We start from the raw sequence: 84096 nt of genomic DNA on the forward strand, positions 1-84096 counted from the left end.
CTGAAAAGGAGAGAATCATGAAAGGTTTCAGAGGCATACGCCAACCGGGCAAGAACCGGGAACACGAACAATCCGGGGAACACCGGACGGCCGAAGACAAAAACAACATGAGCATGTCCAACTTCAGTGGTAACAAAAAGCGCGTTCTGGCCTCGCGCAAATGGATCATTACAGCAGCATGCGGTTTATTCATCGCTGCATCGATCGGATTCGCAGGCAAACAATACGTTGCTGCAAACACCGTCCCATATTATAAAGTGATGGTCAAAGGAACTGAGATTGGTACCATCATGGATGAGGCGCAATTACAGAAATTATTTGCAGACAAAACCGAGGAATTCCAAAATAAATATCCAGACGCGGAAATGGTGCTGAACACAGACGGCATCACGACCGAAACGATTAAAGCATACAAACCCGTAGTGAACAGCGATGAGACGCTGGACAAGCTGGGCGACATGCTTACCGCCTATGCCAAGGGTGTAGAGCTCAAGGTAGACGGTGAAGTGATCGGCATTGTGAAGGATCAGGCAACAGCAGATGCGATTCTGGAACAAGTGCAGAACAAGTACATATCGGCATCGGCTGTGCGCAGTTCGCTCAAGACGAAGTCGGTATCGGCAAACTCATCGAAGAAAGCCGAGGGACCAAGTACTACGCTGAAGTCGGTGGGCATCAAGGAAGATGTAGCGACAGATGTGGTGAAGGCTGATCCAAATAAAATATGGGATGTGTCCGAGGCGGTTGAAGCTTTAACCGTTGGTAAAGACGCGCCTGTAACTTATGTGGTGCGTGAAGGAGATACGATCTCTTCCATTGCTGCCAAATACGAAATTACGCAAAGCGAGATTCGCAAACATAATCCGGGCATCAAAGAAACGTCGCTGCAAATTGGGGACGAGCTTACACTGACGGTGCCAAAACCAGCCGTTACGGTTAAATCGGTAGAGCAGGTGGTTGAACAGATTGAGATTAAACCACAGGTGGAAGTACGCAAAAGTGCTGAGCTCAAAGCAGGCACAACCAAAGTGGTGCGTCCAGGGCAAACCGGTCTGAAAAGCATGCAATATCGGATAACGAAGGAAAATGGTGAAGTCGTTCAGGAAGAATGGCTTGGCCAGGAAGTCATCAAGTCAGCGGTTACTGAAGTAGTTCTGAGTGGAACTAAAGTGGTCGGTGAAGGTACAGGTGAATTTGCTTGGCCGGTATCGAACGCTACGATGAGCAGCAGCTTTGGACAACGCTGGGGTCGCCAGCACAAAGGTGTCGATCTTGTAGGTAACCGGGACGTGAAAGCGTCTGATGAGGGCGTGATTACTTTTGCAGGACAGAAGAGTGGTTATGGCAATGTGATTATTATTAACCATCGTAATGGATACGAAACACTGTATGGGCACTTGAACAGCATCGGTGTTAAGGTTGGACAAGTCGTTGAAAAAGGTGAGAGCATCGGCGTCATGGGCAACACGGGCCGTTCGACCGGAACACATCTGCATTTCGAGATTATCAAGAACGGAACGGTGGAAAATCCGTTGACATACTTGAACTAGTTATATCGCAATCCAGGGCAAGGTTGGCAGTTAATGCTGGCCTTGTTTTTTGCTGCTGTAAAATTTTTTCAGTTTGAGGTGCACATTGGCCCTGATCGGGATGTGACGGTGCTTCAGGTATGTTAAACTATAGACTATAGGCAACAAGCCATATGAGCTAGAATATAGTCCATGAAAACGTAGGAAACACAATTTTATATAAGATGAATAAGAGAGATAGACCGCTAAGGCGGATCAAGCAGGATATAGGGGTGAAGACAGCCGATGCAGGGGAAGATTTTGGTGGTGGACGATGAACAGCCCATTGCGGACATTCTGAAGTTTAATTTGGAAAAAGAGGGGTACGAGGTCATCTGCGCATTTGATGGCATTCGTGCGGTTGAATTGGCGTTATCCGAGAAGCCGGATCTGATGCTGCTGGACCTGATGCTGCCAGGTAAGGATGGTATGGATGTGTGCCGCGAGGTGCGTGCCCATCTGGAGATGCCGATCATTATGCTGACCGCAAAGGATGGCGAGATCGACAAGGTGCTCGGTCTGGAGCTGGGCGCGGATGATTACGTGACGAAGCCTTTCAGTACGCGCGAGCTGCTCGCTCGGGTGAAAGCACAGATGCGCAGACGGCAGAAGCCTGCCATTACGGCTGAAGCGCCGGAAGACGAAGAGAAGCAGGTCATGCGTTTATTTGATCTGGCGTTTGATATGGACATGTATACAGCTTACAAAGGCGGCGAACCGCTGGATCTGACCCACCGTGAGTACGAACTTCTCTATTATATGGCGAAGCATTCCGGCAAGGTCATGACACGTGAACATCTACTGCAGGCGGTATGGGGATATGAATATTTCGGGGATGTTCGTACCGTGGATGTTACGATTCGTCGTCTGCGTGAGAAGATTGAGGAGAACCCGAGCAAACCGGAAACGATTCTGACTCGCCGCGGGCTGGGTTATCTCGTGCGCAGTCCCAAAAGCGTGGGGATATAATGGGGCGTTTCTCGCGATTTTCGTTCTTTCGAACGATTCAGGCGAAACTGATTATTATCTATGTACTGCTGATTCTGATTGCGATGCAACTGATCGGCGTTTATTTTGTGAGTGCGATGAAGAACTCGCTGACCAGCAACTTCACTGAGGATTTGCAGGCACGTGCAGAGATGCTGTCGGTGCTTGTGGGAGAGACGATGGCTGGTGGGGAAGCTGAGGCTGGCGAGGACAAAACGGAAAACCTGCGTGTGTTGGTAAACAGCCTGTTCAACATTAACGGCGCCGAGATTCAGGTGCTGGATGCCAGCGGCAAAGTGCTGACCACCTCGCTCAGTTCCCACTCAGACTATGTTGGGCGCAAAAACACCCAAACCGTTGTCAGCCGTGCGCTGCAAGGCATTCGGGACAATGAGGAATATATCGTGGACGAGGATAATGTTCGCAAAAAGGTCGTTGCCAAGCCGGTGCTGTCCGGCGGCAAGATTGTCGGCGCGGTCTACATCGCCGCTTCGATGAATGAGTTATATGCCACAATGGAGGGCATTAACAAGATTTTTATCTCCGGCATTTTGATTGCCTTGGTATTAACCGCAGTGCTTGGTGTCATTCTGTCACATACGATTACGCAGCCGATCAAGGAAGTTACCCGAAGGGCGACGGCGGTCGCGGAAGGCAACTTCGATCAGCAGACGCCTGTATTCGGAACGGATGAGATTGGACAGCTCAGTCGGGCGTTCAACTATATGACTAGCAGATTGCGAGATGCACTCTCCCAGAACGAAGAGGAGAAGGAGAAGCTCACGTCCATTCTGACCAATATGAGTGATGGCGTGGTCGCCACGGACGAATATGGCAAAGTCATTCTGGTGAACCGGCGTGCCAGCAGCATTCTGGGCATGCGTCCGGCGGACATTGAAGGAAGGCACTTTGCCGTATTGCTCGGCATTGATCCGGAAGATGCGGAAGCGTTAGCCAGTGGTTTTACAGGCTCGACGCTGCTCCAGATTGCACCTGCGGGACAGGAAGATCCTGTTGTTATCCGCATGACGTTTACACCGGTTCATCGTCGTGAACTGGGCATTACCGGCACGATCGCTGTGCTTCAGGACGTTACGGAGCAGGAAGAACTGGAAGCTTCACGGCGTGAATTTGTGGCGAATGTCTCTCATGAGCTGCGTACACCGTTGACTACTATTAAGAGCTACGCGGAAGCGCTGGATGATGGGGCTCTTGAAGATCCGCAGCTCGCTGGACGATTCGTTGGGGTAATCCAGAATGAGACGGAGCGAATGATACGACTGGTTACGGATCTGCTGCATTTATCGCGGCTTGATTCCAAAGAGGCTTTGCTACGGAAACAGCCAACTGACATCCTGGAAATGTTGGAGGAAGTGACGGATCGATTCTCGTTTCAGATGCATCAGAAGGATATTCAGCCTGTGTTGTCTGTAGAGAATGATATTCCGGCTGTTCCGCTGGATCGCGATCAGATTGACCAGGTGCTGGATAATGTCGTGTCCAATGCGCTGAAATATACATTAGAAGGCGGCACTATTACGATTGCGGCTAGACGCAGTGATGAACACACACTTGCCATCTCGGTATCGGATACCGGAATGGGTATCCCACAGCGCGATCTGGATCGCATTTTTGAGCGGTTTTATCGGGTGGACAAGGCTCGTTCCCGCAGTATGGGAGGCACAGGGCTAGGACTGTCCATTGCCCGGGAAATTGTGAAGGCACATGATGGCAATATCTCACTGGAGTCCGAGGTGGACGTGGGGACGACGGTAACGTTCACACTGCCCATGCGTGAGGAAGGAGGTGAGCACCTTGAAAGAGCGGATTAAATCTCTGGTGCTTGCTTCCCTCGTCGTTGCCAGTTTGGTACAAAGTTACTTCTTGATCTATCGTTTGCCCGGTGGGGGCGATTCGATTGTGACGTCAGAGACGAACTATGTGAAAACCGAGAATATGGGCCAGGAGCGCAATATTGAAGATTTAATTTTCCCTGATCAGATGGTTATTCATCTGGGAGAGGACAAACATACGGTGTTTTATCCGGGCAATACGTTCTATCAGTTGATCTATTCACGGTTGCAGGGACGTACGTTTGATGATTTCCAGCGTCGGAGTGTGCAGTCGGTCAACTGGAATCAGATTCGTAAGGAGAATCCTGGCTTTGAGCTGTCGTTCAAGGAAGGCATCCCTGTAGCGTTGTTACAGCGCGTGATGCGACTCGGGACAGACTCTCTCTTCCAGGGTGAGACGATTAACCGGATCTCGATCTATACGGCCAAAAATGAAACAAAGGCTCACGCACTGTTCTTCAGCGCCAAAGGCGATGTGGTCTACGAGGCGACGCAGGCGGATCTGACAGTACAGGACGTGCAGCAGCACGTCGACTTCGGCAGCAGCTGGACACCTTATACGCTGATGGACGGCGGATATTATATCCCGGCAGAAGCACTGGAGACGATTGAGGCTGACGTGCCTACAGGCCAGTTCACTGTCGAACAAATGCAGCGCAGCCTATTCTTTGATCCAAGCATGACCCGAAATATTCGGGAAAAGGATGGATCGGAGATCTATACAGACAGCAAGCGCAGTCTGCAAGTAAAGCAAGAACAGCGCTGGATTAGCTACACCGATCCAGCGGCACCCCCTGCGGGACAGATTGACGCAGCGAAGGATGCGCTGTCCGCGGTTGATTTTGTGAATCAGCATGGCGGCTGGAAAGGTCGTTCGCGCATGATGCTGGACACTACCGATACAAAGACGAAGCTTCAGTTCCAGCAATATTACAGCAGCTTCCCAATTATGGACTCGATGCAGTTCCGGTTCGGCACGATCAGCATGGAGATGCAGCAGCAGACGGTATCCAGCTATGAACGTTCGCTTGAATATCTGAACGAAGGCGCGGAGACGAAGAAATCGGTCACTCTTCCCGGAGGGGACAAGCTGAAGGCGCTCATCCAGAAGGTGGCGGGAACCAATCGGAAGGTTGTAGACGTGTATCCGGCGTACCGTCCATCCGGCATTGAGGATGGACTGAAGCTCATCCCGGTGTGGGTAATCCGTTTCGGAAACGGGGAGGAAACCACCGTTTCTTGATGGGTTATAGGATATGAAGTCATTTGATATCCGGGCGAGGTTTAGAATCACACGTTAACGGAGGGGGCAGAAATAACCTGAAGAAGCGAAGCTACAAGCTTTCTGAAAGAAAGCTACTTCGGAAGCATAGGCTTCGCCTTTATCCCCGGATTTCTCCCTTGGGAAAAGGGAATCAAGAAATCTGGGGATAACAGCGATCGGAAGGTTGTTCTGACCACGGAGTGGTAAGTGTGATGGTAGTCGTATTTATCAAATGATGGAGGTGAATGTTTTGGATTGGGGACGGGCGAAAAATGTGTTGATCTATGCCTTCCTGCTGCTCAATCTGGTGCTGGGATACCAGATCTGGATGGATGCGCGGGAGACGGCCGGAGCCAATCTGGACTTCACCTCGCTGGCGGATAATACACAACAGGCGATGGAGGAGAAGGGCATTCAGGTGCTGGCTCCTATTCCGAATGAGACGCCGAAGCTACCGAAGCTGTCGTATGAGTTCATTGAAGATAACAAGACAGGCATTGATGTTGAACTGGAAAATACCGTGGACAGCAAGCTGATCTTCTCGCAAAGCGAGCTGGAGGATGCACTACAGGACGAGATTCCCCAGATTGGTACGTATCGATGGGATCAGCTGATGGCGGAGGATGGGGCATTTGTGCTTCATCCGTTGGTGGATGGCAAATGGCCGCTCTTCAATGTGAGTCTGGAGCTATTCTACAGCGATCAGAAAATTACGGGTTATCGTCAGACTCCGGTGCGGATTACGACAGCGGAGGAAAGCGATCAGCAGGTGCTTCCGGCGTCAAAGGCGCTGGGTACGCTGATCGAGAACTTTTTGCCAAATGATGCGATTGTCAAAGATATTCAGTTGGGCTATTACGGCCAGTTGTTCAATTCAGATATGCAGGTGGCGATGCCGGCATGGCGGTTCGTGCTGGAAAGTGGCGAAGTGTTGTACGTGCAGGGCATCAGTGGGGATGTATTCAGTCCCAAGACAGACAAACCAGGGGAGTAATGCGTTATGGGGATTTATTTTACCGTGTTATCCAGCGGTTCGACAGGGAATGCCACGGTTATACAGCATGGGGGCACGTCCCTCATGATTGATGCAGGTCTCAGTGCAAAGCGGCTGGAGGCATTGTTTCTGGAACGGGAGATTTCGGGAACAGAGCTGGACGGGATTCTGGTTACACATGAACATTCCGATCACATTAAAGGACTAGGCGCGATGTCTCGGAAATATAATTTACCAATCTATGCAAATACGAATACGTGGGCGGCGCTGGAGAAGTCCGTTGGGGCGATTCCAGAGGAAAACCGGAGGGTGTTTGAGACGGGTGAAAAGCATGATTTTGGCTCCCTGCGCGTGGAATCCTTCGGCATCTCCCATGATGCAGCGGAACCGGTAGGGTACACATTCGATGATGGCAGTGAGAAGCTGTCCGTTGCGACGGATCTCGGATATATGAGCGACAAGGTTCGCGATGCGATCTCGGATTCGGATGTACTGGTGCTGGAGGCGAATCATGATGTCGAATTGCTGCGCATGGGACGTTACCCATGGAACACCAAGCGCCGCATTCTGAGCGACATTGGGCATTTGTCGAACGAAGCGGCGGGAGCAGCGCTTAGTGAACTGATGAACGGACGCATCAAGCGTACGTATCTGGCACATTTGAGCCGGGATCATAATATGATGGACTTGGCGAAAATGACCGTGCGTGATGCGATGGAGAGCCGTGGTTGCTTTTATCGCGATCATGAGTTCAAACTCTGTGATACGTATTATGATCGGCCTACGCCATGGGATAGGGTGGGTGAGCCATAAAGCTGTCGAGTTCGGTAGCTTTGCGCTCTACTTCCTCGCGGGTCAGAATGCCTTTGTCGACGAGCAGTTCAATAATCGTGCTTAGGGCAAGGGTGTTGCGGTAATGCTCTTCCTTGAGATCGGCCAGCTTGGCCGCCATATGAACTTCATCCATGGCTGTGAGTGTACGCGTGCGATCCATCATGTGAATCCTCCTTCTATGAAGCTTCGAATTGTCTTTTACTATTATTGTAGTCAGGCTTGATGGAAAACATTCCTCTTTTTGCCGCTATAATTACACGTAAGGGACGTGTATGCTGAACCAGGGGCCGCATTTTGCTTAAGAAGATGAAAAAGTTCACGGGAATAGGCAAAATAGCGCTTAGCGAACCGGATTTTGTGGTGATAGATACTATGGACCTTTATTGTTAAGCGCGTTATAGCGGAAATTTCCGTTAATCTTCGTAATTATGCAACTTTTTAAGATTTGGCGTGTTTAGTATATAAGGAGCTTTTATAGTAGAGGCTGATTTGCGCGCAAAAAGGCATGTCGTAGAATGCGAGAGCATTTCTGATAGAGTCACAAGCAGAATGAGATGTCCGTTCTGTTGTACATAGACGCTTCATTCCGAGTTAACGGGAATGGCAGCGATATGCAAAACGATTTTTTATGCAGGAACGCATGGAAGAATGAGTTGGTATTTACGGTACACGCGTAACGGAGGACACAGAACGAAGCTGGAGAAGCGAAGCGTTCGCCTTTATGATCAAATTTTTACCTTATTAGAGGGTAATCAATAAAATTTGTGAGTAACAGCGATCGGAAGCTCGGCTGTGGCCGGAGTGGGGTAACGTAAGGACACAGTCGTTGGCCATGCGACAACGATCGGGCGGCAGTCAGGGTCTTGATGCGTGACAACGAAGGGGAGAGGATCACGATGGGATTGTTTGGAGACGATTTTTATTCAACCAAAGTATCAAGACGCGCCGAACCTGAACAGAAAGGTAAACTTCAGATCATTCGCCCTGGAGGCAGGGGCAGGGGACGTGATCGCTGGCAGAATCCACGCAAGTCACGCTCGGGCTTTAGCTCCACGGTCAAGGTAGCCGTGATCAGTTCGGTAATCAGCTCCATCGTGACCGTTACGCTGTTTAGCTTTATCATGCAGCCAACAGCTCTACCTCTGGCGAACGCTGCAGGGAACGGCGGAGGCGGTACACAGACAGCGCAGGCGGCTGATCCGTACGACCGGATTATCCAGGCAGCGGCGAAGGTTCGCCCTTCCGTGGTGAGCATCGTGAACCATAAGACGGGCAGCAGCCTGTCGATGGAAGATTCCGCGTTGGGATCAGGGGTCATTTTCAAGAAGGAAGACGGTAAAGCCTACATCATGACCAATCATCACGTCGTGGAAGGTGCCAGTGATCTGGAGATTGTAACGGTGGACGGGGAAACGCATAAGGCGAAGCTGGTGGGCAAAGACCGGGTGAGTGACATCGCGGTATTGTCCGTGGAGGATGATAAGGGCATCGGTCCAGCCGCAGAGCTTGGAGATTCCAGCAAACTTCAGCGCGGTCAAACGGTGCTGGCGATCGGGAATCCGCTCGGTCTTGGTGGTACGCTAACATCCGGTATTGTCAGTTACACAGATCGGATATTGCCGGTATCCATTAATCAGGATGGTGTGTACGACTGGGAACAAAACGTGATTCAGACGGATGCGGCGATTAACGAGGGTAACAGTGGCGGAGCGCTGGCTGATCTGAACGGCAAACTGGTCGGCATCAACACGATGAAGATCTCGGATACAGGCGTTGAAGGCCTCGGCTTTGCGATTCCGATGAACGAAGTGATGAAAACGGTCGATTCCCTGCTGCTGAATGGCAAAGTATCTCGTCCATATCTGGGTGTGTATACCGTCGATCTGAGCAATCCGTACGCCCCACTGGATGATGAGCAGCGTAAGGATCTGAAGCTGCCATCCCACGTGGACAGCGGTGTGGTTGTACTGGAGGCGTCTGGTCCGGCATCCGATGCGGGCATGAAGCTGAATGACGTCATTACGGAATTTGATGGGCAGAAAATTACCTCTACGCTTGATCTGAGGAAATATCTGTACGATAAGAAGAAGATCGGCGATACGATTGAAATCACCTTTTACCGGGACGGCAACGCCGAGAAGGTGTCAGCGAAGCTCACGGATAAACCGGAGTAAAGGGAATTTCTTCTATGTACATGGCACACAGAAATAGGGTAATAAAGGAGAGTCGATCAACTTGTTGATCCGCTCTTTTTTATTGCACTAATCTTGATTTACAAATAAACCAAATTCATGAGGTTACAGGAGGGGGGATTTTGTCGTTGCCCTATGATAGTTAGGACCAGAGCCAAAGTCTCTGTTATAGAGGGTTTCATTTATGGTAAACTGTTGGGAATGTGTTGGTGATGGGCGGCTGTGCGAGTAACATCTGTTTGTCGATCGGTATTCTCAATCTGGAGTGGAAGGGGTTAATTCAATGAAACGTTTGACGAAAACCATGTTGGGGGGAACAGGCCTGGTATCCGCGCTGTTTGTTTTGTCCGCATGTACTTCTGAGGTGTCCCCGTCAGGGACTGCTGATGTTAGTGGTTTACAGGAGAAGATTACAGGTCTGGAGAAGAAGCTTGCGGACCAGAGCGAGAAAAATAGTGAGCAGAACAAAAAGATCGCGGATCTGGAGAAAAAGCTGGAGGAGCTGAGCACCACCGTGATTGCGGTGAATGAGCCTGGCGGTAAAGCACCTGTTGGCTCAGGAAACAACGGATCGGCTGGAAAGGGCGATGGGGTGCTGATTACGTTTGCCCAGTATGAAAAGCTTGAGGTTGGCATGGCGGTAGATGAAGTTATCGATATTCTTGGCGGTGAAGGCGAGGCATTGAGCGAGGCGGAAAATATGGTGGTCTACAATTATAAGGGTACCGGCGGTTCTGGTGCCAATGCAGTAATCGCGTTCCAGGGCGGCAAGCTGCTGACGAAGGCGCAGTCGGGGCTGGAGTAAGATCGATATTCATTGAGTATGGATTCGAATACAATAGATATGATGATTGCTTTCATGTGTCCGTTAATTTGAATAGTAACGACCGTATGGAATAGATGCGGAATTTGGAGAAGTGTTACTTTGGGACGCCAACGGGGTGTCGAGAAGTGACGCTTTTTTGGTTTTGTTTGTGCTGAAATGAGCGGACTGATGGAAGTTGGACATGATAAACGGGGACTAGGGGTTTCTTTTCCGCGGCAGGTGTGATAGAACAGAGAAGTGGCTATCCTGTATGGATAAGCGGTTGTGAATCGGGAGCATAGCTGGATACAGAAAGGATGCTTGAACGGATGTACGTTGTATGCAAAGAACACGTGGACATCGCCATCGACATGTTTGTTGATGAGTATGAGGACGCTCCAGATATCGTTGATCTGAAGGAGACGGAATTTGCCGATTGGGACCCGCCTGCGAAGTGCGCCGAGTGCGAACAAAAGGCCGAGTATCTAGTCGTCTAGCGTACTGTGTAGGCATCCGCAGTGGTGCGTCTGTCATGGATGCACTCGCTCGCCTGCCATCCGGTATGAACATCACAGGTAAGGAGCAAAGAGAGCGTGTCGGAGCGCTCTTTTTGTGTTTTTGGTGTGTTTTGACTAAGCGTAGTAGAGTGGCTATAACGAACCTGAGACTTCTTATTGAGAGAGAATGCTGCCTAGTTGAGATCTAACGAATCCTAGGCACGTTATTTTAATGAAATGGCCTCGAAGAGGCGAGGAAAGCTCGTTTTGCCTGTAATAGCGTGTCTCAGATTCTTTAGATTTTAAAGGAGCCGAAATGGGGCTAGATAAAGTGTGTGGAGTTCGTTAGCTTTAAATATGGGAATAAACGATGTGTTGACGCATCTTACTTATAGATTATCTCGCAGGACGATTAGGAGGAATGAATCTTCATGTTGATTCAGATTATTGGCGTAGGCAAACTGAAGGAAAAATATTTGACGCTGGGCATTCAGGAATATGCCAAGCGCCTCGCCCCGTACATCAAGTTTCAGATGATCGAGGTCGCAGACGAAAAGGCGCCCGACACCCTGAGCGAAGCTGAGGTACGGGCGGTGAAGGAGCGCGAGGGTGAACGCATCCTCGCGCATGTGAAGAGCGAGGCGCATGTCGTCGCGCTCGCCTTGGACGGCCAGCTCTGGAGTTCCGAGGAGCTGGCAACAGAGATCGACAAGCTCGGCACCTATGGGACGAGCCATGTCGTGTTTGTCATCGGAGGAAGCCATGGGCTCTCCGATGAAGTGCTGCGCCGCGCGAAGCAGCGCTTGAGCTTCGGGCGCATGACCCTGCCGCATCAGCTCATGCGGCTGGTGCTAGTGGAGCAGATTTATCGCGCAGTGAAGATTAACCGGAATGAACCATACCACAAGTAGGGCGAAATTTTAGTGAATATGAGGGGGATTTAAAAATGCTTATTGTAAATAAGGGCACTAGTATAGGTTGGAGTGTAGAAGACCTTAAAGCTAACAATAATGTCCTGGGGCTTACAATTGTGAGCGTCTTGGATTGCATACTTAGTCCTATACAAGGTGGTGTGCATAGATTGCGTCCAACTTATCAAGGGCTCGTAGAAGAAGCAAGAACAGCAATGATACATGATATTCATGGATTAGCAATTCTTAACGATATGATTCAGTACATTTCTGAAAAACATAAGGATTTAACCCACAAAGATTTCCTTTATGTTGTGGAGCTTATTGAAAAATACTTCACCAATCTCCGTTCAATTTACGACTTCATGTCTAAGGTCTTACGGCTTGCAGTTGAAGAAGGACGAATAGGGCAAATTTCATTTGATTCGTTAAATGATTTAATCACATTCGCTGAAACGAATTCAAGGGCAGCTATCACTCTTCCAGAAGATTTAATTAATCTATTAAAGGGAATTAAATCGGAATTTCATTTAGTGAGGGAGATTCGAGATTTCATTATCCACAACGGTAAACAAATATCACTGCTTTTTGACGACAAAGGATATAAGCTGGGTCCATTTAATAGTAATGGAACTCTTGTTGAATATGCGCTAGGAGAAGAGATACTCTATGAAGAACTGATGCCATATCTTGCTGAAAGGACGAATTATTTGCTTGAATTTAGTGAAGAAGTAGGTTTTATTATAAACCGTGAATTTGGAAGGCTCCATGGAGCCTTCCCATTGATGCTGTGTGCTTTGGAAGGGGTTTGTATTCCTTCTTTTGTAAAATTTTTAGGGTTAAGCCAGTCAACCTCAGATTGATTATTGCTATAAAGTAAGTTATTTTTATTTAAGAGTGTAAGTTGTGTAGATATAATTTTAGAATTAGAGACTTACGAACATTGGAGGAGAATTAATGTTCAATTATGATAAAAAATTTGTTTCCCTTGGCGTGGAATACAACGAAAACAATTTTAGATCAGTGGTCAACAGAAAAACATATGAAGATATGATTTTTCCCCCAACAAAGCCAATTGAAGGTGGTTTATGGGGTTCGGAAATTAATCAAGATGAAAAGTTTATTTCTTCATGGCAAGAATACATTTATGAAAAGTTAAATAAATCCTTGTTCAAGCATAAGTTGAAAAATAAATCTACGTTTTTCTCCATAAAACACGACTCTAGAGTTCTATCCCTAGATTCCTTAAAAGACATAGTAATCAATCTTGAAGATGAAAATCTATCTTCGAATATATCCTTAAGATTATTAGAGATTTCTGGGGATGTGCCTAAGCAGTATGAGAATCATTTGTATATTGATTTTGAGAGGTTAGTCGATTATTACGATGCAATACATGTAAGTATGACATTTGTAAAAAACGTGGACTGGATTCTTAAAGAATATACTCATAGAGTAGAAAATAATCTTTATGAATGGGATGAGGATATAACACCAGAATCGCTATTTAAAGCAGAACTTTTTGAGGATTGGAATGTTGATTCCATTCTAATCCTAAATAACGAATGTATTAACATTTTGAAAATAGATAAGCTTTAAATAATTTATTTATATAAGGAACGAGAGTTTATAAAGCAATACAGGGGCTTTTCCGAGAAAAGGAAAAGCCCCTTTCGTTGTTGGTTCAGCGAAAGGGGCTACGTTTAAAAAATGCTTCTCAGTATCCTCATTGAAGGTAAGCTCAATGCTGCTGACTCGCTTCTTGTCGTCCAGCGTAATCTTCTTCACAATTAGGTGCATCAGTGTCTTGCGCTGTTGAAATGGGGATTGACGTAGCAGTGCATCGAAGTTTGTCACCAGGGAACGCACAAGTTCGTAGGATACGGGATCAGCCTGATCATCCCGAAGCTCTAGTTCCAGCTTTGACTTGCGGGTTAGCTCAGTATCCAGTTCCTTGTTTATTACACTCAGGCGCTCAGAAAACATATCACGATCAATATCGTCTATCTCATACAATTCGAGGTACTTACGTTTCTTTTCCTCCAGACTGGTGATACGTGCCTGTACTGCTGTTAACTCATCACGGAGCGGTTTGATTCGTCCGGAACGTCTTTCATTGACGTTGCGAACAACTCTTTGCAGAATCTCTGGATTTACCACGGCTTGCCTGAGGCGATCAGTCACCGCTTGTTCTGCTTCCACCTTGCGGACGCTGTTGGCGTGGCATACGGCGCTTCCCTGGCTTCGGAATCGACCACAGGAATAGTACATCCGAGTGATCTTCTCACCATTCTTGGACCGATTAACCGTGCGGCTGGCGGTCATGGCCGCACCGCACTCAGGGCAGCGAATAAGCCCAGTCAGTAGATACTCCCCTTCAAACCCTTTCTTGGGCAACGTGGCCTTCTTTTCTCGGAGTAGCTGAACCTTATCCCATAATTCTTGGCTAATAATCGGGGGATGATGTCCTTCTACGAGAATAGGCTCTTTATTTTTACCCTTACGTCTTCGTTCTGCCCAATTTTCATAACAATTGTAGCGAATTTTACCTAAAAACATCGGATTATCTAACAGGTCTCGGATCGCTGTAGTGGAGAAAGGCTTGCCAGTTTGGGTTCTATGCCCTCTGTGGTTCAATTCATTGGCAATGGTCTTTAATCCATGTCCAGAGGCATATTGCTCAAAAATATGACGTACAATGACTGCTTCTTCTTCAGCTATAATGACCACGGATTTACTATCCCGTGAACTGCCGATGCCTGCAATTACTTTATATCCTAATGGAACTTTACCGTTATGGTGCCCCATCTTGGCTCTTTGCCTATGCCCCATCTTCACGTTGTCCACTATGGTATTTCGCTCCAGTTCACCTACTGCACCCATCATTTGGAGAGCGAAGCGTCCCATGGGGGTACTGGTTTCAAAGTTTTCGGTGAAAGATCGGAATGAAATATTGTTTTTCTCCAGTAAATCTACAATATGGAGTAGATCGATGCTTTTCCGAGCCATCCGATTGAATTTCCATACGATGACTTCATTGAACTTACTTTCTTCTGCATCTTTTAAAAGCCGTTGTATCTCGTAGCGTCCTTTGATGCTTTTTCCACTGACCCCGCGATCTACGTACTCATCGATGATCTCTCCTCCATACAGCTCACAATATTTTCTCAGGGTATCAAGCTGTGCATCAATGGAATAGCCATGCTCGGCTTGTTCTTCGGTGCTGACACGCGCGTAAATAGCAACTTTCTTCGGTTGTCCTTGGTTCATTTCTAACGCTCTCCTTCATGTTGTAGTGTTGGGATTTCCAGATTAAGTAGCGCCGCAGAACCTTGAATCACTGCTTGTTTGATATTACGATTAGCAGGGAGGATGATTTTTGAAATCATACTTCTTAAAAGTGCCTTCTGTTGCTCTGACGTTGCCCTTCGGAATACTGGATGAAAGTCATTAAGCACATGGCGGATACTTCCAAGTGGAATAGATTGGTCTGGATCATCAGCGATTCTTTTCTCAAGTTCCTTCTTTTCCTGCTCAAACATAGCTGTTTGGCTTTGAAGTTTACCTAGTTTTAGCTTCAGCTCCCGACTGTCGATATGTCCATCTTCAAAAAGCTCGTAACATCGGAGAGTTCGTTTCTTCAATAATGCTTGCTGTGTCTCAATCTCTTTAAGTCTTTTTCGGAAAGGCTCCAATTTTTTTTCTCGTCTTTGATTAAGCCTTATTGCCAACTGTTCTGCTATGCTAGGCTGCGAAAGGAACTGTTGTACATGTTGGTTTACCCAGTCCTCAGCTTGTTCTGCAGGAATGTGATGAGGCTGACAAGCTGCGTATCCCCCAGAATTATATCTACCACATACATAATAATGATCTACGTATGAGGCTTTTCTTTTCCGTCTGCGGGATACATGGGCCGTAACCATGCTGTTTCCACAGGTTGGACATTTAAGCAATCCAGTTAGCATAAAAACATGAGAAGTACGCCTGTTAGGCTGATGGGAGCGGTGAGCCAATTGTTGCTGTACCTGCTCCCACAGCTCTATTGAAATAATCGGTTCATGCTCTCCATCTACTATTTTTTTGTGTTCCGAAGCAGACTTGTCGGTATAGGTTATCTTGCCGATATAGTTAACATTCGTTAAGATGCCTCGCACCGACGCAATATGAAATAGTTTTCGTTTTTTAGTTCGATATCCGTTTTTGTTTAGGCGATTCACGATTGCTTTTAAACCAAGACCACTGGCATACCATGTGAAGATAGTTTGAACCAGCTCTGCTTCATCAGGAATAATCTCTACATAGGAGAGATGCCGGTTCACAGGATGGGAAACCCAGCGATATCCCAATACTAAATTCCCACTATTCCATTTACCGAGTTTGTTACGACGGTTCATCCCAAGACGGACGTTCTGCGTAATCTGGCCACGCTCATGCTCAGCTATGGAGCCGAGCATCTGGAGCGCAAACTTCCCCATGGGAGTATCGGTTTGAAGATTCTCCGTAAGGCTATGAAGTGTAATGCCATGTTTGTCAAAGAGTTCAGTAATGGATAATAAGTCCTTCAAACTTCTTGATAGCCGACTTAAACGGAGGCAGAGAACCTGCTGAAAGTGCTCTGAACGAGCATCTTCCAGCATTTCATTCAGTGACGGTCTACCAGAAATAGACTTTCCTGAACGCCCTGCATCAATATAGAGTTTGTAAATATCTAGCTGGCTTTCTCGGCAGTAATCATAGAGCGCGGATTTTTGTGCTTCTAAACTAAAACCGTGGACTTGTTCTTCCGTTGATACCCGAATATAAAGCGCGACAACCTGTTTTTCCATCATGTGTATCACCTCTATGCAGCATTTGGTTGTGACTCAGGGATAAGCTTATTTATTTCAGTGGAATCTTTTTCAGCTTGAAGGTAGCAGCAAATTATATCTGCAAGAATATCAATAAATAAAGTGAGATCGTTGTTTTTCGTGGAATGCTTCATTGTATAGGTGCCTCCTGTAGTGAATGATTGTAGGTAAGGTTGTAGCTCCGTTACATCAATGCCTTCTCCTTCATGCTAGTGAAGCTTTCATTCCCCAAAATAATGTGATCCAACAGTTCAATACCAAGCAAGCAGCCGCAATCTCGCAACCGCTCCGTCAGCTCAATGTCCTGTGGACTCGGGTTGGGATTTCCAGAAGGGTGATTGTGACAGGCAATGATGGCGGCAGAGTTAGCGAGGATAGCTAACTTGAACGTCTCCCTGGGGTGAACCAGGGAAGCGTTCAGTGTTCCGGTAGAGACAGTATGGATCGCGGTCGGCTCATTTTTGATGTTCATACAGATAATTGCGAAGACTTCCCTATCGCATTCACCAATGAATTGACGAAATAATTCTGCCGCATCTCGAGGCTTGCGAATTTTTCTACCAGGATAAAGAATGGAAGAAGCTTCCCTTACCATTCGTAAACCGACTACCTGAATACGCTTGGCTGAAGTACATTCCTTTATTATGGGTTTGGGTGTGCTCGGTGCTTCGTTATTATCAACAGGCATGTTATTGTCGCTTCTCATGTATAGAACCTCCAAGAATAAATGTAATTAATTCCTATATCAAGGTTATATTAAATGGATGAAAAAGCGACAGAAACGGGTTGTAACTCTGAAGCCATCAGATTTTTTAATAAATGAGTGGTGTTGCAGAAATCCCGTGTGAATATCACGTTAGGATTCCCGGAGACGAAAATTGAAGAAGCTTGAGTCACTAAGGAGCTTAGGGAAAGTTCACGTTTTCCCGTGTGAATCGCGTTACATCCTGTTTTGCATTACACTTCGTTTTCATCTGCCTTATCTGGATTGAGTTGAATGCAATATACAGGTACCGTGGTTGACTCATCGTGAATCTTTCGCTTACGTGTGTAACGGTCTCCTTCGGTGTCTAAGAGACCCTTCATTTTCCAATTCTTTAATACCACCTTGGGTTCATCATAGCCTCCGGTCTCCATCCACTGATGAAACACAGATGGAAGAATATAGACATAACTCTTACCTGACTTTTTATATAGGCCCCCGAATACTTTACGGTTTTCCAGTATAACCTCGTCCAGATGCATACCTTTATTTTTAGTTCTCTTTAGCTCACCGAAATTAGAACGGTGTATAGTAAACTGCTCATAGAAGTAATCCAGCGCGTTAGCCCCGAGATCACGATCATTCTGTATAACTTTTTCATTTTCAATGAGTAGTTGCTGAATACCGACCAGATCAAAATCAAGCTGAAGAGCCTCCTTTGCGATTTCTCCGGTAAGCATTAAGATGGACAGTTTTTTAGCAATCCGTTGAGAAAAATGATCCTGTTCAGGCATGGCATCTATAATACGCTGAGTCCACTCCTTCCACTTCTGAACCACTTGAGCCGTACCAGTATACAATAGGGTTCTTGCGAACCTTGGGCCTGCATGTCCATAATTATGCTGGATTACTTTTTTAATTTCTTCAGAGCTCGTTGCATTCTTAGTCCAAGTGATATTGCCCAGTTCAAGAATTCTCATGACAATCCCTATGTTATGGTTTGCTTTTGACGTCAGTGCTCTCTCGCCATTGGATACAATGGTTGTACTCCATCCTCCTGATTCCTTAAGGCGTGATTCTTTATCGAGTCTTCCCTTTTCTTTTCCACCTGCCAGATAATAAGCAGTCGTAGAAAAGTCCTGCATATCTGACATGGAGATTTCATCAAGACCAAAAACCAGTCCGAAATTCCCAACTAAATTTCCAATAATAGCGTTTTGCGTAGACATCCAGGTTTGCATAAGTCCGTTCTGGTTCGTTTCAGGATAGCCAAATGTAGAGACAGCAAGTGAGGTTGCTGTTGTTTTACCCTGCGTGCTAGGGCCGTAGATATGGAAAATGAGGTTGTCAATCTTGGTTGAGGAACTGATTAATCCAACCGCTGCTGACGATAGCCCGATTAAAATCGCTAATTCAAGATTACAATTGCCCATCACATATTCTTCTACAATCTGTCTCCACTTCGTATAGCTGCCCTTTGGTTGAATAGCTAGGGGGCCGTTGTATGTGGAGTTTATTCCAATAGCTTTGTAATGCTTAAAAATCATTTGGTCACCATACTTATCCCAGCCTAGCTTTTGATGAACTTTTTTCTGAGGGGCTTTCATCTCTTCATTTATTAAATGCTTGATGATCTGAGTAGCATTATGTTCATATACATCTGCTCCGAGCTTTGCCAGATCAATGATCTGATTTCTTTGAAATTTTGAACGACTGAGAGTTGTTTCTTTTAACCGACCGTTATAATCAAAATTTATAGTGAAGAATACCTCGTCTGTGTCTATATTTTCATGTACTGCAATGATCTGAATGGCCTTGCCAACTTTGAACAAGCCCTTTTTCTCACCCCGATCTTCCCAGATAAATCCGTTCTCCGGAAAAATATCGGGGTAGAAGGTATTCTCATCCTCTGGTAGGTAATCCTGATTTGTGTCTGTCATTTTACTTACTCCCTCCGTTCGCTATGATTATGTTGTAAATTCTTGATCTCAAGAAAATTGAACGTGAAAACGTGAAAATGGTTTAAATCCCTTGTTATGACAAAGTTCTTCCTGCTTAAATCTTTTGATATAAGACGGGATTCTCCCGTTTTAGAGACGGGAAGACCCTTGTTAAGAGAAGTTATGGGTTACCCTGTCGTTAGCTGCGACGTCTACGGCTCCTCCCAGAGTATCCCCAGTTGCTTTGTGGTTCTTCGGCATCTTCATTTTCAGTTTCATCTGTATTGTCATCCTCAGGATCTCCCAAAGGTTCCAAATCTTCATCATCCTCTATCGCTTCATCCGGTTCATCGTCATCATCCAATAAATCAAGATCATCCGTGTCTTCATTATTTAGATAACGTTCAAGTTCTTTAAGATCTTCTTGATCTAATTGGTTAACCTTCTTGACATTTGTATAAATGCCTTCATTAGCAACAGTGATCTTAACGGTTTTTCCAATAATCTCTTCAAGGTCTACATTGATTGATCTATGCCCTAGCGTTACACTAATCAAAATGTCGAGAGGATCACGTTTTTTAGGATTAAATACATACCGATTTCGGATAACCTCACCTGTCGAAAGCATAAACGATACGTAATAGACTTTGCTGTTAGACGAGTCAACTTCAATATCTATGATTTTAGCAATGTATTCACCATCAGGAACGACTTGAAGTTCTCCCTGTTTTTCTTCGCGATAGATTATTAAACTCATTAGTATCGACTCCCTTATATAGTAGGTAGGATGGAAAGAACCTTTGGGGTTCTTTCCACTATAAGTGTTGCGCTTGTTAATCTAAACCAAGTGTCCGTCAGGATGTGGAGAAGGCTGGTTCATTTCAGAGAATTTTACTATGTTTATTGTATTTTTGTATGGGAATCATCCATGTTAAATTGATTACATAGATATTATGAAATGATTGGAAAATCTATCGATTAGTTTTAATTTGAATGACCTTACATAGTTTAAAAACCTCAATTATCGTCTGAACGTTCAGATAGAGTTGTTATAAAAGCCAAGCAAATGGTGGGCCTGGATAGAGGCAGGCCTCCATATAGATTTGAATTTTTATAATATTTAGCTGTGGTGGTAAACGTTTAAACTCACACTTTAATGAACTTAACGCGTCCTCAAAATCGGCAATAGTTTCCGCGAAGTATGATGTTCCCAAATAATCACATGTAATACACAAAACATCCCCCACCGTCCTAGAATGGAGTACTCCAAAACTCTGAGCTAATATAGATACAATTGCTGACTCAGTATCTGAGCTATTCTTCCTCACTAGAACATCAAATTTAGAGAACTCAAACTCAGAATTAAATTCTGAATTCCGTATATCAGACTGTATGTTAGAAGAGACTGCGAGTTTGTACTGTTCGCCTAACAATTTATTTACAGCTCTATCTAGTGCCTCAGAGTTGTTGTTTAATAAGAAAGTAACAATGTTATTTGAAGCTATATTAGCCACGGGCAGGAATGACTGTTCAACACCTAATATGTCTAATACGAAATTTGTGGGAAAGATATACTCTCTATATATATCTAGATTATATGAATCAGCACTACTATCAGTAATATATAGACGTTCAATCATAAGATTAGTATTGTCTTGAATCTTTTTAGTAGCTCGTTCGGCAAATTGAACAAGGTTTCTCAGTTTATAAATAGGAATTGGCAATGGAAAGTGTACCATTACTAAAAGTTCTTGATCATGATTGCTTACTTCAATCTTAATTTCTCCAAATCTACACATATAGTTAATCAAACGTGCTTTAGCCTCCACCATGATAGCCTCTATTTCCAAATCACTAAACATATAGAGTTTTTGCTCATCCATTCCGATAATTTTGAAAGACAAAGCTGTGGCATAGTTGTCATACAGTATATTGAGAAGTTCACTGGAGTCTTCAACGTTAAGTAGCTCTTGCATATTAACGTTTTGAGGCCGTCTAATAATTTCGAATTGGTTCAGATTCGTCTCGTTGAGTGTCATAGGTAATTCCTCATTTCTTTTTTGAGTAGTAGTTTTACGACTAAACGCATTGTATTACTCGGAATTTATTGCAGTTTTTCTATTGCATAGATCGTTTCTGGTAAACTTATCTGATGCTAAGGGGAGGTGAAAATTTGTGTCAGGATAATACAAAAATGAAGTTTTCAATGAGCATTAATTAGTTGATCTTGGTGTGTTATGAATGTTAACCCATATTAATTGAAAAGTAAACACTCAAACCCTTGATATACAAGGGTTTGAGTGTTTTTTAGTATCCAAAAAAAATTCAATTCTATTTAATTAATTCAGTTAAAATGAATATTTTAATTATGAAAAGTTATTTTTTTATATTATGATAAGGTCAACCCTTAGAGTTTCTAAGGTGAATGTACATTCATGGTCTCGGGCAGTCACAGGCGGTTAGGTGGGAAGTTTACGCCTTAAAAAAAATCCGAAAAAAATTTGAATTCAGAAAAATTGAGGGGAGAATTTTACTGTGGATAAAAAGGATATAAAGAAATATATATCTGAATTGGTTTCAAAAGGAAAGTATTTTAGCGAAAGAGAAATAATGAGTAAACTCAAAAATGAAGGAATATCTGTGTCACAACCAACAATGAACAGATATAAGAGAGATATAAATTTAAAGAAGAATTCAGAAGGATACTATGTATTAGAAAGTAACTCAGATGAAGAAAGATTAAAAAGTAAACTTGAATATCTTCTTCAAAATGAAGTGAGGAAAATTACCACACAGATAGAATTACTATATATTGGAACAAGTAGTGGGAGTGCTACAATGATCGGTCATTTAATAAAGAAGACATACAAGGATGAAGTTGTGGGTACAATGGCTTTAGGTGATGGCTTGATTGTGTTCACTAAAATTGGGAAATCAAATACTTTAAGAAATGAATTGCGAGAAAAAAAGAGAGTTAAACGAAATGACGAAAGCAATGACTAAAAACCGGGGACTCTATTTTGTGAGTGAATCCCCGGTTGTTTAAATTATCTATTTTTTTAACCACTCTAACCACTTATTATTAACTTGCTCTAAGCCTCCGAAGGTTTCTAAGAAGGCTTCCTCTAAAGTTGGTTTGGAACTGGTCAGGAAGATATCGTACTTCTTGGCTCCGTATTGTTCATATAGGAATGTCGTAAACATATAGCCTGCGATATAAGGTGTACGAACGACTAAATTATCTTTGTACAGGGTAATGTGTTCTTGAGGACTTTTGAGAATGATTGGTTTCCAATAGGCTTTATTTTTCTCTAGATCTTTAGTGCCTTTGGCTGCAAGATATTCTGCCTGTCCCTCTTTGATCCACTGTGTCTCTTGTCCCCCTGGATACCACCCTTTTTCACCACGAAGTCTCTCTGCAATCATTGATTGTGGGGTATGGATGAATTCATGTTTGAACAGGTGAGTAAAGTATTCCGGGTTATCGTATGTTCCACCATCCAGGGTGTATCCTTTCTTCTGATATGCAGATGGAGTGAGAACATGGATTTCTGATTTCAGAACTTCGGCAGTGCCATACGTATAGTTGTAGGCAGACCCTTCACTAACTTGGTCGGTTGCAGTAGGATGTAGATAGATGTAGATCGGGTAGAGATCACTATTTAACATGGTCTTCACTTCTGGAAGCAAATTAGTGAACTCTCTAACCGCAACTTCGTATCCTTTCTCAAAGTCAGCTTCGACTTGTTTAATGTCTTTTTCATATGTCTTCGTATATAGTAGTGTAAAATGCTTCGAACGGTATTCCAGCCAGCCCTCTGATTTGTTTTTAGCTGATTGAAGTTCGGCTACCTGATTCTTGAGAGTTGATACCTGACTTTGAAGCGTTTTAATTTTAGTTGAATCCTCACTTTTTTTGTAGCTATTGAACATGAGTGTATTTGATTTTGAATCATACATATAGTTTGCTCGGATGACTTCTCCAATAGCTGGAGCGGCAAGATATGTTGTTCCATTTTGACTCAACGTTGCAGGAACCATTTTATTTCCTACCTGGACTTTACCTTTAGTTCTGGTCATATCAAGAGTGAAACCGTCTAATCCAATTTTGAAGATGCTTGTTGCTCCTGACACTACTGCGGCAGAACTGAACAGTGAGATACAGAGTATGCCTATAATGATTTTCATTTTGGTAAGTTTCAATATTGGTGCCTCCTTAGATGCTTTATTGAGAGAAACTGTTAAGTTTATGTATCCTAACGGTTACCCTTTCTCGCCCCGACGGTGATTATTCCAATAATCACAATAATGATGGCAGTCCAGATATAGTGATTTTTAGCCAAAGACAAGCCCCATTCAGCTATTCCGATTCCTAACATAACGCAGATACCGAAAACGACGATCAATCCGTAAAACCCTGCAAATGTTATGGAGAGCACTCGATTGAGTATGATAAACAGTGCTATTCCTATGATGAGGCCTACAATGATACTAAATGTGCTCAAAATTCATCTCTCCTACAGTAATTTAAATATCGGTTTCGTTGTTGTTTCAGTTGGAAAAGTACCAACCTCTTTCATCGTGTCATATGACGATACGCAACGCCTCCTTTTTACTCTTGATATGGATTTCATAGTTTACTAGCACTATGCGTACTATATATCCATTATAAGAACTTATAAGTTATAAAAACAATAGTATCTTATAGTTTGATGCTCTGTTTTCGCGATTCGTGATTACCTACCCTTGAGATAAGGGTGGTGGTAGACGTGTCTGATTTTTTAACTTTCGTTGGAGCCAGAATTAAGCAGTTGAGAATGGAAAAAGGTTTCTCACAAGCCCAGCTTGCAGAATTAGCTGAACTTCAGGATTCCTATATTGGTGGAGTTGAGCGGGGAAAGCGTAATATATCGCTAAACTCTTTGGAGAAGATCATGTTAGCTCTTGAAGCCGATCCAGCAGAGGCGTTTAAATTTGGTGTGCTTGATGAAATTCCTGACCGGAATGGTAAGTTGGAAAAGAAGGATGTGTTAGACCTGCACATATCTTTACTTCGAGATCGGAGTCTTCCAGAAGTGAAGTTAGTCCAGCGGATGGTACGCGACATGTTTGATACTTATGATGGGAAGCCAGGAGATAAAGTATAGTAGGTGGCGAGCGAGTAATGTATGTTACTTGACTCGTCTTTTTATTTGTCTTCATTCGGGGTGTGTTTGAGCATAATCTGGACTTTAGCATGTGGTTGGATTTGGTCAGGTTTAGCCAGGTTTAGATGGGCATCAATTGAGATCGGCATCCTCTTTCTAGTATGGAGATCTAGACTTTCATAGTTTTTATCTGAAGGTTTCTTTATTGTAGATAGAAGACTGATTGCTGTTTCAATATAAGGAAGAATGCGAGCTGTTTTGATTAGCAGATCAATGATAAAATATAAAAATTTCATGGGAGTTATCTCCTTACTATTTGTGATTGTTTTGTTGAGTTGGTACCAGCATTTAATAGGCAGAGAGGCTAACTCTTTCCCCGAATATATTTGGGATTAATAGATAAAGAATCTTCGGCATGCTCACTGTAAAGTTTCATGTTGCGAGTAGAGTTGTTAGCTTGCTCAGTAAAATTTTTGGTGAGATTTTTATCTTCGAAAATGAAGAAGTCTCTCCCGGCTTGATTGCCAAAAAGGGCTATCATAGCGTAATTATAGCTAGAAGGGTTGCAGATACCTCCAGTACCTAGGGGGATAAGGTTGATAATGTCCTGAATGGTAAGTTTATTGGGGAGTTCAGACTGTATATCCAGAGCAAGTAGCAGGCAAGCGAATAGGCAATCTGCATTTGCTCTGTTAGCAATCATATTCAGATTAAACTGTTTCGTATCGATCGTATCCCAGTCAAACCCTGATATGATCGGCTCCAGATTGTTAATTTTGAGCTCCCTATCCTTCTCTAGAACATCTCGGTATCCGTAGGCAAACAAAAAGCGACCTAGCTTTACGAAAGCCTGATCGCCAAGTATAGATTGTGTCTTGGGTAGGAGCTGATGGTAAAAGTCACTGTATTGCTCTATAGTTGCGGACACATCTTCAAGTACTACGCACTCATCCGACATTTCAGCTTCCGTGAGTAGGTAGTTCATGCCTTTGACTCGACGGGAATCTGTGAGTTCGACCAGAGCGGGACATAGAAGATGAGTAAGAAAGGCGATTGTATTGAACGCATATTCGTCTTTTCCGAGTAAGTCTTTCCAGTATGAGATAACAGATGACGGTTCTGGTTTATACTGCTCCACGAAGTTCTTCCAATTGCTAATGACAGTTAGGTGGAGCTTTTTGTACGGGTATGGAATGCTTTGTTGCTGCCATTTGCCGCAAGACCATGACAGGGCAGAGCGTAGAGTATGGGCTTCGATGGTGGGAGGAACAGAGAACTGTTGCTTCCAGACCTCCAACGGTTCAACGGGATATTTGGCAAAGGGAAAGCGGGTAAGGTGTTGTTCGTGATGTGTTTTCACAATCGCAGCCAGCGATTTTTTCTTGGCATCAGTCAGTTGCAAGGACATTAGATGATGCTCCTTTCGTTTCTAGATTAGGCTTAGTTGGCGTTGGCAAGGAGCCATTGCTCGGTCTCAGTAGAATGAATACCGTGTAACGTAAAAAGCGTCATGCTGTACTCATTGTCTAGCATGACGTGGATTTTATACAAAGCGTATTCCTCATTAAAAGTGCATTGTTCAATGTATTCAGGGTAATACGTACCCGCAGAACAGGAGAAGGCAGTTTCATCGTGTTGAATGGGAGTGAGCTGATCGGAAGTTTCTAGGATGAAGTACCATTGACCGGGTGGAGGGAAGGCTTCTCCTTCATGTGCATCGCGAAGTTGTTGCATGTAATCGTGGATGAATGTATGGCAGTCTTTAGGAAATGAGTTGGTTTGGATTAAGGTAGCTAACTGCATATCAGATGTCAGGTCGATCATTTTTCTGATCCCTCCTGATGGCTGTTACCTTGTAGGTTATAGCGTGGATGGTTGTTAGCTTCGGCTGCTGCAAGTGCTTGGGGTGAAACATAGAACGGTTCAGCCAGTTCCGAAACCCAGCCCAGTGCGAACTCAATGGGACTTCCTTCGATGGCTGGAGGTCCATCTACCCAATCTTTTTCCAGCGTAAATTGGATGTGAGCCTCATCCATGGTTACGAACAAATCTGTACCGTCGTAATAGGGATTGGGTGTGTCTCCTTCCTGAAATGTAAGAGCGACCCGCACTTGATGCACGGGTCGCTCTTTTTCGTGGGTTTGGAGTTGTTTTTCTGCGAGAGCTAAGAAATGAATTTCACCTTCAGGGTTGATTGTTTCTTCGAGTAGCTTAATGAGTTTTTTATGGATTTTTTTCATTCTGTTTACCTCCATGATTGTATTCATAGGTATGATATACAGATGAAACTTGGTTTATTACATACTGGAAGAAGCAAAAAAATAATAATTATAACTCGAGTTCATTGACATCTACTACTGCGGGACTGTTAGATACAAAGAGAATGTTACAGCAAATTCGGAATACCGCCCAGCGTGAACTCAATGGGACTTCCTTACAATAGTTGGATACCAATCTGAATCCTACTTCCACATGAATTTTCACCCTCACCCTCACCATAGCTACGAACAAGCTTGTGCTGTCATAGATAGATTTACGGTGTCAGCTTCTGAAACGTAAGAGCAACACGTACTTGGCGAGTATTTTTGGGGGAGCATTAAGCAGAGCGAGTAGTTGTTGGCTACTGAATTTTATCCGTTGTTGATCTCCATGGTTATAATTTTAGTATATAGATCCGATTTGGTACCTGAAAGAAACTCTTCCTACACCTCAAGAATTCATGTTAATATCCTACGTGCAAAAAAATGAGAAATTGTTAATTAATACTAAATAAGAATCTAAATCAGTAGTATTGATAATTCTGTGGTAAGATATTCATGGATTATATTATTACAATTATTAGGGGATGAGCTATATGGGAAAAGTAGACTTGAAGTTACAAACAATTTTACAGAGTGCTACAAAATTGACAGATACACAAATTAAATGGCTTGAGGATATTAGTCATCAATTCATAAAACCTTATACTTTCAAAAAACTAGAATCTTCTGATTTATTAAGTGAAACTATATTATATGATATCGGTGACATGATTAGACTGCATCACTGTCTTTCCATGGCATCATTCTCTAAAGACAAGTTTGAGTTTGTTATGCAGAGGGCATTCAGCCGCGCAGGCATTGAGGCTCACCTTGCACCCCGAGGTAATCCAGGACACGATATAACGATAAATAAAGAAAGATTTTCTTTGAAATCTGAGGCCTCAGCGAAGATTAGGGAGGACAAACTTCATATTTCGAAATTTATGGAGCTGGGTAAAGGGAAGTGGGAGAATGAAAAGGATTTAGAGGGGTTAAGAGAGAGATTCTTTGCCCACATGGAGAAATATGATAGAATATTGTCCCTTCGATCCTTGCAACCAAAGAATAATCAAATGAGATATGAGCTTGTTGAAATACCAAAATCTTTACTTTTAGAATCTCGTTATGGAATATTAAATATGAAATATGACAGCTCCCAAAATCCGAAGCCAGGAAGCTGTCAAGTCCTTGATAATGATGGGAATCTTAAATATCAACTTTATTTTGACGGAGGAACAGAGCGAAAGCTTCAAATACAGCATATTAGAAAAGATTGTTGCATAGTTCACGGTGAGTGGTCATTTGAAGTCTCAGTTTTGTGAGAGTACTGTTTGAACAGCTTTTACTCTTTCCTTTGCAATTTGAGCATACTCTTCCTTAAGTTCAATGCCAACACAGCGGCGATCCGTTTCTAGACAGACCTCACCAACCGTTCCGGAACCAAAGAATGGGTCTAGAATTAGTGAATCGGCTTGACTACCAGCCAAAACACAGGGGCGGACTAGTGAACGCGGAAATACAGCAAAGTGCGCCCCTTTAAACGGTTCAGTGTTTACCTGCCATACCGTTCTCTTATTTCTCAATTTCCCCTCTGCTGTTGGTTCTTTAATTGCTTCATGATTATAATAATATCGTTCCGATTTGCTAAGAAGGAACAAATATTCATGCGATTGGGTTGGGCGATCTTTTACAGACTCTGGTTGACAATTAGGTTTATACCAAATTATATCTGAGCGCAAATACCAGCCATCTGCCTGTAATGCAAACGCCAGCCTCCAAGGTATTCCGATGAGATCCTTAGGCTTTAATCCCTCGGGAGTTGGGGCGCGGTAACTCATTCCTCTTGCTTTATTTTTCTTATCTTCCTGTCTCCATGTACGTCCACCACTTGTATAGCTATCACCTATATTTAACCATAGGGTACCGTCATCTTTAAGTGTTCGTCTGACTTCGCGAAAAACATCTACAAGATGTTTAATGTATTCGTCTACTATCATTTCTGCTCCTATTTGACCTTCTACACCATAATCTCGAAGACCCCAGTATGGCGGAGAAGTTACGCAAGCCTGAAATGTTTGATCTGGTATTTCACGAAGAACCTGTCTTGAATCACCCAGCAATATTTGGCAGTAACTTTGATTATTTATATTCATGAAATTGTCTCCTAATAACTTATTTGGTGATTCTCATTTTATCAAACTTTATAGTTAGATGCGACGATAACCGACTGGAAAATAATCTATTAATAAATTTGGAGTATTATATAGTTAAGGGATCTTTACTACTATAAAAGTAATGGATAAGAAAAACGGAACTCTTGTCTTATTGGCAGGAACTGTAACAGTGCTTCTTGCAAACCCAGGCCCCGCTTTCAGAATGGCAGCGATGGTTTTCTCGTTCGCAAGAACTTGGTCATTGTGCTGCCAACTTCAGAAATACCAGCCCGAGAAGTGAATTTACTCAACCAGAATGAACTTCTACATAAGGGGATTCTCTATTTATTATTGCTGTCCGTAGTCCATAGCCACCTCCTTTCATGGATTGTAGACGTAATGAAAATGCTGTGAATATCAAAAATACATCCTTCTTTCTTTTTGGTATTGAGGTTACTTTCTCCCCTCGTGTGTTAGAAGAAGAAAGGGGTCTAGTGATAGTCATTGTAGAAAAATGTAAAGCATTGTATATTGTATAGAAGAAGCTGTTTCGGAGGTGTACATTGATGCTGGCGACTATTCAAATTAAGAATAGGATTAAGATGTTGTTGGATGAAGTGGAGAGTAATCTAAGAGGTATAATTATCGGAGAAATTGAAGCTAATGAAGGTGTTGGCTGGTGGGCGGACGCCCCTAATAATTTAGTGAGAAAATGTAAAAATTGGCGAAGGAAGCATGCTGCCGATCCTTTTAGGATTAGTAACTTAAAGCCTGAACCATACTACATGTCTATGGGCGATTTAATTACGTTACTGAAAAATTACCAGAGGTATTTCTCTAACATTTTTGTAGAAGATTCTCCGGTTTATCTGAATCAATTAGTAGTTTTACGTGATACCATATCACATCCAAATGAGGTTGCTTTGGACGACATTAGTTCTTGTAGAAGGGCACTGAAAGGAATCGTAGAGCAAATTGAGAACTGGAATAGTTCTTTAATAAATTCCAGGAATATTATGGATAGGTTTGATGCTGGACTCAAACAAGATTCGAGTAAAAATATACATAATTTGCCTACTCCTCCATATGGGGAGTTTGTAGGTCGAATTGATAAACTTGAGGATATTGAAACAAAGCTGCTGTATCACCCTACTATTTGGTACATTCAAATTGATGGAATTGGTGGAATCGGTAAAACTAGCTTAGCCTATCGAATTGCGCAGCGAATAGTTGAAGAGATCGTGGATGAAATTAGTGAGTTCCAGCACGTGATTTGGCTATCTGCTAAAACTCGACGACTAACTTATGATTTTGATACCGAAGAAGAACTCCCAGATTTTCAAACTTTGGAGAACTTGTTAGATAAGCTTTTGGATTTTTTTGGTATTGAAGCAAGTGAAACGGATACAGTATCCGAAAAAACCACTTTAGTTACTTCGGCGTTGGAGATGACTCAATGCTTGCTAGTATTTGATAATCTGGAGACAATAACAGACAATACTATCTACCGATTCATAGAAAGAATCCCAAGTCATAATAAAGTTTTATTGACAAGTAGGCATAAACAGTTAGGGAATGCACTCCCTCTGGAGGGCTTGTCTGAGGAAGATTCAATAGAAATGATTCTTACTCGCGCAAAGCAAAACAATATTGAAAAGTTACTTCAAGCACCACCAGAAAAAATTCTTCGCATCGCAGAGAAAACTTATGGACATCCGATTATTCTCGAAGCAATTGTACATCAAATTTATTTGCATAAAACTATAGACCAAGCTTTAAGTGAGCTTGAAAATGTAAATATAACAAAAATATTTGATTTTTGCTTTAGTACAACGTTCTATATGCTAGAAAAAGAACAGCAGAAGATCATGATGACCTTAGCACTTTTTGAATCATCTGTAGGAGCTAAAGAGCTTGCACTCGTTTTAGAATCTACAGAGGTAAGTGTTAATCAAAACATTGAAAATTTATTAAGATTTTCCTTAGTGAAAGAATCCGATTCTTCGGGGAGTTCTGTGTTTAATCTTTTACCTGTTATTAGAGATTATGTAAGGTCTCAAATGCAAGATAATGCAAATTCCCAGGAAGTTATGGAGAACTTCTCAAAATATTCGGAAAGTCTTTCCCAGATCGAAATGTGGAACCCAACTATTGACCCTATACTGCAGAACTTTCAATTTATAACTACTGCGGATAGATTTTCAGCTATGATGGCTACTTCAGCACTTAACTTTTATAACCAGACGGGTGCATATTCAGATGCTGTCGCCAAACTAGATGCAGCACTGAGAATTAGCCCGCAATCGGCCTATGTTTGTCAGGTTAGGGCTGTTATCGAAAAATTTGAACAATCGTATGGAGAGGCTGCAAAATGGTATGCGATGGCAACTCATTTTGAACCTCAAAACCAATTGTTGTGGAAGTTCTGGGGGGATATGGAAAGGGGGCTTGGCAATTATGCCAGAGCCAAAGTATATTATGAGAAGGCTACAAAACTTGCTTTAGAAGATAGACGATCATGGCATGGATTAGGTTATTGTCAATCCCAACTTGCTAAAGAATGCTGGAGAGCAGTTCCACGAAATATGAAAAAGCATGATGAATATAGACGTCAGGCAGTGGTGAGTTTCAAAAATGCACTGTACGAAGACATAAAAACACCAACAGAATTAAGGAATAATGTGCAAGTATTCCATCAAATGGGATTCAACATGTTTCATTTGCGCGACTATGATGGGGCTCTCGAATGTGCTAAGGCGGGCTTGTCTTTAGATAATACTAATGAACATCTTCAATCGTTATTTAATGATGCAAAAGGAAGAGTCGATCAGGGGAAAAGGGAGAGTCGTTAAATCTGGGCCTCCCCCTAAACATTTCAGCATCATGCGGCGACGAATTATGAATTTGCCAAGCCGCCATGGCACTCTGTTAAGAAATCCTGTCCAAATTATAAGGGCACCCTCAGGGGTGCCCTTAAATTCGCCCTACAAATGATACGGTGAACCCTACCATAAGTGACGGCGAAAAATGGCCGCGAAAATCCTCTTTTTGGAGGTTCAGCTTTAGCTCTCTGCTCATCATCTAAAAACAGTACAGTGGCATACTCATGTTGGCATCGCGCTAAATAATTTAGCTAGTTTTCACATCTGTCAAAAATGGATTAAAGCTCTTCTGTGCATATTCCATAGCATCGATATACTTTTGCTGTTTTGACCGCTCCATCATTTCTTCAGGACTAACGTCCTCTATTTTAGACGTTATCCACCATATGTTTCCAAATGGATCAACCACTCTTCCCCCTCGTTCCCCCCATGCCTGGGTTATCACTTTCGTCATGGATGTAGCGCCGGACTTTATGGCCTGATCATAAAATTCATCGCTGTCATCTACGTACAGACGAATAAAGCAAGGAAACGACGGCCATTCGGCAGGAGAATCGAACATTAGAATCTTTGAATCGCCGATGCGTACCTCTGCATGCCCTATACTTCCGTCAGCATTATATACCCGGCCAAGTTCCTGTGCATTAAATGCGGAAACTAAAAAGGCAATCAATTTTTCTGTGCTTTTTGTAGTGATCCAAGGGGTAATGGTATGGTTCTCAGTTTGCGACATTTGGTTCTCGCTCATTCGGCTCAACCTCCAATGATTGAATTCGAATGGATTGTATCATGGGTAACTTGACAACATTATGTCATATTTTTAAAGAACGAGGAGTGATAGGAGGAAGATCAACCGATCAATATCCATTATTATGCTTCTCATGCAACGAAGAAAAATGGATACTAAGAGTTGGTCACATTGATACGAAACCCCCGTTCGTCAACTGGACGATTTGATGCAATGGGTAGTGGACTAGGGAGGGAATGTACAGATCGTGGAGCCTGAGTCATTCCGAAATCGGATTTACGAGGATGCTAAAAAAATGCTAGAACGTTAAAAGGCTACTGACATCACGTTGTCAGTAGCCTTTTTGTATATTAAGAGCATGCGAATAGCGCAGTATTTTGGAGATAGGGCGACCTGTCTCATCATATGATTAATGAGGTGGAATTTAGTTATGAGCAATGTCAATTGGGAAGTCGATCCGGACCACAGCTCTGTTGAGTTTTCGGTGACGCATTTAATGATTAATAAAATTAAAGGTGTATTCGAGCAGTTCGAAGCGGTTTTAAGTTTTGACCTCAACAATGTAACAACTATGGGTATTCAGGCTTCCATCGACGCGAATAGTATCACAACTCGCCAGCGGCAACGCGATGAACACCTGAAGAGTGAAGAATTTTTTCATACTGCCAAGTATCCAGCGATTACGTTTCAAAGCACCAGCTGCGTTCTTACTGGCGAAAGGCAATATGAGCTTGCAGGCAATTTAACGCTGCATGGATTAACAAAACCTATTACTTTTCATACCGTTTTTGAAGGGTTTAATAAAGACCCTCGTGGCCGGGAACGTGTGGGATTTCATTCAATCGCCAGTATCAATCGTAATGAATTTGGTTTGAGCTTCAACTCGCCTCTGGAAACGGGTGGAATTGTCGTTGGAAATGAAGTGAGCATCGAGCTTTATATCGAGGCAATTCGAATAGGTGCAGCAGATTTACAAGGCGGCGAAGATTAATCGTTCCTTCTCTATCAATCTTCTAAATTTTTTACATCGATTTTATATTTTTTGCGACTTTTATGAATTGAACTATGGTAAAATATTTCAGGATCTATAATTGGAGAGGGGTTTTGTTAATTCATGTATTGGAAAAAAGTTCTGGGCCAAAGCACAATTCGTGTGGCAACTGCTGCACTACTACTCACCCAACTATTGGGCGCAGCAGGTTCTGTCTCTGCCGCAGGCAAAGATGTAGAAGTACACTTGATTGGTATCAATGATTTCCACGGTCAGTTGGATACCACATCGATCGTTAGTGATAAAAAGGCAGGAACGGCTCCAATTCTAGCAACCTACTTAAAAGAAGCTCAAGCAAAATATGAGCATTCCCTACTCTTCCATAATGGAGACTCTGTGGGTGCATCTGCTCCAGTCTCATCTCTCGATCGTGACGAGCCTACCATGGAATGGATGAATATGATGGGCTTTGATGTAGCTTCTCTGGGCAATCATGAATTCGACCAAGGTGTCGCGGCTTTGAAGGCACAAATCTTTGGTGGCCTTGATCCAAAAGAAGGAAAAGTAACTCATGCTGGTGCTAAATTTGATTACGTCAATGCAAACGTCATTGAAACTGCCACGGGCAAAACATTGATTAAGCCGTATGTTATTAAAGAAGTAGGCGGAGTCAAAATCGGATTCATCGGATTAGTGACGAAATCCACACCTGCCAAAGTATCCCCATCTGGGACAGCTGGTGTGCGTTTCTTAAGCGCAGAAGAAGAAGTTGAAGCCGTTAATAAATATGCAAAAGAATTGCAAGATCAAGGTGTAGAAACGATCATCGTTTTGGCGCATGATCCAGCAACAACCAAAGAAGGCGTAACCACTGGAGAAGCGGCTGATTTGGCAAAAGCTTTGCCAGCAGACTCCCCTGTTGACGTTATCGTTGCAGGTGACAATCATGCCTTGGCTAATGGTGAAGTGAATGGAAAATTGATCGTTCAAGCGTATTCGTATGGTACGGCATTTGAAGATATTAAATTGATGATTGACCCTGCAACTGGGGATGTAACTGAGAAATCAGCTACCGTTACATCGACTTTCCAAGAGGGTGTAAAAGAAGACCCTGAATCTTTAGCTATTATTAAAAAATCATTAGACAAGCATCCTGAGCTGACTAAGCCAGTAGGTACAACGGATGGTTCTGTTACCCGTACAGATGCTTATAATAACGAAGCCGCTCTGGGCAACCTCATTGCAGATTCAATGCGTGAAGCAGACTTTGGAGATAAGGCAAGTGCTGCTGACTTTGCATTTATGAATCCAGGTGGTATTCGTGCGGATCTGCCAAAAGGTGATGTAACCTTTGCTGATCTTGCGAAAATCCAACCGTTTGGCAATACTCTAGTGAAACTGGAGTTGACTGGCGAACAAATTAAAACGTTGTTGCAGCAACAATGGGGTACTAACGCTGACGGTACACCAAACACCAAAACACTACAGATTTCTGGTCTGAAATATACTGCAGATTTCAATAAACCAGTGGCGGAACGTGTTACTAGTCTTAGTCTTGAAGATGGCACACCTATTGATCCCGCAAAAACATATACGGCTGTAGTTAACAACTTTATGGCTGCAGGTGGAGATAACTATAAAGTGCTAGTAGATGCTAAATCGTCCTTGGCAGGTCCTATCGATCTGGATGTATTCTACCAGTACATTGTTGATACGTATAAAGGCGGCGCTATTCAAGCTAAAACAGAAGGCCGTATCACTAATCTAGCTGCATCTAAAGAAGAAACAGAAACACCTGTAACTACAGAATTCATTTCCCGTGCTGAATTTGTAACTGCTCTAGTAGACCTGTTGAAACTGAACGAAGTAGCTACAGCATCTGCATTCAAGGATGTTGCTGCTAATGCTGCATATGCAGATGCAATTGCTGAAGCGACTCATGCAGGATTCATTCAAGGCTACGGTGGTAACTTCAATCCTGATCGGGATATCACTCGTGAAGAAGCAGCTACCATTCTTGCTAAATTGGTAAAAGACCAAGCTTCTGATAAAAATGCGGCTACAATCATTGCAGGTTTTGAAGATGGCAAAACCGTTTCTACCTATGCGGTGAAAGCGATGGCAAAACTGATTGACAAAGGTATTCTTAGTGCAGCAGAGAAAAATCTGCTTCAACCAAAACAAGGTCTTTCTACTAACGATGCCAAAGCTTTAATTCAAAAAGCTGTTGCAGCCAAAGCTTCATAATTTAGAACTTATTTAAACCTTATATTAAGATAGGAGAACACACATCCTTTTTGGTGAATAAGCTATCCTCTATTGATAAACCTCAATTAGTCTCTCAATTGATGAGAAGGTTTATCCAGGAGAATGTCATATCCCAATTTAGGATGTGTTTTTTTCATGCTTACATGTAGAGAAAGCCCCTTTAGCAATTTCACTGATAACGATGTTAAGCTGAACCGTACCATAAGTAGTGGTAAAGCGGAGATTTGAAATAATGGAAAGTTTAGGATAGTCCAATATAGATTTTGATACGGGGCAAATAACTGTATATGATTTCGATAATTCATGTTTCGGTTGGTATATGTTCGACTTGGCCAGTATCTGGGGAAACGGCGTGGGCTGGATACAATATGAACCAGACGTCAGTAAACGCAGAAAGTTCATGGATGATTATTTTGAGGAAGTCCTCGCAGGTTATAGATCCGAGACCAATCTCGAAGATTCGATGCTGGATCAGTTGCCCTTATTTATCCAACTAAATCTTATGGAAAATATATTAGGCCGATTCGAAGATATGGACAACAATTGGGAAGAGCCTGGGTGTTACGAGGATCTGCTGTATCTCATAAAATGTCTGGAAGAAGATATCTCGTATATGGGTTTTTTTCATGAAATTTACTCTAGTGAAGAGCCGTTTGAGTAAAGGGGAACGAAATATTTAATAATGTCAATCCATTGGATCTCTAGGAGCTGTCACGCCATGACAAGCTCCTTCTTATTTTTTCCCGATCTTCCGATGCGGAGCCGGGTATTCAGATTCAGAAGCGTGAGCGTGAGAAGATGTAATAATCATCTCAAGGAATAGAAAATATTTACTTTTATATTGAAAAATAAGAATAAATGGTATATTATGGTGTTGTACTCGCGGTACACCAGTATTTACTTAATTACTAAATTATGAGGGGGAAACTGAAAACTATGAAAAAACGCTTGTTTGTTATCTTGGCAACGGTTGCAGCTTTATCTCTGGCAATGCCCATGAGTGGATTTGCAAAGTCCAATCCTACAGATGTAACTAGCTCCTTCACGCAGTCGAAGGCTCTTAAAGTTGATAAAGCCAAAACTATCCAGGGCTTCGGCGATGTATCCGCACAAGAGTTGATTCATTCAGAAGATGCCTTAGTAAATAATGGCGGGGAAAACGATTACTACGAAAGCTACAGTACGTCAATGGGGAATACCATTCGCTATTACCTGCTTGACGAAGGAAAAAAAGGTTTGACGATTAAAATTTATTATGCTGATGAGGATTACAATACCACCAGCTTGTACGCAAGTGGATCTACTTCTTCCTCTAATAATTGGACAGTGCTTAGCGAAATCACTGCGCCTTCCAAGGATACAAATTTCGTTGTTCGTATTGTTTCCAAAGATGGTTCTGGTGGATCTGGATACGGTTTCATATCGGCGATCCGTGCATTCTAATTTTATTGAAATAACGGAAGAAAGGTTGCTTTTCTAAGCAACCTCTTTTCCGTTTTCATCATTTTCATCCAATTATACACTTTTTTTGCTAAAGGGAGATGGGTTTATGTTAAGAAAAACGAAAAGCTTTATATTTGGTTTTTTTGCCTGCTTGCTCATCACAGGAACAAGCGCTTATGCGATGGAACCTACGATGACCGAGATCTATCTTAGAAAAATAACGTATATGTTCGACGGAATCGAGAAAAAGCCTCCACAAGGATCGGAAGGGTTTATTTATCAAGGTTCGATCTACGTTCCTTTGAGATTTGTCAGTGAATCGATGAATAAAGATATCGGATGGGACGATACCAAAAGCACGGTTTGGATCGGGAAAAGTAATGATGATGATTATTTCTCGCACCAAAGACCTACTAGAGTTGAGGGGGATTTAAAGTTTGAAATTGGTGTTGCTAGCATTGGGGGCACCAAATATAGCCATAGAGGCTTTAAAGTTTCTTTTCCCGAAAAAGGAAATCAAGGAATGCTTCAATTTAACCTGGCAGGCCAATACTCCAAATTTGATGGCTTTTTGGGTATTGATGATTACACCAAAAACAGTTCAGCATTAGGGGCGTTGAAAATCATAGGGGACAATAGAGAATTACTTAACTTCATGAACTTGAAGGGTGGGGACCAACCTAAACGGTTCGAAGTCGATTTAGCTGGGATTTCCACGTTGCAAATCTTGTATACAAAGGACACGAACTCCAATCTTACGATTGATATTGCTGATGCTATTTTACATCACAAATAACCAGCCTGGAGGAACATAGAATGAAAATAATCGGTTTACTTAGTTCTTTTTGTCTGATTACTGTTATGCTAATAAGTTCAGGGGCATTAGCAGCATCTGAATCTAATGATCCAAGCATTTCGGAAACTTACGATGGAACGTATCTAGTGAAATTAAATAGTGTGACGACGACTGCCTCGAATGGTGTTATTGAGAAGTTGGGCGGGAGGCTTAAGAAAATAAGTGAGTCAGGGGACATAGTTGTGGCCGAACTATCCGGATCATCTCTCTACGAACTGAAAAATAGTCCAGATATCCAATATATCGAACCGGATTATGAAGTCAAGACTGAAATCGAAGCTGAAAAAACAGAAAGTGTAACGGAAACGATCCCTTACGGCATTCAAAATATCCATGCTATTGAAGCACAGCAAGATGGATACACAGGCAAGGGTGTAAAAATCGCCGTGCTAGATTCCGGGTATAGCCAGCATTCAGATCTAAAGGTGAAGAGCGGATACTCTTTTATCACGAATTCTAATAACTATGCTGATGATTTTGGCCACGGTACCCATGTTGCAGGTATCATCGCCGCGTCGATCAATGGAGAAGGTGTGGTTGGAGTTGCACCAATGGCCGAGATCTATGCAATCAAAGTATTAGATCAGGGTGGCCGGGGCTCCTACTTCACTCTTATTGAAGGAATTGATTGGTCCATTAAGCATAAAATGGATATTATTAATATCAGCTTTGGTGGTGAGAATCCATCACAAATTTTGGAGGAAAAAATCCAAGAGGCGTATGATGCGGGTATCCTTATTATTGCAGCTGCAGGTAACGATGGGTATATGGGTGATGATACAATCTTGTATCCGGCAAGGTATTCTACGGCAATTGCAGTAGGGGCGATTGACTCAAATAACGAAAGGGCATTTTTTTCTGCTAAAGGTCCTGCTTTAGACCTCGTGGCTCCCGGCGTAAAAGTATTAAGCACGTTGCCAAATAATCAGTATGGGATGAAATCGGGAACATCTATGGCTGCTCCACATGTAACAGGTGTTGCCGCATTGATTTTGGATAAAAACAAAAAGCTTAGCCCGAACGAAGTCGTTGACATTTTGGAGTCAACAGCAAAACCATTGGGAGTGATCTCGGAGTATGGTCATGGGATAGTGCAAGCTAAAGAGGCCGTAGATCAGACCGCTTGTCAATAATTATATCCAATCTATTCCCTGACCCATATTTAAAAAAATACTGCACTAATAAAGGTGTAATAAAGAGTAACATCCACATTTCATTAAAGAGTCACCTTACTTCTCTATGCTTTTCAGCGAGGCATTGAATGGTATGTTAGGCTTCATTTTGTAGCTGTTTTGGTTCAGTTCGTTAGCAATGCTGCGCAGTCCTCGTTCCCCGCCTACACTTGAAATATTTTCTCCATTAATTCAGCCGTAGGCACTTCCATCGATCGACTATGAGTCCAATTAGAAGGGATACGATAAACACTTATGTTCCTATATATGGTAATGTGTGAATTGGGCTTTATCCATCGTTGATGAAAGGGGAATGGGGATTTGAGCGAGTGGAAAGAATTGACGAATGAATCTCAAACAAGATGGGATGGGATTGCGGAGTTTTGGGATAATTACATGGGTGAACAAAGTAACCGATTCCATCGAGAGATTGTTAGACCCAAAACAGAGGAACTATTAACGGTAAATGAAGGTCAAATTATTCTTGATATTGCTTGTGGAAATGGGAATTTCTCACGAAGATTAGCTGATTTAGGTGCAGAAGTTGTTGCTTTTGATTATAGTGCAAAAATGATTGAAAGAGCCGAGTTAAGGTCAAAAGATTATTTGAATCGAATTAAATATCAAGTGGTCGATGCTACAAATTATGATTCATTAATTGAACTTGGGACTGAAAGATACGATGGAGCGGTAGCCAATATGGCTTTGATGGATATTGCTGATATAACTAGTTTAACGAGAGCGTTACAGCAATTGTTAAAGAAAAATGGTGTTTTTGTATTTTCTATACCGCACCCTTGTTTTCAAGCGCCGAACACAAGGAAGATACACGAAACGGAAGAGATTAATGGAGAGATTGTAACTAGAAATAGTGTGCAAATCTCTAAATATTTATCCCCAGAGCCTATCGAAACCATAGGAATAAGAGGGCAACCTGTTTCACATATCCTATTCCACAGACCGTTATCGTATTATGTGAAGTTGTTTTTAAGTGCTAACTTTGTGCTGGATGGATGGGAAGAACCTAATTTCCAAAAAGATGAAGATAGCAATAAACGATTTGATTGGTATGAACTCCCCCCTGCGGTAATATTTCGTTTTAAAAAGCTGTAAGTTACCCTTCATGGTTGCGCTTTGCAATTGAAGAACAAACGCTGGAACTGCTCCAAGCAGGCGTATATCATAGTAATGGTAAAGGCATAGATAATTACGAAGAATTCCAAAAGAAAGAAAAAGCAAAAGATGCAAAGATCAAAAAGCTGACGTTGGATACATTAATGAAGAATGCAATGAAAGACGCAGAAATGATGCTAAATCTGGATTTAAAAGGATTTAAGGGAGCAAGAGGAACAAATGCATGGGATATGGACCAAATGACGTTCACCAAAAAAGGGGCTCCCACAGTTATTGCCACAGTGGATACAGACGGATCGTTTAACAGCTTTATAGTAGAAAAGTATGGTCAGCATCTCAGTTTCGGCGGAAACACGATCGTAGGGCCTGCAAATGAGGAACTAAAAGTATTAATCAACTAATTCTATATGTGGAAGGCCATTCGTTTCTCTATAATCGAGAAAAATTACTCCACACTGAAACTGAATCGAATTGAAGCCAAGGTGGATCCGGATAATGTAAATTCGATAAAGCTTCTAGAGAAGCTGGGCTTCACTTGTGAAGGAACACTTCGACAGTACGAGAGAGTGCAGATTGATATAAAAATCAAAAAAACAGCCTTTGGAGTGACTCCAGAGGCTGTTTGGTATGTGTATGATTATTTTTTTCAAGACCTTATTCAACATCATAACAGAAGATAAAGAAACAGTCTATATTTTTTTCTGGATTTATAATACAGTTTGGTAGCCGGCAATAAAAGAAGAAATGGAGTGTGATTCCTTGAAATTTTGTTGTCACCTTGATTCTGCTAGCTTACAGGAGTATATGGAGACGGTCTTTGGTATGAGTTATGTAGTCTCAAATGTCACGAAGATGCATGGCGGTGCACAGAAGGTGGTCTACAAGGTAGACTGCACGAATGGATTTTCCAGCGTTTTGTATGTGTGGGACTTAGCCATGAATTATTTTAAAGAAGAAATAGAAAATAATAATATAAATGCAAAGTCCTTCGGCAGTGAATTATTTGAATTAAACAACAGATATTTCATCGAACATTCCATTCGAACGCCTGCTCTTTATGATTTGAATAAGGAAAGAGATCGTTACACTTTTGATTATGCGCTCGTTGAGTATGTAGCAGGACAAAAGGCTGAAGCCTATTTCAATCATACCGATTCTGGGGTTAAAGAGCGAGTATTTCAACAGTTGGGTGAAATGATTACTGACATGCATGCCAACGAAAGAAAGATCTACGGGAAACCAAATCACAATGAGAATAACACAGGGCCATGTCATCTCTTACAATTGGAAAATGCAAAGCTACAGTTATCCTATGCCGCGGGACATATTGGCGGTATCCGAGAAAATCAAAACAAGCTGCTCGATACGTTGTATGAACTTGAATCAAGAATACAACCTAGAAATGAGTACGGATTTATACATGGGGAACTAGGTCCTGACCATATTTTGGTTAACGATCGTTTAGAACCCTATTTAATTGATATAGAAGGAGCTGAGTTCTTTGATATTGAGCACGAACACAGTTTCTTGGAGTTTCGTTTTGGAGACTTCTATTCATATCTGAAGAACGATCATCTCGATCGAAACAGGATGTTATTTTATCGATTTCATCACCATATTTCTTTAATCTCTGGAGGCTTAAAGCTACTTCACAGGGGATATCCCAATCGACAGTTTGCAAAGGATCTCACCGATCATCATTATAGATGTGTTCTGCAATTTATTGAAGGTTGAATCACAGAACCGGATCTCCCGAAAAGAGCAGCATGAGGTGGTAGTCACCTGTGCTGCTCTTTGTTCCAATACGCAGACTTCTGAATCACAGGGAATCAGACTCGAAAACGATCCTCCCAAGCTGCATATTAAGTACTTGCGGTATAAACATCCGCAACAAAGGATAACCCAGCAGGGTCCGGATAGGACATATATTGAAGATAGTTGACTACGGTAAAGGAAACAATCACTTTGTATTCGCCAGCAGGGAGCGGCCCAGTGGGTATGGAATAAAAGCGAATGTTCTGCCAGTTGAAGGGGAAATCCAGAATAACAGGTGTAGGGTCCATACTTCCGTCTAATAGCAAGACGCCGAGCGGCGGTGTCGATATAATCGTATTCGTTGTCGCGTCCACAAGATCGATTTGTGCCTCCATGGCATTGTCGGCGAATGCCGTTAAATTAATCAAAACCTCCCCTGCGGCAGCAAGCGTAAAGGAATCTGTGGCTGCGGCAAAGCCAAACACTTGTCCTGGAGCTGTCGTTGCATCCCATACTATAACTGGATTGGGAACGCTACCGAATACTGGGTTATTGTCATTATTAAATTCCGTTAGGATGCTCCAAAGCGGAAATTGGGGCACCTCTACAGCCAGCGTACCGGTTCCCAAATTAGCAGCGGCTACGGCTGTATCACGGTCTGCCGCTACATATACGTTCGTTGCACTGCTGCTTAGTCTTTGCACAGGAGTAATAAGGGAAGTCGGGATAAACGGGTCTTCAGCAAGAAATGGGATATACAAAGTTACCAAATCGGGATCGATGATCGCTTGCCCCGTGCCTGGTCCCCCACCGTTGACATTTGGGCCGCTCGGATCACCCCACCAGTTATTCGTGGCATCCAGATTCAAATTCGGTGCTGTATTATTGTAGCTTCCTGTAGCTACCGTTAAGCCGGCCACTGTATTCCCCGCGATGCTGTTATGTTTGGCACGGATATTTGAATTGAGGACAGCGGTAAAATCCAGTTGCACGTTAATTGCGTTACCGGTATTGAATTGCAAGATATTGTTCAAAATCGTAATCCGGTCATTTCCTCCTGATAGAAAAATGCCGTCAGCTGTGTTGGTACTGATATTATTATTTAGAATACTGATGTTTTGACAAGTAAGCAGAAAAATTCCGCCATCCGAAACCGTATTATTGTTAGAAATGACAACATTCTCTAAGGGCGTAGTTTCACCACCTATTAAGGTCATCGTTCCTTGATTATTGGTAAATGTATTGTTGTCGATGAGGGCGTTGGAAAATCCCTGATCCGAATAAATCGCGTTTCCGCCTGAAGGTCCAATTTGATTGTTGTTATTAATAAGATTTTGTTGCACCAAGCATTCAATGGAACCGTTAGAGTTTAAGTATAAGCCGATGGTATTGTTCTGAATGATGTTATTAAGGAACCAGAACCCGGACTGGGCTCCATTGGCGTTGATTCCTGGACCTAACGTATTGTTTTGTATGGTGAATCCGTCGATGACCACACTACTGCTGTTGATGCTGGAAATAAGGAAGAAAATGCCTGAATCTATACTGCTTTGAACGACAGACTCTTCTGCAGGATTACCAGAGCGAGTACGCGCATCAACTCCATATTGAGCACCATGCAGTTGAAGCGGCTGATCGATTTCAACGGATTCATTATATATTCCAGCCGCCACCTGTACGGTTCCTTGGGGGGCTACTGCAGCTACGCCCTCTGTGATCGTACCAAAAGCATTGGTTCCAATGATCATGCCCGGACCGACCACGGTCCCAACGGGCAGTCCAATCCATGCGCTATTAACAAAAACCTCCTGAGGCATCCCTGTGCACTCCTCTCATGACTACCTTTTTGTATAAAATTGATCGGCATACAGATTGAATAGATTAAAATTCAATTACCAGTTTAATCATTTTATGAAAAGATAAATGAAAGAATGCATCATATTTATAGCCATAACAACGAACGGGCAGCAACATCCTGCAGTCCTATTCCTAGTATTTTTTACCTATACACTACTACGAATGTGTATGCAGATTTTTTACCAAAATATATATAAGTTGTTCATTTACTGTATAACAATTCGGTGTTATACTCACAATATTCAAAAAGATTTTGTGAAAATATGTCGAATTGAGGCTTAATCGGATGATTATAGATAAAACTGAAGACGGCAAAACGATCGTCCTTATTCCATCGCTTGAGCCAGATGAGAGACTTCTAGCCTATGTACGGCAATTGCGAGAATATGGTTTGACCCATATTGTCATTGTGGATGACGGATCTGGTGAGGCATATCAGTCGATTTTCGAAGAGTTGGGTGAGAACGGGTGTGTTCTGCTGCGGCATGCGGAAAATCTGGGAAAGGGTGCTGCACTTAAGACAGGATTTAAGTATATTGGAGAGCAGTTTGATGCATCTTCGTTCGTCGTCACTGCAGACTCAGATGGGCAGCACGCAGCAGAGGATGTATACAGACTGGCGAAAGAAGCCAGGCAGCATCCTGATGCATTGGTTCTTGGGGTAAGGAATTTCAGCGAGGGAGGCATACCACCGAAATCTTTGCTGGGTAATCGAATGACGTCCTTTATTTTTGCTACGCTTTACGGCAAAAAGCTGTCAGATACCCAAACCGGGCTTCGAGCCTTTGGCCCCGGATTGCTGGCGTTCATGCAAGATGTTCGCGGTATCCGGTTTGAATATGAGCTGCAGATGCTCATCTCGTGCATTCAATCCGGTATACCGATTCATACTATGCCGATTCAAGTCATCTATGAGAATGGAAATGCAGGGACACACTTTAAAGCGATTCAGGACAGCGCTCGCGTGATGGGTGTGCTGTTCTCCAACTTCCTGCGGTTTATTTCCTCTTCCGTTGCGAGTTCTGTCGTCGATTTGGGAATTGCGTGGTTTTTGATCGACTTTTTGCGGCCTATATTGGGTCAGCAGGATTATCTAAGAATTTTGCTCGCCACCGTGATTGCGAGAATTATTTCTATTGTCGTCAACTATGTACTGAATAGGCACTTTGTATTCCGCAAAGAGGATAGTCAGGGCAGTCTATGGCGCTATTTGACATTGTGCGGATTTGTGATTGTGCTTTCCAGTACGGGGGTATATTTGTTCCATACGATTTTCTTCGTGGATGAGAAAATTGCGAAATTTGTCTGTGATGCCTTGCTGTTCCTGCTCAGTTTTCAATTGCAGCGAAGATGGGTATTTGCAGCAAGGAGGAAGCAGCTGTAGTGCAAAACGAAAAAAGGCAAAATGTTTTCTTTGTCATCACCATAATCCTGATGTCGATTTATTTGCTATGGCGGATGTTCTTTACACTCCCATGGGGAGAAGGCGTACTGAACGTCATCTTCGGCATTTTGCTCATTGTGGCTGAGACGGTAACTGTACTGACCACCTTTGAATTATTTTTTCAAAAGATGCAAAAGGAACGTACGCAACTCGACTTTCCCATCGTTCCTCCCGAATATTATCCGGATGTGGATGTGTTCATTGCCACTCATAACGAGCCTGTTGATTTGTTGTATAAAACCGTCAATGCTTGTACGTTCATGGATTACCCTGACAAGCAGAAGGTTCACATCTATCTGTGTGATGATGGAGCACGACCTGAGGTGGAGGAGCTTGCGAAGCAGTTTGGCGTAGGATATCTGGGGTTCCCGGGGAATAAGGATGCCAAGTCTGGTAATCTGAACAATGCACTGAGTAAAAGTTCTTCTCCGCTCATTGCAACCTTTGATGCAGATATGATTCCGCAGCATACCTTTTTGATGAAAACAGTCCCTTATTTCTTGCTCTCTACATTTATAGAAGAGAACGGGCAATGGCGTCTTCGCCGAGAGGATGAAATGGATAAGAAGTTCAAACTGGGGCTGGTTCAGACCCCTCAAAGCTTCTACAATCCGGATCTATTCCAGTTTAACTTGTATGCAGAGCAAGGTATTCCGAATGAACAGGATTTCTTCTCCAGAGAAGTGAACATTCTGCGTAATGCCTCTAATGCGGTAGCCTATACCGGAAGCAATACGATCATTTCCCGACAAGGTATGGAAGATATCGGTGGTTTCCCGCTGAATACGATCACGGAGGACTTTGAGACAAGCATCCGCTTGCAGCAGGAAGGCTATATTACCTATGCGACTCAAGAGGTTCAAGCTGCCGGGCAGACGACAACAACAGTCCCGAGCATGATTAAGCAGCGAATTCGCTGGGCAAGGGGTATTATTCAGAGCCTGCAGAATACGCGTGCTCCTTTATCCGAGAAGCTTCCTTTCTGGACGAGGGTAACCTATTTAAGCAGTTTCTTATACTGGTGGTCCTTCTTTAACCGGTTGATTTTCATTTTGGCACCCATTTTGTTTGCACTATTCGATTTCAAGATTGTAAACACAACCTTCTGGCAAATCTTAATATTCTGGCTTCCGTCCTATTTCTTCTACAGCGTATCGATGCGTTATCTGTCGAGCAATATTCGGAATCAGCGCTGGAGTCAGGTTATTGATACGATATTTATGCCTTATCTTATATGGCCGGTTCTCCTTGAAACGCTGGGCATCCGCGAGAAAAAATTCAAGGTTACGAACAAAAGCAGAGCGAATGGCCGCAAATGGATGTCTGCTCTGTTATATGCACTTCCGCATATCTTCCTGCTCTTGCTGTCGATTGCGGCTGTGATTCGGTATGTTAACGGCAAGTACGGCATCGCGCTGTTCTTCAGCAGTATCATTATTTTCTGGCTCGTTCATAATATGATTGCGCTGTGTTATGCTCTGTTCTTCATGATCGGGCGCCGTGCCTATCGGGAGACAGAGCGAATTCGGGCGCAGGAGGATGTCATGATCCACGACCAGGACACGAACGTGCGCTATGAGGCCAAGACAGTGGATGTATCTGAACAAGGCATTGCCTTTTATGTCCCGTATCCCATTTATCTACCTGAACAGAAGACGATCTCTCTGGTTGTAAAATCCGAGCGGTACGAGGCCCATCTCAATGCGGTCATTGTTTATGTGAAACAGGATGGGGAAGGCTGGCGTTATTCTGCGACGGTTCAGCCTATTGATGAGACGGATAACCGTCAATACATGCAAATCATCTATGACCGTAAACACTCGTTGCCAGAGCAGATGAATCTGTGGGATACGGCTTACGACGATATGCTGCGCAATGTGAAAAAACGTATCATTCAACCTAGATCGGATCAGCGAAAAATGCCGAGGCTTTCCCTTCAGCTTCCAGTTCAATTCACCAATCATGCGGGATGCACGCTGCGCAGCTTCAATTATCGTTTCTTTTCCGCCACGGGTCTCCATGGTGACATTGCGGCAGGAGCGGTCGTTACTTTTTATACGAAGAGTAATATTGAAGTCATTTTGCAGCATACAGGGAAAACAACAGCCAGTCGTCGTGAAGTGCTTCTCTCGGTGGAGAATATTGATGATATCGTGGAGCGGGGTTTGATTGATCAATTGCTGAGTGATTTGACCCATCCACATGCCGAGCGTTTCACCAGAGAGGGTTAGGAGAGATAGAGATGCTGTATATTCTTCAACTTGTGATGGGAGTTTTATTGATAATCTCCTTTATTGGTTACATGCAGTTTGTTCGAAAGGCACTATCTATACGTTGGGAGTTCATCCCTGTATTTGTGTTTTCCTCCATAGCATGCATTGTCTTTCTTAGCGGTTTGGCAGGGCTGCTCTATATTGGCAGCCTTGTCCTGCTTCTCGTCGGATTACTATTGTATGGGGGAATGGTGTTTCTCGGACTGCGCCGAGGGGCATCCTTTCGCATTTCTTTTTCCTTATTTCAATTTTCATTCCTGACAGGGACGTTCATTTTCTTGCTGGTACTCTTCCAAAATCAATTGACGCACTACGATAACTTTTCACACTGGGCGATTGTCTTGAAGCAGATGCTTAGCACAAATGCTTTTCCGACACCGGATTCGAACCTAATTGATTTTAAAAATTATCCGCTAGGGACCTCGTCGTTTATTTATTACGTCTGTCGCTTCATGGGGCATGACCAGTCCGTGATGCTCCTGGCACAAGGTTTGCTGATCTTTTCCTGTTTTTACGCCATGTTTGGCATCGTTTCCGAGAAGAAACGTTTTCTGCTGTATGCATTTCTCGGACTCGGGTTGTCTACACTGTCTTTCTTCAACCTTACGATTCGGATTACCAACCTGCTCGTGGATTTCTTGCTTCCGATCTATGCGCTCGCTATCTTGGCGGTCGTATACCAATATCGTCATGATATCAAGCGAGCATGTATAATCATGCTCCCACTTGCAGGAGTGCTGACAGTCATTAAAAGCACAGGCATTATTTTTGCAGCCATCGGCCTGATCTTCCTGGTGTATACATGGCTAAAACACAGACAAAAGTCCAGTTGGAAAGATGCACTCGCCGTGGTGGGCACCATCTGCGGTACATTGATTCCATACTTCGGCTGGAGCTGGCGGATGGCAACGGTATTTCAGGGCGTCGATAACAAATTCGATGTGGCCACTTCCGGCATTCAATCCGGCAAAACGGCGGAGCAGATGCATGAGATTCTGTGGCTGTTCTTAAAATCGAGTACGGATATTACGACTCGACCAGTCATCGGTATTGTTATTTTCCAGCTTGTAGCGATTGCGGCTTCGATATTTGCCTATGTAGTACTCCAGAAGAAGTGGAATTTGTGGAAAGCACTGATTGCGCTGGATGTCGTATTGTTACTGTATTATGCAGGCATTCTAGCGTTGTATCTCTTCTCCATGCCACTGGATGAGGCCATCAGACTGGCAGGCTTCGAGCGTTATGCGTCGAGTATCGTGGTGCTGTTCGCCGGTGGGCTGGTGCTGTGCGCTGCGATCGACATAGAGCGTTCATTCCACTACCGGATTGGTGAAGTGCCTGATTATCAATCCTTCAAGACGGTCGAGACGAAGGGGCATTATCAAAAAGGAATTATCGGCTGTATGGCGATTGCGGCGACGATCCTTTTATCGGAATACAACGGGATCGTCTCGATTGCCAAAACCTACGATACAACGCTCCCTTACAAAATCCATGCGGTTACCGGCGATCGCTGGTATAAAGATGGTCAGGAGGACAAGAACAGATATCTGTTCTACGCCTCGGACAGGGACCAGCAGGTCACCAATTATTACATGCAGTATGTCGGGAAGTATTTCTTGTATGCTCCGCATGTGGACGGGATCGTGTTGTTCTATGAGGATAATATGGACAATCTCCTGAGCGGCTACGATTATCTGGTCGTCGTGGAGACGGATCGTAACGCAAAGTGGTTGCTGAAAAAGCACTATGGCATTGACATGAAGGAAGGTATCTACAAGATTACCCGTTCCGGAGAACAGATCATTCTTACGCTGACTTGAGATCAACATTTATAGTGGGCTGTTCATGGGTCATGGATAGAATAAAAATGAGGCAGATACGGCGTTTAGCTCGCATCTGCCTCTTCTATATCAAGCACACCTTGTGCTTGATGAACCTATTCAATAGCATCACATGGCTCACAGGTGAGTTATTCAATGAAGTTTTTCGTTGCATTGTACATGCTTTCTGCATATTTGTCGATTTCATCTCGGGACATGCGTAAGCGGGCAACAGAGGTACCGTATCCAATTTCCTTATGACCTTCTTGTAATCCTTCGAAAATTCCATCTGCAAAGGCATCCAATGGCTCTCCATGCGTATGCAATCCTGTTCCACCCAGATCTGTACTTACTGCCGGAGGAGCAACTTCAATGACCTCTACAGACGTATCCGAAAGCTGGTGTCTCAGGCTGATTGTAAAGGAGTGAAGTGCCGCTTTAGTTGCTGAATATATCGGAGCAATGGCAAACGGTGTAAAGGCTAATCCGGATGTAACGTTAATTATCGTGGCCTCTTCTTTGGTTGCAAGATAAGCAGCGAACAGCATGGACAGATGAAAAGGAGCCTCAATATTCGTTGTAATTTCTTTGGCAAAATAACTCCAATCGTTCTTCGCATCCGCTGTCAGCATACTAAATCGCTGTTGGATACCAGCATTGTTGACTAACACATTCACTTCCGGATAGTTCGCAGTTACCCAATCAAACAACGCTACACGCTCGGATTCAATATTCAGATCATTCACATACGTAATAAGGCCCGGGTGTGCTTCTTTCGCATGTTGAAGTACAGCTTCACGTCGTCCCGTAACAATAACTGTATTTCCAGCTCTTAAGAAACGTTCTGCAAATGCTAATCCGATCCCAGAGCTTCCACCGGTGATGAGTACTGTATTTCCTGAAATTTTCATTATAGTATCTCTCCTCTTAGGTATCTTTTTGTTCGTTTCTTTCCTGTATTTGATGGGTGTAACGTGTAATTTTAAAATCAATGCCCTTTAGTGATTCCTGCATTAACGAAATTTCATCAAGTACCGCCCGCTTGTGATTTTGCATCATTTCAAGCCTTGCCTCGAGTGTACAGTTCCCTTCGATGATCCAATCCATATATTGCTTAATCTGACTAATGGGCATATGCGTGTTTTTTAAACAAACAAGGGTTTCCAATAAGGCCATCTGAACTTCTGAAAATAATCGCCTGCCAGCATCGTCACGCTCCATCATGGGCAGAAGTCCTTTTTTCTCATAAAAACGTAACGTTGAATCTGGAATATTCAATTGGGCTGATGCTTCGCTAATGGAAAAGTACTTCATGTTGGAGACCTCCAAATAGGTGTTAACTCTGTCGACAGGAATAGCATACGACTTAAACTATGGTTTAAGTCAATAAGGTAATTAAATTTCTCTTTAGGATGTAATAAGGCCTCACGGTAAAGGAAAGATGAACTCAGCTATAGCTTCTAACTATAACCTGCTATAGCTCTTTCGTAGAACGGTAAATCCGATCGGATATGTTATATTTAATTTTATAATTAATTTACGGGGAGATTAAACGATGAGCATTCAAACAGAACCTAAACAGCGTACCGTCACTCCATTTCGATATGATATTGTAGGCAGTTTCTTGCGCCCAAGCACGTTGAAAGAGGCCAGAGCGAAATACCAAAACGGTGAAATGACTTCTGGGCAACTAGAGGAAGTAGAAAACGCGGAAATTGTGAAGCTCGTGCAAAAACAAAAAGAAGTTGGCCTTCAAGCTGTAACGGACGGGGAATTCCGTCGCTCTTGGTGGCATCTGGACTTCTTCTGGGGACTTGATGGTGTGGACCGGACCATCATTGATCAAGGCTATGAGTTTAACGGTGCCAAATCCAGACCCGAAACAGCACGTCTGACCGGCAAAGTAAGTTTCAGCAGCCATCCGTTTGTTTCACATTATGCGTTCTTAAAAGGTGTTGCTGGCGATGACGTCGTTGCGCGTCAATCCATTCCTGCTGCTGCACAGTTCCTGTTTGAATTGGACCGTGCAGAAAATAAGGAAAGTACGCAAGCCATTTACCCGAACCGGGAAGAGCTGCTTTCGGATATTGCCAAAGCGTACAAAGAGGCCATCTTGGCTTTGTATGACGCGGGCTGCCGCAGCGTTCAAATTGACGATTGCACGTGGGGCGCACTTTGCGACCAGCAGTTCATGGCATTGATGGAGCAGATTGGCGTTAATGTGGCCGATTATGCAAACGAACTTGCGAAATTGAACGAGCAAGTTGTATCCGGTTTGCCGGACGACCTCGTCATAACGACACATGTATGCCGTGGGAATTACGTATCAACATATGCAGGTGTTGGTGGAGGTTATGAGCCGATCGCACAAACGCTCTTGAACATTGACAACTACTCCGGCTACTATCTGGAGTTTGATACCGACCGGGCAGGCGATTTCAAGCCACTTCGTTTCCTGAAAGACAACCAACAGGTCGTGCTTGGTCTGTTCTCTTCCAAATTTGGTGAGCTTGAAAGCAAGGAAGATATTCTGAAGCGTATCGAGGAAGCGAAGCAATATGTTGATCTGGATCGGATTTGCCTGAGCCCGCAATGCGGATTCGCTTCCACGGAAGAAGGCAATCATCTGACAGAAGAGCAGCAATGGCAGAAGCTTGCTTTTATCAAAGAAATTGCTGAAGAGATCTGGAAATAATTCATAAGCTAAAAGCATATTTTTACCCAAGAGTAGCCGTACGGACAGTGATCCGAACGGCTACTTGGCATTCCGATCCTTGCCTTAGTTTGACCAATGTTGGCCTTTATGATGTTGGGAATCGTTTATTTCAAATTTTCATATTGTATAGCCAGTTAAATGAGATACAATGCTATTATAGATAAGGGCATCCAGTGGGATGCCTTTACATATAGGAATGAAAAGAACTACATACATACCGAGGTGTCGACATTAATTTAAAGTGGTGAGCGGATGAAAGAATTGTACAGTCAGGTGAACCGAAAAACATATTATATTTCCATGTTAACGCTCATTGCTCTTATGTTATCTGGATTAATCCTATCGACGACAGAATTAAGCGGAATTACGGTGGGGTATGTTATCCATTTTTCGTGTGTGGCCATTCTAGCGGTTTGTTTGTTGATCTACCCCAAGCATGAAACCTATGTTTTCAGAAAGATCATCATCCTGTTTGCCTTTGCTTATTTCTATACCTTGTTCTTCTTATATCCAGAGACCTGGACTACGTACATTCTCATTTGTCTGATTCCCTCACTTGCCATTCTGTTTTTTGATTTAAAATTGTTTTATTTCTCCATCATTCTGAATGGATTTTTAATTTTGATCACGTTTGGCTACATCATCCTGATTGATCAAGGTAATATATATTCGTATTTACATCATGATATCCTGGGGAACCTCATTAATATTATAGCGAGTCAGATATTATTATTTCTCATTTTCCATTTATCCTTTAGTCGTATGAAAAAGCAGCAGCTTTATCATGAGCAATTACAACAATCGGAGCGATTAAAGATGATAGCCCATTTGACGGCTGCTGTGGCGCATGAGATTAGAAATCCAGTCACCGTTGTTCGAGGTTTTTTACAGTTATACAGAGAAGATCCTGCATTTGATGCTCCAGTCAAAAACAAGTTCAAATTGATGATTGATGAGTTGAATACCGTTGAACAGATTACCTCTCAGTTTCTAACCCTTTCCAAGCCTAATAAAGATCAGAAGCCAGAAAAAGTAAATGTGAACGCTGCTCTTCAGAGTGTAACAGGTCTGGTTCGTTCTTATGCGATGTTATCTGATAATCAGATGCATATCGAGGCAGAGGAAAATTGCTTCATTTTTATTAATCCTATTGAGTTTAAGCAGTTGCTGATGAATTTAATTAAAAATGCTTTGGAAGCTTCGAATATGGGCACTCCCGTCACTGTAATAGCCAAGAGAAATCAACATTATATCGAGATCAAAATTATGGATGAAGGAAGCGGAATGTCAGAGGATGAGGTGAAGTCGCTCGGGACGCCGTTTTACTCATTAAAAAGTAATGGAACCGGATTAGGATTAATGATCTGTTTCAATATTGTAGAAAAATATGACGGGGAAATTCATTATGAGAGTAAGAAAGGTGTAGGAACGACCGTTACGATTCGCTTCTTGGCTACGGATGGGGCTTATGTGTCTTCTACATGAATAGAGGAGGAATGGGTATGTTGCAGAAGTTTGGTGTAAACGATCAAGTACTGCGTCAGAATATGTTTATGGCGGATGAGGTTCAGTACAATCTTATTCATCGTATATGCGAGTCAGAGCGTTCAACCTGTCTAAAAGCATCTAATGAAACAATGATCTTTGCCCAGACTGAAGGGCACAACGCTTGGTTGTGGATTTCCAAAGAACTTGCAGCTGAACCAAAGAACAAGCTCTTGCAAGAACTTTTAGAATTTCTCAAGGGAAATGAGCTTCCGGGGATATCAGGAGATCGGAAGACTGTTGAACACTTTGTGAGGTATACTCAGAGGCTAATAGGCTTGAATTTGTCCCTAATATGATGATGGAATCCTACGTTTGTTCAGAGGTAAGAAAGCCAGCTCATGTAGAAGGTATATTGCATCTAGCTACAAGACAGCATTTGGAGAAAGTGGCGGAATTTTTAGCTGGCTTCTCAGAAGCAGCTTATGGAGTCAAAGTTGAACCGTCTAGTCAAATCTCAGCAGCAGAGTCAGCCATAGAAACAGGTAATCTGTATCTTTGGCTAATAGATGGTCACCCAGTATCCATGGCTAATATTGCACATCGCTCTCCAAGACATGCGAGAATTAATGCAGTATATACACCATCTGCCTTTCGTAAGAAAGGATATGCAACTGCAGTTGTGGCAGAATTATGTTCTATCCTCATATCAGAGGGTTTAAATCCGATGCTATATGCTGATTTGAAGAACCCTGATGCGAATAAGGTTTATCAAAATATAGGTTTTGTTAAAAGTGGTCAAGTGGCTGACATTAAATTCAAATAGGAGAAAAGTAGTTTCGAGCATGACATCACTGAGAATCAATTGTAGACATATACAGCATGCTTATCTTGATTCTCAGTGGCATGCTTATCACTCATGTTGGAGAATCTTCTCCATTATCCATTGGATCTCGGGATTGACAAGGTTCGCATAAATGCTTCTATATTGTCTGTCAGAAAACCGTTATTTTCTAATCCAGCATGAGCGATCATGTTTTTGATATCTTGGACAAACTCAGACAAGCTGGAAGTAGAGGCTTTTTCGAATCTGTTCTCCCCAGCGATATTCCCGGTCGATTTGGCTACGTCCTCTTTGTATTCCTTCAACCAGTCCTGATTAGTCGATACATTTTTGGCGAAACTCTGCAGGATACTGTTCCAGTCTTTTCCGTTCACAATCGCATCCTGGAGCTTGTCCAGCGTTTTCGGTTCAAATTTCTTCATCATATAATTTAGATCAATATAATCATCTGGAGCCCCAACAGGTCTCTGAGGAGGAGTCTCGTATTGGATTTCTTTCGTCTCAGGATCTACCGTTCTGGTTGTAGAGATGGCGGCGATTTGACGAATCGTATTCATGAATTCCGTCGCTTGATCCCCTTTCATATAGTTGTCCGCGATATACTTTGCTTGAGTGAGACCCAATTCCAGCAATGCTGATCTGTCCTCTTCCTCGGTTACGTTAGTAATGAAATTGGATTGAATGATGCCATAGACAGCTTCCTTCACCTCCGAGGGTTGATCTGCGAGTAGGCGATTTAAGGAATCATTGATTTGAACGGTTCCAAAATATGTAGCGGAATGATTTACAATATCGGATGCTGCCAACTGCCTGGAAGCCTGACTGATCTCCACTGTGTCGTTGTTATGTGACAGTTCGGGTATCGTGCCTGTGACCAAAGATGGTTTATCCGCCTGCTGTCTCGAGTTGATCTTGGCATTGAGGTCAAGCTGGGGCGAGCTTTGAATTTTCATCATGAACACACTCCTGTTCGTTTTGATATATTCCAAATATTCTCTTCTCATCATAGTATCGGAATAATATTCCATATTTTTTTATATTAATGGACAAAAAAAGCAATGGGCGTTTAAATAAACGGCCCATTGCTCTGTTGTCGATCCGATCAGCCTCCGTAAATACTGTAGGCAAAGTGGTATACAATATCCGTATCATTTGCGCTTGGACGACTCGTTACCTTCGCCAGCACACCACAAATATCATAGTAATGCGTGAAGCTTATGGCTCCCGGCAAGTATTGACTTATGCTCCCGGTTGAAGGAGGCAGGGATAACGTAGCAGTGAATTGACCGCTGCTGTTTGTCATCACCTTTGCACTGCGATATCTGTTGTTGCTGCCTTCGGACCAATAATCATTCTCCCAAAGAACCTCTACTTCCGCATTGGCTACCGCATAGTTATCTGAAGTCGCGGCAACGCCAGTTACCGTAAAACTGGTTCCCGTTATCCGGTAGTAGCGTCCATACGCATATGTGGGGTAGTCATTCGAACCGCCATTGGAATTATAACCTGTGATCACGACTTTATCCGCTCTTAGTACGGGTTGAAGATGTAATGAGTAGTTGTTATCCGAATAACTACTTGTTGTATACACCTTCAAATAATATGTTCCCGTGCCTAGAGACACATTGCCGTTGGTGGAGGGTATGAATACCATCCGATTGTTGCTTAATGCACCATACAATTCCGCCTTATAGCCATTTCCTACAGAGGCTTGATCCAGATCGATACGCATGGCATCATAATTTCTGCTTTCGGGAACCGTGATCTTATACCAATCCTGATCAACCTCCGAATTAATGGAGCGGCTTGAAAGAGTAGAGCCTCCAGCTGCAACCGTGAAAGGATAAGCATGAAGTGCATTTTCATCCGTCTCGTACGCATCATAGGTTGAGCTAGTGGAGACGGTTAGAGTGAATGGTTCATTAATGCTGCCTCCAACTGCGCCGTAGACTTCAATGAAGTAGGCTTTGGAACTGGCCGTGCTGTTTTTGGTACCCACATTTTCAGACAATGTTCTTGATCCATTTCCATAGTTATTCAGATACGTGCCATAAATTGAATAATCAATTGGTGTTGGGTTCAACTCACCAGTGGACATGTCAAATTCGTAGAGATATAGATCATAATCTAGCTGCGCCGAAGCAGGATTATCCATTTGTACTTGAAGTATGCTCCCCGGTTGTACATAGATAGGATATAAAAAGCTGGACGTACCTTCTTGTTGGATATAGCCCGTGTATGTATTAGTCTCTGCTGTGGCTGTAGCGATAACCGATTGCGGAGCCGAAATGAGTCCCTTTTGTAATTCTGAAGACGCGGTAGCCGATTCCAAATTTACAGATGCCTTTACCCGATGCTTCTTCAGTTTGGACGAATCCAACTCAGAAGCATCCTTGGTAAGTTCGGATATCATCTCCCCAGTTGGCTGCAATACCTGTTCTGCGACATGGGCATCCGGGTGAACTCCCGATTCGGCCATGTCATCGTCTGCAAACGCTTGAAAGCCGAAGGCAAAACTGAGAAATAGATTCATGACGACAACCATAGAAAGCGTCTTTTTCAAGTTTAAAATCCCCTCTCGAAATATAATAAAATTTTGCTACAATTGTATAATATACCAGTATTAATGGTTTGTTAAGTGGTTATTATAGGATGTTTTGAAGTTTCCTTGAACAAAATAGCTATATTGCTCGCCTGCTGAGTCAGGAGTAGAGGATATGATTGTTTTGGAAGGTTCCCTTCTTACTATTTCTTCGGCGTGTACCTTCTGGTTTACCGTAGCAAGCTGTTGTTTGCAAACCTCGATGCCGTGTTGAACGGGAATTGAGGGTTTGCTATAATTTACACAGGACGCAACGAAGAAGGGAGCCCTGTACGATGAAAAAGGCCAAACATACCTGTCCCTCCAATAGCAAGGCATTCGGCTTGGCATTGCAGGCCCTTGTGTTCATGTCTAATAGTTCTAACCGCTATCCAAGTAACAATATCGCCGATCAATTATGCTCAGAAGCAACATTAATTCGCCGAATATTGGCGAAACTCGCTCAGGAGAACATTCTGGAGGTTCGTGAAGGACGCGATGGAGGTTATCGCATGAAGCAGCCGCCGGAATCGGTGACACTGGCCGATATATATCTTTCGCTTCAGACCGAGGCATCGCTGTGTGAAGGAATGCTGGATTCCACAGGCGATCACTCCTTTGGTATGCAGATGTATGACATGTTCAGCGATATTACGGGGGAAATTAATCATAGCGTGTTGGAAATCCTGCGAAAATACACCATTGCCGACATGGCCAAACGAATGAGTCCGATCATGGAGAATTGACAACATCCCCATCCACATATATACTGTGCTTATATTAGCACAGTTAAGTGGTTTATTTTTATCTTTAACTGTGTTTAATAATACACAGTATATAAATGGGAGGCAAAATGGGATGGAGAGCGTAAAACAAGAGCAAAGCTTCATGGAAGTGGTAAAGGAAAGACGTTCTGTACGGCATTACGATCCTGCGTTCAACATTTCAGAGGAGGAATTGAAAGATATTCTGACTGAAGCAGCCCTTGCTCCATCTGGCGCGAACATGCAGCCATGGAAATTCATTGTCTTTAATGATCAGGCTCTGAAAGAACAATTGCTTCCCATCGCGAACAACCAGCAGCAGGTGGTAGATGCCTCGGCCGTTATTGCGGTGCTGGGTGATTTGGAGTATATCAAACAGGTGGATTCCGTTTACGACGCTTCTGTAGAAGCTGGTTATATGACGAAGGAAGTTAAGGATTCGTTGGTTACCAACATCAAGGGAATACTGGGAAGCATGGATTCTCAATATATCAGGGACGGCGTAATATTTGATTGTGGTCTAATATCAATGCAGTTCATGCTCGCCGCCAAAGCGCGCGGTTATGATACCGTTGCAATGGCTGGGTACGATAAAAATAAATTTATTGAAACGTTCGATATTCCCGATCGTTATGTTCCAACCATTCTCATTTCCATCGGCAAAGCCTCGCAACCGGGACATCCGACGACTCGACTGCCCATTGACGAGCTGACGTTCTGGAATGGTATCACAAAATAATGTAGGCCTCTCCATTGGGAGAGACACTCCTTATGAGTTAGTTCCCGTTCTAGCTATAAAGAATGACTAAAGCAAGATATCTTGGGGCTGCCATTACGGCAGCCTTTTCGTATTTCAGCATGAACATACATGGTGACCACCGATAAAAGGCGGGTGGTTGAGGCTGGGATTTCCCCCTTTTATGGAGCAATCGCCATCAACCAAATCTCCGGCCTGATACTATTCCAACTCAATCTCTTTTACGGTCTCGCCCTCAACCAGCACGGGCTGGTAATAGGTGTTGTTGGGCAGATCCTTTTTGCCTTGCAGCTTCTTGATGACCCAATCCGCAGCGTCACGGCCCATTTGTTCTTGGGGATGAGTTAACGTCGTGAGTTTGATGTTGGCATTCTTGGCGATGTACGAATTATCCTGGCCGATAATGGATAGCTCGTCTGGAATGGAAATGCCCAGCTTTCTACATGCATGTACAACCTCCAACCCCACCTCATCGTTATAACAGACAAGGGATGTTAGCGCATCTCTGTTTTCCTCCAGGAACACCTCCAGATTGGTGGAGAGGTCCGGCTTCGATGCCGTATCGAATGAAAGCACCTGCTCGGGATGAAACCGCAACTTGGCTTCGCCCAACGCTTTGATATATCCCTTCATTCGATACTTCCCTTGTAAATCATCCATTTTCGCGATAATGCCGATCTGGCTATGTCCTTTGGCGATCAGTTCCCGAGTAGCTAGGTAGCTGGACTGCACGTCATCCAGACAGAAGAAAGGCACCTCCAGCTCTTCATAAAAGGCATTGATCATCGTAAACGGTACATCTTGCTCTTTAAACGAAAGGTAGTACGCAATGTTGGGATTGTACAGATTACTCTTGGTCGGTTCGACGATCAGGCCATCCACACCGTAGGAGAGCATCATCTCAAGCGCCTTTTTCTCTTGCGCGACATCGTTATTGGTGCTGGCTAACAGCAACGAATAATTGTCTTCATTCAATCGGCCTTCAATGCCGCGGATGATGGAGGGGAAGATGTAATCGGAGATATACGTCGTGATGACGCCGATTGTTTTTTTCATCGTGTTCCCGCCAGTTCTGGATCGATAGAGATTGCTTACATAGGTGCCGGAACCCTTCTCACTTCTCAAAAAGCCCTCGTTCGATAGCTCCAAAATGGCCTTCCGCACCGTCTGGCGGCTAACGTTGTAGCTGTCCTGTAATGCGGATTCGGTAGGAATTTGTTCGCCTACGCTATAGGTTCCGGATAGGATATTGCTTTTGATATCGTCAATGATGACCTGATACTTTGGCTTCACACAGTCCACTTCTTTCATCGTTACTTATCTATATCAACGTTGTTGTTCAAATAGTTGTACGTACATATTCTAGCATGATTCAGATGGGATGGAAATAAAACCGAACATTTTTCAAAATAAACCGTACATATTTAGCCTTTTTGCATAGAGGTGTACCTTACAGCATAGCCATTTTATAGCCATATAAGACCTTTGAATAGTCAAATAGAGCACAACATGTGTCCTTTGTAAGTATAACTATTATATATTATTGACAAATGTACGTACAAAAAATATACTAAGGCTGTCAGAAAAGGAAAGCGCATTCTTTGAAAACAGAGACTTTATGAACCACCTTTATACAAAAAATCATGATCAGCTACTGCCTTAAGTAGAAGCTTCACCTTATATATGCATCTTTAGGGATGTGAAATCGCGACCAGAGAGGGGATACACGTGATTATGAGTCAACTGGACTTGAAAGACGCCATTATCAAGGGCGCTACTTCGCTTGGAATTGAATTTGGATCAACGCGGATTAAGGCGGTGTTGATTGACGAGCGTTTTGAGACCATCGCGTCAGGCAGTTATGAATGGGAGAACCTTCTGAAAGACGGATATTGGACGTACAACCAGGAGGATATCATCACAGGTCTGCAAACGGCTTATCGTGAGATGAAGCAAGATGTAGAACAAAAATACGGAATTACGCTTCGAACGGTCGGTTCTATCGGATTCTCAGCCATGATGCACGGATATATCGCATTGGATAGCGCAGGCGAACTGCTGGTACCTTTCCGCACCTGGCGTAACGCGACGACGGGAGCAGCTGCAAGGGAGCTAACGGAACTTCTGCAATTCAATATTCCGGAACGCTGGAGCATCGCTCATTTGTACCAAGCGATCTTGAACGAAGAGGCCCATGTGCCTCGCATCGATCACCTGACAACTCTGGCTGGATACATCCACTGGTTGCTGACGGGCAATAAGGCGATTGGCATCGGCGATGCTTCAGGCATTTTCCCAATTGACGAGTCTACGCATAATTATCACCCATCCATGATCCAACAGTTCAACCAACAGATCGCAGGCAAAGGTTATCCGTGGAAGGTCGAGAACCTTCTTCCGAAGGTATATCTCGCGGGTAAGAATGCAGGTGCATTGACGGAAGCGGGAGCGAAGTTGCTCGACCCTTCGCAAGATCTGCAAGCAGGCATTCCACTGTGTCCGCCAGAAGGCGATGCCGGAACGGGTATGGTGGCAACAAATAGCGTGAGAAAACGTACGGGGAACATCTCGGTTGGCACATCCGTATTTGCCATGATCGTACTGGAGAAGGAATTATCCAAAGTGTATCCCGAGATCGATATGGTTACCACGCCAGATGGTAGCCCAGTAGGGATGGTGCATGCCAACAACTGTTCCAGTGATATCAACGCATGGGTGGGATTGTTCCGCGAATTCTCTCAAGCGATGGGATATGAAGTGGATAACGGCAAGTTGTTCAGCGTGTTGTTCAACAAGGCATTGGAGGCAGACCCAGATGGTGGCGGCTTGCTCAGCTACGGTTACTACTCCGGCGAGAACATTACGGGACTTGAGAAAGGCCGTCCATTGTTCGTGCGCTCCCCGGAAAGCAACTTCAGTCTGGCGAACTTCATACGGACACATCTGTTCAGTGCCTTTGGTGCACTCAAGCTGGGCATGGACATTTTGACGGAGGAAGAGAATGTAGCCATTGACAGCATTTTGGCTCATGGTGGCCTGTTCAAAACCCCTGTGGTCGGGCAACGGATTGTAGCTGCTGCGATGAACGTACCGGTATCGGTCATGTCTACCGCTGGTGAAGGCGGCGCATGGGGCATGGCACTTCTGGCTTCGTACATGATCAACAAGGATCAAGAGGAGAGCCTGGATGTGTTCCTGGAGCAGAAAGTCTTCAACGATGTTGAGGGAGTCGAAGTGGCGCCGGATGCATCGGATGTGAAAGGGTTTGAAGCATTTATCGAACGCTATCGGAGTGGACTTGCGATTGAGCAATCAGCCGTGGATCATCTGGTAGAGAACGGGAGGGAATAACATGTTAGAACAACTGAAAGAAGAGGTATTCCAGGCGAATCTGGAACTGCCAAAGCACGGACTTGTGAAATTCACATGGGGTAACGTCAGCGCAATGGATCGGGAAAGCGGTCTGTTCGTCATCAAACCAAGTGGCGTCAGCTACGATACGATGAAAGCAAGTGACATGGTTGTGGTTGATCTGGACGGTAACGTAGTGGAGGGTGAGATGCGACCTTCCTCGGACACCGCAACACATGCCGTACTATATAAGCATTACTCGGAGATTGGTGGCATCGTGCACACACACTCCACATGGGCGACCATCTGGGCGCAAGCCGGATTGGACGTACCTGTAATGGGCACCACGCATGCAGACACGTTCTATGGGGCTGTGCCTTGCGCACGTTTCCTGAATCAGGACGAGGTTGATCGTGGATACGAAGCGGAGACGGGACGCGTCATTATTGAAACGTTTGAGCAGCGTGGAATTGATGTTATGGCTGTTCCGGCAGTATTGCTCCATGGTCACGCACCGTTTACGTGGGGGAAAGATGCCAAGTCTGCAGTGGTAAACAGTGTCGTGCTGGAGGAAGTGTGCAAAATGAACCTTTACGCGCGGCAGTTAAATAACTTCGCGAAAGAACTGCCACAAGGCATTTTGGATAAACACTATCTGCGAAAACACGGAAAAGACGCGTATTACGGACAGAAGTAATTAGGTTATAACAGTGACTGGAAGCATGTTCTGGCTTACAAGTGGTTTAGTGTGGGAATGATTTGTTCAACTATACTTTTTACACGATAACGGAGAGTGCAGAACCAATCTGAAGAAGCGAAGCGCTCGCGTTTATCACAGGATTTTCCCTTTGCAAAAAGGGAATCAAAAAATCCGGGGATAACCAGCGATCGGAAGATGGTACTGCAATCGCAGTGTTCTAGTGTAAACCCAAATGTTCAACTATAAAATAATGAAATGAGGATGAAAATATGTCAGCAACAGCAGCTAAACAGTTTTGGTTCGTCGTAGGTTCGCAGCATCTGTACGGGGAAGAAGCACTGGGTGAGGTTAAAGCCAACGCACAGAAAATTACGGATGCCCTTAATGCAAGTGGCGTTCTGCCATACCCGCTCGTATTGCAGGATCTGGCGGTAAGCGCAGATAAAATCACGAGCATCATGAAAGAAGTGAACTACCGCGACGAAGTGGCGGGTGTGATCACTTGGATGCATACGTTCTCGCCTGCAAAAATGTGGATTCGGGGTACGAAATTGCTGCAAAAACCGTTGCTTCATCTCGCGACACAATTCAACGAAAGTATTCCTTGGGCAACCATCGATATGGACTTCATGAACCTGAACCAAGCGGCACACGGTGACCGCGAATATGGCTTCATCAATGCCCGTCTGAGAAAACAAAACAAAATCGTTGTTGGCTACTGGGAGCGCCCAGAAGTGCAGCAGCAGGTTGCTGACTGGATGGACGTAGCGGTAGCTTATAATGAAAGCTTTAACATCAAAGTAGCGCGCTTCGGTGATAACATGCGTAACGTGGGCGTAACCGAAGGTGATAAAGTGGAAGCACAGATCCAATTCGGATGGACCGTTGATTACTTCGGCATTGGCGACCTCGTGCAATACGTGAACGCCGTAACAGAGCAGGAAATCGATGATCTGATTGCTCAGTATGGAGACCTCTACGAATTCGATTATGGCACGAACAGCAAGGAAGCTTGGGAAGCCAGCGTACGTGTGCAAGCGAGTTATGAGATTGCCATTAAACGTTTCTTGGACGAAGGTGGTTACAGTGCCTTCACTACGAACTTTGAAGATCTGCATGGCATGAAGCAGCTTCCGGGTCTGGCTGTACAACGCCTGATGGCTCAAGGGTACGGATTTGCCGGTGAGGGTGACTGGAAAACAGCTGCGCTGGATCGCTTGCTGAAAATCATGGCCCATAACGAGAACACGGGCTTCATGGAAGACTACACATACGAGATGGCCGCTGGACAGGAAGCGATCCTGCAATCTCACATGCTTGAAGTCGATCCGACACTTGCCAGCACGAAACCAAGAATCATTGTGTCCCCACTGGGTATTGGCGATCGCGAAGATCCGGCACGTCTCGTATTCGATGGTAAAGCAGGTGAAGGTGTCGTGGTATCCATGGCAGACTTCGGTACACATTACAAACTGTTGATCAACGAAGTATCTGCATTTGAGCCTACCGTTCCAGCTCCTAACCTGCCGGTAGCACGTGTTCTGTGGAGCGTGAAGCCGAACTTCCAAGATGGAGTGAAAGCGTGGATCGAAAATGGTGGTGGTCACCATACAGTTGTATCCTTGAACCTGACTACAGATCAGATCGTGACGTATGCGAAGCTGGTGAATCTGGAGTACGTTATTATTAAGTAAAAGTTGAGCGGTAGCTACTGCCTGAACTCAACCAATTTTTTTCTCTGTGGCCGGGGGTTAACCCTCGGCCATTTGTTTGTTATGCTGGGAAGCATGTTGTGAAGCTGAGCAAGGATTGCTTTTTCATCGAAAAGGGATAAGAAATGAAGGAGGAAGGACATGTATACAAAAGAAAGCTTGATGCAGCAACTGGAGCAGCTTGGTATGGATAGGCAAGGCACGTTGCTCATTCACTCTTCAATGAAAAGTATAGGCGAGGTTGAAGGTGGAGCAGACACGGTGTTGGATGCATTTAGCGACTATATGAAAGAGGGATTGTTGGTGCTTCCCACGCATACGTGGTCTACCATTAATGCGGATAACCCAGTGTTCCACGTGGAAAATTCTACCTGTTGCGTGGGCATTCTGCCTGAACTGTTTCGTCAACGTCCGGGCGTGGTTCGTTCCTGGCACCCTACGCACTCGGTAGCAGCACTGGGACGGGACGCAGAGGCGTTTACGAAGGACGATCATCTCTTCGACACACCTTGTGCGAGAGGTTCAGCATGGGGGAAACTGCTCGATCGGAAAGCGACGATCTTGTTAGTAGGCGTTGACTTGAAGCGGAATACATTTATCCATGGGGTCGAAGAGTGGGTGGACATCCCAGGACGAATGACGGACGAGCATGAGATGCTGTATACGGTTTTACCAGATGGAAGCCAGATTTCAGTACCATCCCGCAGACATTGTGGGTTGCCATGGTCGGAGCATTTCTGGAAAGTAGATGAGGTATTGGTTCGCGAAGGTGCGATGAGTAAAGGCAAGCTCGGTGATGCAGTGGTTAGAGTGTGTGATGCGGCTAAGACAGCAGCGGTAATTACGGAGATGCTGAAGGATAATCCGGACTTATTCTCGGACAACGAACCCTTTTATTCCCCTAAATATGAAGCTGATCTGGTCGGAATGAGTCATGAAGCATATCTCAGAAACGAGGCACGTTATAAGCAACAGTTGGAGTTGTTGATCGCTGAGAAGCAGGTCGCTGAAGGCGAACGTTTACTTGATCATGAACAAGTTATAGCTAAAATACGGGAAGAGTAGATGCAGCCTGATCAGTAGGGGAAGTACTACAACAAGGGAGATAACTCCGTGAATGGTTTGGATCATTTGAATGAAGCGATCAGACCTTCACCATCTACAGGATACGTGCTTAGCTGGGCGCGCTGCAAAAAAAAGCAGATCTGTCTCATATAGGACAGATCTGTTTTTGATAGGTGCAGATTAATTCAAGCTCTCCAAAAGCGTCTTGATTGATGTGTCAAGATTCAGCGCATTCAAGATTACGGTGAGCGCCTCCGCACGTGTGGAGCTGCCCTGTGGATCGAATACGCCGTTGCTCTTGCCGCTGATAATTCCTGCAGCTGCGGCTGCCTTGACTTCATTGGATGCATAAGAGCTTACACGGGCCATATCTAAGAAGCTTCCTTTGGAAGCTTCTTTATCCACTTCATTCAGGTCCACAATTCGGGACAGGATGACGACCATTTCTTCCCGGCTGATCGTTTGATTCGGCTTGAAGGTTCCATTGCCATAGCCATTCAGCACCCCTGAGCCAACAAGCTTCTCAACATCGTTCTTGGCCCAATGATTTTCAATGTCGCTCAAAGACACGATATGCTCGGAACGGCTGCTAATCTCGAATACGCGAGAGATCAGCGTGGCGAACTCTGCACGTGTGATATTGCCATCAGGCTTGAACTGTCCATTCCCGTAACCGGTAATCATCTGCAGCTTCACAAACGTATCAATTATCTTTTTAGCCCAGTGTTTTTGAATGTCTGCAAATGCAACCTGGACATTCGCATTCTTGGCTTCAGCTATCTTGGACTCCATAGCTTTAACCAAGTCTGCTTCATTAATAACACTACTGATGAAAACCTTATTCACAACTTCAGGAGTCGGTGTCGTCTCAGCCGCAGGTGCAGAGGACGTTGCTGATCCAGAGGTTGTCGGTGTAGGTGTTGTTGTGGACGTGGATGAACTGCTGCTGGATGGCGTTCTCGGTGTCACCGCATTGGAGACATCAGAAGCCATACCATGGCCTACACTATTGATAGCTCTTACCGTAAAGGTATACACCGTTTCGTTGGATAGCCCGGTGATTGTGATTGGGCTTGCCGTTCCCACGACTGTGATGTTCCCTGGCGAGGCTGTGACCTCATACCCGGTTATGGCGCTTCCTCCATTTTCCACTGGTGGCTTGAAGCGAATCGTAGCTTCCCTGTTTCCTGCTACTGCAGTCACATCCGTTGGTGCCGCCGGTACGGTTTTGGGTGTAGCGCTAACCTGGTTGGATGCCGCGCTTTCTCCTCCGGGGTTCATTGCCTTCACCACAAAATAGTAGGGCGTTCCATTCGTTAATCCTGTTACATCGTAGCCGTATACCGAATCGGCAACCGTAACTTCTTCCAAGCCGTAATCCCCACTAGACGTACTTTTATATATTTTATACCCAGTGGAGCCTGCCACCGCACTCCACACCAGACTTATCTGTGCATTGCCCGGTATAGCCGGCTCCAGGATCGGGGCTCCAGGCGCCGGGACCTGCGGTGTTGCACTTACTTCTTCAGAAGCTTCACTTGCTCCCGATGGATTCAAGGCTTTAACCACAAAATAGTACGTTGTCCCATTACTTAATTCGGTAGCGTCATAGACGGTTCCGGTGACCATAGCAACGGCTTCTCCATAATCCCCAGAGGCTGTTCGTTGATATATGGCGTAGTTGACTGAACCATATACTTCACTCCAACTCAGAAGAACATGGCCATCTCCAGCCGTAACACACTCTACACTTGGCGCAGCTGCCCCAGGCCATGGAAGGGTCACAGCCGTGCTCATCAGCTGTGTCAATTCGGGAGCGTCGAAGGCAAGCTGCGCTTCTGTCACCTCAGAGGCATTCTCGGCGCCAAGATCAGTAAACGTGACTACACCTTCGCGGGCCGTCGCTGTCTTCGTTCCTGTAAGTGTCCATTCACCTGTATCCTTCTTCGATACCGTTACGACGGTGCTGCTGTCTCCTGTACTCGTATTACCATATTTATCTTGTAGCTTCACGACGGGCTGTTGCGCGAACTCGTCGCCATTGCTGGACGGTGCCGTAATATCCGTGGTCAGCTCCATCGCAACCGCGTCTCCCGCCATCGGTGCAAGGCTCAGCGCATTCGCCGCAGGCGTTGCCACATCTGCTACACTGAAGCTGATGGTCTGCTCGCCCGCTTTGTTCAGCTGCAGATTCACGGTCGCTACTCCGCTTATGAAGGTAACGCTGATTGTATTCGGCGCTGCCGTCAGCGCTGTCCCGTTGAAGCTGCCGTAGGATTGATCCGGAGCCTCTTCATAACCGGATATCGTCACATCATGGGTTCCACTGAACGTCGTATCCGTATTTCCCACGGAGTCCTTCACGGTCAGCGTGACTGCATTATCGGTACCAACTCCTGGAGTCGAAGTTGCTGTGGATGCACCGACCGTATACGCTGAAGCAAGAAAAGTCAGCTTCCGAATACTGTTGTTACCAATATCCGCTATATAGAGATTCCCGCTGCTGTCTACCGCCACTCCATTCGGGCTCTTCAATTGGGCCGATGTCGCCGATCCTCCGTCTCCCGAATAGCCGCTGACACCCGTGCCAGCTATCGTGCTGATATTACCGGACTTATCTACTTTACGGATCCGATTGTTACCACTATCCCCTATGTATAGATTTCCGTTGCTGTCTACCCTCACTCCATTCGCGTAGTTCAATTTGGCTAATATCGCTGGTCCTCCGTCTCCTGAAAAGCCTCCAACTCCAGTACCAGCCACGGTGCTGATATTATCAGACGTATCTACTTTACGGACACGTTGGTTACTTAGATCCGAAATATACAGATTTCCATCGCTGTCTACTGCTATTCCAGCGGGGTTGTTCAATTTGGCCAACGTCGCCAACCCTCCGTCTCCCGCATAGCCTCCTTCTCCCGTACCAGCCACCGTACTAATATTACCGAACGTATCTACTTTCCGAACCCGGTTGTTACCACTATCTCCTATATACAGATTTCCGCTATTGTCTATCGCCACTCCATTTGGGGAGCTCATCTTGGCCGATGTCGCCGATCCTCCATCTCCCGAATAACCACTCACACCCGTACCAGCTACCGTACTGATATTACCGGACTTATCTACTTTACGGATCCGGTGGTTACCACTATCTCCTATATACAAATCTCCCATACTGTCTACCGCCACTCCATTCGGGCTATTCAATTGGGCCACCAACGCCGATTCTCCGTCTCCTGAATAGCCTCCAACTCCCGTGCCAGCGACCGTGCTGATATTACCGGACGTATCTACTTTCCGAATCCGATGGTTCAAAACATCGGCTATATACAGATTCCCACTGCTGTCTACCGCCACTCCTCGCGGAAAATACAATTGGGCCGATGTCGCTGGTCCTCCATCTCCCGAATAACCGCCTACACCCGTGCCAGCCACCGTGCTGATTATGTAGCTACTTGCTGCATAAGCTTTCCCCCCGAGCAATTCAGACATTGGTGCCGTTATTAATAGAAAAGTCAATAAACAAGCCATAATCTGGTTTAGCTTTTTACTCATTCGTACTTCTCCTTCCCTTGAATCAAGATTGTCCTATATCGGTCCATGTGTTGCTGTTCCATAATCGAAAATTCAATTACAATCTGTATTACTATACAGGCAAGCTCTTAACATTCACTGAACAAGAGCGTTATGGGCAGGAAAGGAGTATAGAAACGACAAAAACGATGAAATCAAACGGATTGAAATCCACAAACCCGAATTCGTACTTAGCCCCGGTGCTTTTCAATCTTACTCATTCCCCAAAGTTCGATTTGAACCCAAACGGTCTGAAAGTTCAAGCTATGGGGAACAAAAATCAGACGTTGATTTGAGCACTCTCATCAATTCGCAGGCGGACCTTTTAAATAGGATTGTTCTCCGGATAAAAAGAATATTTTTCCTTGTCAAAAATTTTTTTTGTGTGGAACAGTCAGATTCCTTCACAAAAACGCAAAATAGATTGAAATATCGATCAGAGGTTGGTCGGACTTCCAGTGTATGGGCTACTCACCCTTAGGGTGGTGTGATAAGATATGGTTAAATTAACCAATAAGTTTGGCGTAGCAGTATTGTATAAGTGTTTATTGAAGTTTTATATAAGAATTATACAGAATCATGAACAACCACGTTGTCATTGTAGCATCTAAGAAGGAGAAGATTCGTGAACCCATTAGTATGGTATGATCTCTTTTTATTTGTCCTATTGTTCGGTGTATACGTATATGTTTTTGCTACGGTTAGAATTACGAACTTACATAAGGTTTACTTTTTGTTTCATGGGTTGATGATGCTCTGGCCATTCTGTCAATTTGCGAGTACGTTGACGGATGATCCCGGCTTGCAGCTGTTCTATGTTACGTTATCTTTTGTCGCCGTTTCCTTGCTCGGGAGTGGGTGGCTGTTGCTTACGATCTTCATTACGGGTGAGGCAGAGCGATTAGGCCAAAAAAGATCCTTCCTATTGTTCATCCCGGCGATTATTGGAGCCGTTGGGGTGATCCTGAACCCGTGGAGCTGGTTTGTAACTCCGCTGGAAGGCGGTTATGTCGAGCGGGCATATGGACCTTGGTTCTGGGTTGTCATGGCTATACTCGTGAGTTACTTTGTAACGTCCCTCTTTATTTTATTTCGGGCATTTTATTCTTCGCGAACGTCTTCCATGATTAAAAATCAGGTGAAAGTTACGTTATGGGGCATATTTGTGCTGGCTGTTTTTGCAACAATCGACGCTCTGCTTAATGTCGTTCTACGAGCGTATTTACCGTTCATCATTCCCGGACTGACTTCACTGGGGATCTTCGTGTCCGACCTTTTCTTCGTCTATGTCATTAAAAGGTACAATGTGTTCGATCTGGTTTCTATCGCCCATGAAGATGTAATCAATACCATTCCTTACGGCATCCTTGTACTGGATGAGAATGAGATGATCATTGAATTGAACAAAGCCTCCCGATCCTTCATGGATCTGCATGTGGGGGATTCTTTTGATATGGAAGCATTTCTGGGTTCTGTTCATGTAGAGGGCAGCCGCCAGAAGTTCCTGGAGGAGTATAAGAAGAAGGACAATATCTTGTCTCAAATTGAAGTGATCGTAGGGGAAGACGACATCCGTCATTATATCCTTCAAGCGTCTCCCATTGTTGATGCTGCTCGCGCGCCTATTGGACATATCCTTACATTCCAGGATGTTTCTCAAGAGCGCTTCTATGTCAAAGAAATGAATCGGCAGAACGAGACGCTTCAGGAGCGTAATCACGCCCTGGATCGGATTCGCCTGGAGTTGTCCGAGGCCAATCGCAAGCTGGAAGAACTCGCCCTGACGGACAGTCTGACGAACTGCTACAACCGCCGCTATCTGACCCAACACCTGAATCATGAGGTTATCACCAACATTCAATATAAAACACCGTTTTCACTCATACTGCTGGATATTGACTACTTCAAAGCGATCAATGATCGCTACGGACATGTCATCGGCGATGAAGTGCTGCATCGCACGGCTCAGGCTGTGAAAGAATCCATTCGGAGCACCGATATTCTAACGCGATATGGCGGGGAGGAATTCATGATCTACCTTCCACACACGGAGCGCGAGTTAGCCCAACAAATTGCGGAACGTGTGAGATTAGCGGTGGAGACGAACCTCATTGTGGTGGATCATGAGATCGAACAGGTTTCTATTACGATTAGTATAGGAATTCTGTCCATTGAGGATTTTGAAGTTGATCAAGTACCGGAAAATCCAGAAGGGTATTTGACTCAATTGTTCGCTGCGGTGGATAAGGCCTTGTATCAGGCGAAGCAGAATGGGCGTAATCGGATTGAGTTTGCGGCGTTTGAGCGGGGAGTTATTTGAAGCAATATTGATCAAACCTGTAGGCTATTGATATGTAGCGAGACTAAAGAAATTATTTACCACAGAAGCTTAAAAGTGGTAAAATTAAATGTGCTCAATACAGTAATATTTAAAAATCGATAGAAACTCGTATTTAAATATATTTAGGGGTGGATTTCTATGACAAAGAAAAGTTCAATGTATCGTGATATTCTAAAGTCGGAATCTAGGTATAGAAGTACTACTAACCCACTATCAATTTTAATGGAAAACAACTCAGTGTTTAAAAGTGTTGAAGCAAAGCAAAATGAAAAATATATTGAAGACATAATACAGCAAGAGTTAGATGAAAGTTTTGTTATTGGTGGTCATATTGATTATAACTATTTATTGGATAGGGTCAAAGATCAGGAAGATTTTTGTAACCCAGATAATCAAGTGGCTGATGTTAAACTAAGTTCACTTTTTATTGATCTTAGAAATTTCACCAAGAGAGCGTTGTTTATTGAAGATCCAGGATTTGAATCATTGAAAGAGATAGCAGATATAAAGCAAAAAGCTATTTCCACGTGGATAAAACTAGCTAGATATTATCAAGGTCATATACACTCGATTACCGGCGATGGACTCATGATCTTATTCGGAGGAACACAAGAGGAAGATAAAGATGAGTGGACCATAGGGGCGAGAGCATTTTTGTTAGCGTTGAGAGTATTGGAATCTAATAATTATCTTAACGATGAATTGAAAGAAGTTTTTAAGCAAAAAAAATTAACGGAATATATCAAAGATAGTAATCTCCTGGATATCAAAGTAGGCATTGAATATTCGCCTAATACGCTAATGAACCCTCAAGGAGTAGTAATAAATAAAGATAATGAGAAGATTCCCGTTGGGGAGGTAAAGGCGACAGCATTTGAAATAGATTTTTCTGCAAAACTATTGGGCTATTACAGCGAAGCCAAAAAGGATATTGAGAACTCACCACTTTATGGAAGAATATTACTGTTGGGAGAGAAGTATAAAGAGTTAATGAGCTTTAACAGCGATGTTGAAGTGAAATACTTAAATAAATATACAAAGCAAATGTTTAACAAGGAATTATCTAGCTCAATATTTTATCTGGATTGCAAAGAGTATAAGGATAAAATTATTAATATTGAAGATGTAGCGGGGATATGTGACGTATTTGATAGTTCAGTTGCCGCTCGTGCGTATGTAACGGATATATCAAGAAAGGATACAAAAATTCAACATGGAACTACAAAATAATAGTAACAGAAATAAAGCCGAGTTTGAAAATCTCGGCTTTTCCTTTGTTGTTGATGATATCTTTCGTGTTCGTGTTCCCTTAGAAGGTGATATTAATGGAATATATATTAATGTTGAGGTGGATTTGACGGGATATCCGCTAAAACAACCTGTATTAAAACTATTAAGTATAAATGAGCAATACAAACTCTATAAATCAATACAGAAAAATTGGAGACACATTGATGAGCAAATGATTAGTGACAATCCCAAAGATTCTTCCTTCTATATTTGCGCGATACACAATTGGAGTGCATCAAGTATATATAATGCCAATTTTATATACGAACGTCTGCTGGACTGGTTGAATAAAAATCAAAACGATGACTGGATTTCAGAAGATGATCTATTCACTTGGAGAATTCTTCCGCAATATAGCAGTTTGATTTTGTATTTAGATCAGAATTTTGTTCAAGAATTTGAATCATTAGAATATTTGAAATTTTATGAGTTTAATGTGATACATTCTAAGTACAGACAAAAGAAAGGAAGGGTATCATCGAGTAATGGTAATAACTATTACTATAACAACATTGATTTCAGTGAAACTTATTATTATTTCGAGGATAATGATAGGAACTTTGAGTACAACATAATAAAACAAAACTTGGTTCCAAAGAGTAGTAACAGCATAACATCAAAGTTTAATGTAATTCGTTTACCTAGGAATTATAAATTCAAATCAACCTATCAGTTATTACATTCTTTAATGTTGAACACAGATATAAAGCAAGTTATGGAATTGAATAAAAATTCACCATTTATTATTAGGTATTTTGGAGATAAAGGTCGGATTGAAACTTTAGCTTTTATTACAGATTCAAACTCTATATGTAATAACACAATTAAGTCTATCCAAATTATTAACATCGAAATTATTTCAGAGAATTTAGTAGGAATCGATCAAAATATTGGTATTTTGGGGGTTGGGTCTTTAGGAAGTCAAATCAGTAAAATGTTATCTCATAAGAAAGTCAAAGAATTAGTACTCTGTGACTTCGACAGACTGTCAATTAGTAATTTAGGAAATCATGAACTTCCGCCTTATTTTTTAGGAAAACCTAAAGCACAGTCCTTAGCGTTGCAATTAAAGCATACTCTACTACAGAGAGTAAGGCCGGAACTCAGTGATTCACAAGAGATATTTAATTTCTGTGATATTTTAGTTGTTACTGTGGGGAATAAGCAATCCTTGGATCGTCTAGCTTTTAAGGAACTAATTAGCTATGATAAGCCAATAATATGGGCGTGGACATCTCCAAACAATATATTACAAGAAATAGTCATAACTAGGCCAGATACAGGATGTTTGAATTGCTATTATCAACTAATTAAAGATGATGCTATTTTAGAATCTTTGCATCAAAAAGCGGAATCTGAAATTAAGTTGTATCCTTCAGAAGGTATTGATTTATGTGGAAATCCACATACTATATCAACTTGGGAAAAAATGTCTTTCTTGTCCTCTCAAATCACATCTATCATTTCACTATATTCAAAAAACAAAAGATTCAAGTATGATTATTATAATTATTACTGGGGTATGGACGAGATAATGCCAACGCATATGTTTGGTTTTCTGCAACAACAGAAGGGATGTTCTTGCAAAGGAGAATAAATTTGAATAGGGATATATATGTAAATTCAAGCGCTTTATCAAAAATGGAGAAGTTAACAAGAGATTATAAATATGTAGAAAATGGTGGGGTATTATTAGGAAGAATGAACCCCCGCTGGGTAAGAGTTTACGATGTCTCAGATGCAGGCCCCAAGGCAGAAAGAAGAAAAGCTCATGTTACTTTTGATAATGAATATATTACCAATTACTTGATGGAAAAAGAAGAAGATGAGCACTTTTTTATAGGAACATGGCATTCACATCCTTCTGGCTGCGCCTTAATTCCCTCTTTAACGGATAAAACTACAATGATAAGCTTAAGTGAACAAAATGAAAAATCTCATTTTCCTATTTTTTGTATCACTAAATATGAGACAGAGAGGTTTGAATTTTGTTTTTATGAACTGGACGAATATAATAATGTAGTCAGAAAAATGCACACAATGATTGGGAGTTGAGTTGATGCCTTATGACAAATGATCTGGAATATAAAGATATGTATAAACATAAAATGGATCTTATTCAAAAAGCAATTGATGATACTCAGAACACAATTCGTTTCACAGACACCAAGGCAGCAGCAATAATCGGTTTCTGGGGAATCATCTCAACGATATTAATTAGAACTGCTGACTCCTGGACATTGTGGCTCCAGAACTTCCAATTAAGTATTCCTAACTTGGTTATATCATTAATACTAGTACTAATGATATTTTTTCTTGTAAAAAGTGTTTCTCTAGCTTATTTGGTTGTAGTCCCCAAAACAAATCCTATTAAACATGTTCAAACTGGAGATAGAAGTGCTCATGAATTATATTTCATATCAAAACTTAATAAACCTTTAAGTGGAAGGCGTCTCTATAGGGTAGCAGAAGATATACAACTTGAAGAGTCAACGGAAAATTACTATAACAAAATTAAAGGCTTAGATACTAACGAATTAATGAGAGAACTAGTTATTGAGCTACAGAAAGTCTCTTTTATTCGGTCAGTTAAAGTTGATAGGGCAAATGCTGCTATCACTACCGTAATTAATTTTCTTATTTTACTCTTGATTTTGCTACTTTATATAGTTGGAAATAAGATAAATTTAGGGAGTTTAGGAATAATGTTTAGTTTGAATCTTAATATCGAACTGTTGGCTACACTTATAATTGGTCATCTTATTGGAGATTATTTACTACAAACTGATAATCAGGCAATGAGGAAACAAGATGAATGGTTACCTCTTCTACTGCATTGCTTTGTTTACACCTGCACATTAGCAATTCTCTCATATCTATTATTGGGAGTGTATAATTGGACTATGGTCTTTATAATTTTTGTGTCACATATACTGATTGATAAAGGAGATATTGTACGTTGGTGGACAAAAAGAATTAAAGGAATAAATAATCCCGAAACGAATTCAATAAAGTCTGTACTAGCCTCAATAGATCAAACCTTTCATTATTTAGTTATCTTTATACTAAGTTGTTCCTTTTAGTAAGAATCATGAAGTAGATATTTACAAAAAATGTGTGCAAGTAAAACATATTATCTATTAGTGCTTTTAAATGCTCGAGAAATCTCTTTAGTTATTCTTACTACTATGTCAACTTGTTCATTATTTAATGTGCTTATTAATGCTATCAAAATATCAATAGCCTCTTTCTGTAACTTATTATTTTCGATGTCCTCTAGCACCATTAACTCACTAATTGATACATTTAAGGCGAGTAGAACCTTCTCCAACGTATCTATGGAAAAGTTTCTTTCGCCTCTTTCTAATGCTCCGATATATCTATAATCTAACCCGGCAATATCAGCCAGCTTTTGTTGAGTAAGTCCTTTGGCATTTCGCATTGCTCTAATTCGTGTACCTATTAATTGGCGTAACTCTGACATTTAAATCACCTCATACATAAGCTTAGATAAGATGAGTCATAAAAGTCAGGTTAAAATATATAGCAATAATGGTGTTATTTACGCATTTTAAGTAGTATAATAAACGAATATCATTACTTCACAGGAGTAATTAGAAGTTCTGTTCGCCTATACTATCAAAGGAGGGCTTCTCTGTGCGAAAATCTATCCTGAAATCACTCAAACCGGACATTATTGTAGAAATGTTGGACATGGCTGTGGCTTTTGAAAATTGGAACAAGGTGATGGAGAGGGCGGACATGTTGTACCAGTGTGTGCAGTGCATCTATGAAGAGCGACAGGAGCATCGAACCAAGGGATTACCTTTACCCTATATTCATACCGAGCGTCCGTTGGTCTATTATCACGGGTTCAGTCACATGATGCGAGGGATGGCTCACCAGAAGATAGGACAGGTGGATCAGGCGCGGGCGTGTATCGACCGGTATGCAGAACTATCATGGATAGAAGAGCTGGATGAGGCGGGAATGCAGGTAGTACAGGAGTTTAGGCATTGTGCACAGGTGAATCGGTATGCTCTTGAGATTGAAGACGGGCAGGTGCAACTGCTGGAGGAGTTTGTGAACTTTTTGCTTGAGCATCCTGAGGAATGGCTGACAGGTCTGAAAGTGATTACGGAAGCAGCAGTGCGGTATAGGTGGAAGGTTGATCGGGTTTTACATATGTTTGAGGATCAGATACAGGGTGATGGTAGAGAAATAGATTCTTCAAACAACGATGATATGTACCATTACTGTTATCAGCGGGCTTTGTATGAACAGTGGATGGGAAGACCACAGGAAGCCGTGGAGTTCATTTTGCAGGCGATTCGGTTAGCGTATAAGCTTGAGATGGATCGGTATTTTATAAGGTGCACGGCATTGTTGGAATCATTGCGGGAAGAGGCGACAGGGGAGCAGATTGGGCGGTATAGGATGATGTTGGAGGAAATGAAGTAGGGGAGGTGTCTACTGAAAATGGTAGGATATGCCTTGAAGTGGGTATATGCATATAGGACTATAGCACCGATGAGGAGCACAGCTTGTGTCTTACCATAGTCAAATCAGGATGTTAGCCGGATAGTTTACATATTACACTTCTGCTAACATAGGATAATCCTATTTCGAATGAGCGGAGAAACGTATGAGTACAATCAAAGTTACCCCTGAACAACTACATCACGTATCGAATCAGGTGGATCAAGCCAGACAACAGTTGGAGAGTATACGAAGTGATCTGACGAGACAGATCATGTTCGTTCAGATGATGTGGATGGGTGCGACGCAGGAGCGATTTTACTATGAGTTCGAGCAGTCACGACCTATACTGGATAAAGCGCTAGAGAGCATGGTGAATACATCCAAGGAATTGAAGGATATCGCCACGCGTTTCCAAGATGCAGATGCTCAGAAGGTAAGTCTGGGCAGTGCAATTGGAGCTGTCGGCGCCGCAGCTATGATGACCAAATCAACAGGTGATTCAGGTTCGGGTGATAAGGGCTATCGGATGGCGCAAGTCAATATGTTTGGTAAGTGGGTATGGATGCCTGTCAACGAGAATGGTGTTGCGGATCAGGCTGCTCTTCAGGCTTATCAGAGGGATCAGGGAAATCTAGACTTTAATCGCATGCAAGCTGTGAACGTTGAACCGCCTGGAGAAGATATTTTTGCGTTACAGATCAAGGCGTTTGAGATGGGGATTCATCCTACGACAGGAGAGCCTGTATCCGATAAGTATGCTCAGATGATGGTGACCTCTCTGAAGTTTAGTCAGATATTCATGGCGATTCAGATGGTTCGTGGGAGCATGCCGGGCGGTAAAGGACCTCATCGATTGCCTGCTTCTAATCCCGCTGTGGCGAAAATTAAGCAGCATATTGAGGCTGCGAAGGCTAAATCAGGTAAAGGCCTTGGCGGAAGTTCTAATGGAAAAAGTGAAGCTAATAAGAAATTCTCTGATATGAATGCAGATGAACAATTAGCTATTTCAAAAAGGTATGCACAGACTGCTCCAATTGAGATTCCTGAAAGTGCAAATATGAAAGCTAAATCAATGAATGATGGCTATGAACAGATAACCTATAAATGGAGTGACGGGACATATAAGTATGAAGTTAGATGGCACACTAGAACATCTGGTGCCCCTATTGACCAAGGGAACACGTGGGTAATTCAAAGAACAATTCCGGGTAATGGGGGCAACAGGCCACAGTCTTTTTACAAGATTGGGGAAAGCGAGTGGGTTGAGGGATATAAGTGGTATGATGCAATAGCTGCACGAAAAGCAGGTACTGCAACGCCGGAACAAGTCAGGATTTTAGATCAAGGACATTGGAAGGAGTAATACGATGAAAGAAGAACTAGTTAATGATTCCTATTATGTTGGATTTGAAGGGCAACCAGAGATATTAATTCTTTTTGAGAGCCCTACCGAAAAGAATATTCTGAAAATGTGGAATGGATATTTTGAGACATTATTAGATGTTATGTGCCAGTACGAGCCTTCTAATGAAGGTATCTTACATGAGTATTATGCTCATGAAGGTTGGTATGAAGAAAGTCCATGGGAAATACAGAACCTTGATGCAGCTATTCTTTTATTTAAATCCTTTGATATGAGTAAATTAACTAGTGAGCAAATAGAGAATTCAGAGAATATCGTCCCTGCTCTGCCAGAAGTCGCACAACGGATATCAACGTTTCTAGAAGCGGCCAAATCGAATGGAAGTAATGTATATATAGTTTACGATTGAAAAGTTTATGAAGCGAATTTTCATCTAGAACATCGAAATTAGTTTTACTTATCTGGGTAGTCTGAACTTCTTAAATGAGTGGCTCAGACTATTTGTGTTGCCCTATAATTATGAGAGGATGGATAGAATATGTACGAGTATCATGGATGGGCAACAATTAGAGAGAGTGCCTCGTTTGAAGAAGATGAGGATCAATATGAATTGGTTATTCAACAGCTTAAAGAATATGTGCAAGAGTTAGAGTGGCCTTCAGGCGTTTTGGACTTAAGAGCAGTAAATGGTGATTTTCAACTTTGGATAGCGGGTCTCAATAATCACAAGCCTGTATCAAAGTATGATCCAACCGAAGTATTGAAAAAGGTAGGGGAAATAGCTCCTGGTTCTTATGGCGTTCTTTATGTAAGAGATAGTGATGATTTGGAATTTTCCAATCAATTTAAGGTGTATTCATTAATTCGGGGCGAGATCGCGGAGCATCATGACACTTTTCTCTCGCCATTTATACCCAAGTTGGAGGATGACTACGAAGAGTAGATATAAATTTAAGACCCAAAAACCAACTTTCAGAGACAATTCAGGCCGCGCAACCAGAATTGTCTCTTTTTATTGAACAAATTAATCTTTCAGCCCTATAACCGGGTTATCTATCTGACATAAACTAGCGTATACTGATGGAATAGCAAATATCTTCAAATTGCATATTTAAATTGACCCATATTATTGATACACTAGATCAAGGTTATATTCATTCAGAGAAGGGGCGGGCCTGTTCAAGAATGGGGCTTGCTGCAATGCCAAATCGATAACGCTTACATCCTTTTGGCAAATATAGGATATAAGGACGGTAGACATGAGCCAGGGACAAACGAGTACAGATGTTATCTTGATTGGTGCCGGAATTATGAGTGCAACTTTGGGAACTTTGCTTAAACAATTGGCACCAGACTGGAATATTAAGGTTTTTGAGAAGCTCGCCAGTGCGGGGGAGGAAAGCTCCAACGAATGGAATAATGCCGGAACCGGGCATTCAGCATTGTGCGAACTTAACTATACCGTTGAACGACCAGACGGATCCGTAGATATTAGCAAAGCGATTAAGGTGAATGAGCATTTTCAAATCTCAAGGCAATTTTGGTCCTATCTCGTCAAAAGCAATCTGATTCGTAATCCGCGGGACTTCATTATGCCGCTCCCTCATTTGAGTTATGTACATGGAGAGCAGAATGTCCTGTTTCTAAAAAGACGCTTTGAAGCGTTATCGAAGCATCCGTTATTCGTTGGCATGGAATTCTCGGATGATAAGAAAAAACTGGCGGAATGGATTCCGCTGATGATGAAAAACCGCACGGGCAATGAACCGATTGCAGCCACCAAAATTGACTCCGGTACGGACGTTAACTTTGGTGCTTTAACGCGTATGCTAATGGAACACTTAAAGAGCCAAAACGTGGATATCCACTACCAACATAGCGTGAAAAATATGAAACGCACAAGCAATGGATCTTGGGAATTAACAGTGAAAGATCTGGGCAGTGGTGCAGTCAAGCGCCATACGGCGAAATTTGTGTTTATTGGAGCAGGGGGCGGCAGCTTGCATTTGCTGCAAAAATCCGGCATTCCTGAAGGTAAACATATCGGCGGCTTCCCGGTTAGCGGTATCTTTATGGTGTGCAAAAATCCGAAAGTCGTGGAACAGCATCATGCCAAAGTATATGGAAAAGCTTCGGTGGGTGCTCCACCGATGTCTGTTCCGCATTTGGATACCCGATTTATTGAGAATCAGAAGTCACTGCTATTCGGACCGTTTGCCGGGTTCTCGCCAAAATTCTTGAAAACGGGCTCCAATGCCGATCTGATTACGTCCGTGAAGCTGCACAACTTGCTCACGATGCTTGCGGCAGGTGTCAAAGAAATTTCACTAACCAAATACCTGATCCAACAACTCATGTTATCCAAAGAACAACGCATGGCCGAATTGCGTGACTTTGTTCCGGATGCGAAGAGCGAGGATTGGGATATGGTGCTGGCAGGCCAGCGTGTGCAGGTGATTAAGGACACGGCTCAAGGCGGCAAAGGAACGCTTCAATTCGGCACGGAGGTAGTCACTGCGGCGGATGGCTCGATTGCAGCATTGCTCGGAGCTTCACCGGGTGCTTCAACTGCTGTTCACGTGATGCTGGAGATCCTCCAGAAGTGCTTCCCGCAGCATATGGATGCCTGGGAACCGAAGATCAAGGAAATGGTTCCTTCCTATGGCGAATCACTGGTGGACAATCTTAGTCTCTTGAACCATGTACACGCTTCAACCGCTCGGGTGCTTGGGCTGACGGCTGAGAAATCAGTCGTTCGGATGTAACGAGATATATGCAGCCTGCTCTATAGTAGGTGCGATAAAGAGCTAAGCCGACTAAAAACCGCGCTTAGCTCTTTTTTTATGTACCATCAGTTGTATGCCCTTCTTCAGTACTGCTCGACACAAGTCAGAGAATTCCTCCTTAGTTTCGCATGTCGTAATACTTTCGCCCTGTTGGGAGATCGTGGAATCTGAGATGATGGGTTCATCAAAGGTTCGGGTCACAAGCTTCGGACCTTTGGCCTTCAGGCTATGGCGATCCTTCCTTCTAACTTCATTGGCGAACTTAGGGTTGCCGCTTTCCTGAAGATCTCAATTCAGAGAGGAGGCGTCCAGGCTATCATATTCCTTCCTTCTACAGCAGAACACTAATTGTAGGGATATGGCTTTCCTGGACTCTTTTATCATGAACAATACCATCTATTTGCGCAGAGCGATGAAACTCATGATCGAGCAAGAACAAGGGGAGAAACAGCTGCCGAAGGTTTATTTGGCGACTGCTCTTAAAAATATAGAAACGCTTGGATACACATTCTCGGATGAGTTGATGCAGGCCGTGCGAACATTATCCAAGGAACAATTTGAAGCATTGATGGCCCAGGTTGTGGCTGATCTGAGAATCATGGTCGGTGCACATGTGGACTACAAACCGATGTACCCTGGATTCCCGGCGCAGGTGATGGAGGAAGATGAGGTGGAACTCTACCTGAATGCCATCCTTCATTATCTGACCTTGGTATATCCGATTCGTGAACCGCTGGAAAGGGTACCTTTGCTGGATAAAGTAAACCTGAAAGTCATTGGCCTCGGCAACAAGGCTGACTTCCAGACGCTCATCCGCCAACTGATCGAAGCCAACGGCTCCATCTCGGAGACGGACAAAGCAGATATCGATACGGTGCTGGAACATACGGAACCGGATGAAGTAGATGCGCTGTTGCCATCTGAGATTCCTTTTAAGGAAAATGTGGGGTTCGTAGTAGCTTCGTTATTAACGTATGAAAAGGCCAATATCGACCGAATCGGCCCGTATTTCAGAACGGCAACCGATGTGCTTCGTCTCGCTGTGGCTTGGTCGGGTGGGGATGTCAGCTTGGCTCTAGCTTCGCCTTTCCGTAAATTCAAGCGGCGTGAGAGACGCCTGTTGCTCGGTTTGCTGGAGCAATGCGGTTCAATTACGGAAGACATGCTTCGATATAAGGATCGCTGGATTCGTCTGGGCGAAATTCTGCATCCATCTGAATATAAGCTGCGGTACCCGCGATGCGAGGAAGCTTTTGATATTTTGCGTAATAACAAGCCGTTTACGACCTTTAACGGAAGTGTGGAGCTGGCCTTTCAATACCAGAATGTGTGGAGTTTGATTGAGCTGTTGAAGCAGCGCCCTGGTGAATTTGCGAGAAGATTGGATCACTTGTTGCGCTCTACAACGGATAAGGAATATGTATTGCTGGCGTTCGGAGAAATTCTGGAGCAAATATCGACCCCGGTATTATTGCAGGTGAAGCAGCATTTTGCCCGGCGTAATGAGCCGCAGGATCTACGTGTATTCTTCCCGAAAGGTAATGTTGCGAAGGCTTTCGCCATTCCGAATCAGCTTCCAGAGATGGATGATGACACATGTCACGAAGTTGTGCAAATGTGTGAACAGGCGCTGGTGCAGCGTTTCGCCGCCCTTCCTTCACTTGGGAAGACATATGTTGATCCACAGCTCCATGATTATCTGGTTCCCTTTTCCCAAAGATCGGCGAGCAAGGCCCTTCATACGATTGTTCGGGGAAGCCGGGTGCCGATGGCCGAGGGAGATACGATTCGTTTCTTCAACTGGTGGAAGGAAGGCACCGTGAACGGTCAAGCAACGGGGCGCGTAGATATTGATCTGTCTGCGGTGATGTACGATGAGAACTGGAACTATGTGGAGCATATTTCCTATACGAATCTGCGTTCATCCAACTACAAGGCCGTTCACAGCGGGGATATCGTGACAGCGCCTCATGGTGCGAGTGAGTTCATTGACCTGCATATTCCGTCGATTGTTGATTATGGCGGACGTTATGTGGTGGCGAGTCTGCTTTCCTTCACGAGTCATCCGTATTGTGATTTGCCGGAATGCTTTGTGGGCTGGATGATGCGGAAGAAGCCGGGTTCTGGCGAGATCTTCGAGCCGTCCACGGTGTTGAACAAGATTGATATCACAGCAGATACGCAGATTGCAATTCCCGTCATTATGGATTTGGTGGAGCGTACGGTCATCTGGACGGATTTGGCGCTGACTAGGCACCCGGAATATTACAACAATGTCGAGGGCAATCAAAAAGGGATGGTCTTGATGGGCAAAGCCCTGACCACGTTACGCAAACCGGATCTCTACGACTTGTTCACGCTTCATGCCAAAGCCAGGGGTGAACTGGTGGACACGAAGGAGCAGGCCGATACCATCTATGCGGTCGATGAAGGCGTGACCCCGTATGATATCGAGCAGATTATGGCGGAGTATTTGGTTTGAGTCCATCACATGTGAATATGGAGGCCGAGACAGAAGGGGCTGTCTCATAAGGAATTCCGCCTCGCTCCAAGCGCTAGCTATGATGAACGTAACCGCAAAAAAATAGCCCTCCATATTGCTGCACATCGTAGGTTAAAATGGACAGTAAGAAGACCACCATTTC

Annotated in this window: 73 protein-coding genes and 1 pseudogene; 50 read left to right on the forward strand and 24 right to left on the reverse strand. The window is 43.5% G+C overall.

Features of this window, described 5'->3' with window-relative positions:
• Positions 1-17: 17 nt before the first annotated feature.
• The 6 genes from BMW94_RS24095 to BMW94_RS24120 all read left to right on the forward strand — a co-directional run bounded on the left by BMW94_RS24095 (position 18) and on the right by BMW94_RS24120 (position 7479).
• Positions 18-1550 carry a peptidoglycan DD-metalloendopeptidase family protein gene (locus BMW94_RS24095; RefSeq protein ID WP_091001354.1) on the forward strand — a complete coding sequence of 511 codons (1533 nt, stop codon included), beginning with the start codon at positions 18-20 and terminating at the stop codon, positions 1548-1550.
• Positions 1551-1814: 264 nt separating this feature from the next.
• Positions 1815-2537 (forward strand): response regulator YycF, encoded by a 723-nt coding sequence (yycF, locus tag BMW94_RS24100; RefSeq protein WP_062327757.1) that lies wholly within the window; start codon positions 1815-1817, stop codon positions 2535-2537.
• Complete coding sequence (walK, locus tag BMW94_RS24105) at positions 2537-4387, forward strand: cell wall metabolism sensor histidine kinase WalK (protein WP_091001355.1); 1851 nt, start codon at positions 2537-2539, stop codon at positions 4385-4387. The genes yycF and walK overlap by 1 nt, the downstream gene beginning before the upstream one ends.
• Complete coding sequence (gene yycH, locus BMW94_RS24110) at positions 4371-5651, forward strand: YycH family regulatory protein (protein WP_091001356.1); 1281 nt, start codon at positions 4371-4373, stop codon at positions 5649-5651. The genes walK and yycH overlap by 17 nt, the downstream gene beginning before the upstream one ends.
• 271 nt (positions 5652-5922) lie before the next feature.
• On the forward strand, positions 5923-6666 hold the full coding sequence (gene yycI / locus BMW94_RS24115) for a two-component system regulatory protein YycI (RefSeq protein WP_091001357.1): 744 nt from the start codon (positions 5923-5925) through the stop codon (positions 6664-6666).
• Positions 6667-6672: 6 nt separating this feature from the next.
• A complete protein-coding gene (locus BMW94_RS24120; protein WP_062327768.1) occupies positions 6673-7479 on the forward strand; it encodes an MBL fold metallo-hydrolase in 807 nt (268 codons plus the stop codon).
• Here the strand turns inward: BMW94_RS24120 and BMW94_RS24125 are convergent.
• Entirely contained in the window at positions 7448-7660 is a 213-nt protein-coding gene (locus tag BMW94_RS24125) for a hypothetical protein (RefSeq protein ID WP_053781978.1), read from the reverse strand. The genes BMW94_RS24120 and BMW94_RS24125 overlap by 32 nt on opposite strands.
• Positions 7661-8396: 736 nt before the next feature.
• Between BMW94_RS24125 and BMW94_RS24130 the strand changes: the two genes are divergently transcribed.
• The 6 genes from BMW94_RS24130 (at position 8397) to BMW94_RS24155 (ending at position 13504) form a co-directional block, all read left to right on the forward strand.
• On the forward strand, positions 8397-9674 hold the full coding sequence (locus BMW94_RS24130; RefSeq protein ID WP_091001358.1) for a S1C family serine protease: 1278 nt from the start codon (positions 8397-8399) through the stop codon (positions 9672-9674).
• Positions 9675-9975: 301 nt separating this feature from the next.
• Positions 9976-10497, forward strand: coding sequence for a hypothetical protein (locus BMW94_RS30995; RefSeq protein ID WP_254790343.1), 522 nt, complete (start codon positions 9976-9978; stop codon positions 10495-10497).
• A gap of 329 nt (positions 10498-10826) precedes the next feature.
• Positions 10827-10994 (forward strand): CxxH/CxxC protein, encoded by a 168-nt coding sequence (locus BMW94_RS24140; RefSeq protein ID WP_063870633.1) that lies wholly within the window; start codon positions 10827-10829, stop codon positions 10992-10994.
• A 431-nt stretch (positions 10995-11425) separates the two neighbouring features.
• Entirely contained in the window at positions 11426-11905 is a 480-nt protein-coding gene (gene rlmH, locus BMW94_RS24145; RefSeq protein ID WP_072733920.1) for a 23S rRNA (pseudouridine(1915)-N(3))-methyltransferase RlmH, read from the forward strand.
• Between the two features lie 35 nt (positions 11906-11940).
• Positions 11941-12768 carry a hypothetical protein gene (locus tag BMW94_RS24150; protein ID WP_091001359.1) on the forward strand — a complete coding sequence of 276 codons (828 nt, stop codon included), beginning with the start codon at positions 11941-11943 and terminating at the stop codon, positions 12766-12768.
• A 94-nt stretch (positions 12769-12862) separates the two neighbouring features.
• Positions 12863-13504 carry a hypothetical protein gene (locus tag BMW94_RS24155; protein ID WP_091001360.1) on the forward strand — a complete coding sequence of 214 codons (642 nt, stop codon included), beginning with the start codon at positions 12863-12865 and terminating at the stop codon, positions 13502-13504.
• 9 nt (positions 13505-13513) lie between these two features.
• Here BMW94_RS24155 and BMW94_RS24160 read toward each other — a convergent pair whose 3' ends face one another.
• The 7 genes from BMW94_RS24160 to BMW94_RS24185 all read right to left on the reverse strand — a co-directional run bounded on the left by BMW94_RS24160 (position 13514) and on the right by BMW94_RS24185 (position 21434).
• A complete protein-coding gene (locus tag BMW94_RS24160; protein WP_091001361.1) occupies positions 13514-15175 on the reverse strand; it encodes a recombinase family protein in 1662 nt (553 codons plus the stop codon).
• 2 nt (positions 15176-15177) lie between these two features.
• On the reverse strand, positions 15178-16734 hold the full coding sequence (locus BMW94_RS24165; protein ID WP_091001362.1) for a recombinase family protein: 1557 nt from the start codon (positions 16732-16734) through the stop codon (positions 15178-15180).
• A gap of 11 nt (positions 16735-16745) precedes the next feature.
• Positions 16746-16886, reverse strand: coding sequence for a hypothetical protein (locus BMW94_RS30655; RefSeq protein ID WP_175480833.1), 141 nt, complete (start codon positions 16884-16886; stop codon positions 16746-16748).
• 50 nt (positions 16887-16936) lie between these two features.
• On the reverse strand, positions 16937-17458 hold the full coding sequence (locus BMW94_RS24170; protein WP_368086940.1) for a JAB domain-containing protein: 522 nt from the start codon (positions 17456-17458) through the stop codon (positions 16937-16939).
• A gap of 251 nt (positions 17459-17709) precedes the next feature.
• Entirely contained in the window at positions 17710-19395 is a 1686-nt protein-coding gene (locus tag BMW94_RS24175; protein WP_091001363.1) for a DUF927 domain-containing protein, read from the reverse strand.
• A gap of 199 nt (positions 19396-19594) precedes the next feature.
• The gene (locus BMW94_RS24180) at positions 19595-20152 is read right to left on the reverse strand and encodes a hypothetical protein (protein ID WP_091001364.1); all 558 of its coding nucleotides are present in this window, start codon (positions 20150-20152) and stop codon (positions 19595-19597) included.
• 292 nt (positions 20153-20444) lie between these two features.
• Positions 20445-21434 carry a hypothetical protein gene (locus tag BMW94_RS24185; protein WP_091001365.1) on the reverse strand — a complete coding sequence of 330 codons (990 nt, stop codon included), beginning with the start codon at positions 21432-21434 and terminating at the stop codon, positions 20445-20447.
• 496 nt (positions 21435-21930) lie between these two features.
• Between BMW94_RS24185 and BMW94_RS24190 the strand changes: the two genes are divergently transcribed.
• Entirely contained in the window at positions 21931-22398 is a 468-nt protein-coding gene (locus tag BMW94_RS24190; protein ID WP_091001366.1) for an arginine repressor, read from the forward strand.
• A 48-nt stretch (positions 22399-22446) separates the two neighbouring features.
• Here the strand turns inward: BMW94_RS24190 and BMW94_RS24195 are convergent, their stop codons facing one another.
• Together BMW94_RS24195 and BMW94_RS24200 are read right to left on the reverse strand one after the other, a co-directional pair.
• Entirely contained in the window at positions 22447-23598 is a 1152-nt protein-coding gene (locus BMW94_RS24195) for a hypothetical protein (RefSeq protein WP_091001367.1), read from the reverse strand.
• A gap of 53 nt (positions 23599-23651) precedes the next feature.
• Positions 23652-23900 carry a hypothetical protein gene (locus BMW94_RS24200; protein WP_091001368.1) on the reverse strand — a complete coding sequence of 83 codons (249 nt, stop codon included), beginning with the start codon at positions 23898-23900 and terminating at the stop codon, positions 23652-23654.
• Between the two features lie 264 nt (positions 23901-24164).
• Between BMW94_RS24200 and BMW94_RS24205 the strand changes: the two genes are divergently transcribed.
• Positions 24165-24542 (forward strand): helix-turn-helix domain-containing protein, encoded by a 378-nt coding sequence (locus BMW94_RS24205; protein ID WP_091001369.1) that lies wholly within the window; start codon positions 24165-24167, stop codon positions 24540-24542.
• Between the two features lie 41 nt (positions 24543-24583).
• Here the strand turns inward: BMW94_RS24205 and BMW94_RS24210 are convergent, their stop codons facing one another.
• The 4 genes from BMW94_RS24210 to BMW94_RS24225 form a co-directional block, all read right to left on the reverse strand.
• Entirely contained in the window at positions 24584-24838 is a 255-nt protein-coding gene (locus tag BMW94_RS24210; protein ID WP_091001370.1) for a hypothetical protein, read from the reverse strand.
• Positions 24839-24906: 68 nt separating this feature from the next.
• The gene (locus BMW94_RS24215; RefSeq protein ID WP_091001371.1) at positions 24907-25950 is read right to left on the reverse strand and encodes a hypothetical protein; all 1044 of its coding nucleotides are present in this window, start codon (positions 25948-25950) and stop codon (positions 24907-24909) included.
• Positions 25951-25982: 32 nt separating this feature from the next.
• A complete protein-coding gene (locus BMW94_RS24220; protein WP_091001372.1) occupies positions 25983-26366 on the reverse strand; it encodes a hypothetical protein in 384 nt (127 codons plus the stop codon).
• Positions 26363-26782, reverse strand: coding sequence for a hypothetical protein (locus tag BMW94_RS24225; protein ID WP_091001373.1), 420 nt, complete (start codon positions 26780-26782; stop codon positions 26363-26365). Before BMW94_RS24225 ends, BMW94_RS24220 begins: the two co-directional genes overlap by 4 nt.
• Positions 26783-27396: 614 nt before the next feature.
• Here BMW94_RS24225 and BMW94_RS24230 point away from each other — a divergent pair.
• A complete protein-coding gene (locus tag BMW94_RS24230; RefSeq protein WP_091001374.1) occupies positions 27397-28164 on the forward strand; it encodes a hypothetical protein in 768 nt (255 codons plus the stop codon).
• Here the strand turns inward: BMW94_RS24230 and BMW94_RS24235 are convergent.
• Complete coding sequence (locus tag BMW94_RS24235; protein ID WP_091001375.1) at positions 28153-28995, reverse strand: DNA-methyltransferase; 843 nt, start codon at positions 28993-28995, stop codon at positions 28153-28155. The two genes, BMW94_RS24230 and BMW94_RS24235, sit on opposite strands and share 12 nt — an antisense overlap.
• Before the next feature lie 566 nt (positions 28996-29561).
• Between BMW94_RS24235 and BMW94_RS24240 the strand changes: the two genes are divergently transcribed.
• Positions 29562-31847 (forward strand): NB-ARC domain-containing protein, encoded by a 2286-nt coding sequence (locus tag BMW94_RS24240; RefSeq protein WP_091001376.1) that lies wholly within the window; start codon positions 29562-29564, stop codon positions 31845-31847.
• Between the two features lie 277 nt (positions 31848-32124).
• On the opposite strand, the gene BMW94_RS24245 is transcribed toward BMW94_RS24240, so the two are convergent.
• Positions 32125-32625: a VOC family protein gene (locus BMW94_RS24245; RefSeq protein WP_091001377.1), complete on the reverse strand. Its 501-nt coding sequence runs from the start codon at positions 32623-32625 to the stop codon at positions 32125-32127.
• Positions 32626-33055: 430 nt separating this feature from the next.
• Here BMW94_RS24245 and BMW94_RS24250 point away from each other — a divergent pair, with 430 nt between their 5' ends.
• The 10 genes from BMW94_RS24250 (at position 33056) to BMW94_RS24295 (ending at position 42223) form a co-directional block, all read left to right on the forward strand.
• Complete coding sequence (locus BMW94_RS24250; protein WP_091001378.1) at positions 33056-33616, forward strand: YceI family protein; 561 nt, start codon at positions 33056-33058, stop codon at positions 33614-33616.
• A gap of 123 nt (positions 33617-33739) precedes the next feature.
• Positions 33740-35863 carry a 5'-nucleotidase C-terminal domain-containing protein gene (locus BMW94_RS24255; RefSeq protein WP_091001379.1) on the forward strand — a complete coding sequence of 708 codons (2124 nt, stop codon included), beginning with the start codon at positions 33740-33742 and terminating at the stop codon, positions 35861-35863.
• A gap of 373 nt (positions 35864-36236) precedes the next feature.
• On the forward strand, positions 36237-36545 hold the full coding sequence (locus BMW94_RS24260) for a hypothetical protein (protein WP_254790344.1): 309 nt from the start codon (positions 36237-36239) through the stop codon (positions 36543-36545).
• Positions 36546-36820: 275 nt separating this feature from the next.
• Entirely contained in the window at positions 36821-37327 is a 507-nt protein-coding gene (locus BMW94_RS24265) for a hypothetical protein (protein ID WP_091001380.1), read from the forward strand.
• Positions 37328-37433: 106 nt separating this feature from the next.
• Positions 37434-38123: an NPCBM/NEW2 domain-containing protein gene (locus tag BMW94_RS24270; protein ID WP_091001381.1), complete on the forward strand. Its 690-nt coding sequence runs from the start codon at positions 37434-37436 to the stop codon at positions 38121-38123.
• A 20-nt stretch (positions 38124-38143) separates the two neighbouring features.
• On the forward strand, positions 38144-39316 hold the full coding sequence (locus BMW94_RS24275; RefSeq protein ID WP_091001382.1) for a S8 family peptidase: 1173 nt from the start codon (positions 38144-38146) through the stop codon (positions 39314-39316).
• A gap of 360 nt (positions 39317-39676) precedes the next feature.
• Positions 39677-40468 (forward strand): class I SAM-dependent methyltransferase, encoded by a 792-nt coding sequence (locus BMW94_RS24280; RefSeq protein ID WP_091001383.1) that lies wholly within the window; start codon positions 39677-39679, stop codon positions 40466-40468.
• A 14-nt stretch (positions 40469-40482) separates the two neighbouring features.
• Positions 40483-40890 (forward strand): hypothetical protein, encoded by a 408-nt coding sequence (locus BMW94_RS24285; RefSeq protein WP_254790345.1) that lies wholly within the window; start codon positions 40483-40485, stop codon positions 40888-40890.
• A gap of 6 nt (positions 40891-40896) precedes the next feature.
• Positions 40897-41169 (forward strand): GNAT family N-acetyltransferase, encoded by a 273-nt coding sequence (locus BMW94_RS30280; RefSeq protein WP_139209413.1) that lies wholly within the window; start codon positions 40897-40899, stop codon positions 41167-41169.
• A 124-nt stretch (positions 41170-41293) separates the two neighbouring features.
• Positions 41294-42223, forward strand: a complete 930-nt coding sequence (locus BMW94_RS24295) for a phosphotransferase (protein ID WP_091001384.1) — start codon at positions 41294-41296, stop codon at positions 42221-42223.
• 128 nt (positions 42224-42351) lie between these two features.
• Here BMW94_RS24295 and BMW94_RS24300 read toward each other — a convergent pair whose 3' ends face one another.
• Positions 42352-44061, reverse strand: coding sequence for a right-handed parallel beta-helix repeat-containing protein (locus BMW94_RS24300; RefSeq protein ID WP_091001385.1), 1710 nt, complete (start codon positions 44059-44061; stop codon positions 42352-42354).
• A gap of 326 nt (positions 44062-44387) precedes the next feature.
• Here BMW94_RS24300 and BMW94_RS24305 point away from each other — a divergent pair, with 326 nt between their 5' ends.
• Genes BMW94_RS24305 through BMW94_RS24315 form a run of 3 tightly spaced genes read left to right on the forward strand, consistent with a single transcriptional unit; the run spans position 44388 to position 49641 of the window.
• The gene (locus tag BMW94_RS24305) at positions 44388-45485 is read left to right on the forward strand and encodes a bifunctional glycosyltransferase family 2/GtrA family protein (RefSeq protein WP_091001386.1); all 1098 of its coding nucleotides are present in this window, start codon (positions 44388-44390) and stop codon (positions 45483-45485) included.
• The gene (locus BMW94_RS24310; protein ID WP_175480834.1) at positions 45485-47776 is read left to right on the forward strand and encodes a glycosyltransferase family 2 protein; all 2292 of its coding nucleotides are present in this window, start codon (positions 45485-45487) and stop codon (positions 47774-47776) included. Before BMW94_RS24305 ends, BMW94_RS24310 begins: the two co-directional genes overlap by 1 nt.
• An 11-nt stretch (positions 47777-47787) precedes the next feature.
• Positions 47788-49641, forward strand: coding sequence for a hypothetical protein (locus BMW94_RS24315; RefSeq protein ID WP_091001388.1), 1854 nt, complete (start codon positions 47788-47790; stop codon positions 49639-49641).
• A gap of 149 nt (positions 49642-49790) precedes the next feature.
• Here the strand turns inward: BMW94_RS24315 and BMW94_RS24320 are convergent, their stop codons facing one another.
• Together BMW94_RS24320 and BMW94_RS24325 are read right to left on the reverse strand one after the other, a co-directional pair.
• The gene (locus BMW94_RS24320) at positions 49791-50552 is read right to left on the reverse strand and encodes an SDR family oxidoreductase (protein ID WP_091001389.1); all 762 of its coding nucleotides are present in this window, start codon (positions 50550-50552) and stop codon (positions 49791-49793) included.
• 16 nt (positions 50553-50568) lie between these two features.
• On the reverse strand, positions 50569-50955 hold the full coding sequence (locus tag BMW94_RS24325; protein WP_091001390.1) for a MerR family transcriptional regulator: 387 nt from the start codon (positions 50953-50955) through the stop codon (positions 50569-50571).
• 241 nt (positions 50956-51196) lie between these two features.
• On the opposite strand from BMW94_RS24325, the gene BMW94_RS24330 reads away from it, so the two are divergent.
• The 4 genes from BMW94_RS24330 to BMW94_RS31005 all read left to right on the forward strand — a co-directional run bounded on the left by BMW94_RS24330 (position 51197) and on the right by BMW94_RS31005 (position 54668).
• Positions 51197-52336 (forward strand): 5-methyltetrahydropteroyltriglutamate--homocysteine S-methyltransferase, encoded by a 1140-nt coding sequence (locus BMW94_RS24330; RefSeq protein WP_091001391.1) that lies wholly within the window; start codon positions 51197-51199, stop codon positions 52334-52336.
• A gap of 273 nt (positions 52337-52609) precedes the next feature.
• The gene (locus tag BMW94_RS24335) at positions 52610-53842 is read left to right on the forward strand and encodes a sensor histidine kinase (protein WP_091001392.1); all 1233 of its coding nucleotides are present in this window, start codon (positions 52610-52612) and stop codon (positions 53840-53842) included.
• Between the two features lie 17 nt (positions 53843-53859).
• Positions 53860-54201 carry a hypothetical protein gene (locus BMW94_RS31000; RefSeq protein WP_254790346.1) on the forward strand — a complete coding sequence of 114 codons (342 nt, stop codon included), beginning with the start codon at positions 53860-53862 and terminating at the stop codon, positions 54199-54201.
• Complete coding sequence (locus tag BMW94_RS31005; protein ID WP_254790347.1) at positions 54198-54668, forward strand: GNAT family N-acetyltransferase; 471 nt, start codon at positions 54198-54200, stop codon at positions 54666-54668. Before BMW94_RS31000 ends, BMW94_RS31005 begins: the two co-directional genes overlap by 4 nt.
• A 113-nt stretch (positions 54669-54781) precedes the next feature.
• On the opposite strand, the gene BMW94_RS24345 is transcribed toward BMW94_RS31005, so the two are convergent.
• The gene (locus BMW94_RS24345) at positions 54782-55642 is read right to left on the reverse strand and encodes a hypothetical protein (RefSeq protein ID WP_254790348.1); all 861 of its coding nucleotides are present in this window, start codon (positions 55640-55642) and stop codon (positions 54782-54784) included.
• Positions 55643-55788: 146 nt separating this feature from the next.
• Positions 55789-57258 (reverse strand): hypothetical protein, encoded by a 1470-nt coding sequence (locus BMW94_RS24350; RefSeq protein WP_091001393.1) that lies wholly within the window; start codon positions 57256-57258, stop codon positions 55789-55791.
• A gap of 305 nt (positions 57259-57563) precedes the next feature.
• Here BMW94_RS24350 and BMW94_RS24355 point away from each other — a divergent pair, with 305 nt between their 5' ends.
• Both BMW94_RS24355 and BMW94_RS24360 read left to right on the forward strand, forming a co-directional pair.
• Entirely contained in the window at positions 57564-58013 is a 450-nt protein-coding gene (locus tag BMW94_RS24355) for an RrF2 family transcriptional regulator (protein WP_091001394.1), read from the forward strand.
• Positions 58014-58125: 112 nt separating this feature from the next.
• On the forward strand, positions 58126-58770 hold the full coding sequence (locus tag BMW94_RS24360) for a nitroreductase family protein (RefSeq protein WP_091001395.1): 645 nt from the start codon (positions 58126-58128) through the stop codon (positions 58768-58770).
• 219 nt (positions 58771-58989) lie between these two features.
• Here the strand turns inward: BMW94_RS24360 and BMW94_RS24365 are convergent, their stop codons facing one another.
• Entirely contained in the window at positions 58990-60081 is a 1092-nt protein-coding gene (locus tag BMW94_RS24365) for a GntR family transcriptional regulator (protein ID WP_091001417.1), read from the reverse strand.
• A 441-nt stretch (positions 60082-60522) separates the two neighbouring features.
• Here BMW94_RS24365 and BMW94_RS24370 point away from each other — a divergent pair, with 441 nt between their 5' ends.
• The 4 genes and pseudogenes from BMW94_RS24370 to BMW94_RS24385 all read left to right on the forward strand — a co-directional run.
• Positions 60523-62139 (forward strand): xylulokinase, encoded by a 1617-nt coding sequence (locus BMW94_RS24370; RefSeq protein WP_091001396.1) that lies wholly within the window; start codon positions 60523-60525, stop codon positions 62137-62139.
• A 1-nt stretch (position 62140) separates the two neighbouring features.
• Entirely contained in the window at positions 62141-62836 is a 696-nt protein-coding gene (locus tag BMW94_RS24375) for an L-ribulose-5-phosphate 4-epimerase (RefSeq protein ID WP_091001397.1), read from the forward strand.
• Between the two features lie 272 nt (positions 62837-63108).
• Positions 63109-64533, forward strand: coding sequence for an L-arabinose isomerase (gene araA / locus BMW94_RS24380; RefSeq protein ID WP_091001398.1), 1425 nt, complete (start codon positions 63109-63111; stop codon positions 64531-64533).
• A 159-nt stretch (positions 64534-64692) separates the two neighbouring features.
• Positions 64693-65442 (forward strand): annotated as a pseudogene (locus BMW94_RS24385) (AAC(3) family N-acetyltransferase); the annotation flags it as partial.
• A gap of 354 nt (positions 65443-65796) precedes the next feature.
• Here BMW94_RS24385 and BMW94_RS30770 read toward each other — a convergent pair.
• A complete protein-coding gene (locus tag BMW94_RS30770; protein WP_217648201.1) occupies positions 65797-69171 on the reverse strand; it encodes an NHL domain-containing protein in 3375 nt (1124 codons plus the stop codon).
• A gap of 643 nt (positions 69172-69814) precedes the next feature.
• Between BMW94_RS30770 and BMW94_RS24400 the strand changes: the two genes are divergently transcribed.
• The 5 genes from BMW94_RS24400 (at position 69815) to BMW94_RS24420 (ending at position 75903) form a co-directional block, all read left to right on the forward strand.
• Positions 69815-71509: a histidine kinase N-terminal 7TM domain-containing diguanylate cyclase gene (locus tag BMW94_RS24400; protein ID WP_091001400.1), complete on the forward strand. Its 1695-nt coding sequence runs from the start codon at positions 69815-69817 to the stop codon at positions 71507-71509.
• 159 nt (positions 71510-71668) lie between these two features.
• Positions 71669-72760, forward strand: coding sequence for a hypothetical protein (locus BMW94_RS24405; RefSeq protein ID WP_091001401.1), 1092 nt, complete (start codon positions 71669-71671; stop codon positions 72758-72760).
• Positions 72744-74417: a ThiF family adenylyltransferase gene (locus BMW94_RS24410; RefSeq protein WP_091001402.1), complete on the forward strand. Its 1674-nt coding sequence runs from the start codon at positions 72744-72746 to the stop codon at positions 74415-74417. The genes BMW94_RS24405 and BMW94_RS24410 overlap by 17 nt, the downstream gene beginning before the upstream one ends.
• 2 nt (positions 74418-74419) lie before the next feature.
• A complete protein-coding gene (locus BMW94_RS24415) occupies positions 74420-74875 on the forward strand; it encodes a Mov34/MPN/PAD-1 family protein (RefSeq protein WP_175480835.1) in 456 nt (151 codons plus the stop codon).
• An 11-nt stretch (positions 74876-74886) separates the two neighbouring features.
• Positions 74887-75903 (forward strand): DUF3307 domain-containing protein, encoded by a 1017-nt coding sequence (locus BMW94_RS24420; protein ID WP_091001404.1) that lies wholly within the window; start codon positions 74887-74889, stop codon positions 75901-75903.
• A gap of 50 nt (positions 75904-75953) precedes the next feature.
• Here the strand turns inward: BMW94_RS24420 and BMW94_RS24425 are convergent, their stop codons facing one another.
• Positions 75954-76304, reverse strand: a complete 351-nt coding sequence (locus tag BMW94_RS24425; RefSeq protein WP_091001405.1) for a helix-turn-helix domain-containing protein — start codon at positions 76302-76304, stop codon at positions 75954-75956.
• A gap of 173 nt (positions 76305-76477) precedes the next feature.
• Here BMW94_RS24425 and BMW94_RS24430 point away from each other — a divergent pair, with 173 nt between their 5' ends.
• The 6 genes from BMW94_RS24430 to BMW94_RS24455 all read left to right on the forward strand — a co-directional run bounded on the left by BMW94_RS24430 (position 76478) and on the right by BMW94_RS24455 (position 83933).
• Positions 76478-77281: a DNA-binding protein gene (locus BMW94_RS24430; protein ID WP_091001406.1), complete on the forward strand. Its 804-nt coding sequence runs from the start codon at positions 76478-76480 to the stop codon at positions 77279-77281.
• 184 nt (positions 77282-77465) lie between these two features.
• Positions 77466-78665 carry a WXG100 family type VII secretion target gene (locus BMW94_RS24435; protein WP_091001407.1) on the forward strand — a complete coding sequence of 400 codons (1200 nt, stop codon included), beginning with the start codon at positions 77466-77468 and terminating at the stop codon, positions 78663-78665.
• 4 nt (positions 78666-78669) lie between these two features.
• The gene (locus BMW94_RS24440) at positions 78670-79074 is read left to right on the forward strand and encodes a hypothetical protein (protein ID WP_091001408.1); all 405 of its coding nucleotides are present in this window, start codon (positions 78670-78672) and stop codon (positions 79072-79074) included.
• Positions 79075-79203: 129 nt separating this feature from the next.
• Positions 79204-79608: an Imm7 family immunity protein gene (locus BMW94_RS24445; RefSeq protein ID WP_091001409.1), complete on the forward strand. Its 405-nt coding sequence runs from the start codon at positions 79204-79206 to the stop codon at positions 79606-79608.
• A gap of 316 nt (positions 79609-79924) precedes the next feature.
• The gene (locus BMW94_RS24450) at positions 79925-81430 is read left to right on the forward strand and encodes a malate:quinone oxidoreductase (protein ID WP_091001410.1); all 1506 of its coding nucleotides are present in this window, start codon (positions 79925-79927) and stop codon (positions 81428-81430) included.
• A gap of 403 nt (positions 81431-81833) precedes the next feature.
• Positions 81834-83933: a TerD family protein gene (locus BMW94_RS24455; RefSeq protein ID WP_091001419.1), complete on the forward strand. Its 2100-nt coding sequence runs from the start codon at positions 81834-81836 to the stop codon at positions 83931-83933.
• The last annotated feature ends 163 nt before the right edge of the window (positions 83934-84096 follow it).

The sequence above is a fragment of the Paenibacillus sp. OK003 genome, assembly GCF_900109515.1.
GTDB lineage: Bacteria > Bacillota > Bacilli > Paenibacillales > Paenibacillaceae > Paenibacillus > Paenibacillus marchantiae.

Excerpts from the sequence above, each read along its gene's own strand:
- BMW94_RS24095 (WP_091001354.1), top strand. The coding sequence starts at position 18 with ATGAAAGGTTTCAGAGGCATACGCCAACCGGGCAAGAACCGGGAACAC.
- yycF (WP_062327757.1), top strand. The coding sequence starts at position 1,815 with ATGCAGGGGAAGATTTTGGTGGTGGACGATGAACAGCCCATTGCGGAC.
- walK (WP_091001355.1), top strand. The coding sequence starts at position 2,537 with ATGGGGCGTTTCTCGCGATTTTCGTTCTTTCGAACGATTCAGGCGAAA.
- BMW94_RS24120 (WP_062327768.1), top strand. The coding sequence starts at position 6,673 with ATGGGGATTTATTTTACCGTGTTATCCAGCGGTTCGACAGGGAATGCC.
- BMW94_RS24125 (WP_053781978.1), bottom strand. The coding sequence starts at position 7,660 with ATGGATCGCACGCGTACACTCACAGCCATGGATGAAGTTCATATGGCG.
- BMW94_RS24130 (WP_091001358.1), top strand. The coding sequence starts at position 8,397 with ATGGGATTGTTTGGAGACGATTTTTATTCAACCAAAGTATCAAGACGC.
- BMW94_RS30995 (WP_254790343.1), top strand. The coding sequence starts at position 9,976 with ATGAAACGTTTGACGAAAACCATGTTGGGGGGAACAGGCCTGGTATCC.
- BMW94_RS24140 (WP_063870633.1), top strand. The coding sequence starts at position 10,827 with ATGTACGTTGTATGCAAAGAACACGTGGACATCGCCATCGACATGTTT.
- rlmH (WP_072733920.1), top strand. The coding sequence starts at position 11,426 with ATGTTGATTCAGATTATTGGCGTAGGCAAACTGAAGGAAAAATATTTG.
- BMW94_RS24150 (WP_091001359.1), top strand. The coding sequence starts at position 11,941 with ATGCTTATTGTAAATAAGGGCACTAGTATAGGTTGGAGTGTAGAAGAC.
- BMW94_RS24155 (WP_091001360.1), top strand. The coding sequence starts at position 12,863 with ATGTTCAATTATGATAAAAAATTTGTTTCCCTTGGCGTGGAATACAAC.
- BMW94_RS24160 (WP_091001361.1), bottom strand. The coding sequence starts at position 15,175 with ATGAACCAAGGACAACCGAAGAAAGTTGCTATTTACGCGCGTGTCAGC.
- BMW94_RS24165 (WP_091001362.1), bottom strand. The coding sequence starts at position 16,734 with ATGATGGAAAAACAGGTTGTCGCGCTTTATATTCGGGTATCAACGGAA.
- BMW94_RS30655 (WP_175480833.1), bottom strand. The coding sequence starts at position 16,886 with ATGAAGCATTCCACGAAAAACAACGATCTCACTTTATTTATTGATATT.
- BMW94_RS24170 (WP_368086940.1), bottom strand. The coding sequence starts at position 17,458 with ATGAGAAGCGACAATAACATGCCTGTTGATAATAACGAAGCACCGAGC.
- BMW94_RS24175 (WP_091001363.1), bottom strand. The coding sequence starts at position 19,395 with ATGACAGACACAAATCAGGATTACCTACCAGAGGATGAGAATACCTTC.
- BMW94_RS24180 (WP_091001364.1), bottom strand. The coding sequence starts at position 20,152 with ATGAGTTTAATAATCTATCGCGAAGAAAAACAGGGAGAACTTCAAGTC.
- BMW94_RS24185 (WP_091001365.1), bottom strand. The coding sequence starts at position 21,434 with ATGACACTCAACGAGACGAATCTGAACCAATTCGAAATTATTAGACGG.
- BMW94_RS24210 (WP_091001370.1), bottom strand. The coding sequence starts at position 24,838 with ATGAAATTTTTATATTTTATCATTGATCTGCTAATCAAAACAGCTCGC.
- BMW94_RS24215 (WP_091001371.1), bottom strand. The coding sequence starts at position 25,950 with ATGTCCTTGCAACTGACTGATGCCAAGAAAAAATCGCTGGCTGCGATT.
- BMW94_RS24220 (WP_091001372.1), bottom strand. The coding sequence starts at position 26,366 with ATGATCGACCTGACATCTGATATGCAGTTAGCTACCTTAATCCAAACC.
- BMW94_RS24225 (WP_091001373.1), bottom strand. The coding sequence starts at position 26,782 with ATGAAAAAAATCCATAAAAAACTCATTAAGCTACTCGAAGAAACAATC.
- BMW94_RS24230 (WP_091001374.1), top strand. The coding sequence starts at position 27,397 with ATGGGAAAAGTAGACTTGAAGTTACAAACAATTTTACAGAGTGCTACA.
- BMW94_RS24235 (WP_091001375.1), bottom strand. The coding sequence starts at position 28,995 with ATGAATATAAATAATCAAAGTTACTGCCAAATATTGCTGGGTGATTCA.
- BMW94_RS24240 (WP_091001376.1), top strand. The coding sequence starts at position 29,562 with ATGCTGGCGACTATTCAAATTAAGAATAGGATTAAGATGTTGTTGGAT.
- BMW94_RS24245 (WP_091001377.1), bottom strand. The coding sequence starts at position 32,625 with ATGAGCGAGAACCAAATGTCGCAAACTGAGAACCATACCATTACCCCT.
- BMW94_RS24250 (WP_091001378.1), top strand. The coding sequence starts at position 33,056 with ATGAGCAATGTCAATTGGGAAGTCGATCCGGACCACAGCTCTGTTGAG.
- BMW94_RS24255 (WP_091001379.1), top strand. The coding sequence starts at position 33,740 with ATGTATTGGAAAAAAGTTCTGGGCCAAAGCACAATTCGTGTGGCAACT.
- BMW94_RS24265 (WP_091001380.1), top strand. The coding sequence starts at position 36,821 with ATGAAAAAACGCTTGTTTGTTATCTTGGCAACGGTTGCAGCTTTATCT.
- BMW94_RS24270 (WP_091001381.1), top strand. The coding sequence starts at position 37,434 with ATGTTAAGAAAAACGAAAAGCTTTATATTTGGTTTTTTTGCCTGCTTG.
- BMW94_RS24275 (WP_091001382.1), top strand. The coding sequence starts at position 38,144 with ATGAAAATAATCGGTTTACTTAGTTCTTTTTGTCTGATTACTGTTATG.
- BMW94_RS30280 (WP_139209413.1), top strand. The coding sequence starts at position 40,897 with ATGTGGAAGGCCATTCGTTTCTCTATAATCGAGAAAAATTACTCCACA.
- BMW94_RS24295 (WP_091001384.1), top strand. The coding sequence starts at position 41,294 with ATGGAGACGGTCTTTGGTATGAGTTATGTAGTCTCAAATGTCACGAAG.
- BMW94_RS24300 (WP_091001385.1), bottom strand. The coding sequence starts at position 44,061 with ATGCCTCAGGAGGTTTTTGTTAATAGCGCATGGATTGGACTGCCCGTT.
- BMW94_RS24305 (WP_091001386.1), top strand. The coding sequence starts at position 44,388 with ATGATTATAGATAAAACTGAAGACGGCAAAACGATCGTCCTTATTCCA.
- BMW94_RS24315 (WP_091001388.1), top strand. The coding sequence starts at position 47,788 with ATGCTGTATATTCTTCAACTTGTGATGGGAGTTTTATTGATAATCTCC.
- BMW94_RS24320 (WP_091001389.1), bottom strand. The coding sequence starts at position 50,552 with ATGAAAATTTCAGGAAATACAGTACTCATCACCGGTGGAAGCTCTGGG.
- BMW94_RS24325 (WP_091001390.1), bottom strand. The coding sequence starts at position 50,955 with ATGAAGTACTTTTCCATTAGCGAAGCATCAGCCCAATTGAATATTCCA.
- BMW94_RS24330 (WP_091001391.1), top strand. The coding sequence starts at position 51,197 with ATGAGCATTCAAACAGAACCTAAACAGCGTACCGTCACTCCATTTCGA.
- BMW94_RS24335 (WP_091001392.1), top strand. The coding sequence starts at position 52,610 with ATGAAAGAATTGTACAGTCAGGTGAACCGAAAAACATATTATATTTCC.
- BMW94_RS31000 (WP_254790346.1), top strand. The coding sequence starts at position 53,860 with ATGTTGCAGAAGTTTGGTGTAAACGATCAAGTACTGCGTCAGAATATG.
- BMW94_RS31005 (WP_254790347.1), top strand. The coding sequence starts at position 54,198 with ATGATGATGGAATCCTACGTTTGTTCAGAGGTAAGAAAGCCAGCTCAT.
- BMW94_RS24345 (WP_254790348.1), bottom strand. The coding sequence starts at position 55,642 with ATGATGAAAATTCAAAGCTCGCCCCAGCTTGACCTCAATGCCAAGATC.
- BMW94_RS24355 (WP_091001394.1), top strand. The coding sequence starts at position 57,564 with ATGAAAAAGGCCAAACATACCTGTCCCTCCAATAGCAAGGCATTCGGC.
- BMW94_RS24360 (WP_091001395.1), top strand. The coding sequence starts at position 58,126 with ATGGAGAGCGTAAAACAAGAGCAAAGCTTCATGGAAGTGGTAAAGGAA.
- BMW94_RS24370 (WP_091001396.1), top strand. The coding sequence starts at position 60,523 with ATGAGTCAACTGGACTTGAAAGACGCCATTATCAAGGGCGCTACTTCG.
- BMW94_RS24375 (WP_091001397.1), top strand. The coding sequence starts at position 62,141 with ATGTTAGAACAACTGAAAGAAGAGGTATTCCAGGCGAATCTGGAACTG.
- araA (WP_091001398.1), top strand. The coding sequence starts at position 63,109 with ATGTCAGCAACAGCAGCTAAACAGTTTTGGTTCGTCGTAGGTTCGCAG.
- BMW94_RS30770 (WP_217648201.1), bottom strand. The coding sequence starts at position 69,171 with ATGAGTAAAAAGCTAAACCAGATTATGGCTTGTTTATTGACTTTTCTA.
- BMW94_RS24405 (WP_091001401.1), top strand. The coding sequence starts at position 71,669 with ATGACAAAGAAAAGTTCAATGTATCGTGATATTCTAAAGTCGGAATCT.
- BMW94_RS24410 (WP_091001402.1), top strand. The coding sequence starts at position 72,744 with ATGGAACTACAAAATAATAGTAACAGAAATAAAGCCGAGTTTGAAAAT.
- BMW94_RS24420 (WP_091001404.1), top strand. The coding sequence starts at position 74,887 with ATGACAAATGATCTGGAATATAAAGATATGTATAAACATAAAATGGAT.
- BMW94_RS24425 (WP_091001405.1), bottom strand. The coding sequence starts at position 76,304 with ATGTCAGAGTTACGCCAATTAATAGGTACACGAATTAGAGCAATGCGA.
- BMW94_RS24435 (WP_091001407.1), top strand. The coding sequence starts at position 77,466 with ATGAGTACAATCAAAGTTACCCCTGAACAACTACATCACGTATCGAAT.
- BMW94_RS24440 (WP_091001408.1), top strand. The coding sequence starts at position 78,670 with ATGAAAGAAGAACTAGTTAATGATTCCTATTATGTTGGATTTGAAGGG.
- BMW94_RS24445 (WP_091001409.1), top strand. The coding sequence starts at position 79,204 with ATGTACGAGTATCATGGATGGGCAACAATTAGAGAGAGTGCCTCGTTT.
- BMW94_RS24450 (WP_091001410.1), top strand. The coding sequence starts at position 79,925 with ATGAGCCAGGGACAAACGAGTACAGATGTTATCTTGATTGGTGCCGGA.
- BMW94_RS24455 (WP_091001419.1), top strand. The coding sequence starts at position 81,834 with ATGAACAATACCATCTATTTGCGCAGAGCGATGAAACTCATGATCGAG.